We start from the raw sequence: 88,484 nt of genomic DNA, 5'->3' as shown, positions 1-88,484 counted from the left end.
TATCAGAAAAGAAAGGACGAAATTTGTCCTTTCTCGAGCTTAGCTTTTCATCAACCCACTACAGTTGACAAAGAGCCGGTTAATGACATTAATCGAAGTTAACGTATTCTTTTTGAAGTTCAAGAACTTCTTCCATTGTTGAACACTCTGTAAGGGCACGGTTAGCGTACTCTTCCATCTTAGCAGTATCCAATTTCTTCATCAAGCTACGTGTACGAAGTACTGATGTTGCTGACATAGAGAATTCATCCAAGCCCATTCCGACAAGAAGTGGAACAGCTTTTTGGTCACCAGCCATCTCACCACACATACCAGCCCATTTACCTTCAGCGTGAGCTGCCTTGATAACGTTGTTAATCAAGCGAAGGATTGATGGGTTATATGGTTGGTAAAGGTATGAAACTTGCTCGTTCATACGGTCTGCTGCCATTGAGTATTGGATCAAATCGTTTGTACCAATTGACATGAAGTCTACTTCTTTTGCAAATTGGTCTGCAAGCATTGCTGCTGCAGGGATTTCAATCATGATACCAACTTGGATATCATCCGCAACTGCAACACCTTCAGCAAGAAGGTTTGCTTTTTCTTCTTCATAAACTGCTTTGGCTGCACGGAATTCTTTCAAAAGGGCAACCATTGGGAACATGATACGCAATTGACCATGAACAGAAGCACGAAGAAGTGCACGGATTTGTGTACGGAACATTGCATCTCCAGTTTCAGAAATAGAGATACGGAGGGCACGGAATCCAAGGAATGGGTTCATTTCATGTGGCATATCGAAGTAAGGAAGTTCCTTATCTCCACCGATATCCATTGTACGAACAACTACTGGTTTACCATTCATTCCCTCAAGAACAGCCTTGTATGCTTCATACTGTTCGTCTTCTGTTGGGAAGTCTTGAGAATCCATGTACAAGAACTCTGTACGGTAAAGTCCAATAGCTTCTGCACCGTTGTTGTTAACACCTTCAACGTCTTTTGGAGTACCGATGTTAGCAGCCAACTCGAAGTGTTTACCGTCAGCAGTCACTGTTTGAGCATCTTTCAAAAGTGCCCATTCAGCTTTTTGTTTAGCATAAGCTTCACCAGCTGCTTTAAATTCTGCCGCTTGTTCATCTGTTGGGTTGATAATCACTTCACCAGTAATTCCGTTAACGGCAAGGATATCGCCGTCTTTCACTACTTCAGTGATGTTGTTTGTTCCCAATACAGCTGCAATTTCAAGTGTACGTGCCATGATAGCTGAGTGGCTTGTACGTCCACCGATATTTGTTACAAAAGCTTTTACAAAGTTTTTGTCCAATTGAGCTGTATCAGATGGTGTCAAGTCATGCGCAATTACGATTACTTCTTCATTGATAGAAGCTGGGTTTGGCAATTTTTTACCAAGAAGGTTTGCCAATACACGTTTTGTCACGTCGCGGATATCCGCTGCACGTTCTTGCATGTATGGGTTGTCTTCCATGCCTTCAAAGATAGTGATGAACATGTCAGTCACCTCTTTAAGACCTGCTTCTGCGTTGACTTTCTTAGCACGGATTGTTTCTTTGATCTGACCAATCAATTCTGGGTCAGAAAGAACCATCAAATGAGCGTCAAAAACTTGAGCCGCTTCTTCACCAAGCGTACCTACAGCTTTCTCACGGATAAGAGAAAGCTCGTTTTGAGAAGCTTCAAGAGCTACATCCAAACGAGCCTCTTCTGCGTTTGTATCTTCGACTGAAACAGTCTCGAATGACAAATCCGGTTGAACGAGTAGATATGCTTTTGCAACTGCAACACCGTCAGATGCTGCGATTCCTTTAAGCATTTCTGTCATTTTCCTTATGCCAATCCTTCTTTTTCCATTGTTTCTGAGATTGCAGCGATAGCGTCATCTGCATCTGCACCTTCAGCTGAGATAGTTACGTCAGCACCTTGGCCAACACCAAGACTCATAACACCCATGATTGATTTAAGGTTAACTGATTTACCTTTGTACTCAAGAGTGATATCTGAAGCAAATTTGCTAGCAGTTTGTACCAACAATGTTGCTGGACGTGCGTGAATACCTGTTTCTGCCACTACGTGGAAATCTTTAGAAGCCATAGTTTGACTCTCCTTTTGTTCTTTCTTTTTTGAGTTATATGTGATAACCCTTACAATTTGGTATTATATCATCTTCTAGGATTTTTTTCAAGCATTTTATGGGATTTATTCGATTTCCTTTCAGATAACTTCCTGAAAATCTTCTATTCTAGATAACAAAACACAGGATATAGTTTTCCAAAAAACTACTTGTAGGATAATTATCACTATTTCACAAAGCAAACACTACATATTGTGTTTTGATACCTCGAGTAGAAAAATAGACCACTATATTTAGTTTCAAATCATTGACAAAAATTTATTTTCTGATATACTAAGAAAGTAATCTATTTTGAAAGAGGAGTTACACAATGGTAACCGTTTATTCTAAAAACAACTGTGTCCAATGTAAGATGACCAAACGTTTCTTGGACAGTAATAATGTCGCTTATCGTGAAATCAATCTTGATGAGCAACCTGAGTACATCGATCAAGTTAAAGAGCTCGGTTTCAGCGCAGCTCCTGTTATCCAAACACCAACTGAAGTCTTTTCAGGTTTCCAACCAGGAAAACTGAAACAATTAGCATAATCTTAGTACATCATCCAGAAGAAACTGCTTCTAGGGCTAACTTAGAAGCCTTTCTTTTGTAATTAGATAAGGGAAATTTTATGGGATTAAAACATCTTGAGGACGTGACTTACTTCCGTCTCAATAACGAAATCAACCGTCCTGTTAATGGACAAATCATGCTTCATAAAGATAAGGAAGCCTTGGATGCCTTCTTTAAAGAAAATGTAGTTCCAAATACTATGATTTTTGATTCAATCAAAGATAAAATCAACTACCTCATTGAACACAACTACATCGAAACAGCCTTTATCAAGAAATACCGTCCAGAGTTTTTGGAAGAATTGCACCAATTTATCAAAGAACAAAACTTCCAATTCAAGTCTTTCATGGCTGCCTATAAATTTTATAATCAATATGCTTTGAAAACCAACGACGGTGAATACTATCTTGAAAGTATGGAAGACCGTGTCTTCTTCAACGCCCTTTATTTCGCTGATGGGAATGAGGCGATTGCAATCGATATTGCCAATGAAATCATCCACCAACGCTACCAACCAGCTACTCCTTCCTTCTTGAATGCTGGTCGTGCTCGTCGTGGAGAATTGGTATCATGTTTCTTGATTCAGGTCACAGATGATATGAACTCTATTGGACGTTCTATCAACTCAGCTCTTCAACTGTCACGTATCGGTGGAGGTGTGGGAATTTCCCTCAGCAACCTTCGTGAAGCTGGAGCTCCTATCAAGGGCTATGAAGGAGCAGCTTCTGGTGTCGTACCAGTTATGAAACTCTTCGAAGACAGCTTCTCTTACTCAAACCAATTGGGTCAACGTCAAGGTGCTGGTGTTGTCTACCTCAACGTCTTTCACCCAGATATCATCGCCTTCCTTTCCACTAAGAAAGAAAACGCCGATGAAAAAGTTCGTGTTAAGACCCTTTCACTTGGTGTTGTGGTTCCAGATAAATTCTACGAATTGGCTCGTAAAAATGAAGAAATGTACCTCTTCAGTCCATATTCTGTAGAGCTTGAGTATGGTGTGCCATTCAACTACATCGACATCACTGAAAAATACGATGAATTGGTCGCAAATCCAAACATCCGCAAGACAAAAATCAAGGCGCGTGATTTGGAAACTGAAATCTCTAAATTGCAACAAGAGTCTGGCTATCCTTATGTCGTCAACATTGATACGGCTAACCGTGCAAATCCTGTTGATGGTAAGATTATCATGAGTAACTTGTGTTCTGAGATTCTTCAAGTTCAAGAACCAAGCTTGATCAACGATGCTCAAGAATTCCTTCAAATGGGAACGGACGTTTCATGTAACCTTGGTTCAACCAACGTAGTCAACATGATGACTTCACCTGACTTTGGTCGTTCTATCCGTGCTATGGTTCGTGCCCTTACTTTCGTTACAGATAGTTCACACATCGTAGCTGTTCCTACCATCGACCACGGAAATAGCCAAGCTCATACCTTTGGACTTGGTGCCATGGGACTTCACAGCTACCTTGCCCAACAATTGATTGAATATGGATCGCCTGAGTCTGTTGAGTTTACAAGCATCTACTTTATGCTTATGAACTACTGGACCTTGGTTGAGTCAAACAACATCGCGCGTGAACGTGGTATTACATTCCATAACTTTGAAAAATCAGACTATGCTAACGGAAGCTACTTCGACAAGTATGTGACAGGCGAATTTGTTCCAAAATCAGACCGTGTTAAAGAACTCTTTAAAGATGTCTTTATCCCAAGTGCTGCTGACTGGGCTGAACTTCGCGACAAGGTTCAAGCAGATGGACTTTACCACCAAAACCGTCTAGCTGTTGCTCCAAATGGTTCTATCAGCTATATCAACGACGTTTCTGCTTCTATCCACCCGATTACACAACGTATCGAAGAGCGTCAAGAAAAGAAAATTGGTAAAATCTACTATCCTGCCGCAGGTTTGTCAACAGATACTATTCCTTACTACACTTCTGCTTACGACATGGATATGCGTAAAGTGATTGATGTTTACGCTGCTGCGACTGAGCACGTAGACCAAGGACTTTCACTCACTCTCTTCATGCGTAGTGACATTCCAAAAGGACTTTACGAATGGAAGAAAGAAAACAAACAAACGACACGTGACTTGTCTATCCTTCGTAACTATGCCTTTAACAAGGGTATCAAGTCTATCTACTACGTCCGTACCTTTACAGATGATGGTGGAGAAGTCGGTGCCAACCAATGTGAGAGCTGTGTGATTTAATCTTTGCTTGAGGAAACTACATTTTCTCAGATAAGTATTCATTCACCCTGCTAAACTAAACTGGAATAAGCATCTATACTATGGAAAAACAAAAAAGTCGGGCTTCCGACTTTTTGTGCGAAACTACTCTAGGATTATGATAAAATAGAGATATTGTGAGTTCGCAATACTAAACACAGAAAGAGATTTCAAATGGAAACTTACTACAAAGCCATTAACTGGAATGCCATCGAAGATGTCATCGACAAATCAACTTGGGAAAAACTGACGGAGCAATTCTGGCTTGATACACGTATTCCCTTGTCAAATGACTTGGATGACTGGAGAAAGCTATCAAATATAGAAAAAGACTTGGTAGGAAAAGTCTTTGGTGGTTTGACACTTTTGGATACCATGCAATCTGAAACAGGAGTTCAGGCACTTCGTTCAGACATCCGTACTCCGCATGAGGAAGCTGTTTTCAATAACATCCAATTTATGGAGTCTGTCCACGCTAAATCTTACTCATCAATCTTTTCTACCTTGAATACAAAGGCTGAGATTGAAGAAATTTTCGAATGGACCAATACCAATCCTTACCTACAAAAAAAGGCTGAGATTGTCAACGAAATCTACCTAAACGGTAACCCACTTGAAAAGAAAGTAGCCAGCGTCTTCCTTGAAACCTTCCTCTTCTACTCAGGTTTCTTCACACCACTCTACTATCTCGGTAACAACAAACTAGCTAACGTTGCGGAAATCATCAAACTGATTATTCGTGATGAGTCTGTTCACGGAACCTACATTGGTTACAAATTCCAACTCGGTTTCAATGAATTACCTGAAGAAGAGCAAGAAAAACTCAAAGAATGGATGTACGACCTACTCTATACCCTCTATGAGAACGAAGAAGGTTATACAGAAAGCCTCTATGACGGTGTTGGTTGGACGGAAGAAGTTAAAACCTTCCTTCGCTACAATGCCAATAAAGCTCTTATGAACCTGGGACAAGATCCACTCTTCCCAGACTCAGCAGATGATGTCAACCCAATCGTTATGAACGGTATTTCAACAGGAACATCCAACCACGACTTCTTCTCTCAAGTCGGAAATGGTTACCTCCTTGGTGAAGTTGAAGCCATGCAAGACGATGACTACAACTACGGTTTAGACTAAGTCAACAATTTCAGAAATGATATCAATATCATGGTTTGTTTAAAACAACCATGATATTTTTGTTTTTGTTTTCTTTTGTTTTTTAAATTGATTGATTGAATACTTTATGATAAAATAGTAATAGAAATAGAGGTGATAACGATGCTAAAGCAGGAAAAACTAGATAATATTCTAGAAACGGTAAATACAAAGGGAACTATTACTGTAAAAGAAATCATGACTCGCTTAGATGTGTCAGATATGACTGCTAGACGCTACTTGCAAGAGTTAGCAGACAAAGACCTACTTGTTCGAGTGCACGGTGGAGCTGAAAAAATTCGCACAGGCTCCATTTTAAACAATGAACGTTCCAATATTGAAAAACAAAGCTTACAAATCGCAGAAAAACAAGAAATCAGCCGTTTTGCAGGTCATTTAATCGATGAAGGAGAAACTATTTTTATTGGTCCAGGGACAACCTTGGAATCTTTTGCCCGTGAACTTCCAATTGATAATATCCGTGTTGTAACAAACAGTTTACCAGTCTTTCTCATCCTAAACGAACGAAAACTAACAGATTTGATTTTAATTGGTGGAAATTACCGCTCCATCACCGGAGCCTTTGTGGGAACACTAACCTTGCAAAACTTGGCCAATTTACAATTTTCTAAAGCCTTCGTTAGCTGTAATGGTATTCAGGATAATGCGATTGCGACCTTTAGTGAAGAGGAAGGCGAATCCCAACGAATCGCCCTCAATAATTCCAATAAAAAATACTTACTAGCTGACAATAGTAAGTTCAATAAGTTTGATTTTTACACCTTCTACAATATCTCAGATATCGATACCATCGTTTCAGATTCTAAACTGAGCAAAGAAACGTTTGAACAACTTTCAAAACAAACAAAAATTATTCTTTCTAAACCATAAAACTGAGGATTGATAAAATATAAAATGCGTCATACCAAGAAAATAAGAATCTTGATATGACGCATTTTTTGATGAAGATTTTTACAAAGAGTTTCCTACTTTATGATTGTTGAAACGGCATAAAATCTGAATCAAAGGAGATATTATCCCGTTCTTCAGGACTGATAAAATTTAAAAACAGATTTTTAAATTCTTCCAGCTCATAATCTGAATGACAAATCCATTCTTTACCAGTCGAGACATACCATTTTCCAAGACTTTTCAATTCTTCATTCGTCAAATACGGTATTTGAGAACATTTTTCGAAATTTATAATATAAACTTTTTCATAAATAGATTGGATAAAATCTTTGAACATCTTTTTGCCTCACTAAAATTCTATATCTAATTACTAATTCTACTACTCAATCACTTGAGTTTCCGCTACTTTCTTGTACCAGTGAGCTGATTTCTTCGGATAACGTTCTTGCGTTTCAAAGTCTACATAAAAGAGACCATAACGTTTCTCATACCCATTTGACCATGAGAAGACATCCATCAATGACCAAATGAAGTAACCTTTTACATTAGCACCATCTGCAATAGCGTCAGACAAGACTTCCAAGTGTTGTTTCACATAATCAATACGGCCATCATCGTAAACAGTGTTATCGACAAACTCATCTTTATAACCAAGTCCATTTTCAGTGATGTAAATCTTCTTGTAGTTAGGATAATCTTTCTTCACGCGCATGATTTGATCATACAAACCTTGAGGATAGATAATCCAATCCCAGTCCGTACGTGGTACATAATCCGGAGCTACACGACGACCAACACCTTTGATTTGGTACTTAGAGCTTCCTTTTTCACCTTTACCATTATGGATGATTTCAGTCTCTCCATCAAATGCTTCCATCCAATCACTCATATAGTAATTAATTCCTAGGAAGTCATTCAAGTCTTTTGCGGCTTCTAATACTTCGAAATCTTCTTCGCGAAGATCTAAGCTACCACCATTGGTAGCCAAGATAGTCTCTACCCCTGCCAGAGTCTTTTCAGAGTAGTGACCCAGATAAGTTGCATCCAAGATAAATTTGTTATGGATAATGTCCTCCAACTCTGCCGCAATAACATCTGCAGGATTTTCAGGATCAAGTGGGTACTTGGTTGGGAGAGCGTGCACGACACCGATTTCGCCTTTATAGCCTTTCTCTTTATACAATTTTACCGCGCGTGCATGAGACACCATCATATTGTGGTGCGATTGGAAAACTTTGGCAAGGTCGTACTGAATACCTGGAGGGAATTTACCAACCAAGTATTGACCATCACCGATTGGTCCAATTTCATTAAAGGTTGTCCAATAGTTTACTTCTGAGAATTCTTCAAAACAGAATGCAGCGTAGTCTACAAAGTGTTCAATATTTTCACGGTTTAAGAAGTCGCCATTTGAGTGGAGAGCTTCTGGTGTGTCAAAGTGATGAAGAGTTACAAAGGGCTCAACATGACGTTTGTGACACTCTGCAAATAAATTATGATAAAACTCAACACCTTTCTGATTTACTTGACCGTAACCGGTTGGGAAAATACGTGACCAAGCAATAGAAATTCGAATACCATTGACACCATACTCTTCTGCTAGCTTTAGGTCAACTGGATATCGATTGTAAAAGTCACTGGCTGGTTCTGCAGTGTACCAGTAGTTATCTTCAAGATATTTATCCCACGCTACTGGTCCTTTACCATCAGTATGTGTAGCACCTTCTGCTTGATAGGCAGCTGTTGCGCCACCGAAAATAAAGTCTTTTGGTAATGTTTTTGTCATTTTTTTCACCTATTTCTTGATTTAAAATAAAGTAAAAGTGAGAGGAGAGGAGTCAGTGAGCCATCCTTCTCCATCTCACTTCTTGTACTAAGTCACCGAATTGTGACGTGAGAAGGTAAAAACAATATCTTTTTACCGACGAATTAACAAGGCAATTAGGAAATTCGCCATAGCGACTTCCGTAACGATAGGAGACTGTTTTATAGTCCCTATTATTAATCGAATTGTGACATGAGGAGGTAAAAACGATATCTTTTTACCGACGAATTAACAAGGCGATTAGGAAATTCGCCATAGCGATTTCCGTAACGAGAGGAGACTGTTTCACAGTCCCTATCGTTAATCGAATTGAGCTTGTACAAACGCTAGAGCACCTTTTCCATCACGGGTTAATTTGATGTATTGAGCACCTTCTGTCTTGGCAAGTTTAATACCGAGTTTATCTGTTTCTGCTTTCATATCTTCAAAGTTTGAAGCAACTTGAGGGGCAAGGATAACAAGATCAAACTCTGGCAACATTTCACGGTGAGCACCATAGCCACCTGCTGCTGCTTTCACAGGAACATTGTATTCTGCAGCTGCCTTATTCAAAGCATTTGCAAGAAGTCCACTTGTCCCTCCACCTGCACAAAGAACCAAGACATTTGTTTCTTCAGTGATTGTATTTTGTGCTGCTTCTACACCAGCTTTTTCAAGAATAGCATCTGCTTTTGCAGTGTTGAAGTTTGCAGCAACTTTTTCTTTCAATTCATCATTAGACTTACCTGAACGTTCTTCTTCAAGAATTTGTTCATCATAGACTTTAAGGAATGGATAGTAAATGACAACGTCAACCACAATTAGAAGGGCAGCAAGAATGAATGATAGAACTTGGAAGTTAGTACCAAGAACTAGACCTAGTGGAGCTGGAGTTGTCCATGGTAGATTAGCAGTAAATGAGTTCATTCCAAGTGTTTCAATAAAGAATTTGAAGATCCAAACGTTCGCGATTGGAGCAAAGATAAATGGAATGAAGAAGATTGGATTCAGTACAAGAGGTGCACCAAACAAGATTGGTTCATTTACACCAAAGAAGGTTGGAACTACTGAAGCACGACCGATTGCACGGTTACGTTTTGATTTTGTTAACCACATGAACATGAATGGAACAACTAGTGTCGCACCAGTACCACCCATGGTAACGATAAACATTTGTGTACCAGAAGTAAGAATCTTGTCAGCGTGCATGCCTTGTTGGAGAAGGTTCAAGTTGACTTCGGCATTTGCATAGGTAATAGCCGCGATAGCAGGTTCAACGATAGATGGACCATGGATACCAACAAACCAGAAGAAGGCAAAGGCACCAAAGATAATGGTAATACCTAGATAGCCATCAGCTGCAGAGAAGAGTGGTGCGAAGAATTTACCAATTGATTCAGCTACGCTTGCACCAACAAAATGACGAGCTAGTAAATCAAGAGCATAAAGAGAAACTACTGATAGAGTGAATGGAATCACATCTTTAAATACTTGTGAGATATTAGGTGGAACTTCGTCAGGCATACGAATAGTGACGTTGTTCTTAACACAAACCTTATAGATTGCTACGGTAACAAAGGCTGAAAGGAAGGCTGAAAGCAAACCTTTTGTCCCCAAGAATCCAGTAGCTAGACCATTTTCGATAGGATCAGCTGCCAACATCAACAAACCAACAATTGCTGCCAACAATGTTGACATATAGTTGATTTGATTGGTTTTCTCCATGCTACGGTTTACTGAGTCAGTCAATGACTTAGCTGTTGTACCAGCTACCAAGAGAGCCAGAATACCCATAGAATAGCTATAAGGTTTCATCAGAAAGGCTACAACTTCATCAGACCATTTAAAGCCCCATGAGTTTGGTACAAAGGCAATCAAGATAAAGATACTTGAGAAGAGAATAACAGGCATACCTGCAATGAAACCATCACGAATAGCACGAAGATAGATATTACGAGATAATTTCTCAAAGAAAGGTTTTCCTTTCTCAATAAATGCAATTAGTTTATTCATTATTTAACTCCTCTCTTGTACAGTTCAATTAAATGGTGCATCAAATCTTTTAACAAAATAGTTGTCATCAAGTGATCTTGACCATGCATCATGGTCACACTATACGCTAAGTCCTCACCAGAAGCTTCCTTAGTCAATAGACTTGTTTGCGCATGATGAGCTTCAGCAATGCAAGAACCAGCTTCCTCTACCAGAGCGTCCGCTTTTTCAAAATCACCAGCTTCAGCAGCCTTCAAGGCTTCCAATAGTTTTGAACGAGCATCGCCAGCATAGGCTACGATTTCAAAACCTAACAATGTTACTTCTTCTCTATTCATGATAGAATTCTCCTTATATAGTTTTAATTAAATTTTTATGACAATAAACGTTGGATATGTAGAACTAGATAAACTCGTTCACTTTTATACAAATCAAGACCCGTATGTTGCGTAATCACATCATAGATCTTAGAACCAATCTCGAAGGCTTTTGGATAGGATTGTTTAATATGATCTTCCATATCCAGAAGTGATTGGTTATCATCTCTAGATCTGTCTAAATAATCCAAGAAATAATTCAAATGGATCATAAAGCGATCATAGAAATGGTTATTCTCTTTGGTTCGTTGAATTGCATAGTCCGTTAAAACTTCTTCAACATTCCTGAGAATTTCTTTCCTCTTATCAATTGACTTAACTACTTCTACTTCATTCTCGCCTTCGGCATTGATGAAATGATAAGCAATCCGAATAATTTCGTCCTCAGGAAAATGATCCGCTAGCTTCTGACGGTAAATTTCAAAAGCTTCATTTGCGATTTGAAAAGCGACAGGATACTTGGCAGAAATATCTGGCAAATTACTATCCTTGTACCTTCCTTGTGCTAGAGCTTGGTAAGAACAGTAAATATGATCTGTCAAGGTTACGTAGAGATACTCTTGAATCGGATAATGATATTTCTTTGATAGCTTATCAATGATTTCATAAGTCACTGTGATAAAATCAAGCGGAACATCTTTGAGGAGAGCCATAAAGTTTTCTCTGGACTCTTCCGTCTTCATCCGAAAGATTTTCTCAACCTGATGTTCAGCAATCAAATCTCCCTTCTTCTTTCCAAATGCAATCCCCTTACCAATCACAATCACTTCTTCTCCTTTATCATTTCTGACAAGCGAGACATTGTGATTCATTGGATTTAGAATTCGATACATGTCAACCTCCTTTTATATCTTAAAGGTATATTATTACAAAAAATGACCACAAATGAACTAGAAAATCAGTCGATTTCTAATTCACCTGTGATCATGCCTAATATTACTTAGTAACACTCACCTTGTATTAACTTGTGATTTAAGTATAGCACAAGTAAGTTATTTTGTAAACCTTTACATGCAACTTTTTTATTTTTTTTCCGCATGTTTTTATCAAAAAATAAAACCGTAAACAAAATTAGAAAACAAGTGTTTATAGCGCAGAAAATTTCATCTCAATTCAAAAACAAGTGTACTAATCACTCTATATTTTTTTGAAAGCTCCAAACCAAAATCCATTATTCCTGATAAATAACTCATCACCAAAAGCTCTAGTATGTTTTGAACCGATTTCTAATTTTACAAGACGCATAGGAGCCAATAATTCAATTAACTCACTTTCTGTATAAACTCTTTCTAACATTGAATCTAGTTTTCTACGTATATAACCTTTTTCTAGTAAAGAATTATCAGGAATTGCGTCTCGGAAAATTCCATCTTTCCGTGGACAATAAAAATAATACATTCCTCCTGTTTTCAACATCCTTTTTACCTCTGAAAAATAGTTCTGTCTATCTTTTTCATCCACTATAAATGTAATCGCAGACATTATATCAAATATAGAATCGAAATGGTTGTCAGGAAAATCTAAACCTTTACCTACATCTGTCTGTGTTATATGACAATTAAATTGTGGAAATGACTTAGTCAATAATCGTTTTGCACTATCAGCGGCCTCTTTTGTTAAATCTACACCACAATAAGTATCCGCATAATGATTTTCAATTAAATAGTAAAGATTCCTTCCAAAACCACAACCAACTTCTAATACCCTACACTCATCGTTTTGAGTAACGATTTGATTTCTCAAAGAAAAAATCTTTTGAACTGCATCATTAGGAACTAAGCGTGTCTCTGTTTTTGATGATTGGGCGTGTAATTCTTCCCATTTTTTGTGATTATCTTCATTTAAAACAAATGTATCCATTGAACTCTCCATATCTCATTATCGTTTCTACATGATGAAATCCAGCACTCTTTAACATTTCTTTATTTTCAGCATGAGTGTGGTTAATCATAACTCCCTCCAAGCTCAATTGCTTAGATAGAATTTCTTCTGGACTAAATCCATGTTCCTGCTTAAATTTAATATAATTGGAAACTATCAACTTATTTACCTTCGGATCTGTAATGATTTCTTTCTCAAATAGAATAAACGCTCCACCTTCAACTAACGATTCGTATATTTTTGATAAAATCTTTATTCTCTTGTCTGGAAGAATAAACTGAAGGAAATAATAGCTAATAATTAAATCGCTGGGTTCTAACCTGGCTTCCTCCACGGAGCTTGTTATGAATTCAAGTTCAGGAAATTTTGATTGTGCCACTTGATTCATTTCTGGAATCTCTTCTATCCCGATAAAACGAATTTCTTTTTTAGACTTGTGACGCTGGTATAATTTACCAATCAGATTACCCGTTGCAGAGCCTAGCTCATAACATAAGGAATGGTCACGAATAAAAAAATCGCTTAGATGACAAACAAGGTCATGTCCTTCATCATATAAAGTAATGGATTGTCTAACATGCTCATCAAAATGTTGAGCTACACCATTACCAAAACTCCATTGTGTCCCACTTTGAATAACAATATCATTTCCAACTTCCATAGACTACTCCTCTTCTCCCTTGACTTTCCAGTTCACCAATACCAATGCTAACACAACCATCGAACCCCCAAGAACCAAATTCAATGTAAATGGCTCATGTAAGCCCATAATAGAAAAGATAGTTGAAAATACTGGAACTAAAAACAAGAAACTGCTGGCTACTGTTGCTCCCCTTTGTCCCAGACTATAAAACCACAGTCCAAACGAACCAACAGACGCAGGAATAATTAACCATATAAACCAAACCCAGCCCCAAAATCCTAAATTTAGAAAGTTATAACTTTCATGCACAGGTATTGAGAATAAGTAAAGGAAGACCCCACCTAATAACAATTGCCAAGCTGTAAATATCCACGGACCATTATCAAAAGGAATTTTCTTGGTGACAACTGTATTGACCGACCAACAAAATGAACCAAGTAAAGCAAACAAAGCACCTAAACTAAACGCAGATACATCTAGTCCAATACAAGTAACAACTCCAGCCACACCTAATACTAAGGCACTTATCTTCTGAAAAGTCAATGTATCCTTTAACAAAAAATGCGCTAAGAAAGCTAACCAAAGAGGATTCGTAAATAAGATAATGGAAGACATCGATGATGACACATCATGAGCTAGGGCAAGATTAAGAAATCCCATGGTTCCAGCTGTCTGTAAGAGCCCGATAGTCACAACCAGTATAACCCCCTTTATCTTGCTACCTTGACTTTTAGGGATGATAGTCCCTCCCTTGCCAAATAAAAATGATAATACCAACATCACTAACCCAGCAATAATAAATCGAACACCCCCAAGTAATAATGGAGGAGTCTTTTCAACTACTATAAGATATTTCCCAGTTGGAAAAGACGACCCCATAAAAAGTGTGGTAAGTAATATAGAAATCAAAAAAATAAAATTTGAACCTCGTTTCATTTTTTACCCTTCTTTCAAAAGATATTGATGATATTTTTTGTCTTTTATTCTACTCTTTTAAAAATGAATGTCAAGAGATTTATCAAAAAATTCCAAGATTATTTTTTTAAACTCCTATGTATTGAGAAAAAAACAAAAAAAGACTATACTGGTAATTGTGGATAATCATTATCTTTTTATATGGAGGTACAAACATGCGATTGTCATCAGGTTGGGAACAGTCAGTCTATGTCTTACTCATGTTAGATCAGCTCCCTGAAGGAAAATATATCAATACAATTTCCTTGAGTGAACGGCTAGAAGTTTCAGATTCTTATTTGAAAAAAATTATAAAACTATTAGACAACGAAGGGTTGGTTAAATCCGTTAGAGGGAAAAATGGAGGCGTTGCTCTTTCTAAACCCCTCAGCCAAATCACCTTTTACGATGTATTTGTAGCTATAGAAGGAAAAAATCGAATCTTTGAAAGTCAAAATCTTCTAAAAAAATTCTTAGGCAACGAGGAAAGTAAAAAGGCTAAAAGATGTGTTGTAACCAACTCTCTTGATATTATTGAAAACACTTTAGTTGCAACCCTGACTTCTATTACACTCAGCCAGGTAGCCCATCAATCTGAGATTAACTATGATTTAACCGATATCAGAAATTGGGTCAATAAATGCCAAAACTAGCTGGAGAAAAAATTTTTCAGCTAGTTTTTATGAATCCTTGACAAATAATTTTACAAGGACTATACTATATTTGAAGACATAATATATCTTCTATATCGTCAACAATGATCTTTCATTGCATGCTTTTGGATAGCTAAAGAAAGAAGGTTCTTATGAAAGTTATTTTAGCTACTGACCAAGATGGTTTCCAACTGAAAGAAACCGTCAAACACTATCTGCTTCATTCTGGTTATGAAGTAATTGATCTCAACTCTACACAAGGTTCTGCGGATTTCGTTGATTCTACTGTCAATGCTATTACAGAGTTTAGAAAATATAAGCAAGCTCGTGCTATTCTTTTTGACAAGTTTGGACATTCTTTTATGCCTGCTAATAAGTTTAAAGGTATTATCTGCGCCGCTGTTTCCGATGAACACTCTGCCATGATGACTATTCGACACAATTCTACTCCAATCATTACAATTGGTTCTGGAATTACAGGTGATATTTTAGCAGTTGAAATAGTCAAAACCTTTCTTGAGCACAACTATGATGCTGGCCGTCACCAAGTTCGCATTGATATGCTGAACAAGCTCTGCTAGGAGGTATTCCCATGAAAATTGCTCTCGGTTGTGATCACATTGTAACAGATGTGAAGATGAAGATTTCAAAACACCTAAAAGAACAAGGTCATGAAATCATTGATGTTGGTACTTATGATTTCGTCCGTACCCACTATCCTATTTATGGTCGCTTAATTGCAGAGGAAGTCGTCAATGGACGGGCTGACTTTGGAGTTGCCCTTTGCGGTACAGGTGTTGGAATTGCTGTATCTGCTGATAAAGTTCCTGGAACTCGAGTTGTACTTGTCGGAGATGTTGCGACTGCTCGTTCCGCTCGTGAAAATCTCAATGCTAATATTGTTGCTTTCGGTGGTGCTATCCTAGGTATCAATTTCATTAACAACATTGTAGATGAATTTATCAATACCAAATACAAACCAAGTCCTGAAAAAGAGGAATTGATTGCGAAAATTGATAAACTATCTGAAGTGAGCCCAGATGTAGCTGCCAATGATCATATCTTCGATGAAGAGAATGCCAAGTGGGATCGTGGAGAATATCACGATTAACTTGCATTCCTTCTTATATATTTTATCTAATACTCAATGAAAATCAAAGAGCAAACTAGGAAGCTAGCCGCTGGCTGCTCAAAGCACTGCTTTGAGGTTATGGATAGAACTGACGCAGTCAGTTACATATATATACGGTAAGGCGACGCTGACGTACTTTGAAGAGATTTTCGAAGAGTATAACCTTGAGGATAACTAACTCAAGGTTATTTTTACGTCATCAAAAAAGTCTAGAGATATTTCTATCCCTAGACTGAAGTTATTTTCACAATTTGAGTGCTACACACGTTCTTTCCATGAAGTTGCTGTTGTTTGAAGAACTTTGTTGAGCTCGTCAATATTTTCAAAACCAGTTGTGCGAAGCCATTCGCGAGCTGCTGCTTCACCATCTTTGATGTAAGCTTCAACTGATCCAGCCCATGTAGCACGGCCACAAAGAACACCGTTAAAGTTTGCACCTGATTCATGAGCAAATACAAGAGTATCTTGGAAGAGTTTAGCTGATACACCAGCACTCAAGTAGATATATGGCAAGTTAGTTGCTTCATCTTGGGCTTTGAAGAAGGCTGCTGCTTCTTCACGTGTATATACTACTTCACCTTCAGCGAAGCCTTCAACATATTTAATGTTAACAGGAACTTCAACTTTCAAGACATCAATGTTAAAGCGTGGGTCTGAGAAAACTTTCATAGCACCAATAACTTTGTGTGGTTTTACTTTAGCGTATTCTACAGAACCTGCATCCGCAATTTTTTCATCGTAAGCAAGGATTTCAAGGAAGAATGGGATATCTTCAGCCACACATTCAGAACCGATGCGTTCGATGTAAGCTTGTTTTTCTTGGTTGAGTTCGTCTGAGCTATCTACGTCATAGTAAAGCAAGAATTTAACTGCATCTGCACCTTCTTCTTTAATACGTTTTGCAGACCAAACATCCAAGCAGTCTGGCAAGCGTTTTGTGCTTGTTGTGTCATAACCTGTTTTTTCATAAGCAAGGAGAAGACCAGCTTTTTCATCAAGAGCTTTAGTTGCTGGAAGTCCATACTCAGGGTCAAGAAGCATAGATGATGCGTATTTAGTCAATTCATCTGCTACCAAAACTTTCAGTTCTTCCATTTGAGCCACTGTTGGTTCTTCTGTTTGGTGTTGAGCCATGAGGCGTTTCAAAGCACCACGTTGGTCAAATGCAAGAGCTGAGATGATACCATTTTCATCAGAAAGTTTTTCTAAGCGTGCACGTTTTTGTTCTGTTAAAGCCATTTTATACCTCTTTTACTATTAATTGATCATATAGAGCTTGATAGTTGGCCATGTTGACATGACCAGTCATTTTTTCTTGAGCATTGAGCATACCAAGGACATTTGCCTTGATGAGTAATTCTGCATCCGATTCTTTGTGAAGAAGTCCTGAAGAAATTCCTGCCACAGTAGAGTCTCCAGATCCAACAGGGTTGACCACCTGAATTCTAGGAATATCGACCTTGTAGAAAATATCACCATGTTTGGCAAAGGCACCGTTGGAACCAAGTGAAACGATAATCCATTCAATACCTGCAAACAAAGGTTCTTGAAGGACCTCTTTTAATTCATCCAAATCCTCAGAAACTTCTTTTCCAAGAAGCTGGGATAATTCCTCATTATTTGGTTTGATGACTGTTGGTTTATGTGGTGATTCAAGAACCGCCTGAAGTGCTGCACCAGAGCAGTCCAAGACAACAGGCTTGCCAGCTTGATTAGCAAGTTCTACCAAGCTCGCATAGTAATCAACTGGAAGACCAGCTGGTAAACTACCTGAGATAGCTACTACTTCAACTGACTCCAGAAGATTTTTGAAATGTTCCAAAAAGTCTTTACCTTCCTGTTCCAATACTACAGGACCTTTTTCAAGAACTTCTGTTTGGTTGTCTCCGTGGAGAATAGCGATACAGTTACGAGTTTCTCCCTGAATTGAGAAGAAATCTTTCTTTACTTGATCATCGATATGTTCAACCAAAAACTCACCAAGTTTGCCACCCACTAAACCAGTAGCAAGAACAGAATCCCCAAATTCTGAAAGTACTCGGGTAACATTGAGTCCCTTACCACCAGCCGTTTTGGTTACATCTACCACACGATTGACAGTATCAATCTTCAACTCATCCAAAGGATAGGAAATATCGATGGATGGGTTCATTGTGACTGTTAAAATCATAGGTCACCTCTTAGTCGTGGTATTCTCCGCGATCCCATTTTTCAAGGAATTCAGTGAAGAAGTTTGCGTCTGTTTGTTGAGCATTGTGGCTTTCAACATGTTCAATTTTCGCAATCAATTTTTTATTTTCTTCAGATGGTTTGTATTCAGCATGGATGAAAGCTTCGATGATGTCACACATGAGCAATTCACCAGTAATCTTACCACCAAAACCGATAACGTTAGCATTCAATTGTTCTTTGGCATATAGAGCTGTAGTCATATCACGAACCAAGGCAGAACGAACACCAGGAACTTTATTTACAGCGTTGTTGATACCAACACCAGTACCACAGATACATACCCCAAGATCAGCTTGACCGCTAGTTACAGCTTCCCCTACTTTTTTACCAAAGATTGGGTAGTGAGTACGTGTATGGTCGTATGTACCAAAGTCAATAACTTCATATCCTTTTGATTTCAAAAATTCTGAAACCGCCATTTTTTCATCTGTTACGATGTGGTCACATCCAATTGCAATTCTCATTTTTAACTTACCTTTCTTACTGTAATCTAATTAGCACATTTTGTTCAACATATCAACACGAATTTGGTGACGACCACCGTCGTATTTACCGTTAACAAATCCTTTAGCAATGTTTTTAGCCAATTCATCACCAACAAGTTGTGCACCCATAGTGATCATACGTGAGTTGTTGTGTCCACGAGTCATATAAGCTGAACGTTCATCAGAAACTTCTGCAGCAACCATTCCTTTGATCTTAGTTGCGACCATAAATGGACCAGCTCCATAGGCATCAATCACGATACCAAGGTTTTGTTCTTCTTTGTTTACTTCTGCAGCAACAGCAAGAGTCACATCAACAAAGTCTTGACCTTCAGCTGTAACATCCACAACGTGGAAGTTTTCTTTTTCCAAGAAGTCTTTCACAACTTCTTTCAATCTTAAACCTGCAGCATCTGCACCGATAACAATAGACATATTGTATACTCCTTTTTATTTTTCTAGGCTAGTAAAGACTTTTATGGTTAGATGTTTACCTACAAAAGCTTTCTAGCACTTTATTGACAAATTGGATTGAATGAGATGAATGACACCTTATTCAAGTTTAGGAAATCCGTTTCCTAGAAATAATCTTTCTCCACGAAAGAAAATATAACAAGCGATTATTTGTTTGTTGCAAACATCATTTGTTGCTTACAAACATAATATACTCCTATTTTCTAAAAAAGTCAACAATTAATGTTTGTTTTTGTGGCTTTTTATCTAAAAGATTTCGATATCAAAACCAATTTGATCCACTTGACCAGGTTCTAGGAGGCGAACATTCTTCTTATCTTCTAGATGATCTCCTTCTTCAAGGGATGTTGACAAGCCAGACCATGGTTCAAAAGCAATGAAAGGTCCTTTATTCAAAGTTGACCATATAATGAGGTTTGGAAACTCTGCAAAGTGCACTTTCAATCCCTTATCATGTTTACGAGAACGAAGGGCAATTGTTCTAGATTGCAATTCATCTAAGGTGACTGCATCTGTGCTGAAAAGATCATAATTAAGATCTATTTCTTTTTGCCCCTCTAGCCATGGACTTCTATCTTGAAAATCAAGCATACCTGTTTCTGGGAAAGGACGAGGAACAGAGCAAGTCTCTTCTTTCTCAAACTCTAGATAATAATCTTCATAGACTTCATCATCAAGCAGAGGACAATTAAATCCTGGATGTCCACCAATAAAGTAAGGCATGACCTTGCTAGTTTCTTTATTAAATATTTTGTATTGAGTTCGTACTGTCTTGCCAGTAAGGATATAAGTGATTTCTAGGCGGAAATGATAAGGATAGTTTTGATAGCTATTCTCATCATCTTCAATTGCAAAAGTTACACTCTTGTCTGTCTGTTCAACTAATTCAAATTCTTTCTTACGAACCAAACCATGACGAGGAATCTTTCCTTTACTTTCTTGTCCATTATCATCTATATAAAGTGCTGTATCCTCTCTCAATGAACCACAAATGGGAAAGAGAACAGGAGCTTGTCCACTCCAATAAGTAGCATCCCCTTGCCACAAATACTCAAGTCCCTCAGCATCTTTTATAGAAGAAAGAGCCCCACCAAAACTGTTAAATTGAACTCTTAATTGTTCTGATTTTAATTCAATTACCATTATTTTCTCCGATTTCTTGATAGTTTATAAAAAACTAGGCTGTCACTCCTATCAGGAAAATGACAACCTAGCTTTAACAATTTACATTTTATAGGAGCGCATTATTTTGCTTTTGCTGCGTACTCTTCGTTACGTTTGATCATTTGTTTTCTGTACCATGCAAAGATACCGATATAGAATACAAGGAAGACTACTGCACCAAGGATTGCTTTGATATCACCTGTTGTAGTGTTACCAATTGTCCAACCAAGAAGTTTTTCGATTGGTCCTTCAAGAGTTGAGTGAGTGATCAATTGAGTTTCGCTCACACCTGCTGGAAAGGCACCTACACCTTTAGCAAGTTCTGTTGCAAATGGTGCGATAAGTGTACCTGAAAGAAGGAAGAGTGGCAACAAGAGTGTTCCGAAGATAATCATACGGAGCAATTTACCACGTGTTACAACCAAGAGAGCTGGAGTAACACCCATAGCGATGATACCGGCAAGTGGCAAGATACCATTTCCGACTTTTGAAAGAAGCACTGCTTCAATCAACATGATTGGTGCAAGTACGTTGGCACAAGCCCAGATTTCAGCACGACCAGCGATGAATGGCCAGTCAAGACCGATATTGAATTTACGTCCTTGAAGACGTTTAGTAGCAACGTTTGTAATACCTTGTGATAGTGGTTCTACGGCTGCAATGAACCATGAACCGATAAGTGAGAAGAGTTCCAAAGATACACCGGCAGTCAAACCAAGAGACAACCATCCTCTGATAACAAGACGCCATTTATCTGCATCTGCAACCCCTGCAATTGGATGTGGAGTTCCCATAATACCGATAACAATACCAAGAATGAAACCGATGAAGAATTTAGATCCCCAGAAACCAATTTTCTTGTTCAATTTAGCAGCATCAAAGTCATATTTATCAAGACCTGGGAAGAATTTTTCAAAAATCTTATCCAAAACCATGATAACTGGGTTCATCATGTAGTTCATGTGAGTTGAAGTCATTGGAGATGAACTTGGAGCGTTAAGAAGGTCATCAAATGTAGGTTTCATCAAGTCAGAGTTGATAATTTTCAACACACCGACAAGGACGATAGCTGCTGTAGCAATCAAGAGTGAAACCCCTTGGCTCACACCGTTGTTGTCTGCATACCATTTAATCAAAAGACCTGTGATAGACAAGTGCCAGATATCAAAGATATCAACGTCAAGTGTATCAGTTTTCTTCATAGCTAGCATCACTATGTTGACAATCAACATGATGAGCAAAAAGTATAGTGTCCAAGCAGATCCCCAAGTGATTGTTGCAAGTGGTGCCCAACCAACGTCAGTGATACTCAATTGGATACCAGTGTTTTCAACGAATTTTGCTAGTGATGCTGAGAAAGCAGTATTTAGCATACCGATGATGGCACCGATACCTGTAAGAGCGATGGCAAGTTTGATACCACCTTCAAGCGCTTTGGAGAATTTCACTCCAAAAAGTAAAGCCAATACTGTCAAAATGATTAACATGATGACAGGTCCACCCATATCTAAGATAGGTGTGAAAAATTCTTTGATTAGGCCAAAGATTGCATCCATAACAGTTCCTCCCTTTTTTATGTTATATGAATGTTAACAAATTGATAATTAGCTTAATCCGTGTTCTTTGATAGCTGCTTCAATATTGTCAAATACTGGAGCACTCATAGCTGGAATACGGAATAAGATTGGTCCAGCTTCGATAACTGGAATACCTGGGTCAAAACCAAGATCTGTAGCAGCAATTGGTGTGAAGATGTCATAACCTTTGATAAGATCTTCGTTAACGTCTTTTACCATGACTGCATCACAGTGAACATCAAAACCACGGTTTGAAAGTTCTTCTTCAAGAGCACTTTTAATTTGGTGGCTTGAGTTAACACCTGCACCGCAGGCAGCAAGAATTTTAATCATATGGATTTCCTCCGATTTAATATTTTTAATAGACAAGATTAAGCGATTGCTTCAGCTATATAAGCATAGAGGGCTTCTGGTTCAGAAATTTTTGATAGGTCTTCAAGATGACCATTTCCAGTAAAGAAGTCCATCAACTGAGCAAGAATGTTTGTTTGACTTGAACTTGAGTTATTAATGATAAAGAAGAGTAAGGATACTTCTACTTCCTTATCTGGCGCAATCATATTGTGGAAGGTCACAGGTTTATCTAATCGAACGACCACAACTTTTTCAGCTAGATTATGAACAATATCTGTATGAGGAATAGCCACATTCGGCAAATCCTTACCCAAAAATTCCATATCTAAGCCAGTTGGAAATGACTTTTCACGCGTGATCAAGGCTTCACGATAGGTTGGAGTTACGATTTCTCGTTCTTCCAATAAAGTTGCAACCTGATCAAAGAGATGTTCTTGATTATCCGCTTCTAAGCAAAACACAAGGTTTTTGTCAAAGAAATGATCTAATCCCATAAGGTTTTCCCTTCTTTCCATTAACTTTATGCTATAAGTATAACACTATATGAAATCGTTGTCAATATTTTTCTGTTGTTTTTTGTCTCTTTTTTATATTTTTGTTGTTTTTGTAGTTTGTTGCGTAAAAACAAACATATAAACAAACACTCCAAACATTTTTTCTGTTCTAGAAATTAAAAAAGCAGACCATTTAAGCCTGCTTTACGATTGATTCTTATATAAATTTCCTATTAACAAGAAAAACAATTCTGATAACTTACTCTTCATCCATACTCAAGACGCTGAGGAAGGCTTCTTGTGGGACTTCTACTGATCCGATAGCTTTCATGCGCTTCTTACCAGCTTTTTGTTTTTCAAGGAGTTTACGTTTACGAGAAACGTCACCACCATAACACTTGGCAAGTACGTTTTTACGAAGGGCCTTGATATCAGTACGAGCCACAATCTTGTGTCCAATAGCTGCTTGAATTGGTACCTCGAATTGTTGACGAGGGATGATTTTCTTGAGCTTATCAACGATGAGTTTCCCACGTTCGTAAGCAAAATCCTTGTGAACGATAAAGCTGAGGGCATCCACCTTGTCTCCGTTGAGAAGGATATCCATTTTCACTAGCTTAGATGGGCGATACTCTGACAATTCGTAGTCAAAGCTTGCATAACCACGAGTTGAAGACTTAAGCTTATCAAAGAAGTCAAAGACGATTTCAGCCAGTGGAATTTGATAGATAACATTGACACGGTTATCATCGATATAGTCCATAGTCACAAAGTCCCCTCGCTTGCGCTGAGCTAGCTCCATCACTGCTCCGACGAACTCCTGTGGTACCATTATTTGCGCTTTAACATAAGGCTCTTCAATGGTCGCAATCTTAGTTGGGTCTGGGAACTCAGATGGGTTAGACACATCCATAGACTCACCATCGGTCAAATTAACTTTGTAAATAACAGACGGAGCTGTCATGATGAGGTCAATGTTGAACTCACGTTCCAAACGTTCTTGGATAACATCCATATGGAGAAGTCCAAGGAAACCACAACGGAAACCAAATCCAAGTGCCTGAGATGTTTCTGGTTCAAACTGAAGACTAGCATCATTCAGTTGCAATTTTTCAAGCGCTTCACGCAGGTCATTGTACTTGTTTGACTCGATAGGATAGAGACCCGCAAAGACCATAGGATTCATCTGCTTGTAGCCATGTAATGGCTCAGCCGCAGGATTGGTTGCCAAAGTAACTGTATCACCCACACGAGTATCCTGAACCGTCTTAATAGATGCTGCAATATAACCAACATCACCAGTCGCAAGGAAATCACGACCAACTGCTTTCGGAGTAAAAATACCGACTTCCGTCACATCAAAGGTCTTGCCATTACTCATGAGTTGAATCTTATCACCAGGTTTGACCACTCCATCCATAACACGCACTTGGAGTATAACCCCACGGTAAGCATCGTAAACAGAGTCGAAAATCAAGGCCTTCAGTGGTGCCGTCACATCACCTGTTGGCGCTGGCACTTTTTCTACGATTTGCTCGAGAATTTCTTCGATACCGATACCAGCCTTGGCAGATGCTAAGACTGCTTCGCTGGCATCCAAACCAATGACATCTTCAATCTCTGTACGCACGCGCTCTGGATCTGCAGCCGGTAGGTCAATTTTGTTAATGACTGGCATGATTTCCAAATCATTATCCAAGGCTAGATAAACGTTGGCAAGGGTTTGAGCCTCAATACCTTGAGCGGCATCGACCACCAAAATAGCACCCTCACAGGCAGCGAGCGAACGTGAAACTTCATAGGTAAAGTCTACGTGCCCTGGCGTGTCAATCAAGTGGAAAATATAAGTTTCCCCATCTTTTGCAGTATAATTCAGCTCGATGGCGTTGAGTTTAATGGTAATCCCACGTTCTCGCTCTAAATCCATGCTATCCAAAAGCTGAGCCTGCATTTCACGACTTGAAACGGTCTCTGTTTTTTCCAAAATGCGGTCTGCTAGAGTTGATTTCCCGTGGTCAATATGGGCGATAATAGAGAAGTTACGGATCTTCTCCTGTCGTTTTTTCAATTCTTCTAAGTTCATGATTCTCTTCCTTTCAGGGTATCTATTTATTATAAATTGTTTTTGACATTTTGACAAGACCATACCCTGCTAGGAGTACTAATCTTCAGCAACAAAGCCGTCATTTTCGATAAAGTGGTGTTCTGTCATTCCTTGGTCTGTAAAGACAATCCCATGAAGGACACCACCGTAGACTGCTCCTCCGTCCATCCCAATCTTACCATCTTCTGTAGTCCAAAGCTCAGCAGTACCACGCTCTTGCTTCAGCAAACCATAAACCGGGGTATGGCCAAAGACAATGGTTTTTCCAGTATGATTTTCGGCTTCGTGGAATGGTTTTCTAAGCCATACTTTCTTGTAATCTGTGGTTTCATGCCAGTCATCCAAGGTCAAATCAATACCTGCGTGAACAAAGATATACTTGTCTGTCTCTACCACAAAAGGCATTTGACGAATGAATTCAACCAAATCTGCTGCTTCGGTGGCAACACGATTAGCATCCTCAACTCCATCAACCGGTGCATCCAAGGGACGACCTAAGATAGAGTTAATGGTTGTATCTCCACCATTGCGACGATAATGGTCATAACTTTCTTCTGGGTCATCTAGCCAAGTCAAAAACATATACTCGTGGTTTCCTGATAGACAGATGGCCCCTTGATTGTCCACTAAGTTCTTGACCATTTCAAGAACACGGCGACTATCCTCACCACGGTCAATCAAATCCCCTAGAAAGAGCAACTGGGTCTGACCATCCCAAGTTTTGAGAAGGTCTTCCAGCATTCCAGCTTTTCCGTGAACATCTCCAATTACATAATAGTCTGTCATCTTATTTCTCCCTGTTTCTCAACAATTCTCTGGCTTGCGTCAGGGCTGCTTCCGTCACATCATCACCTGCCAACATTTTAGCAACTTCCTCCACTCGCTCTTCAACCGTCAAGAGACGAACAGTCGAAACTGTTGAATGGTCATTACTAATCTTCTCAATAAAGAATTGATAATCCGCAATCGCAATCACTTGTGGCAAATGGGAAATAGCCAGAACCTGACCATGCTGGCCAATCTTATGAATCTTCTGCGCAATCGCCTGAGCTACACGGCCTGAAACTCCCGTATCCACCTCATCAAAGACTATGCTGGTCTTGCCTTCTTTACGTGAAAAGGCAGACTTAATGGCTAACATGAGGCGAGACAATTCTCCGCCAGATGCAACCTTAACCAAGGGTTTAAAATCTTCGCCAGGGTTGGTTGAAATATAAAACTCAACCATTTCATTTCCCTCACGACTGAATTTGCCCTTGCTAAAACGAACCTGAAACTGGGCTTTTTCCATATACAGGTCTTGCAGTTCTTGTTTAATCTCTGCTTCTAGCTGCTGGGCCAAGTCATGACGAGCAGAGGCAAGTTGACCTGCCAAATCTACAAGATTGACTTCCAATTTCTTGAGCTCTGCTTCCATGTCCTCAGACGAAAGATTATTACCTGTCAAGAGATTGTATTCTTCCGTAATCTTGGCAAAATAAAGCATGACATCGTCTACAGTCCCACCATACTTACGAGTAATGGTATGAAGGAGGTCCAAACGATTCTCAACCTGCATGAGACGATTGCCGTCAAAATCAAGGTCCTCAATGATAGCTTCTAAACGCTTGCTAATGTCTTCTAAGACATAGTAGGTCTCAGACAGAGAACTTGAAATTTCACGGTATTCAGGGTCGTACTCTTCAACACTTTCCATGTCATTCATGGCCGAACGAACATTGGCCAGACTCGAGAACTCTTCATTGTCCAACATACTATAGGCATTGGTCAGCGTATCCGCAATATTTTTATGATTGAGAAGTTTATCACGCTCTTGATTGAGAGCCAGGTCTTCTCCAGCTCGCAAGTTTGCTGCCTCAATCTCTGCCATTTGAAATTCCAACATTTCAATACGAGCCTTGTGTTCCTGTTGGTTTTTCTTGACTTCCAGAACCTGCTTACGCATTTTTCGATAAGCATCAAAACTCGTTTGATAGGTTTCTTTCAATTCCCAAAAAGCTACATCGCCAAATTCATCCAACATCTGAATATGCAGTTGAGGACGCATTAACTCCTCTTGGTCATGCTGACCATGTATATCCACAAGATGTTGCCCAATAGCACGCAAAACAGATAGATTAACCATCTGGCCATTGACACGACTAATACTCCGACCATTTTGCAAGATTTCTCGACGAATGATAATCTCATCACCCATTTCCAAACCTTGCTCATCAAAAATTTCCTGCAAAAGACGACTATTCTCAACTGAGAAAAGCCCCTCAATCTCTGCCTTTGGCGCACCATGACGAATAACATCTGTCGTCGCACGAGCTCCCAACATCATATTCATAGCATCAATGATAATCGACTTCCCTGCACCCGTTTCACCAGTCAGGACAGTCATCCCCTTTTCAAAATTGAGGGAAATAGCCTCAATAATGGCAAAGTTTTTTATCGAAATTTCAAGTAACATATAGACCTACCAATTTTTTACTTGTTCAAAGATTTCCTCAGCTAGACTTTCACTTCTGGCAATGACTAAAATCGAGCTATCATCAGCTAAACAGCTAAAAATCTTATCCGCAAAAGTCTCGGTTAACTGAGCTTTTACAAAAGCTGTATTTCCTGGGATAACTTGGAGATTGATCATCTTATCCATCAATTCAGCTGACTCAATATTATCTTCAGCCAGTTGCAAACTTTTCACGATTGATTTTGGTAATTCATAGACATAGGTATTATCTCTCAAAGGAATTTTGACAATACCTAGTTCTTTGATATCTCGTGATACCGTTGCCTGAGTGGCAGTGATGCCTGCCTCTTTCAAATGTTCTACAATTTCTTCTTGCGTACCGATTTGATAATCTGTCACAAATCTTCTAATTTTTTCAAGTCTCTCTTTTTTATTCATTTTTAAATTGACTATGCGCCCTCTCTACTACTTCTTCAATATCAGCAAGAACTTGATTGCCTGCTGACTCTTCTTTTTTCAAATACGCTAAAAACTCAATATTCCCATGACCACCTTGGATGGGAGAAAAGTCCAAGCCAAGGACTGAAAAACCTTCCTCTACTGCCATAGCTGTGACAGATTCAAGAACATGTTGATGGACCTTGGCATCACGAATGATTCCATTTTTTCCAATCTGCTCACGTCCTGCTTCAAACTGGGGCTTAACCAGAGCCACGACCTGACCTTGATCAGATAACACACGGTGTAAGGCCGGCAAAATCAGACTTAGGGAAATGAAACTCACGTCAATACTGGCAAAGCTCGGTTCCTGCTCGAAATCAGTCTTTTCAGCATAGCGGAAATTGAACTGTTCCATGCTGACTACTCTTGGGTCTTGGCGTAATTTCCAAGCCAACTGATTGGTACCAACATCGACTGCAAAGACCAATTCAGCACCATTTTGCAACATGACATCAGTAAAACCTCCAGTAGAGGCACCGATATCAATCGTTGTTGCCCCTTCCACTGATAATTCAAAGACCTGCAAGGCCTTCTCCAGTTTCAAGCCACCACGGCTGACATACTTGAGTTTCTCCCCCTTGAGTTTTAGCTCGGTGTCATCTGGAATTTTCTCTCCTGGCTTGTCAAACCGTTCTCCATTAAGAACTGCTACGACTAGGCCAGCCATGACACCTCGCTTGGCCTGCTCTCGCGTTTCAAACAAGCCCTGTTTATAAGCTAGTACATCCACTCTTTCCTTAGCCATTGATTCTCAAACTTTCTACTACTTTCACAATCGATTCTATTTCAAAGGGAACCTTCTGGGCAATTTCTTCTAATTTGGCATTAGCTTGATCCAGAGTTTGGTTACAAAAGGCAATAGCCTCTTCCAAACCCAACAAAGCAGGATAGGTTGATTTTTCTGCCTGCAAATCCTTTTGTGGTGTCTTGCCAATCTCCTCAAAACTAGCTGTCACATCCAGCACATCGTCTCGAACTTGAAAAGCAAGTCCAATCAATTCCCCAATAGTTTTCAGCTTTGCCTGCATTTCAGGTGCCAATTCGGCTATAATAGCAGCCGCTTGGAAGGGATAAGCTAGTAATTTTCCAGTCTTATTAGCATGAATGGTCTGAAGTTCTTCCAAAGACAAATGCTGCTGTTCACCTTCCATGTCCAAAACTTGCCCTGCCACCATTCCCAGACTTCCTGAAGCAAGCGATAAGTTGGCAATCAAGTCCACCTTGATTTGACTTGGAAAATCTGCCTGCGCTATCAAGGCATAAGGATCTAGGAACAAGGCATCTCCAGCCAAAATGGCCATAGCTTCACCAAATTTCTTATGATTGGTCAAGCGTCCCCTACGGTAATCATCATCATCCATAGCAGGAAGGTCATCATGAATCAAGCTCCCTGTGTGAATCATCTCCAAGGCCGCAGCCACCTGCGCATGAGCTGGTTTAATAGCCACCTGCAAGGCTTCCAGAACTTCTAACAGAAGAAAAGGCCGAATACGTTTGCCACCAGCATGAATAGAATAGAGAACAGACTCTCGCAAACTAGAAGCAAACTGCTGATCTCCATAAAAATCTTCCAAGACAGATTCGACAAGAGCTAATTTTTCTTGCTTTTTCATTCAAAATCACTTTCTGTTCCGTCTTCTTGCATGACCTTGACCAAGGTTTTTTCAGCCTTGTCCAGCGTCGCTTGAAGTTCTTTTGACAAGACCATACCATTTTGAAAGGCAGCAATCGCATCTTCCAGAGCAATTTCACCATTTTCCAAACTTTGGACAATGGTCTCCAGTTCTGCTAGATTTTCCTCAAATTTCTTTTGTTTTGACATCTTTAACCTCTAATTCTACTCGACCATCACGCATCAAAAGCGTCACTTGGTCTTTTTTCTTCAAAGCTTCAACCGAATCGATTACAGACTCTTCTTTTTTGACAATTGCATAACCACGCGCCACGATTCGACTGGTATCCAACATCAGTAGGGCTTCTGAAAGTCTTTTCACTTCAGCAACCTTGGCATCATAAACCAGCGCCATTTGGCTACGTAGGAGCTTATCCAACTGACCTAGGCGGTCTTGATAGCGTTGGATTTTGGTCACAGGTGATAATTGCACCAGTTGATGTGTCCTTGCTTGTACTAGCTGTTTGTTATCGGAAATCTGTGTGCGCAAACTTTGTTTTAAGCGCAGTTGCAGTTGGTCCAAGCGTTGCAAATAGCCATCATACAAACGCTCTGGCTGTCTAAAGATAACAGACTGACTGCATTTTTTCAAAGCTTCTTGTTTCTTAGATAGAACATTTCGGACTGCTGTTGCCATCCTTTTTTCCTGATTTTGCAAATGAGCTAATAGATCCAACTTGGTCACTGGTGTTGCTAGTTCAGCAGCAGCTGTTGGCGTCGCAGCCCGTCTATCTGCCACAAAATCCGCCAAGGTCACATCCGTCTCATGCCCCACACTAGAAATAACTGGCAGACGAGATTCAAAAATAGCTCGTACCACAATTTCTTCGTTAAAGGCCCAGAGATCCTCAATGGAACCACCACCACGACCAATAATCAGTAAGTCCAAATCGTCCCGTTGATTAGCACGCGCAATATTTCGAGCAATTTCCTCCGCAGCTCCATCTCCTTGCACCTTGGTCGGATAGAGGAGGATATTGACACCAGGAAAACGTCTGCTGACGGTCGTGATAATATCTCGAATAACGGCTCCACTACGACTGGTCACTACACCAATTCTCTTAGAAAATTGAGGAAGAGGTTGCTTGAAGCGTTCTTGAAACAGGCCTTCTTCTGTCAATTTTTTCTTGAGTTGTTCAAACTGAATCGCAAGCGCCCCAACCCCATCAGGCTCAGCCTTTTCAATAATGATGGAGTAGCTACCGCTAGGTTCATAGACCTGCACACGCCCAATCACATTGATCTTCATTCCTTCTTCAAGGTCAAAACCTAATTTCTGATAAATCCCAGACCAGATGGTCGCTTGAATAACTGCATGGTCATCCTTTAGGGAGAAATATTGGTGAGTAGGTCGTTTACGAAAGTTGGAAACTTGACCAGTTAAATAGACCCGTTCCAAGTAAGGGTCTTTATCGAATTTCATTTTCAGATACTTGGTCAAAGTTGTTACCGATAAATACTTTTCCATCTCCACCTACTATTCATTTTCTTGCTCTTTCATGGGTATTATTATACCAAAAATATGCCTAAAAATCTCCATTTATGTACCATTATGAGGGAAAAATAGAAAAAGGAGGCAAGGCCTCCACATTTGATTATTTGCTGTTTCGAGCTTCTTCCAAAATCTTTTCAATCTTGGTCGTCAAAAGGTCAATAGCAACGGTATTGCTAACCCCTTCAGGAATGACGATATCAGCATAACGCTTAGTCGGCTCAATAAACTGGTGGTACATGGGTTTAACCACACCTAAGTACTGGTCAATAACGCTATCAAGGCTACGGCCACGCTCTTCCATATCACGCTTGATACGACGAATAATGCGTACATCATCATCTGTGTCCACAAAAATCTTGATATCCATCAAATCGCGCAGACGCTTGTCCTCCAAGACCAAAATCCCCTCAACGATAAAAACATCTTGAGGCTCCTGACGATAGGTCTTGCTGCTTCGTGTATGCTCTGTATAGTCATAAGTCGGAATGTCCACCGGACGCCCTGCCAACAACTCCTTAATCTGCTCAATCATCAAGTCTGTATCAAAGGCAAAAGGATGGTCGTAGTTGGTTTTGACACGCTCTTCAAAGGTCAAATGAGACTGATCCTTGTAGTATGAATCATGCTCAATCATGGAAATCTTTTCATCTGGAAAATGCGATAAAATGGCTCTTGAAACACTGGTTTTTCCTCCACCAGAACCACCTGTCACTCCGATAATGATTGGTCTATTTTGCATGCTATCCTCCGTTTTTTTATCCGTCGTCTATTCTATCACATTTTTTACAAAATTTATAGTCTGATTTGGATAGTCTAAAGGAAACAATACTCCCTACACCTCAGTTAGACTAGCTAAAAACCTTCCTTGGCTTATAGAAATTATCCCGTTTTTCTAAAATTGCTAACAATTTATCGCCTTCAAAGGCAGCCAGTTCTTTGTCCGTTTGGTCTAGCTCAATAAAACGACCAAAGCGCACTTCTGTAGCCTCTTCTGGACTTAGGAAAACTTTGACGAGGTCCCCTGTCCCAATCTCTAGAGGATGGAGAAAGTCCAGCTGGCCAGCCTCCACTTTTGCAGCAATTTCTTTCAAGGTCAAGGCATCTTCTAGTTGCAAACCAGCTGCACTAGTACGTGTTAAGTGAGACATATGGGCCGCATAACCCAATTTTTCTCCCAAATCAACAGACAAGGTACGGATGTAAGTACCCTTACTACATTTCACACGAAAAGTGAATCGCGCAAGATGGCTATCATAAGAAATCGGACTTGTTCGCTCAAAGCTATAAATAGTTACCTGACGTTCTGGACGTTCCACTTCCTGACCAGCACGCGCATACTCATAGAGCTTGCGACCATTAACCTTTACAGCCGAGTACATAGGCGGAATTTGGGTAATAGGCCCAGTCAAGCTAGCAATCGCTTCATCGACAAGCTTTTCATCCAAAGGAGACAAAACAGGTGTTTCTGCGACCACTTCCCCACTGGCATCCTCAGTCGTTGTTGAATATCCGAGAGTGATTTCCCCCTCATAGACCTTGCCCTCGTCCTGCATAAACTCTACCATACGGGTCGCCTTCCCAACCGCAATGGGCAAAACACCCACCACATCCGGATCCAAGGTCCCACCATGACCAATCTTCTTGGTTCCCAAAATCTTACGCAGTTTAAAAACCGCATCATGCGAGGTCATCCCTGCTTCTTTTTTTAAGTTAATAATACCGTTCATTTTTGCTTTCTCACTCCCCCTTCAGTGCTTCAAACTTCGCTTTCATGGTTGGATTTTTTCGAGTCAATTTTTTAACAGAAACATCTTCCAATTTATTGTTTGCGAGGCGAAGTTGGTTTTCAGATGTTGTCAGGAATTTCTTGACCTCTTCCATCCGTTTTATGGCCTTGTCAATTTCATCGATAGCTTTGCCAAAGTTAGTCGAAGCTGAATTATAGTTCTTGGCAAAGGCTAGCTTAAAGGCATCCAAGTCTTCCTCAAAATGTGTAATATCAATATTTTGTTCGCGAACCAAGGCCAATTCTTGTTTGTATTTGAGAGAATTAAGCGCCGCATTTCGCAAGAGCCCAATCAATTGAATAAAGAACTGAGGACGGACCACATACATCTTTTCATACTCGTGGCTGACGTCAACAATCCCTGTATTAAAGTAGTCATTATCGGCCTCAAGCATGGTCACCAAAACGGCATACTCACAGTTCTTCTCCCGACGGTCCTTGTCCAATTCCTTGTAAAAATCTGCATTCTTGTGCTTCTTCTCTGTTCCATCTGCTTCATTTTTCATCTCAAACATGATGGAAATGATTTCGACCCCATTTTCATCACTCTCGCGGAAGATAAAATCCCCCTTAGACCCACGCGCTGAAACCTTGTTGTCCTTCTCAAAGTAGGCATTTGGAAAGGCAAAGCTGCGGACCTTGTTAAACTCACTCTCTGCATACTGTTCCAAACTTTCCCCGATGGCTTTTGTGGATTGTTGAGCTTTGAAATTCTTATAAAATTCGACTTGTTCACTAGCTGCCTTGAGCTGGGCTTCGTAGTTTTGCCTAACTGAAGCAAGAGAAAGCTCGTTTTCTTTTTCTTGTAAAAGAAGCTGGTTTTTAACCTGATCCCGTTCTTTTTCTAAGTCAGAAAGAGTCTTTTGCAGTTGATTTTCATGCTCCAAACGCAAGGTAGCCAATTGGTTTTCCAAGGTCTGTACTTCCTTATCCTTAGCCAAGAGAGCCTGATGGCTTGTCTGTTCAACCTCTTTCTTGGCCAATTCTTTTTCTGTATCAAAATTTTGGATTTGACTCTGTAATTGAGCAATTTCTTGGTCTTTTTGAGCCAGTTTAGACTGTTGTTCATTCATTGCCTTTTGCTCAGCCAAGGCCAGTTCCTGCTTCATCCGATCGTGCAATTCCTTATCAAACTCTGCTGTTCTCACTTGAGACAAGAGTTCGGCATACTGGCTTTCATTTACTGTAAAGACTTCCCCACAGTTGGGGCATTTGATTTCGTTCATATCGTTCCTCTTTCTAGACTTCTGTAACCATTATATCATGCCTGAGGGAAAATCAAAAACAGTGAGTCGAAACCCACTGTTTATCTTCTTTTACTTTAAATTTTCTCCAAGGCCAAGCGCAAATCTTCAATCAAATCCTCTACATTTTCGAGTCCGATAGACAAGCGGATTTGATTTGGTGTGACTCCTGCTGCTTCTAGGTCTTTTTCTGACAATTGACCGTGAGTGGTTGTAGCTGGATGAACAACAAGCGATTTAGCATCTGCCACGTTTGCTAGGTCAGAAAAGATTTCCAAATTATCAATTACCTTGCGTGCTTCTGCCTCCCCACCTTTGACATGGAAGGTAAAGATTGAGCCCACACCTTTTGGCAAGTATTTCTCAGCCAAAGCATGGTAAGGACTATCTGCCAATTTTGGATAGTTAACTTTTTCTACCTTAGGATGGTTGACAAGGAAATCAACAATTTTCTCAGCATTTTGTACATGACGTTCCACACGAAGTGAAAGTGTTTCAAGTCCTTGGAGTAACAAGAAGGCATTAAATGGCGACAAGGCTGCTCCTGTATCACGAAGCAATTGAACACGGACAGCAATAATAAAGGCTGCTACACCGACATCACGAGTATAGCTCAAATTGTGGTAGCTTGGATCTTCCTCAACAAATTGAGGGAATTTTCCTGAAGCCGCCCAGTCAAAACGCCCGCTATCGACAATCACTCCTCCAATAGTTGTACCATGCCCACCGATAAACTTAGTCGCAGAGTGAATGGCAATATCTACACCGTGAGAAAAAACGTTAATCAAATAAGGTGTTGCAAAGGTATTATCCGAAACTAGTGGAATCTGGTGTTTATGAGCAATCTCAGCCAATTTTTCCAAGTCAGGAATGTTTATCAAGGGATTCCCCAAGGTTTCAATCAAGACAAGCTTGGTATTGTCTTTGATCGCTGCCTCTACTTCCTCCAAATTATCAACATCGACAAAAGTTGTTGTGATCCCATAACGAGGAAGGGTTTCTTTCAAAAGATTAAAGGTTCCACCGTAAATAGTTGATGCTGCTACAACATGGTCACCAGCATGGGTAAGAGCCAAAATCGTATAAGTCACTGCAGCCATACCTGATGCTGTTGCAAGAGCTCCAACACCACCTTCAAGAGCAGCAATTCTTTCTTCAAAGGCAGCTGTTGTAGGATTGGTGATACGAGTATAAATGTTCCCTGGTTTCCTCAAGGCAAACAGATCAGCACCTTCCTGCGTGTCATCAAAAACAAAGGATGTTGTTTGATAAATCGGCACTGCACGAGACTTAGTTGCTGGATCCACAACTTGACCAGCATGCAATTGTAAGGTTTCAAATTTAAAATCACGAGTCATAAGGCTACCTCCATATAGTTTCATTAAGGATATTGTAGCACTATCTACCTATCTTGACTAATACCTCTTTTCTATATTTTGATATAAGAAGCGGCTATTACTTCTTACAAAATCGAAAAAAGCACGACTCAATCGTGCTCATTTTCTTAATCTACATAAGTATCTTCATTTTTATTGAGGAAGGCATATGGAAGACCCATCAAGAGGCCTCCTCCGATAAAGTTTCCGATGAAGGTTACACCCCAGTGGCGAAGCATATTTCCAACACCGAAGTTAGCAATTGAGTCAGCAGCAACACTGAATTTCACAATCGCAAAAGAAGCAAAGTTCGCCGCAATGTGCTCGTTTGTTAAGAATACAAACATGTAAATCGCTGACAACACAAGCCAAAGTTTGGCACCACCATCTTTGACCAAAACAAATGAAAGAATCGCAATATTTACGAAAATATTTGCCAAAATCGCCTCAAGCAAGATTAATTCATTTGAACGGCCTAACTTCATCTCTACAACCCCAGAGATAAAACTATCATGAGTCAGATTTGCATAGGCTGCCGAATGAGCAAAGCCCCAACCTGCTATCAAAGCCCCGATAAGGTTAAACAAGGTACAGTAAAGTAAAATCTCAGCTGTTTTTCTCCAAGAGATTTTTTTCAAGAAACTACCAGCAGTCAAGAACATCATGTTTGATGTTACCAACTCGGCATTCAAGAAAACAATGTAGGCCAATCCCCAAGCAAAGACAAATGGGAAGAGGAAACGTCCACTGCCTGGCGCAATTTTATTAATCAAGTCAGCCCCAACTGCACCAGCAGCTGTACTGAAGGTTAAAAAAGCACCTGCGAACATAGAACGAATTGCATACTTAAATTTGCTTTGACTATAAAGACTTTCCTTCTTCTTGCAAGCAAATTCAATCTTTGAAATAAATTCTGAAGAAACCATAATAAACTCCTAAAATTTTTTTACCTGATAATTATATCACAAACTTTCGATTTTAGGAAACGTTTTCTGTATTTCATAACAGTTTATTCTTATGAAAATATTAAAAAATCAGTGAAATCCTGGATTTCACTGATTTGTATTAATAAAATTGTTTATATGGTTGATTGAAAGCTGTTAGGATTTCATCAGATGTTTGTGAATATTCTTTTGTTTCTTTCAAATCGCCTTTTACAATAATACGTTCTGTAGCGGCAAGGTCTTCACAGGTTACTAATGTAATCTCATTGACCCCATCTCTATCATCAACTTCATCAACACGATCCGGTGTAACACGTTTGACTTCACGTATTTCATAAGTATAAACTTTATTTTTATCGGTTAGATAAATCTTCATACCATTTTTAGCGTTATCTAAAGGAGAAAATAACATTTTATTAGCATTATTGACACCAAAAATATGATGACTAGCTAGACTATAATTTCCTTTCCCCATCACTTGATCGCGTTTCATGGTACCAGCACCATAGAAGAGATTGACATTATCAAGCCCTTTAAAAATTGGCAGATTCATTTCTAATTCAGGAACTGCAATTCCGCCGATAACTGGTAATTTTTGAGCATCCCATTGAGAAGCTAGAACCGCTTCAGAAGAGATCGCATTGACAGAATCAAAATCAAAATTTCCTTCTGTATCCTGATTTTCTTCTATTTTTTCTTTTGATACCTGACTAACTTGGTACTTATTGGTATTCCAAACTATGAAAATATCACGAATTTTAGCATTAAAAATCAAAGCAATTGATAGTAGTATCAGAAACCCTGCCAGGATATTTGTCAGCAGATTTTTTCGTTTGTTTTTCTTTTTATTATTTTTTTGAAACATTATGCTTCACCTTCTGTTTCGTTTTCTGTCCCAACTTCTTCTTTTTCTGCCGCTGCAACCGTTGTAAAGGTCACAATTTTAGCATCTTGATCCAGACGCATTACTTTAACTCCCATAGTTGAGCGTCCTGTTTGTGAAATATTGGCAACGTTGGTTCGAATCATGACACCTGTATCAGTGATAATCATCAAGTCTTCATCGCCTTTAACGGTCATAAGACCAGCAAGAGAACCGTTCTTTTCTGTAATCTTAGCAGTTTGCATCCCTTTACCACCACGACCTTTAGTTGGATATTCGGTTGCAACTGTGCGCTTACCATACCCCTTTTCTGTGATGATAAGAACCTCGTCCTGGTCTGTAATCACACTAGCACCAACAACTGTGTCTCCCTCACGGAGATTCACACCTTTCACACCTGTGGCGATACGACTCATGCCACGAACGGCTGATTGATTAAAGCGAACTGCATAACCAAACTTGGTACCAATAATAATATCCGTATCTTCTTCTGTCAATAAGACATTAATTAGCTCATCTTCATCTTTAAGATTCAGTGCTTTAAGTCCATTTTGACGAATGTTGGCAAATTCCTTAACGCTGGTTCTCTTCACAATACCATGACGGGTTGTGAAGAAGAGGTAAGCATCATCGCTGCGTTCAGACTCAACATTGATAATAGTCTGAATACTTTCGCCTTCATCCAATTTCAAGAGATTGACTACTGGTAGACCTTTGGCCGTCCGACCATACTCAGGAATTTCATAACCTTTAAGACGATAGACACGTCCTTTATTTGTGAAGAAGAGCAGGTGATCATGCGTGCTAGTCGACACTAACTCACGGACAAAATCGTCATCCTTAACGCCTGTTCCTTGAACACCACGACCCCCACGTTTTTGAGCAGTAAACTCAGCTTGATCCAGACGTTTAATGTATCCCTTGTTAGAAAGCGTAATCAAGACATCCGATTCTTCAATCAAGTCCTCATCTTCAAGACTCAAGACTTCACCGACCATCAACTCTGTACGACGTTGGTCGCCAAACTTACGCTTAACTTCGTCCAATTCGTCTTTGATGATTTGAGAAACACGTTCTGGTTTAGCAAGAATATCTGCTAAATCCGCAATCAGAGCCAACAAGTCATCATACTCAGACTGAATCTTATCGCGTTCCAAACCTGTCAAACGACGAAGACGCATATCTAGAATAGCCTGACTTTGACGTTCAGAAAGCTTAAACTTACTCATCAACTCAGCTTGTGCTTCTGCATCTGTTTCACTAGCACGGATGATACGAATCACTTCGTCGATATGGTCCAATGCGATTAAGAGACCTTCTAAGATATGAGCACGTGCTTCCGCTTTTTCCTTATCAAAACGTGTCCGACGAACAACCACTTCTTTTTGGTGCTCAATATAAGCATCCAAAATCTGACGCAGAGATAAAATCTTGGGTACACCATTTTGAATCGCCAACATATTAAAACCAAAGTTGGTTTGCATCTGGGTCATCTTGAAGAGGTTATTGAGAATAACATTTGCGGATGCATCGCGCTTGACCTCAATCACGAAACGAACCCCTTCACGGTTTGACTCATCACGTACTGCTGTGATGCCCTCAATCCGTTTTTCCTGAACCAAACGAACAATATGCTCATGTACCTTGGTTTTATTGACCATGTAAGGAAATTCCGTTACAACGATGCGTTCACGGCCAGTCTTAGTTTCTTCGATTTCAGTACGAGAACGAAGAACAATAGAACCTTTACCTGTTTCATAAGCCTTATGAATGCCTGATTTCCCCATGACAAGAGCACCAGTTGGAAAATCTGGACCAGGCAAGACTTCCATCAAGTCCTTGGTAGTCACTTCAGGATTGTCCATGACCAACTTCACTGCATCAATGGTTTCACCCAAGTTGTGAGGCGGAATATTGGTCGCCATCCCAACAGCAATACCAGTTGCTCCATTGACCAAGAGGTTTGGAAAACGAGCTGGCAAGACCAAGGGTTCACGTTCATTAGCATCATAGTTATCAACGAAATCAACCGTATTCTTATTGATATCACGAAGCATTTCTAAAGCAATCTTGCTCATGCGTGCCTCAGTATAACGCTGGGCGGCAGCACCATCACCATCCATGGAACCAAAGTTCCCATGCCCATCTACAAGCATGTAACGGTAGCTCCACCATTGAGCCATGCGGACCATTGCTTCATAGATAGAGGAATCCCCATGTGGGTGATATTTACCCATGACATCCCCTGTAATACGAGCAGATTTTTTATGAGGTTTGTCTGGAGTAACACCCAATTCATTCATTCCATAGAGAATCCGACGGTGAACAGGTTTCAAGCCATCTCGAACATCAGGAAGAGCCCGCGCTACGATAACACTCATGGCGTAATCGATAAAGCTCGTCTTCATCTCCTTTGTCAGATTGACATTCACTAAATTTCTATCCTGCATTAATAAATGCCTCATTTCACTATTAGTAATTAATAATATTATACCATAATGTCCGCCATATTTCAGGTATCCAAATTAGCTAAAACGTTTACATCAAGAACTCCAAGGCATATTCGTGACAAAGCTTTTTAAAAGTGATAGAATTAAAATAACTGGGGAAATCCCTGAATAAAATTAAGGAGATGTTTAGAACAATGACTTCAACTAAACAACACAAAAAAGTTATCCTTGTCGGAGATGGTGCTGTAGGTTCATCTTACGCTTTTGCACTTGTTAACCAAGGAATTGCACAAGAGCTTGGAATTATCGAAATTCCACAATTGCATGAAAAAGCTGTTGGTGACGCGCTTGACCTTAGTCACGCCCTTGCCTTCACTTCACCTAAAAAAATCTATGCAGCTCAATATTCTGACTGTGCAGACGCTGACCTTGTTGTAATCACTGCAGGTGCGCCTCAAAAACCAGGTGAAACTCGTCTTGACCTTGTAGGTAAAAACCTTGCTATCAACAAATCAATCGTAACTCAAGTTGTTGAATCAGGTTTCAAAGGTATCTTCCTTGTTGCTGCTAACCCAGTTGACGTTTTGACTTACTCAACTTGGAAATTCTCTGGTTTCCCTAAAGAACGCGTTATCGGTTCAGGTACTTCACTTGACTCAGCACGTTTCCGTCAAGCACTTGCTGAAAAATTGGATGTTGATGCTCGTTCAGTTCACGCCTACATCATGGGTGAACACGGTGACTCTGAGTTCGCTGTTTGGTCACACGCAAACATCGCTGGTGTAAACCTTGAAGAATTCCTTAAAGACACTCAAAATGTTCAAGAAGCTGAATTGATTGAATTGTTCGAAGGTGTTCGTGATGCAGCCTACACAATCATCAACAAAAAAGGTGCAACATACTACGGTATCGCAGTAGCCCTTGCTCGTATCACTAAAGCAATCCTTGACGACGAAAACGCAGTACTTCCACTTTCAGTATTCCAAGAAGGTCAATACGGAGTTGAGAACGTCTTTATCGGTCAACCAGCTGTTGTTGGTGCACATGGTATCGTTCGTCCAGTAAATATCCCATTGAACGACGCAGAAACTCAAAAAATGCAAGCATCTGCTAAAGAATTGCAAGCTATCATTGATGAAGCATGGAAAAACCCAGAATTCCAAGAAGCTTCTAAAAACTAATTTAGCCATAGACAACTCCTTGAATTATCAGGGAGTTGTTTTTTTCTGTATTATAGTAGATTGAAATAAGATATGAACAAATTAATTTCTAGAAATATTTTAGCAGCCACGGCGTACTATTCTAGCTGTAATTCACTATAAGAACTAAACATTTTATGAAATTTTCGTTCAAAAAACAACATCCCTTTAAAAGCTATCATGTCATGTCATGGCTTGGGCATGAATATAAAAAGACTACCAATCAGATTTATACTTACATCACAAAAAGTATGGAACAAGCAACGATTTACTCTTTAGCTACAGTTGCATTAAATCACAAGTAGAAAACTTTCCCCATATACAAAAAAGCCCATCATACAGGTTAGAAAGCTTGATACGATAGGCTATTTTTCTATTAATTAACGTACTGTACGGATACGCATTGTGTTTGTACGTACAGCTTCTCCAAGTGGTACACCAGCTACGATAACGATATCGTCACCAGATTGTACAAGACCTGCTTCAACTGCTTTACGTTCAGCAATTTCGAACATATCGTCAGTTGAAGATGGAGCATCTGTCAACATTGGGATTACACCCCAGTTCAACATCAATCCACGCTCTGTCAATTCGTCGAATGTCAATGCCAAGATGTCAGCATTTGGACGGTATTTAGAGATCAAACGTGCAGTGTGACCTGTCTTAGTAAGAGTTACAACCAATTTAATGTCCATTGAGTTAGTAGCATCTTTAACAGCTGAAGCCATTACTTCTGTCTTAGAGTTACGTTCGAATGAATCTGAGTTCAAACGTCCGTATTCGTTAAGAAGAGTTTGAGCGTTCTTATCGATTGTAGCCATTGTAGTTACTGACTCAAGTGGGTATTTACCGTTTGCAGACTCACCTGAAAGCATTGTTGCGTCAGTTCCGTCGATAACAGCGTTAAATACGTCTGATACTTCTGAACGAGTTGCACGTGGTTTTTCAGTCATTGTTTCAAGCATGTTTGTTGCAGTGATAACAACTTTACCTGCAGCATTGACTTTAGTGATGATCATTTTTTGGTAAACTGGAACCATTTCGAATGGTACTTCGATACCCATGTCACCACGAGCGATCATGATACCATCAGCAGCTTCGATGATTTCATCCAAGTTATCGATACCTTGTTGGTTTTCGATTTTAGCGAACAATTGAACATGTCCGTTTCCAGTTTCTTCACAGATTGCACGAACTTCGTTCACGTCTTTTGCAGTACGTACGAATGAAATAGCGATGAAGTTGATACCTTGTTCAAGACCGAAACGGATATCGTCGTTATCGCGTTCAGCAAGAGCTGGGAAAGGAATTTTAGTGTTAGGAATGTTCACACCTTTTTGTTTAGCGATGATACCATCGTTTTCAACTTCAACTTCAAATTCACGAGTTGCATCATCTTTAGCAACCACACGAAGACCAAGTTTACCATCGTCAACCAAAACTTGACGACCAACTTCAACATCATCATAGATATCAAGAGCACCAGCAACGTTCAATGCAATCACTTCACGAGTTGATTTGATTCCTTGTTTAGTTGCAACACGGATTTTTTCACCAGTTTTGTATGAATACTCTTTAGCTTCACCTTCGAACAATTCTGTACGGATTTCTGGTCCTTTTGTATCAAGAAGGAAACCAACTTTTTTACCTGCAAGTTGTTCAGCAAGTTTAACAGTTGCCATACGCTCACCTTGTTCTTGGTGGTCACCGTGTGAGAAATTGAAACGGAATGTGTTAGCACCAGCTTCAATCAATTTAGCAATGTTTTTAGCTGAAGCTTCAACATCAAGTTTTTCACCCCAGTATCCGTCCTCACCGAATTTTTTACCACCACGGATTTCTACCGCAGGACCCAAAGTTGCAACGATTTTTACACGTTTGTTCATGATTTTTGTGACTCCTTTATATATATGACCTTTTTGGTCTTATTAACTAAATTGTAAATTATGACAAGCTCTTATTCAAGCTAGATAGCTCAATGTCGGCTTTGTGTGGGTTGTTAACCACAATCTTACCTTCTGCAGTAAGGCTAAACAATGCTCCTTCTTCTGCAGTTCCAAGAATTGGGTTTTCAACCATTTTCTCGTTACGGATACCAACCGCAACACCACCGATACCTTCTTTAAGAAGTTTAACAGCATGCGCACCCATACGTGACGCCAATACACGGTCACGCGCAGTTGGAGAACCACCACGTTGAATATGTCCAAGTTCTGTCACACGAAGGTCGCTTGTATCCCCAGCTTCTTTTAGTTTTTTACCAAATTCAGCCGCTGACATCACACCCTCAGCCAAGACGATGATGTTGTGTTTTTTACCACACTCATAACCACATTTAATGCTTTCTACGATATCTTCAATCTTGAAGCCTTCTTCAGGAATGATGATTTCATCAGCACCAGTTGCAATACCAGCCCAAAGAGCGATATCACCAGCGTTACGTCCCATAACTTCAATAACAAAAGTACGACGGTGACTTGATGATGTATCACGAATCTTATCGATAGCATCCATAGCAGTTGTAACCGCTGTGTCAAAACCGATTGTGAAGTCAGTACCAACGATATCGTTATCGATTGTACCTGGAAGACCGATAGCTGGGAAGCCATGTTCAGTCAAACGCATAGCGCCGTGGTAAGAACCGTCACCACCGATAACAACTACACCTTCAATTCCGTGTTTTTTCAATTGCTCAATCCCTTTAAGTTGCCCTTCAAGTTGAGCGAACTCTGGGTAACGAGCTGAGTGAAGGAAAGTACCACCACGAGAAATGATGTCTCCTACTGAAGCTGCATCTAGGGGATGAATTTCACCGGCAACCATACCAGCATATCCGTCATAGATACCAAACACTTCCATTCCTTCTGAAATTGCTTGACGAACAACTGCGCGGATAGCAGCGTTCATACCAGGGGCGTCTCCACCACTAGTCAAAACAGCAATACGTTTCATATTGGTTATGCTCCTTTTTCTTTTAACATTCTTATTGATTATACCACATTTGATTTTAAAATTCTTCTATTTTCCGTATTTTTAGCGATAAATCGTTTTCATAACCATTTCATTCAACTTCGCTTCTAATTCATTGGATTTAGCTACAAAATGATGGGGAGAAACGATTGTTTTCTGTTCCTCTTCATACCTGACGATGACTGGGATTGGACCTTTAAATTGTTCTAAAATACGTGAAATTTCTTGATCCGATTCATGATTTTTTACCTGTATCCAAAAGCGTTCAGCAACTGCTTCTCTTATTTCTTGTGCAATCATTTGCAGACGACCATCACGTGACTGGATTTTTCCTTTTATATAGTAGAAGGCTCCCTCTTTTATTTCCTGCCCAACCTGACGATATAAGTCTGAAAAGAGAGTGACATCCAATTTTTTCTTACTATCATCTACCTGTAAGAAAGCCATGTTTTCGCCCTTTTTGGTACGAATTACTTTTATTTTCTGAACTTCAACCAAAATAATAGCGTAGCTATTTTCTGACAAATTCCCAATTGGGGTAATCGGGTAAATAGCTTTACTTGCAATAGCTTGTAGGGGATGTTTGCTGACACCTATCCCTAAAAGTTCTTGTTCCATATAGAATTTTTCTTGATCTGTCCAATCTTCCGATTCCTGCCAACTATAAATAGTATCTCCAAACAAACTTCCTAACTCTTTTACAAATTCAAATAGATTAGCTAAGTTATTAAATACTTTTTGACGATTTTTTTCAAATGAATCGAAAAGACCAACTTTTACCAACGGTTCTAGCAGAGGAAGTTTCAGATAATTCTCAGGTAATTTAGCTACAAAATCTTCAATGTTAGAATAGGGTCTATTTTCAATGATCCAAAGCGCCAAATCTTTGCTGACTCCCTTAATCGATTTTAAACCTAGATAGATGGACTTGTTGGTAATTTTATCGTGATAGGGGATGGTGTTGATGAACAGAGGGACTACTTCAAATCCTGCTTCTAAGGCATCCATTAAGTAATCACTGTTGGCAGAATTCAACATGACCTGATAAAAGATAGCTGGATAATGTGTTTTGAAATAAGCCAACTGGAAAGCCAAGGCTGAGTAGGCATAGGCGTGAGATCTGTTAAAACCATAACCTGCAAACTTCTCCATGACATCAAAGACCTGCTCTGCCTTTTCCGCAGTATGTCCAGCTTCTAATGAACCTTGAATAAAAGAAGCCCTCATCTCATGCATGGCAGAGGCATCCTTTTTCCCCATAGCTCGGCGCAAAATATCGGCTTTCCCAAGACTAAATCCAGCAAAACGCTGGGCAACCTGCATAACCTGCTCCTGATAGAGCATAATGCCGTAAGTTGGAGCCAAAATATCCTCCAGTACTGGATCCAGAACAGTCACTTCTTCCTGCCCATGTTTTCTTGCCACAAAATTATTGATATAGTCACTAGCACCTGGTCGATTTAGGGAAGTAGTTGCTACGACATCTTCAAAACAGACAGGCTGAACACGTTTTAGCAGGCGAATAGCACCAGGTTGTTCAAATTGAAAGATACCTTTTGTATTACCAGAGGCAAATAAAGCTAACGTTTCTTTGTCTTCCAAATCTATTTCTTCAATTTTCAAGTGAATATCTTCTATTTTAGCAAGCAATTCTTGCATCTTCTGGACAAAGGTCAAATTTCGCAGTCCCAGAAAGTCCATCTTCAAAAGTCCACTTGCTTCGACTCCATGAGCATCATACTGAGTCAGTGGAATTTCATCACCATGCTTCAGAGGGATGTAGTTGGTCAAATCTTGGTCACTGATTACAACACCAGCTGCATGGACAGAGGTTTGTCTTGGATAGCCCTCTATCTTGCAAGCAATCTCAAAGGCTTTTTGGTATTCTAACTTACTATTGATTTGCTGACGAAACTGGAGGTTACCCTCATAAGCCGACTTGAGATTGTCACGAAAACTGATTTTCTTGGTAATTGCAGACAATTCATACTCTGGCACACCAAAACGTTTTAAAACATCTCGTAAGGCCTGCTTTGCTCCAAAGGTAGAAAAAGTAACGATTTGTGCAGCATGTTTACTACCATATTTATTGCCAACATATCTGATAAAATCTGGACGATAAATATCTGGGATATCAATATCAATATCAGGCATGGTATAGCGTTCACGATTGAGGAAACGTTCAAAAATCAGATTTTTCTCTACTGGGTCAATCCCTGTAATGTCTAAAGCATAGGAAACCAAGCTACCAACTGCAGAACCCCGTCCCATTCCCATATAATAGCCATTCGAACGTCCAAAACGCAGCAAATCCCAGACGACCAAGAAATAATCATCAAAGCCCATATCATGAATAACAGCCAATTCTTGGTCTAGTCGATCTTGATATTCTTTACCAGACAATCCCTTCTGAGCAAGCCCCAATTCAGCACGTTCTCTCAACTCTTCTACTGCTGGTCTAGCTGGATTAAAACGAGGCAGTTTCAGGCTAGTATCCAAATCATAAGAAATACCTGAAATCAGCTTTTCTAAATTGTCCAAGGCTTGCGGAAAACGTTCTAGGAATAATTTCTCTAAAGAACTTGCTGATATAAAGACATCTTGTCGCGAGCGCAAAGGAACTTCTCTGAGCGGTATATTTTCTTTAATCGCTGTTAATACTTGAAGAACTTCTCTATCCTTACTTTCAAATGTATTGACCCGATACAATGGCAAAATAGGATGGTGAAATTCGCTGGCCAGTGTTTCTGGGTAAACCCCTATATAGTAATAACAGCCTAGATTTAACAACTCAAGCTCTTCAAAATAAGGCACAATTACCGCAATATCCTCTAGATACTGAGATAGAACTGACCAACTTTTCTCCCCCTGCATCTTGGCTGTTGAAAGTTTCATCAACTGCTGATAGCCCACACTAGATAGAGCTAAAAAGCGCAGATTCACTTCCTTGTCATCTACAAGCACAGTCATTTCAAGTCCTAATAAAGGATGAATGCCATATTTTTTTGTAACCTCTATAAAGTCAAAAGCACCATAAAGATTATCAATATCCATCATAGCCAGATGAGTGTAGCCGTATTCTTTAGCTGCTCTCACATACTTTTCAATCGAAATGACGCTCTCCATAAAACTATAGACTGTTTTTGTATCTAGTTGTGCGATCAATTTACACTTCTCCTCTATCCTTCTCACTATATTATACCATTTTCAAAAAGAGAAAGACAAAAGCAATGACTCCTATCTCTATTTTATATTTTAAATAAGGCATTTTGGATGAAAAAATAACAAATATATTTGCAGTAGAAATGTTTTTGTAAACTATTTTGAACTTTTTATCCCAATAAATGGATATCTCTTTTAAAGAAGTGAGATAAATTCACTCAAAATTCTTGTTAGATATCGTTTAATTTATGAATGCTATAGAATATCACATATTATTTCATATAATTTGTATTCATTATTCTTTAATTAATTTCTTTCTCACTTAATGATTCCCTTTCTCCTATTTTTTTGATATAATAACCTTAATTATTATTTTACAAGGAGGTTTTATGCGCTTTAATCAATTCAGCTATTTATCACTTCCAAGAGATACTATTTTATATGAATTAAAAAAGTATGGATTTGATTTTCCATCTGAGTCAACAAATAAAAAGATGTTGGAGTCTTTTCTAAGTCGTTTCTTTTTCACTTATCAAGACACCAACTATCCACTTTCCATCCTAGCAGCTGATAAAAAAACAGACCTGCTAACATTTTTTCAATCAGAAGATGAACTGACAGCAGATATTTTTTATACTGTTGCTTTTCAACTTTTAGGCTTTTCTTATTTGGTTGACTTCGAAGATAGTGAAGCTTTTCGTAAAGAGACTGGATTTCCTATTGTATATGGTGACTTGATTGAAAATCTCTATCAGTTACTCAATACTCGCACCAAAAAGGGAAATACTCTTATCGACCAACTTGTTAGTGATGGTCTTATTCCAGAGGATAATGACTACCACTACTTTAACGGCAAGAGTTTGGCTACTTTTTCTAGCCATGATGTTATTCGAGAAGTGGTCTACGTTGAGTCTCGTGTCGATACTGACCAAAAAGGGCTACCAGACTTAGTCAAGGTTAGCATTATTCGTCCACGTTATGAAGGACAAATCCCTGCTATTATGACAGCCAGCCCTTATCACCAAGGAACCAATGATAAGGCCAGTGACAAAGCTCTCTACAAGATGGAGGGCGAGCTTGAGGTTAAACTTGCTCATAAGATTGAACTAGAGGAACCTCAACTCAATCTCGTCCAACCTCAAGGACAAGCTGAGCTTGTGTCAGAAGCTGAGGAAAAGCTAAGTCACATCAACTCTAGCTATACACTCAACGACTACTTCCTCCCACGAGGTTTTGCCAATCTCTATGTGTCAGGTGTTGGTACCAAAGACTCTACTGGTTTCATGACTAATGGCGACTACCAGCAAATCGAAGCTTATAAAAATGTCATTGATTGGCTTAATGGTCGTTGTCGTGCCTTTACCGACCACACGCGTCAGTGTCAAGTCAAAGCTGACTGGTCAAATGGAAAAGTAGCCACAACTGGACTTTCCTATCTTGGAACCATGTCAAATGGGCTTGCGACTACAGGCGTCGATGGTTTAGAGGTTATCATTGCTGAAGCTGGCATTTCTTCATGGTACAACTATTATCGTGAAAACGGTCTGGTGACTAGCCCAGGCGGTTATCCAGGTGAGGACTTTGACTCCCTTGCTGAACTAACCTACTCTCGTAATCTCTTGGCTGGCGACTATATCCGTGGCAATGAGGCTCACCAAGCTGACTTAGAAAAAGTAAAAGAGCAGTTAGATCGCAAGACCGGCGACTACAATCAGTTTTGGCATGACCGCAACTATTTACTCAATGCTGATAAAGTAAAGGCAGAGGTTGTCTTTACCCACGGTTCACAGGATTGGAATGTCAAACCACTTCATGTTTACCAGATGTTCCATGCCCTGCCTGCTCATATAAACAAGCACCTCTTTTTCCATAATGGCGCACATGTTTACATGAACAACTGGCAGTCCATTGACTTCCGTGAGTCCATGAATGCCTTATTGACTAAAAAATTACTGGGACAAGATACAGATTTCCAACTTCCTACTGTCATTTGGCAGGACAATACAGCCCCTCAGACTTGGTTATCACTTGATAACTTCGGTGGGCAAGAAAACTTTGAAACCTTCTCACTTGGTCAAGAAGAGAAAGTCATTCAAAACCAGTACCCAGATAAGGATTTTGAGCGCTATGGTAAAACCTACCAGACCTTCAATACGGAACTCTATCAAGGGAAAGTCAATCAAATTACCCTTGACCTTCCTGTGACCAAGGATCTTCACTTGAACGGTCGAGCTCAACTCAATCTTCGTATCAAATCCAGCATAAACAAGGGGCTTTTATCTGCTCAACTACTGGAACTTGGTCAAAAGAAATACCTGCAACCTTATCCAGCTATTTTAAGTGCTAAAACCATTGATAACGGACGCTACCATATGTTGGAAAATCTCTGTGAATTACCATTTAGACCAAATGCACAACGAGTCGTGACAAAAGGTTACCTCAATTTACAAAATAGAAATGATTTACTGTTAGTAGAGGATATTACTGCAGATGAATGGATGGATGTGCAATTTGAACTACAACCTACTATTTACAAGTTAAAAGAAGGAGATACTCTTCGTTTAGTCCTCTATACTACTGACTTTGAAATCACCATACGTGACAATACTGACTACCACCTGACTGTCGACCTCTCTCAGTCCACACTTACCATACCTCACTAAAAAAGGAGTTAAATTATTATGAATAAATCTGAACACCGACACCAACTCATACGCGCTCTTGTTGCAAAAAACAAGATTCATACACAGGCTGAATTGCAAGCCCTTCTTGCTGATAACGACATTCAAGTTACCCAGGCAACTCTCTCACGTGACATCAAAAATATGAACCTGTCAAAAGTCCGCGAAGAGGATAACTCTTACTACGTGCTTAATACAGGTTCGATCTCAAAATGGGAAAAACGTCTCGAACTCTACATGGAAGACGCCCTTGTCTTGATGCGCCCGGTTCAACACCAAGTCCTACTAAAAACTCTTCCTGGACTTGCTCAATCCTTTGGTTCTATCATTGATGCTTTGAGCTTCCCTGACGCTATCGCTACCCTCTGTGGCGATGATGTCTGTCTCGTCATCTGCGAAGATGCAGAAGCTGCTCAAAAATGCTTTGAAGATCTGAAAAAATTCGCCCCACCATTTTTCTTTGGTGAATAGTAAAATCCCGTGTCTGATGAGGCACGGAATTTTTTTATCTTCTTTACTGAGATGGATTTTCTTTTTTAGTTCGTGCCAACCTCAAAGCACGATTTGGATTGAGACGATTAAATAGTTCTTCCAATTTCTTTTCATTCCAAACGTCTGCGGCGGAAACAAAATTACCATCCGCATCTCGGAAAGATATCGGTTTATCTCCCATATCAGTCTCCTAGTCTACAAATTCAAACTCAAATTTACCAATGCGGACCAAATCTCCATCCTTAGCACCACGCGCACGAAGGGATTCATCAACCCCCATGCCACGTAGCTGGCGAGCAAATTTCATGACTGATTCGTCACGATCAAAGTTGGTCATATTAAAGAGTTTCATGAGTTTTTCACCAGAAAGTACCCATGTCGCATCGTCATCACGACTAATTTCAAAGGCTTTTTCTTCCTCGTTAAATCCATAGTAAACTTCTTCTTCCATATCTGACTCGTCGTAGAGCAAGAATTCTGGTGTCTTGTCTAACAATTCAGCTGTAGCATCCAAAAGTGTAGCCAGACCTTGCTTGGTCAAACCAGATATTGGGAAAATAGCTGGTAGCTCTTCAAATTCGTCGTAATTTTCAGCTAATTTTTTCTTAAATTCTTTAAGATTTTCCTGACTTTCAGGCATGTCCATCTTATTAGCTACAATGATCTGTGGACGCTCCATGAGACGAAGATTGTATGACTCCAGCTCTTTATTGATCGCTAGATAGTCCTCATAAGGATCACGGCCTTCGCTAGCTGACATATCAATGATGTGAAGGATGACACGTGTACGCTCGATGTGACGGAGGAACTGAGTTCCCAAACCAACACCTTGACTAGCGCCTTCAATCAAACCTGGTAGATCGGCTACTGCAAAGGATTCACCTGATTGGGTACGAACCATACCTAGATTTGGCACAATGGTCGTAAAGTGGTAGGCACCAATTTTAGGTTTAGCTGAGGTAATAACACTTAAAAGTGTTGATTTCCCAACAGATGGGAATCCAACTAAACCAACATCAGCCAAGATTTTTAGTTCCAATTGTAACTCACGTTCCTGACCTGGTTCTCCATTTTCAGAGATTTCCGGTGCAGGATTTTTTGGTGTTGCGAAACGAATATTTCCACGTCCACCACGTCCACCGTGGGCAACGATAAATTCTTGACCATGTTCAATCAAATCTGTCAAAACCTTGCCAGTCTCTGCATCACGAACAGTCGTACCTTGTGGTACTCGAACTCTAAGGTCCTCAGCTCCACGACCATGCATCCCTTTGGTCATTCCTTTTTCACCAGAATCAGCCTTGAAATGACGATTGTAGCGGAAATCCATCAAAGTACGCAAACCTTCGTCTACAACGAAGACGACATTACCTCCACGACCACCATCACCGCCCCAAGGACCGCCATTAGGGACATATTTTTCACGGCGAAAGGCAACCATGCCATCACCACCATTACCAGCCTTGACCTTGATCTTAGCTGTATCTAAAAACATACTCATTTTTTCTTCTCACTTTAAAAAAGGGCTGGGAAATCCCAGTCACTAAATTTTCTTGAATCTATTTTATAGATTACTGAGGGCACCAATTGCAGTTGCAAAAATTCCCAATAAACTTGCTACTAGCATGATAATCACGATAAACAAGGTTATTTTCTCAAACATAGTTTTTTTACGATTTCCATTATCTCCAAATGCCATTTTTTTCTCCTTCGTTACATTCTATTTTCTATTATCTTAGCATGAATTGAACTAGTTTTCAATAGTCAGTTGCTACAGGCGCAATAATCCATAAAATGATATAAGCTACAATTCCTGCCCCATAACAAAATGCAAGAACACCCCATATTACACGAACAATAGTAGGATCAATATCAAAATAGTTTGCGACTCCAGCACATACTCCAGCAATTTTTTGATCACTACCACTTCTCATCAATTGTTTTTTCATAGCTATTCCTCTTTCTATTCTTCATGGTCTTTCCAATAATCTCTTATGCTGATTAACTGTGTTTTTGAAGCCTTCAGCATGCGTCTAGAGCCTTTTACCGGTACAGCAACCACCTGTTGTGGTAAATACAAAACTGTCTTAAAGATACGCTGGCTGACCGTATCATCTTTTGCTAAATCTTTCTGGAAGTTATTTGAAATAATGGCATCCAGATAAAACTCATGCACCCGTTTTCCAAAGTTCTCAGCTGAAATCTCGTACAATTTCTCTGATAAGGTATGCTCATTCATATCTGGTGTTGCAATCAGGGCCTCCAGAATAGCTCCAGCCAAATCATGTTCACCGTAATACAAGGTTCCAAACATTTTATCACTGATAAGATTGTCCAGATAAGGATTTCCATGTGCAATGACAGGCGTCCCACTAGCTAAGCTTTCCAAGTAGGTCAAGCCTTGGGTTTCACTTGTCGATGCCGAGATGAAGAAATCCGCCACCTTATAGTAAAGAGCTGTCTCACTAGGAGCAATCATCCCTGTAAAGACAACAGAGTCTTGAATCTCTAGTTTCTGGGCTTGCTCTTTGAGGTCATCCAGATAAGGACCGTCTCCAGCTACCACCAGTTTAACCTTGTCTTCTTCTTTCAGAACATCTGCAAAAGCTGCTAAAACTGCTTGAATATTTTTTTCATAGGAAATTCTGGAAAGACTCAGCAACATCTGTTCATCATCTTGAATCCCTAGTTTACTACGTAGTTCTTTTAGATTTTCTTGCTTGATTTCTGGACGCTCAAACTTGGCTAATTCAATCCCTGTTGGAATGACCCGCTTTTCAACCTTGACCTTATAGTCCGATAGCAAGTCACGGACAATCTCACTCGGGCAAATAACCCCATCCACATCGTGCAGGAAACCTCTGACCAGATACTTGACCATACTAGGACGAATCAACATCCCCTTGGCAATATAATGCACGTAGTCTTCGTATTGGGTGTGATAGGTATGGATGACTGGAATCTTCAATTCACGCGCAATCCAAATTCCCAACAAGCCAAGAGAAAATTCTGTCTGAGTATGGATAATATCCAGTTGATATTGTTTAGCAATTTCAAGCGCCTTGCTGAATCCTCGATAGGCAAAGCGGCGATCCTTAAAAGCAAAGAAGGGAACACTTGGAATGCGGATAATTTGCCAATCTTCATAACGATTGACATCCTTATCTGTCGTCGTAAAGATAAAAACAGCGTGCCCTTGCTTTTCAAGTTCGGTTTTCAAGGTTCGAATACTGGTCGCAACACCTGAAACCTGAGGAAAATAGGTATCTGTAAATAAACCAATTCGCATAGATTACCTCACTTTTTACTTTCTCCCTAAAGCGGCTTGTTTCTCATAAAAGTCCAACCAGATTTGTAACAGATGCTCTTCTGAATACTCTCTAGAAATATTCTTAGCTTTTTCTTTCAAATCTTTTAAAGCAGCAGGATTTGCTTGATATTCTAAAATAGCTTCTTTCATTTCTTCTCTGTCTGCTGTCGCCCGATAATTCCCCTCTAAAATCACCTTATAAAGATCCAAATCACGCAACATAATCGGAGCTTCACAACTGGCAGCCTCTAAAATCGTCATCGGAAAGAGCTCATTGTAACTAGGAAGCAAGAAAAGATCCGCTAGGGCATACAACTCGCGCATCCGCTCTGGCGATACAATACCTGGAAAAATCAAATTTTTAGGGGGATTCTCCATAATTTTCTTATAGCGTTCATAACCATCTGTCATGCCACCAAAAGAGAAACCACCAGCCCAGATAAAGGTAATCTGAGGCAATTCCTCAGCCAGACGGATAAAATCGTCAATCCCTTTGCGCTTCTGAACTTGACCAGCACCTACTACGATAAACTGATTGTCACTAAGACCTAGCTCTGTACGCAGTTTCGCTACCTCTTCCTGTGGAAGAGGATGCCATTTTTCCTTATTGACAAAATTAGGAATATAGGTCACTTTTTCACGTGGAATACCAGCTGCCACCAAATCCTCAATAAACATAGGATTGACCACAACTAAGTGTTCCATCCGGTTGTAAAAAGAAAATACATAACGTTTAACAATTCCCTTTAAGAAAAATGGAATTTTCAAACTTCCCTCAAGTGTATCAGGCAAGAAATGCACATAGCCAATCTTTCTCCCTGAGCGTTTCTTTTGGAAGGTTGATAAATAATAGGGGAAATCAATTGTATGAAAGTGAGTCACATCTGCCTCTATTGGAAGATTTTCTGTAACAATCAATTGGTCCTTGGCATCACGGTGAAGAAGACGAACTAATTCACGGTAGGCACCTGAAACTCCTTGTCCTGCTACTTTCTCACTTGAACTCAACATATTGATGCGTAATTTCTTTTTTTCCATGACTACTATTATATCATTTTCTTTGAATAAAATCAGCAAAAGAAAGGAGAGACTAGAGGAAAAGATGGGGGAAATTTCCTCGCTTTTCCAATAATCTCTCACATGCTATTATATGTTTACTTAATGCCTAGGGCAATGCGGGCATAGCGACTCATTTTTTCAACTGTCCAGGCTGGATACCAGACTAATTTGACCTCAGTATCCGTTACTTCTGGCACCTCTGTCATGGCATCATAAATCTGATCCGTCAAAAGGTCAGCTAGGGGACAACCCATAGTTGTCAAAGTCATATCAATCTCTGTTTGCCCTGTGTCGCCATCAAAACGAATCTCATAAATCAAACCAAGATTGACAATATCGATTCCCAACTCAGGGTCAATAACTTCTTCCAAGGCTGATAAAATTCGTGTTTTGATGTTTTCAATTTGCTCTTCTGTATAAGCCATATTTATCCTCACTCTTAGTCTTCAATAAAATCACGAAGCGGTTTGCTGCGACTTGGTTGGCGTAGTTTTCTCAAAGCCTTAGCTTCAATCTGACGGATACGCTCACGAGTTACGTTAAAGACTTTCCCCACATCTTCAAGGGTGCGCATTTTTCCATCATCTAGGCCGAAACGTAGTCGCAGAACATTTTCTTCACGGTCTGTAAGAGTATCCAAGACCTCATCCAACTGCTCACGCAAGACGATACGAGTTGTATAATCCACTGGATTTTCAATCACTTCATCTTCGATAAAGTCCCCAAGGTGACTATCATCCTCTTCACCGATTGGAGTTTCAAGGGATACCGGTTCTTGAGCAATCTTCAAGATTTCACGAACCTTGTCAGGAGTCATATCCATACGTTCAGCGATTTGTTCTGGCGTTGGATCTTGTCCCAATTCTTGAAGGAGATTACGTTGTTCACGAACCAGTTTATTGATGGTTTCAACCATATGAACTGGGATACGGATGGTACGAGCTTGATCTGCAATAGCACGAGTGATAGCCTGACGAATCCACCAAGTTGCGTAAGTTGAAAACTTGAACCCTTTAGAATAGTCAAACTTGTCAACCGCCTTCATCAAGCCCATGTTCCCTTCTTGAATCAAGTCAAGGAACTGCATACCACGGCCGACATAGCGTTTGGCAATAGAAACAACCAAACGAAGGTTGGCTTCTGCAAGACGTTGTTTGGCTTCGATATCACCAGCTTCAACAGCCAGTGCCAATTCTTTTTCCTCTTCATTGGTCAAGAGAGGAACGACCCCGATTTCTTTCAAGTACATACGGACAGGGTCATTGACCTTAGCCGAAGTTGAACCAATCAAGTCCTCGTCGCTGAGTTCTGGTTCTTCTTCAGCACTAAGAACACGCGCACTTGGATTTCCTTCATTATCTGTGATAGAAATTCCTGCATCTTGAATCCGTTGCAAGAGATCTTCAATCCCATCAGCGTCCAAGGTAAAAGGAACGACAAGACTAGCATTGATTTCATCATCTGTTGCTGTCCCTTTTTGCTTATGATTACGGATAAATTCTGCTACTTGTACGTCAAATGTTGTTACTTCTTTTTGTTTTGTTACCATTATTACTCCATTCTTCTCTTTTGGGAAATTAAACGTTCCAATTCTTCTAGGGCTGTGTCGGTATCTCCTACATGGCTAGCTTCCTGCACCTTCTTTTTGATTCTCATATTGTCCTGATTCAAGAGAGCCTTGTTTCGAGTCATTTCTACTTCACTAAGTTCCTGCGGTGACATCTCAGCAGGCAAATCCTGAGCTAAGACTTGATACCAAGCTCTTTCAACTTCCTCTGTCTGTTCTGCTAAAACTTCTGGGGGAAGATTTCCATACTGGCCAAGCAAGTCATATAAGACCTGAAATTCAGGTGTGTCAAATGAAAAGTCTTCTCGCAAACGGTAATCGTTTAAAACAAGAGGGAATTCCATCATTCGATAAAGTAGATGGGCTTCTGCCCTCATAATAGCCGATAACTGCTTAGTGACAGGCATAGTGATTGACGTCTGTCTGGAAATTCCTTCCATACGATTCTGCCTTTGTGCCTGACGGCTTTCATTAACAATCTGCTCAATCTGGGCATAATCAAAGGACGCCAGACTGTCAGCTAAAATATGAATATAGCTGTTTTGAGCAGTGATGGACTTTTCTTGAACAATCAAGGGAGCTATTTTTTCAATAAACTCAATCTGTGCCTGCAGATTTTCACTATTTTCAGGTTTGTACTGATGAATGTAGAACTCAATCGGACTAATACGAGTTTTCGTTAATAGATAGGCCAAGTCTTCTGGACCATTATTTTGTAGATACTCATCCGGATCCAAGTTATCAGGCATGCTGACAATCTGCACAGGCATATCACCAATTTCGTCCAGCGCTTTCAAAGTCGCGGCCTGCCCAGCCTTATCGCCATCGTAAACAAGAACCAACTTCTTGGTTAACCTTTTCAGATGCTCAACATGCTCACGACTTAAGGCCGTTCCCATAGACGCTACAGCATTTTCTATTCCAGCCCGATAGGCTGCGATGACATCCATGAACCCTTCCATGAGATAAATCTCACTGGCTTTACCAGAAGATTTTTTTGCCCTATCCATATGATATAATTCGTAACTTTTGTTAAAAATTGCAGTCGATCGGCTATTTTTATACTTAGAAGTTTGTGAATCCGTTTTCTGCCAGATACGACCTGAGAAGGCAATGACCTTTCCCTGGTCATTTGTCAGGGGAAACATAATCCGATTGTGAAAGGTGTCTACAAATTGATTTGCATCCGAAAGATAAAACAGTCCTGAATCTAGGAAATCCTCATCACGATACTGACCAGATAAACGTTGATAGAGATAGTTTCGTTCTGGAGGTGCCAAACCAATCCGAAAATGCTTGAGCACTTCATCTGTCAAACCACGCTGATAAAGGTAGTTTCTGGCCTCTTCCCCCATGGTCGTTGTCATGAGAATAGCATGATAAAATTTGGCAGCATCTTCGTGCATATCATAAAGAGCTTGGTGAGGCGAGGCTGGCTTCTGTTCACTATAAAGCGGTTTTTCCACCTCTATCCCGACACGCTGACCTAAGATTTGGACAGCCTCCATAAAGGGAACCCCTTGGTACTCCTCGATGAATTTAAAGACATCACCTGAGCGACCACAACCAAAACAGTGGTAAAACTGCTTGTCCTCTACAACGTTGAAAGAAGGTGTTTTTTCACCATGAAAAGGACAGAGCCCTAGATAGTTCCGTCCTGCCTTTTGTAAAGAAATCACATCCCCTATGACTTCCACAATGTTGGCATTGTTTTTGATTTCTTCAATGACTTGTTTGTCAACCATACACAATACCTCCATGTTATCATAGTTTACTTTATATAGTATACTTTATTTCAGAAAAAAAGTAAACCATTTCACTCATTTTCCCTACTTTATTCAAAGAGTTGATAATAATCAGAGATTTTCATTTTTGCTTTTTCTTCTTGCTTCAAATCTTGGATAATTCGTCCTTCTTTCATGACAATTAAGCGATTGCCATACTTAAGAGCATCTTCCATATGATGGGTAATCATAAGCGCTGTCAACTGATCTTTCTTGACAAATTCATCCGTCAATTCCATCAAGGCCACACTGGTCTTTGGATCAAGGGCTGCAGTATGCTCGTCTAACAAGAGTAATTCAGGACGCTTCAAGGTTGCCATCAAGAGACTCAAAGCCTGTCTTTGTCCACCTGATAAGAACTCAATCGGTGTATTCAAGTGTTTCTCAAGACCGTTTCCCACTTTTTCAATGGTCGCTTGAAATTCATCCTTATAACTAGTCAAGCGTCGTGGTAACAATCCACGCTTTTCACCACGAAATTTGGCAATCAAGAGATTCTCTGCCACTGTCATACGAGGAGCTGTCCCCATCTTGGGATCTTGGAAGACTCGAGACAGATACTTGGCTCTCTTCTCTGGTGAAAACTTGGTAACATCCTCACCTAAAATACGGATAGTTCCACTGGTTAGTGATAAAGTTCCTGCAATAGTATTAAAAAGAGTTGATTTACCAGCACCATTTCCACCCAAAATCGTGATAAAGTCCCGTTCAAAAATTTCTAAGGAAACATCATTTAAAATAATCTTTTCTTCATCAAAGCCATTTTTAACGACTTTGGTTGCATTTTTTAATTCTACAATTGCTGTCATTTGCTTAATTTGGCTCCTTTCAAGATTGTTTGCTTAAATGTTGGAATCATGAGGCAGACTGCTAAAATCACGGCGCTGTACAAACGAAGGTAACTTGTATTAAAGCCAAGCGCAATAACTGCCCACACTAAGAATTGATAAGCGATAGAACCTACAACAATGGTAACCAGACGTTCTGCCAAGCTCAAACTCTTGAAGATAACTTCTCCAATAATCAAACTTGCAAGCCCCACAACGATAACCCCAATTCCTCGAGATACATCAGCATAGCCTTCTTGCTGGGCAATGAGAGCTCCTGCAAGGGCAATCACACCATTTGATAAGACCAAGCCCATGAGCTCCATGCGTCCAGTATGAATCCCAAAACTTCTAGCCATATCAGGATTGTCACCTGTAGCAATATAGGCTTGTCCGAGTTTAGTGTCCAAGAAAAAGAGCATGAGAGCAATGACAAGACTAACAAAGATAAGACCTGTCAAGAGTTGGTTCAAGTCTGAATCAAAAGGCAAAACATCCTGAATTTGCTTGGTTCCAAGCAGTCCTAAGTTTGCACGCCCCATAATCAAGAGCATGATAGAGTGACAAGAAGTCATCACCAAAATCCCTGAGAGCAAGGTTGGAATCTTCCCTTTTGTATAAAGAAGTCCTGCAGCCATTCCAGCCAAACAACCAGCTCCAACAGCAACAAGTGTCGCTAAAAAAGGATTCACGCCTTTCGTTATCAAAGTGACAGCAACAGCTCCCCCAAGAGGGAAGGAACCTTCTGTCGTCATATCTGGAAAGTTTAAAATCCTAAATGTCATAAAGATTCCCAGACCTAAAATAGCCCAGACAAATCCTTGAGAAATAATAGATAATATCATCTGTTTCTTAACCTTTTCTATACGATTTCTATTGTAAAAAATTGGAGGAGATGTCCCCAACTCCTCCATTACAGATTATTCAATTACTTGTCCTGCTTCTTTAAGAACAGATTCAGGAATCGTAATACCTAGTTCTTGTGCCAACTTTTTGTTGATTACTGACTTACCAGTTGAAAAGACATTGACTGGAGTATCAGCTGGTTTTGCACCTTTCAAAACTTGTGCAATCATTTTACCAGTTGCCACACCAAGGTCGTGTTGGTCAACTACAACTGATGCCAAGCCACCTGCTTCTACCATGGCAGTTGCGCTTGGGTAGATTGGCTTTTTAGCTGATTGATTGCTTGATACAACTGTTGAAAATGCAGATGCAATGGTGTTGTCGATTGGAACCCAGATAGCATCGACCTTGCTAGTCATAACATTAACTGTTGAAGCAATTTCATTTGTTGAAGGAACAGCAAATGTTTCCACTGTCAAACCTGCTTTTTCAGCATAAGCCTTAAATTCTTCAACCTGTGTTTTTGAATTGTCTTCGCTACTTGAGTAAAGGGCTCCGATTGTTTTTACATTTGGTGTAAGAGCCTTAATGAGTTCAACTTGTTGTTGAGCTGGATTGTGGTCAGATACCCCTGTAATGTTGCCACCTGGTTTTTTCAAATCTTTGACCAAGTTAGCACCGATTGGGTCTGTAATAGCAGCCATGATAACAGGTAGGTCTTTTGTGGCGCTTGCCAAACCTTGAGCAGCTGGCGTTGCAATACCAACCACAAGGTCATTCCCATTTGCAACCAATTGTTTACTCATTGTCGCAACCTTACTTTGGTCGCCTTCTGAGTTCATAAAGTCAATCTTCAACTGATTATCTTTATAACCTTCTTCTGCAAGTCCATCTTGAATCCCTTTATAAATCAAGTCAAGAGATGGATGGCTCACAAACTGAAGGACACCAACTTTGGCAACTTTCTTCTCATTCTTAGCTTCTGGTTTATTCATTGAAGAGTAAATCAAGCTTCCTGCTACTAAGACTGCTAATGCAGCGATAATTCCAATTAAACGTTTATTTTTCATTCTATTTCTCCTTTTTTATTCCTTTAAAATACTTCACTTATCTAATAATCTTCGAAAATCTCTTCAAACCACTTCAGCTTCACTTTGCCGTAGCTATGGTTACTGACTTCGTCAGTTCTATCCACAACCTCAAAGCAGTGCTTTGAGCAACCTGCGGCTAGCTTCCTAGTTTGTACTTTGATTTTCATTGAGTATAAACAAGCGACGCCATCGTTTTCTTTCCATACTAACCTCCATCAAAAAAGTCCTCACACAAAAAACTTGTGTGAGGACGTCGATGCGCGGTACCACCTCAATTATAGGGAATTTCCCTATCGCTCTGTCTCGCAATAACGAGATGCACTGTAAGGTGTGCTCACCGAATTTTTATGATTTCAAATTCTAAATAACATCCAGCCCAATTTTCATCATCAGCACTTATCTGTTTTCAGCTACCACAGACTCTCTAAAAAGTTTATATGATTACTTTTCTGAATGGTTAAATTATATCATTTTTCAACTACTTGTCAAGACTCTTTTAGCATTTTTTTGAACTATTCAAAAACTTCCCCTATAGAAAAGAGGAAGTTTGATAGGTATCAGCCTGAATTACGCAATCCTGTCGCAATTCCGTTGATGGTTGTATGGATTAATTTTTCTTGATCGCTTGATAATTCTCCTCGGCGTTGACGTTTAATCAACTCCAACTGGATATAGTTAAGGATATTAAAGTAAGGCATACGATAATCCAAACTTGCTTTTAGATATGGATTTTCAGCCAAGAGTTCATCATATCCTTCGATAGCCAAGATGACTTCCTTGGTAACTTGCCATTCATTTAGAATAGTCTCATAAATTGCTTTTACTTGATCATCTTCACAAAGTTTGGCATATTCAAAAGCAATATTCATATTTGATTTTGACAAGACCATGTCTACATTTGAAAGAAGTGACTGGAAGAAAGGCCAATTTTGGTACATATCTCGTAGGATAGCGATATTTTCTGGATTTTTATCAATAAATTCTTTGAAACTTGATCCGACACCATACCAGCCAGGGAACATGACACGGCTTTGTGACCATGAGAATACCCAAGGAATAGCTCGCAAACCACCGATTTCAGTAATCGTCTTACGAGCGGCTGGGCGAGAACCAATATTAAAGCTTGAGATAGCCTTGATTGGACTTGACTCGAAGAAATAATCATAGAAATGGTCATTACCAAAGACCAAATCACGGTAGATATCGTAACTACGGTCCACTACTTGGTCCATAATGGCTTCATAACGATTTGAGGTATTGGTATCGCTCTTCTTCTGCGTAATCATACGGTTAATGGCTGCAGATACTAGCATTTCAAGATTATAGTAGGCCGCATCTTTATTACCGTATTTATTGCCAATTACTTCACCCTGCTCCGTCAAACGGATACGATCCTTGATAGACTTGAGCGGTTGAGATGTGATGGCTTCATAGGTTGGTCCACCACCACGACCGACAGTCCCACCACGACCATGGAAGAAGGTAACCTTAACGCCAAATTCATCTCCAATAGCAGTCAATTGTTGTTGAGCCTTGTAGAGGGTCCAACATGATGATAAGTAACCACCATCTTTATTACTGTCAGAGTAGCCCAGCATGATTTCTTGATAGTTATTGCGTGAAGCAATCCATTTCTTAGCAAGAGGAAGTGAAAGGTATTCTCTCATGGTTTCTTCTGAGTGATCCAAGTCCTCGATTGTTTCAAAGAGAGGAACAATTTGGACTCGGGCTCTTTCTTTATCAACTAACCCTACTTCTTTTAGTAAGATAGCCAATTCCAGCATGTCTGATACGCTGGTTGCATGTGAAATAATGGTTTGACGAATAACATCATCACCCAACTTATCTTTCAACTTACGAGCAGCTTTAAAGATAGCCAATTCTTTTTCAAGTAACTCTGATTTTTCAACATGAGTGGCAGAAAGAATACGTGGATCTTCTTCTAATTCTTTCAAAAGAAGCTGGCATTTTTCTTCTTCACTTAATTCACTGTAATGAGAATGAATTCCTGCTGATTTTAAGAGTTCTGCTACACAGGCCTCATGAACACTAGAATCTTGACGCATGTCAATAGATGCCAAATAGAAACCAAAAATTTCAACTGCCTGGATCAACTCCACAAAATCACCAGAAATCAGTGCTTCACCCTTATTTTCCAAGAGGGAATCACGAATAGTAATTAAATCCTTATAAAAATCATTGGCCGTTTCATAGCGAGCCCCTACTTCCTTATCCTCAATCAGATAGGTTTTTGTTGCTTGGATTTTTGATTGAATATCAAACAAGGCACGGCGGTAAAGCTCTTTTTCACGGTAGATCGAGTTATCCTTGGATTGACGAGCCATTTCTCTGACTTGCTTGCTTACATTGACAATACTGGTTGAGAGAGAGAATTCACGATAAAGTTGGTAAATCTTTTCATCATAGTAGTTCATGATGACTTCACACTGAGTCATAGCAGATTGTTTCAAGGTATCTGCTGTAACAAAAGGATTCCCATCACGGTCCCCACCAATCCACATTCCCATGGTAATTGGTTTAGGATGTTTCAACTCCAAGCCGTGTTTTTTAGCCAGACGCTTGTACTCAGCAGTCAAATGAGGAACTGCCTTCAGGAATGAACTATTGTAGTATTCCATAACATTCGTGATTTCATTGGTTACTTTCAATTTCTTTTCACGAATCATGTCTGTCTGCATGATAATCTCAATATAACGACGGAGATCATTATGCCATTTTTCCTTATTAATCAAGCCTAATTTCACATCACGATACTTACGCAAAAGGGTATGGATATGATTGGTCAAATCCAACATACTCTTACGTTGTACTTGTGTTGGATGGGCTGTCAAAACAGGGACAACATTCAAGTGTTCTAGAATTTCAACCGCATTTTCTTTTTCAGCAACCATTTTGATTGTTGCTGACAACTTACCAAGATAATCTTGATCGATATTATTTTGGTGGTTGATTTCATAAGCCAAATCCACGTCTTCTGAAATATTAATCAAGAGGGGCAAGATAGAGAAATAGCGTGAAATATAAGCCATTTCATCATTTGACAGACTAGTAACCAATTGGTTCAAGCCTTGATAATCTTCTTGAGTTGACAATTCTTTCAACTGCATAATTTTTTCAAAAGTCTCTGGGGCAAGCATATTTTTAGTGATATCTTCTAACAATTCTGTTAAAATCAATACTTCTTCTTGCACGACAGCTTTATTACTATAGTTTTCTAATTTTTGAAGAGACATAGGTAATCCTTTCCACTATCAGCTCTACATATAGTTTGAGGAGTGAGCTTCTAACTCCTCATACAATTGAGCACGCTTTTCACTTGCATCAATATTTAAGACAAAGGCGATGGCTACAGACAAGACCAGAAGACTATTCCCTCCTTGCGATAAGAAAGGAAAGGTTACTCCTGTCGAAGGAATAATACCAGAAATTCCACCGATATTGACAAACACCTGGATCAACATCATCCCCCCAACCCCAATCGCCATCATGGAATTAAAGGGATTCTTAGCACGAATTCCGACTAGGATAATTCGCAAAATAAGGAAAAAAACAAGTGCTAAAATCAAGCCGGCCCCTACAAATCCAAATTCTTCGATGACAATTGAAAATACAAAATCTGTATGGGCCTCTGGTAAATAGCCACGTTTTTCAATTGAATTTCCTAAACCTAGACCAAACCAACCACCATTTACCATGGCAAAGTAGGAATTTGCGAGTTGGTGGCCTGCTCCTGCCAAATCGGCAAAGGGATTAAAATAGGCACTGAAACGCTTGGCAACGTAACCAAATACCGGAACTTTTGAAAACTTATCAACCCCTATAAAAGAAATCAGTGATAAGGATAGGGCAGAAACTCCCACCAAAATTCCCAAAAAGGCAATAAACCATCTATAAGCGATACCACTAATCGTATACATAATCAAGGCAACCAAAGCTAAAATAGAAGCATTCCCCAAATCTGGGAAAATAGCAAGGCTCCCAATTAGTACAAAGAGAACAAAGCGCCAGTCATTAAACGCACGAGGAAGCCACTGATTCTGTGTCAAAACTTGAAAATCATAAATAGCTATATCCTCTTGTTGTTTGGAAAATTTATTTGCTAGATACCAAATAATAATAATTTTCAAATATTCGGCTGGCTGAATGGTCAAAGGTCCTACAGAAATCCAGCCATAGGCTCCATTGACAGGAATACCAATTATCCGAGCCAAGGCTAATAGAATCAACTCAACGAACATAACGATAAATAAAAGACGTTCGTTTCTTAAAAAATTCAGTCTCAACTTATATATCAAGGCAATCAGTATCAAACTAAATATCCAAAATAGTCCCTGACTTCGGACCAATTGCAGTGCACTTTGGCCTTCTTGAATTAAAATAGCACTGGTTGTCGAATAAACCACAATCAAGCCCAAAATAGATAAAAGTAAGTAAGGAACTAGAATAGAATAATTTAATAGGTGCCTTTTACTAATCTTCATAGTATCACCAATCTAATGAGAACAACACAATTGCTTCCCAAATTCCGTTTGTTTTCTAGTTTTGATTGCTATTATACCATTTTTTCCGAAAGAAAAAAACTCTTATCCATCAGATAGACCATTTTTGTCATAAGAAAAAGAGCACTTGGCCCTTTTCTGTTTTATTCTTTTGATGAACTACTTGAGCTTGAATCTCCACCACCAATATATTGGGTAAAGATATTTTGGAAAGCTTGATCTTTAACCTTGATATTAGCTGCTTGTAATTCTTTTCCGATAATGCTTTGAACGAATGTTGAATCATTTTGTTTTTGAGTCAAGATAACAGTTTTTAATTTTTCTTTGTAGTCATCAAGATTAGATGATTTTTCTGTTTTCTTAGTGAGTTTTACAATGTAATATTGGCTGCTGTAGGCTTGTGTACCAGCGGCTGTAATCACATCAGAAACGCCGTTTACATCTAGAGCAAATGCCGCTTTCTTAACTTGTTCTGGCACTTCTGTTGAAGCAGAATCAAATGTGATTTCTCCACCATTCGCTTTGGTTTTCTCATCAGTTGAGTTATCTTTAGCTAATTGAGCAAAGTCTGCATCACTAGCCTTAGCTTTTTCGAGGACTTCTTTCGCTTTATCCTCATTATCAAGACGAATGATTTGAGCCGTTACATCTGGAGTGTACTCGTCAAAAGCCTTCTTATAAGCATCATCTGTCAATTCAGCTTCTGCTGCCTTCTTAACTGCCAACTCAACTAATTTACTTGTACGAATTTGAGCTTTACGTGTTTCAAGAGTCATACCTGCTTGTGACAAGACACGTTGGTAGTTCTCACCATATTGTTTTTCTTCTTCGGCAATAGTATCGTTGACTTCTTTGTCATCTACTTCTGAGCCATATTGCTTCTCAAATACTTTTTGGATGGTCAAGTTCAACAACACTTGTTGGGCTGAAGGATTGCTTTTCACTTGCTCATAAAATTGATGTTCTGTGATAACATCTCCTTTCATGCTGATAAGGTCTGCCCCTTCTGAACCTTTCGAACAAGCTGCTAAAGTTGCTACTGATAATAGTGTAATGGCTCCTGCCAATAGTTTTTTCTTCATGTCTACTCCTTTTAGATAAGTGTTACTCTATCTATTTTACTATATTTTCTTAAATTTTTCTGAAAATCATTCGCTGTCAGGCAATTGAACATCTGCTACATTTTTACGAAGCATGAGAATGCCGTCTCCCAGAGGTACTAGTGTTGCGGTGAGTCCTGGATTGTCTAAAGTTGCATCAAATAGTCTTTGAAGGCCTCGATAAATGGTTCGCTGACCTCGACGGACTTCCATAATGTCCTTGGCAACATCTCCACCTTGGAAAATATCATCCAAGACAACCACACCTCCAACGTCCAAATGTTTGAGGATTTCTGGCAGAAAGACGATGTATTTAGACTTGGCTGAATCCATAAAGACGAAATCATAGGACTCTGTCAGGGTAGATAAGACATCTACCGCATCTCCCTCTAGGAGAGTGATTTGCTTACGACTGTCAAACTGGGCGAAATTTTCCTTGGCAAATCCAATCATCTCTGGATTGCGGTCAATGGTTGTAATCTTGGCCTTTGGCGCATGTTCCGCCATCAAGAGGGCTGAAAAACCGATAGCCGTCCCAATTTCCAGAATGTTTTTAGGTTGTATGATTTCCATGAGAAAACGGAAATAAGCAACCGTTTCATGGGGAATAATGGGAATATTTTCCTTTCGGGCAAAATCTTCCAATTCTTTCAAAGAGCCTGTGACTTGCTTTTGACGCTGACGCATTAAGTCCACAATTTCTTCCTTGACGACAGGACGACGCATGTTATGGTTGGCATTCTTGCTATATGATTCAACCATCTTATGCCAATCCCAATTTTTCAACAAGGGCTTCAAACTCATTCAAACGACGTTCGAAGACTGCAAAAGCATCGTTGAGATAGTCTTCCTTCTCCATATCAACACCAGCTTTTCTCATGACATTAAGTGGATAGTCAGATTTACCTGCCTTGAGGTAATCGATATAGCGGTCACGGTCTTCTTGACTACCATGGACAATCTTTTCAGCCAGAGCTGAAGCTGCTGCAAAGCCTGTTGAATATTGATATACATAGTAGTTATAGTAGAAGTGTGGAATACGAGCCCACTCGTATTGGATTTCAGGATTGTCTTCCTTACTCAATCCATAATACTCTTGGTTCAAGTCTGCATAGAGTTTATTTAAGAAATCGCTTGTCAAGACTTCACCATTTTGATCCGCTTGGTGAATGGCGTGTTCAAACTCAGCAAATTGAGTTTGGCGGAAAACTGTTCCACGGAAACCGTCTAGGAAGTTATTAAGAATAGCAAAGCGCGTTGCGTCATCTTCCACTTCTTCCAATAATTTCTCCGTCAAGATATTTTCATTAGTGGTTGAGGCAATCTCAGCCAAGAAGATAGAGTAATCTCCGTAAACATAAGGCTGAGTTTCGCGAGTATAGCTTGAGTGCATACTGTGACCTGTTTCATGAACAAGAGTAAAGAGATTGTCTAGATTGTCCTGCCAGTTAAGAAGCATAAAGGCATTTGTATCGTAAGAACCACCAGAGTAAGCCCCTGAACGCTTGCCTTGATTTTCGTAAACATCAATCCAACGCTCGCTGAAGGCACGTTTGACACGGCTCAAGTAATCCTCACCCAAGACTGACAAAGCATCTTCTGCCTTTTTCAAGGCTTCTTGGTAGGTAAAACTGTATTCAACAGATGAAAGTGGTGTGTAGACATCGTACATCTTGAGGTCTGAAATTCCCAAGATTTTTGAACGAAGTTCAAGGTAACGATGCAAGAGTGGCAAATGCTTGCGAACTGCTGCTACCAAATTGTCATAAACACTCTCTGGAACAAAATTGGCCTCTAGGGCTGCATGACGCGCACTCTTATAGTTGCGAACTTTTGCTCGGTAGTTTTGGACCTTAACATTGGTTTGCAAGGTTTTGGCATAGGTATGTTGGAATTGTTCGTAAGTCGCATAAAGAGCTTGATAAGCACCACGACGCACCTCACGATTTTTAGACTCCATCAAACGTGTGTAAGTCCCATGAGATAGCTGAACTTCCTTACCATCATCGTCAAGGACATAAGGGAACACAATATCCGCATTGTCCAAGATAGCGAAGGTTTCACTTGCTGAACCAAAGATTTCTCCAGCTCCAGCCAATAATTCTTCTTCACGTTGTGAAAGAACGTGTTTCTTGCCTTGCAAAAGCTTGTCAAAATAGTGTTGATAAACCTGCAATTTTGGTTGAGCTTCTAAAAAGTCAGCATACTGCTTTTCACTGATTTCCATAAATTCAGGTTCATAGAATGAAAAGGCTTGGTCTAGCTGGCTATAGAGAGTCATGGCCTTGGCATAGTACTCTTGGTACTTGGCTTCACGTGTATCTTGGTCATTCTTCATATGAGCATAAACGTAAAGCTTCTCCATTTGGCGTTCCATTTCAAGAGAAAATTCAGTAATTTCGAGTAGGCTATCCGCACTATCCAAGAGATGGCCTTCATACTGGGCTACTGTCTCCAATTGTTCTGTTAAATCTTTTAAGGCTTCTTCCCAAGCCTGGTCAGTTGGGTAGATCGTTGATAGATCCCATGTATCTTTTTCATTTATTTCATGTCTTTGTAATACCATTAGATTCCTCCATCCTTTCTATTCTACCATATTTTTCAAGAAATATTGCTGATAAAAGGCTGGTGGATAAAGCTTTTGCCAATCATTTTGAGGATTTTCTTGGTAATAGGTTTGAAAATACTGATAATATCTGGTCAAGTCCTTCTCAATTTGACAAAACTCACCTACTATTGGTCGAATTTGTGGATACCATTCTTTTTGCCCATAAGTTAGGAGATTTTCTCCCTTTTGATAGGCTTCTGCTTGTTCTTTCATCCAAAAGGGATTTTGATAGTACAGTTGTTGCCGGATATAACGACAGATGTCCTTATCCTGAGAAACTGTAAAATGAGAGATTTTTTGTTTCTTATAGGGAAGACGCAATATCTCCAGTAGACTGCCTTGACCATAGGGAAATTCCTTGATTTGATAATGGAGTTTACCACGGAGGTCTTGGTAAATCAGGTATTTGAGTCTTAAAACTTGTTTTTCACTGTCTAATTCCCAAACATAAAAGCCCATGTTATGACTGAAATAGAGAAACCCTTCTTGCAGACGAGTCAACCGCTTCTTGAGCCAAAGTTTTTCCCCCAGCAACCACAGTACTTGGTAACCCTGACTACGATAGCCCTCACTACGCTCTTTAAGAACTTTTTGAGGCAAGGGACTACATTGAACCTCTAAAGCTAGATTGCCATTTACAAATACATCCGCAATCTGTTTAAGCTCTGGAAAAGGGTATTCTAATTGCACCTCTGAATCTCTTTTCAACCAGTGATAAAGGGATTCTTTATTTGCCAGGTGTTCTGTACTTTCATTTTCAGAGGAAAAATCACAGTCTTTTAAGGTTTTGTGGGCAAAATGGGTCCGGACACTTGGTCCTTGACGCAAACGGAGCTGACCTCCACAAGCTGGGCAGGTGTAGGCTTGCTTCTCAAGCTTATCCTCTAACACATTTACCAATTCTCCTCTAGCATCTCTTGCAACAAACATGATTTCCCTCCTTTTCTATATTATTCGAAAAAAAGAAAAAAGATCAGGAAATTTCCTAATCTCCATCACTCTATAATTTTAGAGTTGCAAGCGACTTTCAAGAGCTTGTGTCAACACTTCAGAATAGTTCACTTTCTCACGATCTGCAAGTCTGACTAGCCACTCTGGAACCGTAACATTTTTTCGAATCGCTTTATTATTCTTTACGAAAGGCAAAGGATTGACCTGAATCAAAGTCACAAATCCATCAGGAGCTTTCAACTCAGCAATGTCACTAGGAGTAGGCAAAGCCAGTCCTTCATCAATATAAGAAGCTAAAACACTCTCAAGCATTTCCCGAGCATTTTTCATTGCAAGTTCAATCGTTGCTCCCTCTGTCCCACCTCCAAATTCAGGAAATTCAACCCAGTATCCAGTGCCTTCTCTATGAAAAATAGCAGGATAAGATTTTAGCATAATACACCTCCACAATTTCCAAATCAACTATAATCCCAAATCTTTTAATATTTTTCTCTCTAGACCTTTTCCTAAATCCTCATTACCGTGAACTGGAATAGTGACAAGATAGGAGACCCCTTCTTTCTTAAAATGATGATGACTTCCTCTCTTACGAACTTCAATCCATCCATTTGCAAGAGCTAATTTTACCATTTCCTTACCTGTGATTGGCATTTATGGTTACCTTTCTAGCTAAAATTATACTTATAATGCGTATTTTTGTCAATTCTTCTATCTTATCTATTCGTAAAAAAAGAAAAAAGATCAGGAAATTTCCTAATCTTCATTCATGTTTATTTGATTTTTTTAGCTAGCATGGTCGCAAAGCGTAGTTGAATACGATTGCCATTCTCATCGCGACGGTGCAAATGGCCTGGATTTTCATTGTACTTGACCAATTCCCAGTCCTTGTAATAGTCTGCCAATTCTCCTTCTTTAAATGTGAATGGGAAGTTCACAGAGCAAGGGTAATCTTCCGTATCCATAGCACAAACGATAAGATTGTAACCACCAACAGTGGTTTTCTCCTGCATATTTTGAATAATAGCTGGAATGCAGTCCGCTTGTAGAAACATGAGAACAACAGTTGATACGATAAAATCATATTCTTGCCCAATGCTAGCTGAATTGATATCGTAAAGACCAACAGGCATATCTAAATCTTCCTGCTCCACAATGCTTTGCAAGATTTCAAGGGCCAATTCATTTTGATCCACAGCTGTCACATCAAAACCATTCTGCGCAAGAAAGAGAGAGTTACGGCCTTGACCACAGCCCAAATCCAAGGCTTTCCCTGGTTTTACTGTCTGCATAGCCTCTAGGACCTCTGAATGAACCGGATTGGTATTGTATTTTTTAGGGAAATAGTTCTCAGGTTTACAATAAAACTCCAAATACCATTCCACATCGTCTGTTACAGCATCCACTCGGTGCCAGGCTTGTGGTTGTGCCATGGGATTGTCAGCTCCTGCTTCAAAGAGGTGTTCAGCTAGAACCTCACCATCCTCTGTCAATTCAATAAACTTGAGAGTTCCTTTTAAAACAGTAATCTTGCCCCAAGTCCCAACCTTGGTATTGTGTTTCTTCTGAACAGCCTCTGGCATGGTTTCTTTATTCCACAAGGGCATACGTTTATAGGCAACTAATTTTTCCATTTTCATTTCCTCTTTTTATCGCTGATTAACAGCTTTCATCACGCGCGCAATATTGCGATTCTGCTCACGACGTTTGATAGACTCCCGTTTGTCGTAGTCATGCTTCCCTTTGGCAAGTCCTAAAAGAAGCTTGGCATAGCCATCTTTGATATAGACTTTTAGAGGAACCAGGGTCATACCTGTTCCTTTAGTCTCCTGTTCCAGTTTTTGGATTTGTTTCTTATGGAGCAGGAGTTTACGACGACGTTCTGGTTCTTGGTTCCAGATATTGCCCTCTTCGTAAGGAGCGATATGAACATTGCTCAACCAGACTTCTCCATTTTTTACTTGGGCAAAGCCATCCTTGAGATTGATTCGAGCTGCTCGTACACTCTTGATTTCAGTTCCAGTCAGGACCATCCCTGCCTCTAACGTATCTACGATGGTATAGTCGTGGCGTGCCTTTTTATTTTGTGCGACGACCTTTCCCTCGCCCTTTGCCATGCTTGGCTCCTTTCTTAGCTACTTCCTTGTAAAAAGGTTTCTTACCCTTTTTCTTCTTGTCTTTTTGTGAATGCTTGCGCTTATCATTTGAGCGTCCTGATTTTCTCTTATCTTCCTTCTTATCTGAACGACGACTTGAACCACGCCCTCTGTCATTTCGACTAGACTGTTTCAAGCCTTTTTCAATCACATCAAACTCACTTGGGATATATGAGAAATCAATTTCACCCGTCATCTTGTCAGCTCTTTCAACTCGGATACGGATTTGCTGACCTACACGGAAGGTTGTTCCTGATTTCTCTCCACGAAGGGTTAAATCACGTTCGTTGAAATGGTAGAACTCAGGCAGATTGGTGATGTGAATCAAGCCTTCAACCGTGTTCGGCAATTCAACGAAGAGACCAAACTTGACAATACTTGATATAACCGCATCGTACTCTTCACCCACGTATTCTTCCATGAACTCAGCCTTTTTCATGGCTTCGACTTCACGCTCAGCCTCAATGGCACGACGTTCACGGTTGGAAGACTGGGTCGCAATCTCTGGAATCACTTGCTCAAAATGCTCTGCTATTTCCTTAGAACGGCCATAATCACGAATCATACGGTGAACAAGAAGGTCTGGATAACGACGAATCGGGCTGGTAAAGTGAGTGTAATAGTCAGCAGCAAGGCCATAGTGGCCGTGATTGTGTTCTGAATAGCGAGCCTGCTGCATAGAGCGCAGAAGCATCATGGACAATACATCTGCATAAGGTTCTCCCTCAACAGCACGCATGATGTCTTGAAGTGCCTCCTGGCTAATCTCACTGGCAGTCCCATAAATGCGCAAGCCAAAACTCGAAGCATAATCAATAAACTTCTGAACCTTTTCAGCCTTAGGCTCCTCGTGAATTCGATAAATAAAAGGCAAATCCAGCTTGCTAAAATGCTCGGCAACTGTTTCATTGGCCATCAGCATAAAGGACTCAATCATGCGCTCGGCAACACCACGCTGACGAAGAACGATATCAACAGGCTTACCTTGTTTATCCACTAAAATCTTGGCTTCATTGGTATCGAAATTGAGGGCTCCACGTTTCACACGCATGTTTTCTAGAGTTTCATGGAGCTTGGCCATAAGTTCGATACTAGGAACAATTTTCTGATATTCTTGTCGCTTTTCCTCGTCGCCAGCTAGGATATCATTGACATCGCTATAGGTCATACGAAAACTGGTCTTGATAACTGTTTGTGTAATGGTATAGTTGACCACACGACCATGTTTATCAATCTCCATAATGGCAGACTGGGTCAGACGGTCAACTTGAGGATTGAGGGAGCAGATGCCATTTGACAGTCGCTCTGGAAGCATTGGGACCACACGGTCTGTCACATAGACAGAAGTCGCGCGGTTAAGGGCTTCCTTGTCTAGGGCAGAACCCTCAGTCACATAGTAGGAAACATCTGCGATGTGAACTCCAAGCTCCAGATTGCCATTTTTCAGAGCCTTGATATGCACTGCATCGTCCAAGTCCTTGGCATCCGCACCGTCAATGGTAAAGGTAATTTCATCTCTCAAATCCAGACGACCTTCCATATCCTTTTGAGATGGAAGATCAGGCACACTTTCCGCTTCCTTGACAACAGCCTCTGGAAATTCTGAGACAATGTCCATAGACTCCAAAACCTCAAGGACATCAATTCCGACATCCGTTGAATGCCCCACCACATCGAGGACACTAGCGACAAAGAAATCATGTTTCTTGCTTGGGTATTTATCGATAAAGACCTTGAGAACTTCTGTCCCCTCCAGTTTAAGGGCTGGTTTCTTAACATAAATCGGTTGACTGATTTTCTGATTTTTCGAACGGATGTAGCCAGCATACTTGGGCTTTTCCTGATCTAGAACGATTTGGCCGACAACTGTTGTCAGGCTGTGTTCTAAGATATCAATAATTTTGGCTTCTGCTGCTGTTCCCTTATTGCGGTCAGCGACTTTATTGATAACGACCTCAACGGTATCACCATCAATAGCATAGTTGACATCGTTTTTTCCTACAAAAAGGTCTTCCTCTTCCCCTTCCAGACTAACAAAGCCAAAGCCATTTTTATGGGCATGAAAAATCCCCTTGAGGGTAATCTCATGTTTTTTCTTGACTTCCAAGGTCAGACTTCCATCTTCTTCAAAGCGAATCTGGTGCTTTCTTTCCATTAGGGACAAGGTTTTAATCAACTCACGAAAATCCTTGGACCCATCTTTTCCCAAAGCCTGAGCCAAGTCATTGACAGTAACCTTTCTCTTGTCTTGTAAATATTCTTTTATTCTATCTTTCATATTTTCTTTCTAGATTTTTAATTTTCTTTTACTGTAAAACCTTCTCAAACATCCTTTAAAAATAAAAAGAGGCAAAGAACTAGTCCTGCCCATTATTTTCTTATCTACTTGATAATACCGTCAATGCTAAGGCAATGGCTAGCCAGAAAAAGACTAAAATCCCTGTCAAACGCTGCATTACAGCTTCGAAACCGCGTGCTTTACTGCGTTCAAACAAATCACCTGAGCTGGCATCAAATACATTGCTGGATTGGTTTTTGGTTGGTTGCATGAAAATCGCAATCACAATCACAACAGATAATACTAATAAAATGGTTAATAATAGGTTATACATATCAAACTCCTTAAAATCCCTATTATTTTACCATAAAATCTACTTAGATTCAAGATGTAGGGTTACTTTTCTTTCCTTGGGACAATACTTTAAAACCTCAATCTTGTCTGGATGGGTTTTTGAATTTTTACTGGTTAGGTAATTGATACTGCCACAAGAGGAGCATTTGAGATTAATTTTTACTCGCACTAGATTTCCTTTACTTTTAATAATGTTCGAAATTGAAGAAGGTTAAAGAGACAACTAAAGGCAACACAAAGGCTTGTCGCATAAAAGACAGCATGGTAGCCAAATTGACCTGCTACTGCAGAACCTGCCATAGGCCCAACGACACCTCCCAGATAAAAGAATACCTGATTGAAGGCAAAGACCCTCGAAATACCAGCTTTGGGCGTCATCTTGCTGAGAAGGGCATTAACTCCGGGAATCAAAGCACCGGTTCCCAATCCAAAGAGGAAACGATAAAGTCCTAGTTGAAAGGGGCTAGAAGCATTGGCACAGAGGAGATAGATGATGACTGAATAAAACTGGGCTGCAACCAAGAGGCGATGGTTGCCCACCTTGTCACCTAGCTTTCCCATGACTCCTGCACTCATCATACTGGAAAAGCCCATACTGGATACAATCAAACCAGATACAAAAAGAAGATTATCTGTCTGCCCTAAGTCGCGTACATAAAGAGCCAAAATAGGGCCAATCGATTGGGCTGAAAATTGGATGACAAAACTGGTCAGAAAGAGGTTGACCAAAAGATAGGGATATTTAACTGATGTAAATAATTCCTTTGTTGGGATGGCCTTTTCCTTGGCTACTGGTTGAAAATCTTCCTTGATAAAACAAATAGTTAAAATAGCAGCTAAAAATAGAAAACAACCAACCAGTAAAAAGACAGTACGAATGCCAAATAATTCTGCGATAAAGCCCCCGATAAAGGGACCAGTTAAAGTACCTGCAACTACGCCTGTAGACAAAGTACCTAAGGCAGAGCCTGATTTTTCCTTGGGAACCTGACTGGCTATCAAGGCCGTTGCATTGGGAACAAAACCCGCAAATACACCATTCAGTAAACGAAGAAAGATTAGCCAATAGATATTTGGCACAAAGGCCAATCCCCCCATAGTGATAGTCATGGCCAGACCAGCTCGAATCATCATGGGTTTTCGACCATATTTGTCAGCAAGAATTCCCCAGATAGGAGAGAAAAGTGCTGCAGAAATGGCAGAGACAGAAATAGCTAATCCTGCATAAAAAGCAGCTTGATCACTCCCTACACCTAGATTTTCCACAAAGATGGGCATAAAAGGCACAACTAAGGAAATACTGGCTCCTGTCAAAAAATTACCAAACCAAGCAATGCGCAGATTATCCTTCCAGTTAATCTCTGTCATCTTGCTTACCTCCCTCAAGAAGGGAGAACACCTGAGTAAGAAGCTGGACCTGATTCCCATTATTATCAAGAATTTGGCTGGCCAAATCTTTCTTTTTCTCTAAAGGCCACTGGGCTGCCAGACGAAACTCAGCTTCATCTTTGGACAAGTGGTCCCTTTTCATTAGACGTTCTACTTGGACATCTCGGTCCACATAGACCAACCAAGTCTCATCAAACCAAGCGCTGTAAGCCTGCTCAAAAAGTAGGGGAATATCCATGAAGAAAATCTCTTCTGTCTGAGCAAACTGATCTCTCAACGTAGCTAGTTCCTCACGGATAATCTCTCCTTGGATTCGCTTAGACCATTCCTGTTCTTCAGGATTTGAAAAGATAAGACTAGCTAGGAGAGGGCGATTGAGTTCTCCGTTTGCAAGGATGATTTCTTGCCCAAAGTGCTGGACTAGAGCCTTAAACAGACGACCACCAGGTTTCTGTAGTTGGTGGACGACTGCGTCGGCATCCACTACTTGAAAGCCTTGCTTTCTTAGAAAATTTGTCACAGTTGACTTACCAGAGGCAATTCCCCCAGTGATTCCAATGATTTTTCCCATCAATTCCTCCTTTGGCACTGAGGACAAAAGTGGGTTCCACGTCCACCTAGTTGGATTTTCTCAATGATGGTACCACAGCGTACACATTCTTGACCAGCCTTATCATAGACCTGATGAAAATCCTGCATGGTTCCATCTTCCCCAAAGGCATTGGTATAGGTCCGAATGGTGGAACCACCTTTTTCAACAGCCTGTCCCAATACAGCAATGGTCTGGTCATGAATAGCTGTCGCTTCTTCTGCTGTCAAAGTCTGGGAAAGTCTAGCCGGATGAACCTGAGCTCGCCAGAGAACCTCATCCACATAGATATTGCCAAGTCCAGCTACCAAAGTCTGGTCTAGGAGATGGGATTTGATAGGCTTTTTAGACTTGGCAAGGGCAGATTGAAAGACCTGCAAATCAAAATCCTGCTCTCTTGGTTCAGGCCCTAATTTTTTAGAAAGAAAGTAGGCGTCTAAAAGGTCAGGAGCCAAGAGTTCCATAGTACCAAACTTGCGTACATCCTCATAAACAAGCGTTCCACCATCCTCAAACTGGAAGAAAACATGGGCATGTTTGCGTTCTAGAACCTGGTCCGGATAGTAAAAATACTTGCCCTCCATCCGCAGATGGGAAATCAAGACCTTGTCTGTCAGATAGAAAATCAAATATTTACCACGACGTCCCATTGACTCAACAACTTGACCAGGCACTTCCTTTTGAAACTCGTCCAAATCTGTCTTAATCATCTTGGGATAGCGAATTTCTATACTCGAAATCTTCTTTCCCAAAATCAATTTTTCCAAGCCACGTCGAACGGTTTCAACCTCAGGTAATTCAGGCATAAGTCCTCCTTCTGTAAAAACAAGAAGCAGGCATGAGCCCACCTCTACTTAGTATTCTTTTTCATTATAGCCAAAGTCAGCTAAATCTAGCTTTTTATCGCGCCAGTTTTTCTTGACCTTGACCCATGTTTCTAGGAAGACCTTGTCTCCTAGCATGAGTTCAATATCACGACGGGCCATGCTACCAATTTTCTTAAGCATAGCGCCACCTTTACCGATGATAATTCCTTTCTGACTATCGCGCTCAACCATGATAGTTGCACGAATGTGAACCTTGTCTGTCTCTTCATCTCGTTTCATAGAATCCACAACTACTGCGACAGAATGCGGAATCTCTTCACGAGTTAGGTGCAAGACTTTCTCGCGAACCATTTCTGAAACCAAGAAACGTTCTGGATGGTCTGTAATTTGATCAGACGGGAAATATTGGAAACCTTCATCTAGATTTTCACTCAAAATATCCACTAGACGAGAGACGTTATTTCCTTGAAGAGCTGAGATTGGAACAATTTCCTTGAAGTCCATCTGATTACGGAAATCATCAATCTGAGACAAAAGCTGGTCTGGGTGAACCTTATCAATCTTGTTCACCACTAGAATAACAGGAACCTTGGCAGCCTTGAGACGCTCAATAATCATATCATCCCCCTTACCACGCGCTTCATCAGCTGGTACCATGAAAAGAACGGTGTCCACTTCACGAAGGGTGCTGTAGGCAGATTCAACCATGAAATCTCCAAGAGCTGTTTTAGGTTTGTGAATCCCTGGTGTGTCGATAAAGACGATTTGTTCCTTATCAGTCGTGTAAATTCCCATGATTTTGTTGCGCGTTGTCTGCGCCTTGTCACTCATGATGGCAATCTTTTGCCCCATAACGTGATTTAAAAAGGTTGACTTCCCAACATTGGGACGTCCTAAAATGGCTACAAAGCCTGATTTAAAAGTCATAATTTCCTCTTACTGTTTAAAATAATAAATCCCAGATTCGTGGGAGAAAAATCAATGCGCCTGTTAAGGCTGCGAAAAGAGAGACCACTAATACCGCACCAGCCGCCATATCCTTGGCATTTTTAGCCAGCATGGAAAAGTGATAGTGACTGGCCAAATCCACCACATTTTCGATAGCAGAATTGATAATTTCAAAGGCTACTACCAAGAAAATGCTCAATAGGAGAAAGAGCCATTCGATTCGTGACACCTGAAAAACCAAACCTGCAAGGATGACCACTAGAGCCGTCACTGCATGTTTTCGCATATTGCGTTCTTCCTTGATAGCAGTAAAAATCCCTGTGATGGCAAATTCTAAACTGGATATCAGGTCACGATTTTTCCATTTTCGTTTATTGTCTTGTGAGTCCATAGGCTGTCAAAATTTCTTCTTGTAAACCGAACATCTCCGCTTCTTCTTCCGGAGTGTAGTGATCATAGCCATTGATATGTAAAAAGCCGTGTACTGCCAAGAAGCCCATCTCACGCTCAAAGCTGTGACCGTATTCCTCGGCCTGCTCATGAGCCTTATCGATAGAGATGAACAATTCCCCAATATAGGCATCAAACTCAGACATCATCTCTGCTAATTCTGGATTTTCAAGCAAATCTTCCTCGTCAAAGGCAATTTCCAATTCTGGTTTATACTCAAGGCTGATGACATCTGTCGGACGGTCGGTGTCACGGTACTCCAGATTGAGTTCATGACTACGCTCATTGGTCACAAAGGTGACTGCCATTTCCTTGTCTTCTTTTCCTAATTTTTGGGCTGCAAATTCCAAAATTTCTTGGGTTTGTTTCAACATTTCTTTTGAAACTTGACCAGTTTCATCTACCATTTCAATATACATGTGCTTCTCGTTTCTCTTTACTTGGCTTTATTATACCACATTTCCATGATTTTATTCTACCTTTTTGATATAATACTATGGAATACAATCACAAGGAGAGAACGATGTCATTTGACGGATTTTTTTTACACCACATGGTTGAGGAATTGCGAAGAGAGTTAGTGAATGGTCGCATTCAGAAAATCAATCAGCCTTTTGAACAAGAGTTGGTCTTGCAAATCCGTAGCAATCGCCAAAGTCATCGCCTACTCCTCTCTGCCCATCCAGTTTTTGGACGCATTCAGCTGACCCAAACGACTTTTGAAAATCCAGCCCAACCTTCTACCTTTATTATGGTTTTGAGAAAATATTTGCAGGGTGCCCTGATTGAGTCGATCGAGCAGATTGAAAATGACCGTATTGTGGAAATGACAGTTTCCAATAAAAACGAGATTGGGGACCATATTCAGGCTACCTTGATTATCGAAATTATGGGGAAACACAGTAATATTCTACTGGTTGATAAAAGTAGCCACAAAATCCTCGAAGTTATCAAACACGTTGGCTTTTCACAAAATAGCTACCGTACCTTGCTTCCTGGATCGACCTATATCGCTCCGCCAAGTACGGAAGCTCTCAATCCTTTTACGATCAAGGACGAGAAACTCTTTGAAATCCTGCAAACACAGGAAACGACAGCTAAAAATCTTCAAAGCCTCTTTCAAGGTCTGGGACGCGATACGACAAATGAATTGGAAAGGATACTGGTTAGTGAAAAACTTTCCACTTTCCGAAACTTTTTCAATCAAGAAACCAAGCCATGCTTGACTGAGACTTCCTTCAGTCCAGTTCCTTTTGTAAATCAGGTGGGAGATCCTTTTGCCAGTCTTTCTGATTTGTTGGACACCTACTATAAGGACAAGGCTGAGCGCGACCGCGTCAAACAGCAAGCCAGTGAACTCATTCGCCGTGTTGAAAATGAACTTCAGAAAAACCGCCACAAACTCAAAAAACAAGAAAGAGAGTTACTGGCGACAGACAATGCTGAAGAATTTCGTCAAAAAGGAGAATTGCTGACAACCTTCCTCCACCAAGTGCCTAACGACCAAGACCAGGTTATCCTAGACAACTACTACACCAACCAACCTATCACGATTGTGCTTGATAAGGCTCTGACTCCCAACCAGAATGCCCAACGCTACTTTAAACGGTATCAGAAACTCAAAGAAGCTGTCAAATACTTGACTGATCTGATTGAAGAAACCAAGGCAACCATTCTCTATCTGGAAAGTGTGGAAACCGTCCTCAATCAAGCCGGACTGGAAGAAATCGCTGAAATCCGTGAAGAATTGATTCAAACAGGTTTTATCCGCAGAAGACAACGGGAGAAAATCCAGAAACGCAAAAAACCAGAACAATATCTAGCAAGCGATGGCAAAACCATCATCTATGTAGGACGCAATAACCTGCAAAACGAGGAGCTAACCTTTAAAATGGCTCGCAAGGAGGAACTTTGGTTCCATGCTAAGGATATTCCTGGAAGCCATGTTGTCATCTCAGGAAATCTTGACCCATCTGATGAAGTCAAGACAGACGCAGCAGAGTTAGCTGCCTACTTCTCTCAAGGTCGCCTATCAAATCTGGTCCAGGTGGATATGATTGAAATCAAAAAACTCAACAAACCGACTGGTGGAAAACCTGGCTTTGTCACTTACACAGGACAAAAGACCCTCCGCGTTACACCAGATCCAGAAAAAATTGCATCCATGAAAAAATCCTGATTTTACTTGAAATCAGGATTTTTAACTTATACTCAATGAAAATCAAAGAGCAAACTAGGAAACTAGCCGCAGGTTGCTCAAAACACTGTTTTGAGGTTGCAGATAGAACTGACGAAGTCAGTAACATCTATACGGCAAAGCGACGCTGACGTGGTTTGAAGAGATTTTCGAAGAGTATTACTACTCACTCAAATCATATCCAATTATAGGACTAATCTTTGCCACCTAGTTTCTCATTGATTTTCATCATCACACTAGCAATTTTTTCGCCCCAATAAGGGTCAGAGGCATATTCCACATTCATACCAGACGCCTTATTTCCAAGGAAAGTTCTACCCCTATCGATATAATTTTCCTTAATCCACTTGCTTGCACCTAAAATTCCCTTATCTACATCATCAAATGTCTTGGCAGAAAGGTAAGGGGTCGTATCATAGGCTGTAATTCCAAAGAAATTATTCTTATCTTTGGCAATCTTACTTCGTCCCCAGTCGCTTTCTAAGGCGCTATGGGCAAGGAGGTAAAGGGCATTGATATGGTAATGTTCTTCGGCTTCCTTAAAGGTAGCTCCCTTGTTCTCCAAGAGGCTATTATTAATATTTAGCAGACTAAATACCTTATCCAAGTCTTCAGCACTGTAGTTTGTAGCCTCTGTCAAATCTTTAAAAAGGAAGGGATTTTCAAGCTTAAAACCATCAAAATGCAGCCCATCTGCCGAATAATATTTCTTGCCTACTTCCATATCAGAAAGATGAGAAGCTACTGGGATACTAGCATTCTGAGCCACATAGTGATAAAAACGATGTCCATCACTCTCATAATAAGGGATAAAGTCCTTACTAGCATCTAGCGCTTGTAAATCTTCTGTTTTCATATAGCCTGACAAACCAGAAATAGTAATAGCCAGGCGCTTGTCATCACTTTTTCTATCCTTATCTAGCCAGACGACACTACCTTTCGATATATAGGAGAGCTTTTCACCATCTGCATCATAAACATTTGCTGTGACAGGTACGACTTGATAATAAGCAGCATTTTCATTTGTAGCTTTTTCTCCAAGCCATTTACCGTCGCTTCCAAGCTGATAACCATCTACAGTCTCATTTTTCGCCATGTAGCCACCAGATTTGAAGTAGTACCAGGCTTGACTTTTAGAATCGTATAACCATTCTTTCTCAGTCATTTTCCCATCAGATTTGAGGTAAAACCATGACTCCTTATCCCAAATCCATTCATTGGCTGCCATATAGCCATCGGATTTTAGATAATAATAGTGGCCATTTTCGAAAATCCATTCTTTCTCAGCATGTTTTCCATTTTCTTTGATGTAAAACCAAGATTGGTATTGTTTGTCATAAAGCCAACCTTGCTGTACTTTGGCACCACTGGCATTCACATAAGCCTGGTCAATCCACTGACTTGTCAGTAGATAACCACCAGATTTAAAATAATAGTCCTTTCCTTTAATTTGGAGCCATTCTTTCTCTGCGTGTTGGCCATCTGCTTTGATATAAAACCAAGCGTCGTATTGAGAATCATAGACCCAATCTTCTATTACCTTGGCACCTGTTGCACCAACATAGGAAGTTCCTACCCACGCATTTCTTTTCATCTTTCCATCTTGGTCAAGATAATAGAAGGCTCCCTTGTCTTCTACCCATTCTGATTTTGCCATATAGCCGCCAGATTTGAGGTAAAAATAGTCGTCACCTTGCTTTAGCCATTCATTTTCAGCATATTTGGCATCTTCTTTTATATAAAACCAAGATTGATAGTGAGCATCAAAAACCCACTCATTGGCTGCTTGACTCCCATCTGCTTTTAGATATTGTTTTCCTTGCCAAGTACCATCGCTAGCCATTGCACCCTCTGGTCTGACTAAGAAAAATAGCAGGGCTAAAAAAATAAATCTCAATTTCTTCATTAATTTACTTCCTCTGTTCTTACTCATTTCATTATATCAAAATTCTCTATAATCAACATTACAAACTAATAAAAAATCAAGAACAGACAGATTGCAGTTTACCTCAAAGACTCTTTTACTTCTTTGCGTAGATCTTCTAGACTGCTAATACCGTATTTATCCATGACTTTTGGTAAATTTTCGATGATATCAGGGCAGGCATATGGATTGGTAAAGTTAGCTGTTCCAACTCCAATAGCAGATGCGCCAGCCAGATACATTTCTAGGGCAGCTTCAGCCGAATCCACTCCCCCCATTCCAATGATGGGCAGGTCTGTTGTTTGAGCAACTTGGCGGATGAGTTTGAGGGCTACTGGAAAGACTGCTGGACCAGACATTCCACCTGTTCCATTGGCCAAGATTGGTTTTCTGGTTTTGAGGTCAAAACGCATTCCAACTAGAGTATTAATCATGGTTAATCCACTTGCTCCTGCATCCTCTGCTGCTTTTGCGACAGTAACGATATCGGTCACACTAGGGGTTAGTTTGACATAAACTGGCACATCTGACGCCTCTACAGCTGCCTTTACTACATCATAAGCCAAATCTGGATCTTGACCAATCAAAAGTCCGTGATTACAGTGATCTACGTTTGGGCAAGAAATATTGAGCTCAATAGCCTTTACATTGGCTGCCTTGGAAATACCATGAGAAACAGCCGCATACTCTTGTTTTGAAAAACCAGCCACATTAGCAATAATAGGAAGATTTGGATATTCTCTTTCCAGCCACGGTAGCTTTTCAGCTAAAACAGCTTCTAAACCAGGATTTTGCAAACCGATTGCATTAAGCATACCAGCGGGTGTTTCTGCCACCCTTGGAGTTGGATTGCCAAAACGGGCTTCAAGGGTTGTCGCCTTGATCATAATAGAGCCTAAAAGGTCTAAATCATAGTACTTGGCATACTCTTGTCCAAAACCAAAACAGCCTGATGCTGGAATAATCGGATTTTTCAAATCCAAGCCTGGTAGAGAAACTTGTAAACGATTTGTAGTCATGATTTTCTCCTTATAATACAACTGTTCCTGTGCGGAAAACAGGCCCATCTTCACAGACGCGTTGGCTGACCGTCTCGCTTTCTGGTACTTTTAGGACACAGGCATAGCAAGCCCCCATTCCACAAGCCATACGAGATTCCAGAGATAGATAGGCTCTTGGGTGGTCATAAAAGGTTTGATTGATATACTTCATCATTCCTGGAGCCCCACATGAGTAAACAGCATCAAACTGACTGTCTAAATCCTTGATGACTACGGAGACATTTCCCTTAATACCATAAGAACCATCGTCTGTCGTTACAAAGACTTGACCATATTGGGCCAATTCCGTCTCTAAAATAACAGCATCCTTGTTCGCAAAACCGAGGACAGTCACTACTTTCACACCACGCACATGCAATTCCTTGGCAACCTCAAGCAAGGGCGGAACACCAATCCCACCACCAACAAGGAGAACCTGATTCTGCTCATCAAGGTCAGACAAGTCAAAACCATTTCCCTGAGGACCCATCACATCAAGAGTGTCTCCTTGACTTAAGGTTGAGAAAATAGCTGTACCAGCCCCTTCAATCCGATAAATGAGATGACACTGCTTGTTTACCTTATCGATAGACGAAATTGAAATAGGACGACGCAAGAGATGGGCGTCATCAGGCACACGCAGATGAAGAAATTGGCCTGCTCGCATAGCTTCAACCATTTCCCCTTCTAGGACTAATTCAAAGATTTTTGGCGCGATTTCCTCCTGTGCAACCACCTTCATGGTTTCCAATCGAATCGCACCCAAACGTTTCTTACATGTGGGATTCATGACTTTTCCTCCTTAAATTTTAAGGGGAGCAGATAAAGAAAAGACCTTGCTAGTGCAAGGCCTCAGTTAAAATCGTACAACACAAGAGAGTACACTCAAAAAGTCTCCTCTAGAAAATTGCACTATTCTTTTATCTGACACCTTGTGAGTCTCTCTGGACTCCCCTTAAAGGTTAAATTTTAATTAGTATACTCTTTCAACTAAAAAAAGTCAAGTAGAAAACGAACATTCTACTTGACTTCACGAGATTATTTTTCACGAATGACTTCGACCTTGTAGCCATCAGGATCTTTGACAAAGTAATAGTTAGGTGCAGTTCCTGGTAGACCATTTGGCTCAGTCACTTCATAGCCTTTGGCACTATGCTCTTGATGAAGCGTCTCAAGATCAGGTGTGCTTAGGGCGATATGGGCAAATCCATCTCCAACCACATAAGGACCATGATCGTAGTTATAAGTCAACTCCAACTCATAGTCATCACCCTCAAGACCTAGATAGACAATCGTGAAGGCATGGTCTGGAAAATCTCTGCGACGCAATTCTTTAAATCCAAAAGCATCTTGATAAAATGCGATTGATTTTTCAAGATTTTCTACTCGCAAGCAAGTGTGTAGCATTTTTGAAGCCATATTTTTCTCCTTTATTTTTAAAAAGACTGGGACAATCCTGTTCCAGTCTTATCAGTTATTATTTACCAAGTTTTGCTTTAGCTGCATCTGCAAGAGCTGTGAAAGCTGCTGCATCGTTAACAGCCAAGTCAGCAAGCATTTTACGGTTAACTTCGATCTCAGCCAATTTCAAACCATGCATCAATTGTGAGTATGAAAGTCCGTTCATACGAGCTGCCGCGTTGATACGAGTGATCCACAATTTGCGGAAGTCACGTTTTTTCTGACGACGGTCACGGTATGCATAGTAGTAAGAGTTCATTACTTGTTCTTTTGCAGTACGGAACAAGATGTGTTTAGCTCCATAGTAACCTTTTGCTAATTTAAGAATACGTTTACGACGTTTGCGTGATACAACGCCACCTTTAACACGTGCCATGTTTTATTTCCTCCAAATATTTCCTAGAATTGTTTACTTACAGTCAAGCTATTATTTCAAGCGAGTAAGCATTGCTTTAATACGTTTGTAATCTCCTGAATGCACCATAGATGCTTTACGAAGATGACGACGTTGTTTCTTAGTTTTTCCGTGGAAACGGTGAGAAGTGTAAGCACGGAAACGTTTAAGTCCACCAGAACCTGTACGTTTGAAACGTTTAGCTGATGCGCGGTGTGTTTTTTGTTTTGGCATGATTTTTTCTCCTTTATTTAACTTTCTGACAATTATTTTTTGTCAGTCGCTGGCGCCAATTGCATGAACATTTGACGTCCATCCATTTTAGCACGTTGTTCGATGATGGCAATATCTTGAGTTGCTTCAGCAAACTCGGCTAAAACTTTTGCACCAATCTCTTTATGGGTAATCATACGACCCTTAAAGCGAATAGATACCTTAACTTTATTTCCTTTTTCAAGGAATTTGCGTGCATTGCGAAGTTTTGTATCAAAGTCACCCTTGTCAATAGTTGGACTTAGACGAACTTCTTTCACAGTAACAACACTTTGTTTTTTACGTTGTTCTTTTTGCTTCTTCTGGTACTCAAATTTGAACTTACCGTAGTCCATAATTTTTGCAACAGGCGGTTTGGCTTGGGGTTGAATCAATACTAGGTCAACACTAGCGTTATCAGCCAAAGCTTGCGCTTCACTGAGTGGCTTGATGCCTAGCTGTTCTCCTTCAAGACCAATCAAGCGAACTTCACGTACACGAATCTCATCATTGATGAATAAGTCTTGCTTTGCTATGGTTTTCACCTCTTTTGTTTTATTAGAGAAAAACAATAGCGGACTCGTAAATATACAAGCCCGCACGTTATGATAGCGTTTCTTAGAAACTTTTCATCCGTAGGGCCAGGCAACTTAATGTCACAAGGCGAGAAGCTCTCACTTCTGCTTTTCTCAACTTTTATATGATACCAAGTTTTCGAGCTCTTGTCAAGATAAAAAGTTATTTTTTTGAAAATTCCCTTTCTTCCCTCCAGTTGAAAAACTACCTCAAGAAACAGTTATCTATTATTCGATCAAATCGAAAATATCCAAGAAAGATAAAGACCCAATCGATAGTTGATTTCATCTATAGAGTAACATAAATCTCAAAAATAGAGTGAAACCTCCATTTGTTATGCAAAAAATAGAAGATAGGATAGAGAATCACTTTGATGACCTCAATCATATCTCCTATTCAAATAGTTCGCTCACTAACTTAATGACATTGGGAAACTTCCCAACCTTTTACAATTATTAAACTCTTACACTTAGTCTTCTTTACGGCGACGACCTGTAAGACTGATTCCAAGCAAAGCACTTGCTGTTCCTAAAATCATCATTGCAGTTGTATCTGTCGAACCTGTATTTGGTAATTTATTTCTATCAACCTGAGTGGTAAATGATTGATTCTTTGGATCTCCTTCTATTATAGGAATTTCAACTGGTCGTGTAGGTGGGAGTTCCTGACCTGGTGAAGTCTGTGGTAATGTTTGTGGTTTATCCTGTTGAATTTGCGATGTTCTAGCTTGCTCTTGAGGTTTTTGTGGTATTTTAGAATTATTTTGTCCCTGTTGCATACTTGATTGAACACCACTATTTCCACCTTGAAAAGCTACAACCTCTACTGGTACATTAATTTCAATAGTAGAATTATCAGGTAATTTCAACGTTACTTTTGCAAATTTCTGTCCTAAACTATGTGTATCAGGATAGATGATCCGAGATACCTGCACATCTTTTTCAAGTATAATCTTTTCTTTAATGTTTTCTTCATATAATTTTTCTCCCAGATAAACTCGGACAGTACCTTTTACTAACAAACTATTAAGATCATAGTCTGTTATTGGAAGCACTGCTCCAAGTATTTTATAAACAAAGTTACGTATAATTGACTCTACACCTGAATTATCGCGAGCATTTTTTATAGCTTCTTTCGCTACTGCTAATTCCTTGCGAACTTTTTCTTTAGCAACATTTTTTTCATCCTCTTTTAAATCAGGATTTTTATCTATATCAGCAATACTTTCGTTTGAAATTCTTTCAATATCAGCTAAAGCCAGAGGTTTTATACTTGGCATTTGTGCACTATTTTCTGCACTTAGATCACTATTACCATGTTTCGCTGTGGCACTAATCACTGTATTGGCATCTGCGGCGTTATGAGCGACTGTCA

General features: G+C 40.0%; 86 protein-coding genes and 2 other annotated features. Of the genes, 11 read left to right on the top strand and 75 right to left on the bottom strand.

The genetic code is table 11. The features are described from left to right. Window positions 1-88: 88 nt before the first annotated feature. Both ptsP and N8M20_RS05970 read right to left on the bottom strand, forming a co-directional pair. Window positions 89-1,822: a phosphoenolpyruvate--protein phosphotransferase gene (gene ptsP / locus N8M20_RS05975; protein ID WP_261079414.1), complete on the bottom strand. Its 1,734-nt coding sequence runs from the start codon at window positions 1,820-1,822 to the stop codon at window positions 89-91. Between the two features lie 5 nt (window positions 1,823-1,827). After that, window positions 1,828-2,091 carry a phosphocarrier protein HPr gene (locus N8M20_RS05970; RefSeq protein ID WP_000146947.1) on the bottom strand — a complete coding sequence of 88 codons (264 nt, stop codon included), beginning with the start codon at window positions 2,089-2,091 and terminating at the stop codon, window positions 1,828-1,830. A gap of 350 nt (window positions 2,092-2,441) precedes the next feature. On the opposite strand from N8M20_RS05970, the gene nrdH reads away from it, so the two are divergent. From nrdH to N8M20_RS05950, 4 genes are all read left to right on the top strand, one after another. Continuing rightward, window positions 2,442-2,660, top strand: coding sequence for a glutaredoxin-like protein NrdH (gene nrdH / locus N8M20_RS05965; protein WP_000259240.1), 219 nt, complete (start codon window positions 2,442-2,444; stop codon window positions 2,658-2,660). A gap of 80 nt (window positions 2,661-2,740) precedes the next feature. After that, window positions 2,741-4,900 (top strand): class 1b ribonucleoside-diphosphate reductase subunit alpha, encoded by a 2,160-nt coding sequence (gene nrdE, locus N8M20_RS05960; protein ID WP_261079413.1) that lies wholly within the window; start codon window positions 2,741-2,743, stop codon window positions 4,898-4,900. Between the two features lie 192 nt (window positions 4,901-5,092). Next, the gene (gene nrdF, locus N8M20_RS05955) at window positions 5,093-6,055 is read left to right on the top strand and encodes a class 1b ribonucleoside-diphosphate reductase subunit beta (protein ID WP_060805555.1); all 963 of its coding nucleotides are present in this window, start codon (window positions 5,093-5,095) and stop codon (window positions 6,053-6,055) included. A gap of 141 nt (window positions 6,056-6,196) precedes the next feature. Continuing rightward, window positions 6,197-6,964 carry a DeoR/GlpR family DNA-binding transcription regulator gene (locus N8M20_RS05950; RefSeq protein ID WP_000917575.1) on the top strand — a complete coding sequence of 256 codons (768 nt, stop codon included), beginning with the start codon at window positions 6,197-6,199 and terminating at the stop codon, window positions 6,962-6,964. 100 nt (window positions 6,965-7,064) lie between these two features. Here the strand turns inward: N8M20_RS05950 and N8M20_RS05945 are convergent, their stop codons facing one another. The 8 genes from N8M20_RS05945 to N8M20_RS05910 form a co-directional block, all read right to left on the bottom strand. After that, window positions 7,065-7,322, bottom strand: a complete 258-nt coding sequence (locus N8M20_RS05945) for a DUF3884 family protein (RefSeq protein WP_261079412.1) — start codon at window positions 7,320-7,322, stop codon at window positions 7,065-7,067. A gap of 42 nt (window positions 7,323-7,364) precedes the next feature. Next, on the bottom strand, window positions 7,365-8,771 hold the full coding sequence (gene lacG / locus N8M20_RS05940; protein WP_261079411.1) for a 6-phospho-beta-galactosidase: 1,407 nt from the start codon (window positions 8,769-8,771) through the stop codon (window positions 7,365-7,367). A 339-nt stretch (window positions 8,772-9,110) separates the two neighbouring features. After that, complete coding sequence (locus N8M20_RS05935) at window positions 9,111-10,802, bottom strand: lactose-specific PTS transporter subunit EIIC (RefSeq protein ID WP_201059063.1); 1,692 nt, start codon at window positions 10,800-10,802, stop codon at window positions 9,111-9,113. Continuing rightward, complete coding sequence (locus tag N8M20_RS05930) at window positions 10,802-11,119, bottom strand: PTS lactose/cellobiose transporter subunit IIA (RefSeq protein ID WP_001078331.1); 318 nt, start codon at window positions 11,117-11,119, stop codon at window positions 10,802-10,804. The genes N8M20_RS05935 and N8M20_RS05930 overlap by 1 nt, the downstream gene beginning before the upstream one ends. Before the next feature lie 35 nt (window positions 11,120-11,154). Then, on the bottom strand, window positions 11,155-11,991 hold the full coding sequence (locus N8M20_RS05925) for a transcription antiterminator (RefSeq protein WP_261079410.1): 837 nt from the start codon (window positions 11,989-11,991) through the stop codon (window positions 11,155-11,157). Window positions 11,992-12,295: 304 nt separating this feature from the next. Then, entirely contained in the window at window positions 12,296-13,018 is a 723-nt protein-coding gene (locus N8M20_RS05920; RefSeq protein WP_033683558.1) for a class I SAM-dependent methyltransferase, read from the bottom strand. Next, entirely contained in the window at window positions 12,996-13,700 is a 705-nt protein-coding gene (locus N8M20_RS05915) for a methyltransferase domain-containing protein (RefSeq protein ID WP_261079409.1), read from the bottom strand. Before N8M20_RS05915 ends, N8M20_RS05920 begins: the two co-directional genes overlap by 23 nt. Before the next feature lie 3 nt (window positions 13,701-13,703). Then, complete coding sequence (locus N8M20_RS05910; RefSeq protein ID WP_261079408.1) at window positions 13,704-14,618, bottom strand: DMT family transporter; 915 nt, start codon at window positions 14,616-14,618, stop codon at window positions 13,704-13,706. A 194-nt stretch (window positions 14,619-14,812) separates the two neighbouring features. Between N8M20_RS05910 and N8M20_RS05905 the strand changes: the two genes are divergently transcribed. From N8M20_RS05905 to lacB (N8M20_RS05895), 3 genes are all read left to right on the top strand, one after another. After that, complete coding sequence (locus N8M20_RS05905) at window positions 14,813-15,289, top strand: RrF2 family transcriptional regulator (protein WP_001239965.1); 477 nt, start codon at window positions 14,813-14,815, stop codon at window positions 15,287-15,289. A gap of 152 nt (window positions 15,290-15,441) precedes the next feature. Beyond that, the gene (lacA, locus tag N8M20_RS05900; RefSeq protein ID WP_261079407.1) at window positions 15,442-15,870 is read left to right on the top strand and encodes a galactose-6-phosphate isomerase subunit LacA; all 429 of its coding nucleotides are present in this window, start codon (window positions 15,442-15,444) and stop codon (window positions 15,868-15,870) included. An 11-nt stretch (window positions 15,871-15,881) separates the two neighbouring features. Next, a complete protein-coding gene (gene lacB, locus N8M20_RS05895) occupies window positions 15,882-16,400 on the top strand; it encodes a galactose-6-phosphate isomerase subunit LacB (protein ID WP_000684751.1) in 519 nt (172 codons plus the stop codon). Between the two features lie 279 nt (window positions 16,401-16,679). On the opposite strand, the gene lacD is transcribed toward lacB (N8M20_RS05895), so the two are convergent. The 23 genes from lacD to gyrA form a co-directional block, all read right to left on the bottom strand. Further along, on the bottom strand, window positions 16,680-17,660 hold the full coding sequence (lacD, locus tag N8M20_RS05890) for a tagatose-bisphosphate aldolase (RefSeq protein ID WP_001229114.1): 981 nt from the start codon (window positions 17,658-17,660) through the stop codon (window positions 16,680-16,682). Between the two features lies 1 nt (window position 17,661). Next, window positions 17,662-18,591: a tagatose-6-phosphate kinase gene (locus tag N8M20_RS05885; protein WP_261079406.1), complete on the bottom strand. Its 930-nt coding sequence runs from the start codon at window positions 18,589-18,591 to the stop codon at window positions 17,662-17,664. 10 nt (window positions 18,592-18,601) lie between these two features. Further along, window positions 18,602-19,117, bottom strand: coding sequence for a galactose-6-phosphate isomerase subunit LacB (lacB, locus tag N8M20_RS05880; protein ID WP_001216913.1), 516 nt, complete (start codon window positions 19,115-19,117; stop codon window positions 18,602-18,604). 30 nt (window positions 19,118-19,147) lie between these two features. Further along, window positions 19,148-19,573 (bottom strand): galactose-6-phosphate isomerase subunit LacA, encoded by a 426-nt coding sequence (gene lacA / locus N8M20_RS05875; protein ID WP_000029277.1) that lies wholly within the window; start codon window positions 19,571-19,573, stop codon window positions 19,148-19,150. A gap of 285 nt (window positions 19,574-19,858) precedes the next feature. Next, window positions 19,859-20,755, bottom strand: a complete 897-nt coding sequence (locus N8M20_RS05870) for an aldose 1-epimerase family protein (RefSeq protein WP_261079405.1) — start codon at window positions 20,753-20,755, stop codon at window positions 19,859-19,861. 101 nt (window positions 20,756-20,856) lie between these two features. Continuing rightward, the gene (locus N8M20_RS05865) at window positions 20,857-22,332 is read right to left on the bottom strand and encodes a PTS galactitol transporter subunit IIC (protein ID WP_261039489.1); all 1,476 of its coding nucleotides are present in this window, start codon (window positions 22,330-22,332) and stop codon (window positions 20,857-20,859) included. A 48-nt stretch (window positions 22,333-22,380) separates the two neighbouring features. After that, window positions 22,381-22,686, bottom strand: coding sequence for a PTS sugar transporter subunit IIB (locus N8M20_RS05860; protein WP_000590547.1), 306 nt, complete (start codon window positions 22,684-22,686; stop codon window positions 22,381-22,383). Between the two features lie 38 nt (window positions 22,687-22,724). After that, the gene (locus tag N8M20_RS05855) at window positions 22,725-23,201 is read right to left on the bottom strand and encodes a PTS sugar transporter subunit IIA (protein WP_000521972.1); all 477 of its coding nucleotides are present in this window, start codon (window positions 23,199-23,201) and stop codon (window positions 22,725-22,727) included. A gap of 259 nt (window positions 23,202-23,460) precedes the next feature. Beyond that, window positions 23,461-25,284, bottom strand: a complete 1,824-nt coding sequence (gene lepA, locus N8M20_RS05850) for a translation elongation factor 4 (RefSeq protein ID WP_001047207.1) — start codon at window positions 25,282-25,284, stop codon at window positions 23,461-23,463. A 78-nt stretch (window positions 25,285-25,362) separates the two neighbouring features. After that, window positions 25,363-26,091 carry a metallophosphoesterase family protein gene (locus N8M20_RS05845; protein ID WP_261079404.1) on the bottom strand — a complete coding sequence of 243 codons (729 nt, stop codon included), beginning with the start codon at window positions 26,089-26,091 and terminating at the stop codon, window positions 25,363-25,365. A 1-nt stretch (window position 26,092) separates the two neighbouring features. Continuing rightward, a complete protein-coding gene (recN, locus tag N8M20_RS05840; protein ID WP_261079403.1) occupies window positions 26,093-27,760 on the bottom strand; it encodes a DNA repair protein RecN in 1,668 nt (555 codons plus the stop codon). Window positions 27,761-27,766: 6 nt separating this feature from the next. Next, the gene (locus N8M20_RS05835; RefSeq protein WP_001034401.1) at window positions 27,767-28,198 is read right to left on the bottom strand and encodes an arginine repressor; all 432 of its coding nucleotides are present in this window, start codon (window positions 28,196-28,198) and stop codon (window positions 27,767-27,769) included. Next, window positions 28,191-29,006: a TlyA family RNA methyltransferase gene (locus tag N8M20_RS05830; RefSeq protein ID WP_261079402.1), complete on the bottom strand. Its 816-nt coding sequence runs from the start codon at window positions 29,004-29,006 to the stop codon at window positions 28,191-28,193. Before N8M20_RS05830 ends, N8M20_RS05835 begins: the two co-directional genes overlap by 8 nt. After that, on the bottom strand, window positions 28,999-29,874 hold the full coding sequence (locus tag N8M20_RS05825) for a polyprenyl synthetase family protein (RefSeq protein ID WP_261079401.1): 876 nt from the start codon (window positions 29,872-29,874) through the stop codon (window positions 28,999-29,001). Before N8M20_RS05825 ends, N8M20_RS05830 begins: the two co-directional genes overlap by 8 nt. Beyond that, on the bottom strand, window positions 29,871-30,083 hold the full coding sequence (locus tag N8M20_RS05820) for an exodeoxyribonuclease VII small subunit (RefSeq protein ID WP_084887861.1): 213 nt from the start codon (window positions 30,081-30,083) through the stop codon (window positions 29,871-29,873). The genes N8M20_RS05825 and N8M20_RS05820 overlap by 4 nt, the downstream gene beginning before the upstream one ends. Then, a complete protein-coding gene (gene xseA / locus N8M20_RS05815) occupies window positions 30,061-31,401 on the bottom strand; it encodes an exodeoxyribonuclease VII large subunit (protein WP_261079400.1) in 1,341 nt (446 codons plus the stop codon). The genes N8M20_RS05820 and xseA overlap by 23 nt, the downstream gene beginning before the upstream one ends. 127 nt (window positions 31,402-31,528) lie before the next feature. Continuing rightward, entirely contained in the window at window positions 31,529-32,167 is a 639-nt protein-coding gene (udk, locus tag N8M20_RS05810; RefSeq protein WP_001181377.1) for a uridine kinase, read from the bottom strand. 109 nt (window positions 32,168-32,276) lie between these two features. Continuing rightward, complete coding sequence (truB, locus tag N8M20_RS05805) at window positions 32,277-33,155, bottom strand: tRNA pseudouridine(55) synthase TruB (RefSeq protein ID WP_261079399.1); 879 nt, start codon at window positions 33,153-33,155, stop codon at window positions 32,277-32,279. A gap of 10 nt (window positions 33,156-33,165) precedes the next feature. Then, a complete protein-coding gene (locus N8M20_RS05800; protein WP_261079398.1) occupies window positions 33,166-34,440 on the bottom strand; it encodes a DUF2130 domain-containing protein in 1,275 nt (424 codons plus the stop codon). Window positions 34,441-34,535: 95 nt separating this feature from the next. Further along, a complete protein-coding gene (locus N8M20_RS05795) occupies window positions 34,536-35,816 on the bottom strand; it encodes an O-acetylhomoserine aminocarboxypropyltransferase/cysteine synthase family protein (RefSeq protein WP_261079415.1) in 1,281 nt (426 codons plus the stop codon). A gap of 146 nt (window positions 35,817-35,962) precedes the next feature. Next, window positions 35,963-36,760, bottom strand: coding sequence for a formate/nitrite transporter family protein (locus N8M20_RS05790; protein ID WP_000254781.1), 798 nt, complete (start codon window positions 36,758-36,760; stop codon window positions 35,963-35,965). A gap of 139 nt (window positions 36,761-36,899) precedes the next feature. Continuing rightward, window positions 36,900-37,643: a sortase SrtA gene (gene srtA / locus N8M20_RS05785; RefSeq protein ID WP_261079397.1), complete on the bottom strand. Its 744-nt coding sequence runs from the start codon at window positions 37,641-37,643 to the stop codon at window positions 36,900-36,902. Continuing rightward, window positions 37,643-40,111: a DNA gyrase subunit A gene (gene gyrA / locus N8M20_RS05780; protein ID WP_261079396.1), complete on the bottom strand. Its 2,469-nt coding sequence runs from the start codon at window positions 40,109-40,111 to the stop codon at window positions 37,643-37,645. The genes srtA and gyrA overlap by 1 nt, the downstream gene beginning before the upstream one ends. A 194-nt stretch (window positions 40,112-40,305) precedes the next feature. Between gyrA and N8M20_RS05775 the strand changes: the two genes are divergently transcribed. Continuing rightward, window positions 40,306-41,292 (top strand): L-lactate dehydrogenase, encoded by a 987-nt coding sequence (locus N8M20_RS05775; protein WP_000204727.1) that lies wholly within the window; start codon window positions 40,306-40,308, stop codon window positions 41,290-41,292. Window positions 41,293-41,690: 398 nt separating this feature from the next. Here N8M20_RS05775 and pyk read toward each other — a convergent pair whose 3' ends face one another. From pyk to N8M20_RS05760, 3 genes are all read right to left on the bottom strand, one after another. Beyond that, entirely contained in the window at window positions 41,691-43,196 is a 1,506-nt protein-coding gene (pyk, locus tag N8M20_RS05770) for a pyruvate kinase (protein WP_261079395.1), read from the bottom strand. A gap of 58 nt (window positions 43,197-43,254) precedes the next feature. Beyond that, window positions 43,255-44,262 carry a 6-phosphofructokinase gene (gene pfkA, locus N8M20_RS05765; RefSeq protein WP_000820862.1) on the bottom strand — a complete coding sequence of 336 codons (1,008 nt, stop codon included), beginning with the start codon at window positions 44,260-44,262 and terminating at the stop codon, window positions 43,255-43,257. An 81-nt stretch (window positions 44,263-44,343) separates the two neighbouring features. Further along, window positions 44,344-47,445, bottom strand: coding sequence for a DNA polymerase III subunit alpha (locus tag N8M20_RS05760; RefSeq protein ID WP_261079394.1), 3,102 nt, complete (start codon window positions 47,443-47,445; stop codon window positions 44,344-44,346). A 386-nt stretch (window positions 47,446-47,831) separates the two neighbouring features. On the opposite strand from N8M20_RS05760, the gene N8M20_RS05755 reads away from it, so the two are divergent. Continuing rightward, window positions 47,832-50,105 (top strand): Xaa-Pro dipeptidyl-peptidase, encoded by a 2,274-nt coding sequence (locus N8M20_RS05755; protein ID WP_261079393.1) that lies wholly within the window; start codon window positions 47,832-47,834, stop codon window positions 50,103-50,105. An 18-nt stretch (window positions 50,106-50,123) separates the two neighbouring features. Then, window positions 50,124-50,594, top strand: a complete 471-nt coding sequence (locus tag N8M20_RS05750; RefSeq protein ID WP_261079392.1) for an arginine repressor — start codon at window positions 50,124-50,126, stop codon at window positions 50,592-50,594. A gap of 43 nt (window positions 50,595-50,637) precedes the next feature. On the opposite strand, the gene N8M20_RS05745 is transcribed toward N8M20_RS05750, so the two are convergent. From N8M20_RS05745 to ybeY, 31 genes are all read right to left on the bottom strand, one after another. Further along, complete coding sequence (locus tag N8M20_RS05745) at window positions 50,638-50,796, bottom strand: hypothetical protein (RefSeq protein WP_001808548.1); 159 nt, start codon at window positions 50,794-50,796, stop codon at window positions 50,638-50,640. A 9-nt stretch (window positions 50,797-50,805) separates the two neighbouring features. Further along, window positions 50,806-52,116, bottom strand: coding sequence for a GTPase ObgE (obgE, locus tag N8M20_RS05740; RefSeq protein WP_261079391.1), 1,311 nt, complete (start codon window positions 52,114-52,116; stop codon window positions 50,806-50,808). A 63-nt stretch (window positions 52,117-52,179) separates the two neighbouring features. Further along, window positions 52,180-52,314 carry a DUF4044 domain-containing protein gene (locus N8M20_RS05735; protein WP_000863859.1) on the bottom strand — a complete coding sequence of 45 codons (135 nt, stop codon included), beginning with the start codon at window positions 52,312-52,314 and terminating at the stop codon, window positions 52,180-52,182. 58 nt (window positions 52,315-52,372) lie between these two features. Next, the gene (locus N8M20_RS05730; protein ID WP_162489588.1) at window positions 52,373-52,564 is read right to left on the bottom strand and encodes a PspC domain-containing protein; all 192 of its coding nucleotides are present in this window, start codon (window positions 52,562-52,564) and stop codon (window positions 52,373-52,375) included. Window positions 52,565-52,578: 14 nt separating this feature from the next. Then, complete coding sequence (locus N8M20_RS05725; protein WP_261079390.1) at window positions 52,579-53,904, bottom strand: glycosyltransferase family 4 protein; 1,326 nt, start codon at window positions 53,902-53,904, stop codon at window positions 52,579-52,581. A gap of 15 nt (window positions 53,905-53,919) precedes the next feature. After that, window positions 53,920-54,963, bottom strand: coding sequence for an alpha-galactosylglucosyldiacylglycerol synthase (gene cpoA / locus N8M20_RS05720; RefSeq protein ID WP_261041374.1), 1,044 nt, complete (start codon window positions 54,961-54,963; stop codon window positions 53,920-53,922). Window positions 54,964-55,079: 116 nt separating this feature from the next. After that, window positions 55,080-55,409, bottom strand: a complete 330-nt coding sequence (locus N8M20_RS05715) for a metal-sulfur cluster assembly factor (protein WP_000331925.1) — start codon at window positions 55,407-55,409, stop codon at window positions 55,080-55,082. 14 nt (window positions 55,410-55,423) lie between these two features. Continuing rightward, window positions 55,424-56,533, bottom strand: coding sequence for an RNA polymerase sigma factor RpoD (gene rpoD / locus N8M20_RS05710; protein WP_000256769.1), 1,110 nt, complete (start codon window positions 56,531-56,533; stop codon window positions 55,424-55,426). A gap of 2 nt (window positions 56,534-56,535) precedes the next feature. Further along, entirely contained in the window at window positions 56,536-58,296 is a 1,761-nt protein-coding gene (gene dnaG / locus N8M20_RS05705; RefSeq protein ID WP_261079389.1) for a DNA primase, read from the bottom strand. An 89-nt stretch (window positions 58,297-58,385) separates the two neighbouring features. Continuing rightward, the gene (locus N8M20_RS05700) at window positions 58,386-59,144 is read right to left on the bottom strand and encodes an ABC transporter ATP-binding protein (protein WP_261079388.1); all 759 of its coding nucleotides are present in this window, start codon (window positions 59,142-59,144) and stop codon (window positions 58,386-58,388) included. Then, window positions 59,141-60,007 (bottom strand): ABC transporter permease, encoded by an 867-nt coding sequence (locus N8M20_RS05695; RefSeq protein ID WP_004234420.1) that lies wholly within the window; start codon window positions 60,005-60,007, stop codon window positions 59,141-59,143. The genes N8M20_RS05700 and N8M20_RS05695 overlap by 4 nt, the downstream gene beginning before the upstream one ends. A 75-nt stretch (window positions 60,008-60,082) precedes the next feature. After that, on the bottom strand, window positions 60,083-61,078 hold the full coding sequence (gene trpX, locus N8M20_RS05690; protein WP_120770132.1) for a tryptophan ABC transporter substrate-binding protein: 996 nt from the start codon (window positions 61,076-61,078) through the stop codon (window positions 60,083-60,085). Between the two features lie 264 nt (window positions 61,079-61,342). After that, window positions 61,343-61,560 (bottom strand) — a binding site (T-box leader). Window positions 61,561-61,656: 96 nt separating this feature from the next. After that, a complete protein-coding gene (gene ppc / locus N8M20_RS05685) occupies window positions 61,657-64,353 on the bottom strand; it encodes a phosphoenolpyruvate carboxylase (RefSeq protein WP_000058173.1) in 2,697 nt (898 codons plus the stop codon). Window positions 64,354-64,377: 24 nt separating this feature from the next. Next, window positions 64,378-65,601, bottom strand: a complete 1,224-nt coding sequence (gene ftsW / locus N8M20_RS05680) for a cell division peptidoglycan polymerase FtsW (RefSeq protein WP_261079387.1) — start codon at window positions 65,599-65,601, stop codon at window positions 64,378-64,380. A 161-nt stretch (window positions 65,602-65,762) separates the two neighbouring features. Next, window positions 65,763-66,701 (bottom strand): peptidylprolyl isomerase PrsA, encoded by a 939-nt coding sequence (gene prsA, locus N8M20_RS05675; RefSeq protein WP_261079386.1) that lies wholly within the window; start codon window positions 66,699-66,701, stop codon window positions 65,763-65,765. A 66-nt stretch (window positions 66,702-66,767) separates the two neighbouring features. Next, entirely contained in the window at window positions 66,768-67,481 is a 714-nt protein-coding gene (locus N8M20_RS05670) for an O-methyltransferase (RefSeq protein ID WP_261079385.1), read from the bottom strand. Between the two features lies 1 nt (window position 67,482). After that, window positions 67,483-69,285 carry an oligoendopeptidase F gene (gene pepF / locus N8M20_RS05665; protein ID WP_261079384.1) on the bottom strand — a complete coding sequence of 601 codons (1,803 nt, stop codon included), beginning with the start codon at window positions 69,283-69,285 and terminating at the stop codon, window positions 67,483-67,485. Between the two features lie 18 nt (window positions 69,286-69,303). Continuing rightward, the gene (locus tag N8M20_RS05660; RefSeq protein ID WP_261079383.1) at window positions 69,304-70,257 is read right to left on the bottom strand and encodes a competence protein CoiA; all 954 of its coding nucleotides are present in this window, start codon (window positions 70,255-70,257) and stop codon (window positions 69,304-69,306) included. A gap of 78 nt (window positions 70,258-70,335) precedes the next feature. After that, window positions 70,336-70,713, bottom strand: coding sequence for a type II toxin-antitoxin system HicB family antitoxin (locus N8M20_RS05655; RefSeq protein ID WP_033688727.1), 378 nt, complete (start codon window positions 70,711-70,713; stop codon window positions 70,336-70,338). A gap of 27 nt (window positions 70,714-70,740) precedes the next feature. Then, window positions 70,741-70,929: a type II toxin-antitoxin system HicA family toxin gene (locus tag N8M20_RS05650; protein ID WP_101782206.1), complete on the bottom strand. Its 189-nt coding sequence runs from the start codon at window positions 70,927-70,929 to the stop codon at window positions 70,741-70,743. Window positions 70,930-71,048: 119 nt separating this feature from the next. After that, the gene (gene tehB, locus N8M20_RS05645; protein ID WP_261079382.1) at window positions 71,049-71,909 is read right to left on the bottom strand and encodes an SAM-dependent methyltransferase TehB; all 861 of its coding nucleotides are present in this window, start codon (window positions 71,907-71,909) and stop codon (window positions 71,049-71,051) included. A gap of 15 nt (window positions 71,910-71,924) precedes the next feature. Further along, entirely contained in the window at window positions 71,925-72,392 is a 468-nt protein-coding gene (gene smpB / locus N8M20_RS05640; protein ID WP_261079381.1) for an SsrA-binding protein SmpB, read from the bottom strand. Then, window positions 72,355-74,709 carry a ribonuclease R gene (gene rnr / locus N8M20_RS05635; protein ID WP_261079380.1) on the bottom strand — a complete coding sequence of 785 codons (2,355 nt, stop codon included), beginning with the start codon at window positions 74,707-74,709 and terminating at the stop codon, window positions 72,355-72,357. The genes smpB and rnr overlap by 38 nt, the downstream gene beginning before the upstream one ends. Window positions 74,710-74,809: 100 nt before the next feature. Further along, on the bottom strand, window positions 74,810-75,043 hold the full coding sequence (gene secG / locus N8M20_RS05630; protein WP_000282517.1) for a preprotein translocase subunit SecG: 234 nt from the start codon (window positions 75,041-75,043) through the stop codon (window positions 74,810-74,812). Between the two features lie 39 nt (window positions 75,044-75,082). Further along, window positions 75,083-75,232, bottom strand: coding sequence for a 50S ribosomal protein L33 (gene rpmG, locus N8M20_RS05625; RefSeq protein WP_001809104.1), 150 nt, complete (start codon window positions 75,230-75,232; stop codon window positions 75,083-75,085). Continuing rightward, window positions 75,232-76,431: a multidrug efflux MFS transporter PmrA gene (locus N8M20_RS05620; protein ID WP_261079379.1), complete on the bottom strand. Its 1,200-nt coding sequence runs from the start codon at window positions 76,429-76,431 to the stop codon at window positions 75,232-75,234. The genes rpmG and N8M20_RS05620 overlap by 1 nt, the downstream gene beginning before the upstream one ends. Further along, a complete protein-coding gene (gene coaE / locus N8M20_RS05615; protein WP_261079378.1) occupies window positions 76,418-77,023 on the bottom strand; it encodes a dephospho-CoA kinase in 606 nt (201 codons plus the stop codon). Before coaE ends, N8M20_RS05620 begins: the two co-directional genes overlap by 14 nt. After that, a complete protein-coding gene (gene mutM, locus N8M20_RS05610; protein WP_261079377.1) occupies window positions 77,023-77,847 on the bottom strand; it encodes a DNA-formamidopyrimidine glycosylase in 825 nt (274 codons plus the stop codon). The genes coaE and mutM overlap by 1 nt, the downstream gene beginning before the upstream one ends. A 48-nt stretch (window positions 77,848-77,895) precedes the next feature. Further along, a complete protein-coding gene (era, locus tag N8M20_RS05605) occupies window positions 77,896-78,795 on the bottom strand; it encodes a GTPase Era (RefSeq protein WP_000143264.1) in 900 nt (299 codons plus the stop codon). Between the two features lie 16 nt (window positions 78,796-78,811). Further along, entirely contained in the window at window positions 78,812-79,207 is a 396-nt protein-coding gene (locus tag N8M20_RS05600; RefSeq protein WP_173304318.1) for a diacylglycerol kinase family protein, read from the bottom strand. After that, window positions 79,188-79,685: an rRNA maturation RNase YbeY gene (ybeY, locus tag N8M20_RS05595; protein WP_101785183.1), complete on the bottom strand. Its 498-nt coding sequence runs from the start codon at window positions 79,683-79,685 to the stop codon at window positions 79,188-79,190. Before ybeY ends, N8M20_RS05600 begins: the two co-directional genes overlap by 20 nt. 104 nt (window positions 79,686-79,789) lie before the next feature. Here ybeY and pavA point away from each other — a divergent pair, with 104 nt between their 5' ends. Beyond that, the gene (pavA, locus tag N8M20_RS05590; RefSeq protein ID WP_261079376.1) at window positions 79,790-81,445 is read left to right on the top strand and encodes an Rqc2 family fibronectin-binding protein PavA; all 1,656 of its coding nucleotides are present in this window, start codon (window positions 79,790-79,792) and stop codon (window positions 81,443-81,445) included. A 211-nt stretch (window positions 81,446-81,656) separates the two neighbouring features. On the opposite strand, the gene N8M20_RS05585 is transcribed toward pavA, so the two are convergent. From N8M20_RS05585 to N8M20_RS05550, 8 genes are all read right to left on the bottom strand, one after another. Further along, window positions 81,657-83,369 carry a glucosaminidase domain-containing protein gene (locus N8M20_RS05585; protein WP_314726181.1) on the bottom strand — a complete coding sequence of 571 codons (1,713 nt, stop codon included), beginning with the start codon at window positions 83,367-83,369 and terminating at the stop codon, window positions 81,657-81,659. A 98-nt stretch (window positions 83,370-83,467) separates the two neighbouring features. Beyond that, a complete protein-coding gene (locus N8M20_RS05580; protein WP_261079374.1) occupies window positions 83,468-84,454 on the bottom strand; it encodes a dihydroorotate dehydrogenase in 987 nt (328 codons plus the stop codon). Continuing rightward, window positions 84,417-85,217, bottom strand: coding sequence for a dihydroorotate dehydrogenase electron transfer subunit (locus tag N8M20_RS05575; protein WP_261079373.1), 801 nt, complete (start codon window positions 85,215-85,217; stop codon window positions 84,417-84,419). The genes N8M20_RS05580 and N8M20_RS05575 overlap by 38 nt, the downstream gene beginning before the upstream one ends. 248 nt (window positions 85,218-85,465) lie before the next feature. Then, a complete protein-coding gene (gene gloA, locus N8M20_RS05570) occupies window positions 85,466-85,846 on the bottom strand; it encodes a lactoylglutathione lyase (RefSeq protein ID WP_261079372.1) in 381 nt (126 codons plus the stop codon). Between the two features lie 58 nt (window positions 85,847-85,904). Continuing rightward, on the bottom strand, window positions 85,905-86,264 hold the full coding sequence (gene rplT / locus N8M20_RS05565) for a 50S ribosomal protein L20 (RefSeq protein WP_000124834.1): 360 nt from the start codon (window positions 86,262-86,264) through the stop codon (window positions 85,905-85,907). A 51-nt stretch (window positions 86,265-86,315) separates the two neighbouring features. Beyond that, window positions 86,316-86,516 carry a 50S ribosomal protein L35 gene (gene rpmI, locus N8M20_RS05560; RefSeq protein WP_001125943.1) on the bottom strand — a complete coding sequence of 67 codons (201 nt, stop codon included), beginning with the start codon at window positions 86,514-86,516 and terminating at the stop codon, window positions 86,316-86,318. Between the two features lie 32 nt (window positions 86,517-86,548). Then, the gene (gene infC / locus N8M20_RS05555) at window positions 86,549-87,079 is read right to left on the bottom strand and encodes a translation initiation factor IF-3 (protein WP_261079371.1); all 531 of its coding nucleotides are present in this window, start codon (window positions 87,077-87,079) and stop codon (window positions 86,549-86,551) included. 15 nt (window positions 87,080-87,094) lie between these two features. Further along, window positions 87,095-87,226, bottom strand: a sequence feature (ribosomal protein L20 leader region). 353 nt (window positions 87,227-87,579) lie between these two features. Further along, window positions 87,580-88,484 (bottom strand): DUF1542 domain-containing protein (locus N8M20_RS05550; RefSeq protein ID WP_261079370.1); only part of this gene is annotated, 905 nt, incomplete at its 5' end.

The sequence above is a fragment of the Streptococcus mitis genome (assembly GCF_946190275.1).
Lineage (GTDB): Bacteria > Bacillota > Bacilli > Lactobacillales > Streptococcaceae > Streptococcus > Streptococcus mitis_DC.
The sequence above is the reverse complement of the archived record's forward strand: the minus strand, read 5'-3'. Positions and strand labels throughout refer to the sequence as shown.

What these genes read in the sequence shown, in the direction of transcription:
- ptsP (WP_261079414.1), bottom strand. Translation starts at nt 1,822, where the DNA reads ATGACAGAAATGCTTAAAGGAATCGCAGCATCTGACGGTGTTGCAGTT.
- N8M20_RS05970 (WP_000146947.1), bottom strand. Translation starts at nt 2,091, where the DNA reads ATGGCTTCTAAAGATTTCCACGTAGTGGCAGAAACAGGTATTCACGCA.
- nrdH (WP_000259240.1), top strand. Translation starts at nt 2,442, where the DNA reads ATGGTAACCGTTTATTCTAAAAACAACTGTGTCCAATGTAAGATGACC.
- nrdE (WP_261079413.1), top strand. Translation starts at nt 2,741, where the DNA reads ATGGGATTAAAACATCTTGAGGACGTGACTTACTTCCGTCTCAATAAC.
- nrdF (WP_060805555.1), top strand. Translation starts at nt 5,093, where the DNA reads ATGGAAACTTACTACAAAGCCATTAACTGGAATGCCATCGAAGATGTC.
- N8M20_RS05950 (WP_000917575.1), top strand. Translation starts at nt 6,197, where the DNA reads ATGCTAAAGCAGGAAAAACTAGATAATATTCTAGAAACGGTAAATACA.
- N8M20_RS05945 (WP_261079412.1), bottom strand. Translation starts at nt 7,322, where the DNA reads ATGTTCAAAGATTTTATCCAATCTATTTATGAAAAAGTTTATATTATA.
- lacG (WP_261079411.1), bottom strand. Translation starts at nt 8,771, where the DNA reads ATGACAAAAACATTACCAAAAGACTTTATTTTCGGTGGCGCAACAGCT.
- N8M20_RS05935 (WP_201059063.1), bottom strand. Translation starts at nt 10,802, where the DNA reads ATGAATAAACTAATTGCATTTATTGAGAAAGGAAAACCTTTCTTTGAG.
- N8M20_RS05930 (WP_001078331.1), bottom strand. Translation starts at nt 11,119, where the DNA reads ATGAATAGAGAAGAAGTAACATTGTTAGGTTTTGAAATCGTAGCCTAT.
- N8M20_RS05925 (WP_261079410.1), bottom strand. Translation starts at nt 11,991, where the DNA reads ATGTATCGAATTCTAAATCCAATGAATCACAATGTCTCGCTTGTCAGA.
- N8M20_RS05920 (WP_033683558.1), bottom strand. Translation starts at nt 13,018, where the DNA reads ATGGATACATTTGTTTTAAATGAAGATAATCACAAAAAATGGGAAGAA.
- N8M20_RS05915 (WP_261079409.1), bottom strand. Translation starts at nt 13,700, where the DNA reads ATGGAAGTTGGAAATGATATTGTTATTCAAAGTGGGACACAATGGAGT.
- N8M20_RS05910 (WP_261079408.1), bottom strand. Translation starts at nt 14,618, where the DNA reads ATGAAACGAGGTTCAAATTTTATTTTTTTGATTTCTATATTACTTACC.
- N8M20_RS05905 (WP_001239965.1), top strand. Translation starts at nt 14,813, where the DNA reads ATGCGATTGTCATCAGGTTGGGAACAGTCAGTCTATGTCTTACTCATG.
- lacA (WP_261079407.1), top strand. Translation starts at nt 15,442, where the DNA reads ATGAAAGTTATTTTAGCTACTGACCAAGATGGTTTCCAACTGAAAGAA.
- lacB (WP_000684751.1), top strand. Translation starts at nt 15,882, where the DNA reads ATGAAAATTGCTCTCGGTTGTGATCACATTGTAACAGATGTGAAGATG.
- lacD (WP_001229114.1), bottom strand. Translation starts at nt 17,660, where the DNA reads ATGGCTTTAACAGAACAAAAACGTGCACGCTTAGAAAAACTTTCTGAT.
- N8M20_RS05885 (WP_261079406.1), bottom strand. Translation starts at nt 18,591, where the DNA reads ATGATTTTAACAGTCACAATGAACCCATCCATCGATATTTCCTATCCT.
- lacB (WP_001216913.1), bottom strand. Translation starts at nt 19,117, where the DNA reads ATGAGAATTGCAATTGGATGTGACCACATCGTAACAGATGAAAAAATG.
- lacA (WP_000029277.1), bottom strand. Translation starts at nt 19,573, where the DNA reads ATGTCTATTGTTATCGGTGCAGATGCTGCAGGTTTAAGATTGAAAGAA.
- N8M20_RS05870 (WP_261079405.1), bottom strand. Translation starts at nt 20,755, where the DNA reads ATGGTAATTGAATTAAAATCAGAACAATTAAGAGTTCAATTTAACAGT.
- N8M20_RS05865 (WP_261039489.1), bottom strand. Translation starts at nt 22,332, where the DNA reads ATGGATGCAATCTTTGGCCTAATCAAAGAATTTTTCACACCTATCTTA.
- N8M20_RS05860 (WP_000590547.1), bottom strand. Translation starts at nt 22,686, where the DNA reads ATGATTAAAATTCTTGCTGCCTGCGGTGCAGGTGTTAACTCAAGCCAC.
- N8M20_RS05855 (WP_000521972.1), bottom strand. Translation starts at nt 23,201, where the DNA reads ATGGGATTAGATCATTTCTTTGACAAAAACCTTGTGTTTTGCTTAGAA.
- lepA (WP_001047207.1), bottom strand. Translation starts at nt 25,284, where the DNA reads ATGAACTTAGAAGAATTGAAAAAACGACAGGAGAAGATCCGTAACTTC.
- N8M20_RS05845 (WP_261079404.1), bottom strand. Translation starts at nt 26,091, where the DNA reads ATGACAGACTATTATGTAATTGGAGATGTTCACGGAAAAGCTGGAATG.
- recN (WP_261079403.1), bottom strand. Translation starts at nt 27,760, where the DNA reads ATGTTACTTGAAATTTCGATAAAAAACTTTGCCATTATTGAGGCTATT.
- N8M20_RS05835 (WP_001034401.1), bottom strand. Translation starts at nt 28,198, where the DNA reads ATGAATAAAAAAGAGAGACTTGAAAAAATTAGAAGATTTGTGACAGAT.
- N8M20_RS05830 (WP_261079402.1), bottom strand. Translation starts at nt 29,006, where the DNA reads ATGGCTAAGGAAAGAGTGGATGTACTAGCTTATAAACAGGGCTTGTTT.
- N8M20_RS05825 (WP_261079401.1), bottom strand. Translation starts at nt 29,874, where the DNA reads ATGAAAAAGCAAGAAAAATTAGCTCTTGTCGAATCTGTCTTGGAAGAT.
- N8M20_RS05820 (WP_084887861.1), bottom strand. Translation starts at nt 30,083, where the DNA reads ATGTCAAAACAAAAGAAATTTGAGGAAAATCTAGCAGAACTGGAGACC.
- xseA (WP_261079400.1), bottom strand. Translation starts at nt 31,401, where the DNA reads ATGGAAAAGTATTTATCGGTAACAACTTTGACCAAGTATCTGAAAATG.
- udk (WP_001181377.1), bottom strand. Translation starts at nt 32,167, where the DNA reads ATGCAAAATAGACCAATCATTATCGGAGTGACAGGTGGTTCTGGTGGA.
- truB (WP_261079399.1), bottom strand. Translation starts at nt 33,155, where the DNA reads ATGAACGGTATTATTAACTTAAAAAAAGAAGCAGGGATGACCTCGCAT.
- N8M20_RS05800 (WP_261079398.1), bottom strand. Translation starts at nt 34,440, where the DNA reads ATGAACGAAATCAAATGCCCCAACTGTGGGGAAGTCTTTACAGTAAAT.
- N8M20_RS05795 (WP_261079415.1), bottom strand. Translation starts at nt 35,816, where the DNA reads ATGACTCGTGATTTTAAATTTGAAACCTTACAATTGCATGCTGGTCAA.
- N8M20_RS05790 (WP_000254781.1), bottom strand. Translation starts at nt 36,760, where the DNA reads ATGGTTTCTTCAGAATTTATTTCAAAGATTGAATTTGCTTGCAAGAAG.
- srtA (WP_261079397.1), bottom strand. Translation starts at nt 37,643, where the DNA reads ATGTTTCAAAAAAATAATAAAAAGAAAAACAAACGAAAAAATCTGCTG.
- gyrA (WP_261079396.1), bottom strand. Translation starts at nt 40,111, where the DNA reads ATGCAGGATAGAAATTTAGTGAATGTCAATCTGACAAAGGAGATGAAG.
- N8M20_RS05775 (WP_000204727.1), top strand. Translation starts at nt 40,306, where the DNA reads ATGACTTCAACTAAACAACACAAAAAAGTTATCCTTGTCGGAGATGGT.
- pyk (WP_261079395.1), bottom strand. Translation starts at nt 43,196, where the DNA reads ATGAACAAACGTGTAAAAATCGTTGCAACTTTGGGTCCTGCGGTAGAA.
- pfkA (WP_000820862.1), bottom strand. Translation starts at nt 44,262, where the DNA reads ATGAAACGTATTGCTGTTTTGACTAGTGGTGGAGACGCCCCTGGTATG.
- N8M20_RS05755 (WP_261079393.1), top strand. Translation starts at nt 47,832, where the DNA reads ATGCGCTTTAATCAATTCAGCTATTTATCACTTCCAAGAGATACTATT.
- N8M20_RS05750 (WP_261079392.1), top strand. Translation starts at nt 50,124, where the DNA reads ATGAATAAATCTGAACACCGACACCAACTCATACGCGCTCTTGTTGCA.
- N8M20_RS05745 (WP_001808548.1), bottom strand. Translation starts at nt 50,796, where the DNA reads ATGGGAGATAAACCGATATCTTTCCGAGATGCGGATGGTAATTTTGTT.
- obgE (WP_261079391.1), bottom strand. Translation starts at nt 52,116, where the DNA reads ATGAGTATGTTTTTAGATACAGCTAAGATCAAGGTCAAGGCTGGTAAT.
- N8M20_RS05735 (WP_000863859.1), bottom strand. Translation starts at nt 52,314, where the DNA reads ATGGCATTTGGAGATAATGGAAATCGTAAAAAAACTATGTTTGAGAAA.
- N8M20_RS05730 (WP_162489588.1), bottom strand. Translation starts at nt 52,564, where the DNA reads ATGAAAAAACAATTGATGAGAAGTGGTAGTGATCAAAAAATTGCTGGA.
- N8M20_RS05725 (WP_261079390.1), bottom strand. Translation starts at nt 53,904, where the DNA reads ATGCGAATTGGTTTATTTACAGATACCTATTTTCCTCAGGTTTCAGGT.
- cpoA (WP_261041374.1), bottom strand. Translation starts at nt 54,963, where the DNA reads ATGGAAAAAAAGAAATTACGCATCAATATGTTGAGTTCAAGTGAGAAA.
- N8M20_RS05715 (WP_000331925.1), bottom strand. Translation starts at nt 55,409, where the DNA reads ATGGCTTATACAGAAGAGCAAATTGAAAACATCAAAACACGAATTTTA.
- rpoD (WP_000256769.1), bottom strand. Translation starts at nt 56,533, where the DNA reads ATGGTAACAAAACAAAAAGAAGTAACAACATTTGACGTACAAGTAGCA.
- dnaG (WP_261079389.1), bottom strand. Translation starts at nt 58,296, where the DNA reads ATGGTTGACAAACAAGTCATTGAAGAAATCAAAAACAATGCCAACATT.
- N8M20_RS05700 (WP_261079388.1), bottom strand. Translation starts at nt 59,144, where the DNA reads ATGACAGCAATTGTAGAATTAAAAAATGCAACCAAAGTCGTTAAAAAT.
- N8M20_RS05695 (WP_004234420.1), bottom strand. Translation starts at nt 60,007, where the DNA reads ATGATATTATCTATTATTTCTCAAGGATTTGTCTGGGCTATTTTAGGT.
- trpX (WP_120770132.1), bottom strand. Translation starts at nt 61,078, where the DNA reads ATGAAAAATAAACGTTTAATTGGAATTATCGCTGCATTAGCAGTCTTA.
- ppc (WP_000058173.1), bottom strand. Translation starts at nt 64,353, where the DNA reads ATGTCTCTTCAAAAATTAGAAAACTATAGTAATAAAGCTGTCGTGCAA.
- ftsW (WP_261079387.1), bottom strand. Translation starts at nt 65,601, where the DNA reads ATGAAGATTAGTAAAAGGCACCTATTAAATTATTCTATTCTAGTTCCT.
- prsA (WP_261079386.1), bottom strand. Translation starts at nt 66,701, where the DNA reads ATGAAGAAAAAACTATTGGCAGGAGCCATTACACTATTATCAGTAGCA.
- N8M20_RS05670 (WP_261079385.1), bottom strand. Translation starts at nt 67,481, where the DNA reads ATGGTTGAATCATATAGCAAGAATGCCAACCATAACATGCGTCGTCCT.
- pepF (WP_261079384.1), bottom strand. Translation starts at nt 69,285, where the DNA reads ATGGTATTACAAAGACATGAAATAAATGAAAAAGATACATGGGATCTA.
- N8M20_RS05660 (WP_261079383.1), bottom strand. Translation starts at nt 70,257, where the DNA reads ATGTTTGTTGCAAGAGATGCTAGAGGAGAATTGGTAAATGTGTTAGAG.
- N8M20_RS05655 (WP_033688727.1), bottom strand. Translation starts at nt 70,713, where the DNA reads ATGCTAAAATCTTATCCTGCTATTTTTCATAGAGAAGGCACTGGATAC.
- N8M20_RS05650 (WP_101782206.1), bottom strand. Translation starts at nt 70,929, where the DNA reads ATGCCAATCACAGGTAAGGAAATGGTAAAATTAGCTCTTGCAAATGGA.
- tehB (WP_261079382.1), bottom strand. Translation starts at nt 71,909, where the DNA reads ATGGAAAAATTAGTTGCCTATAAACGTATGCCCTTGTGGAATAAAGAA.
- smpB (WP_261079381.1), bottom strand. Translation starts at nt 72,392, where the DNA reads ATGGCAAAGGGCGAGGGAAAGGTCGTCGCACAAAATAAAAAGGCACGC.
- rnr (WP_261079380.1), bottom strand. Translation starts at nt 74,709, where the DNA reads ATGAAAGATAGAATAAAAGAATATTTACAAGACAAGAGAAAGGTTACT.
- secG (WP_000282517.1), bottom strand. Translation starts at nt 75,043, where the DNA reads ATGTATAACCTATTATTAACCATTTTATTAGTATTATCTGTTGTGATT.
- N8M20_RS05620 (WP_261079379.1), bottom strand. Translation starts at nt 76,431, where the DNA reads ATGACAGAGATTAACTGGAAGGATAATCTGCGCATTGCTTGGTTTGGT.
- coaE (WP_261079378.1), bottom strand. Translation starts at nt 77,023, where the DNA reads ATGGGAAAAATCATTGGAATCACTGGGGGAATTGCCTCTGGTAAGTCA.
- mutM (WP_261079377.1), bottom strand. Translation starts at nt 77,847, where the DNA reads ATGCCTGAATTACCTGAGGTTGAAACCGTTCGACGTGGCTTGGAAAAA.
- era (WP_000143264.1), bottom strand. Translation starts at nt 78,795, where the DNA reads ATGACTTTTAAATCAGGCTTTGTAGCCATTTTAGGACGTCCCAATGTT.
- N8M20_RS05600 (WP_173304318.1), bottom strand. Translation starts at nt 79,207, where the DNA reads ATGGACTCACAAGACAATAAACGAAAATGGAAAAATCGTGACCTGATA.
- ybeY (WP_101785183.1), bottom strand. Translation starts at nt 79,685, where the DNA reads ATGTATATTGAAATGGTAGATGAAACTGGTCAAGTTTCAAAAGAAATG.
- pavA (WP_261079376.1), top strand. Translation starts at nt 79,790, where the DNA reads ATGTCATTTGACGGATTTTTTTTACACCACATGGTTGAGGAATTGCGA.
- N8M20_RS05585 (WP_314726181.1), bottom strand. Translation starts at nt 83,369, where the DNA reads ATGAAGAAATTGAGATTTATTTTTTTAGCCCTGCTATTTTTCTTAGTC.
- N8M20_RS05580 (WP_261079374.1), bottom strand. Translation starts at nt 84,454, where the DNA reads ATGGGCCTGTTTTCCGCACAGGAACAGTTGTATTATAAGGAGAAAATC.
- N8M20_RS05575 (WP_261079373.1), bottom strand. Translation starts at nt 85,217, where the DNA reads ATGAATCCCACATGTAAGAAACGTTTGGGTGCGATTCGATTGGAAACC.
- gloA (WP_261079372.1), bottom strand. Translation starts at nt 85,846, where the DNA reads ATGGCTTCAAAAATGCTACACACTTGCTTGCGAGTAGAAAATCTTGAA.
- rplT (WP_000124834.1), bottom strand. Translation starts at nt 86,264, where the DNA reads ATGGCACGTGTTAAAGGTGGCGTTGTATCACGCAAACGTCGTAAACGT.
- rpmI (WP_001125943.1), bottom strand. Translation starts at nt 86,516, where the DNA reads ATGCCAAAACAAAAAACACACCGCGCATCAGCTAAACGTTTCAAACGT.